This is a genomic window from Nitrincola schmidtii (genome assembly GCF_008973715.1).
Lineage (GTDB): Bacteria > Pseudomonadota > Gammaproteobacteria > Pseudomonadales > Balneatricaceae > Nitrincola > Nitrincola schmidtii.
The window spans coordinates 1-93,490 of record NZ_WBOL01000015.1 but is presented as its reverse complement, the minus strand read 5'-3'; the positions used below and the strand labels follow the sequence as shown (position 1 = coordinate 93,490).

Genomic DNA, 93,490 nt, shown 5'->3' with positions numbered 1-93,490 from the left:
ACAAGAAGGTGAGGGAATAATCTGACCCACAGGTTGAACCGCCCAAGAGTAAAACATCCTCACTCACCTAGGTTCATTATGCCTGTACAAACATAATGTAACCGTTGAGTAAGATACAAGAGTAACATATCCCGAGATGTTACTCTGACCCCGATCTCGTTAAAGCTCTGTACTTCCCAACTCCAGCAAGGTCGCATTACCGCCAACTGCCGTGGTGTTAATCGTACGTGTTCTTTCTGTCACAAACCTGAGCATATGATCCGGCTGTAGCAGGTGTGAACAGTGTTCTGAGTCGGTTTCAGCCACCAGTTGTACCAGTAAGCCATTTCGCTGAGCGAGTGATCGATTCATAAGACGGGCATTGTCTTTACTGCACACGGCTGCCACGATGGCGATGCCTTCGATAGCCATTGCTTCTTCAACAGGCATGTCTGGCAATGCTTGGATAACGCCGTTGGGTAGACCAAACATGTGGGCTTTTTCAACTAAGTCGTTGACCCATTCACGATTGTTATTCCATTGCAGCAGAACACAGTTGCCTGTTGCAAGTGCGGCCATCACTTGACCCACCATCGCGGTTTTGCTGGCGCTGTCATCGCCAATCACTAACGCAACACCGCGACCATTCAGGTAGAGCTCGTTAGACTCGCCGGTAGGCCCAGGCATCACCTGAATGGGCTCTAAGGTGACACTAAGATCCAGTAGGGTGCGCAGCAAGGATTTGATGCTGGCATCTCGGGTTTGTGGCAGTTCAACGCTGAGCTTTTTCAGGCGGTCACTGCGATTGATAAAGCCAAGATGATTCCAAGCATCCCAAGCGCTAAGTGCATGCTTGATCTGAGTCTGTTGAGTAGTCATCAGTGCGCCTCCTGAACCTGAGTCAGTTGAGTGTAGCGAATAAGGTAGTGTGGACCGCCTGCTTTAGGACCTGTTCCCGATAAACCCTGTCCACCAAAGGGTTGAACGCCTACCGCTGCACCGATTTGGTTGCGGTTGATGTAGCAGTTACCCACACGAACACGTGCTTCAATGTCTGAGGCGGTACGTTCGTTACGGCTGTGAATGCCAAGAGTCAGGCCATAGCCGGTGGCGTTGATTTGGTCGATTAGATCATTGAGCTTGCTGGCTTTATAGCGCAGTAAATGGATGATCGGACCAAATTGCTCTCGGCCCAATTCGGCAATCGAACCGATTTCAAATGCAGTCGGAGCAACGAAAGTGCCTTGTTTGCATTCTGCGGGTAGCGGCGTTTGTGCAATCAGTTTGGCATTTTTCTTCATCTTTTCGATGTGCTCAAGCAGTCCGGCTTGAGCGTCTTCATCGATGACGGGGCCCACATCAGTGCTGTGTAAACGAGGATCTCCCACCACCTGTTCTGCCATGGCGCCGCGCAGTAATTCAATGATGCGATCAGCAATGTCTTCTTGTACGCAAAGAATACGCAAGGCAGAACAACGCTGCCCTGCCGAGGCAAAGCCAGACAGTACGGCATCTTTGACCACTTGCTCGGGTAACGCGGTAGAGTCGACGATCATGGCATTTTGACCGCCCGTTTCGGCGATAAACGGTACCGGATCGCTATCACGTTGTGCCAGCGAGCGGTTGATTAGTTGTGCGGTTTCAGTCGAGCCAGTAAAAGCAACGCCTGCAATGCGTGGGTCTTTGGTTAGCGGCGCGCCGACAGTGGCACCGTCACCAGGAAGTAGGGCAAATGCATCGGCAGCAATTCCAGCTTGATAAATCAGTTCGGCTGCTTTGCTGGCGATAATGCTGGTTTGCTCGGCGGGTTTAGCGATAACACTGTTACCTGCGGCAAGCGCAGCGGTGACTTGTCCAAGGAAGATCGCCAAAGGAAAGTTCCATGGGCTAATGCAGACAAATACACCTCGACCCTGACGTTGCCAAAGTGCTTGTTCACCTTCTAGCTGAGCTAAGCTAATGGCGTGGCCGCAGTGATGCTCCGCTTGATTGGCGTAGTAACGACAAAAATCGACCGCTTCACGCACTTCATCGATCGCATCTTGAATGGTTTTACCGGCTTCCATATGGCAGATAGCGCAAAGTTCTGCGAGGTTTTCTTCCAGTAGATCTGCCAGTTTACGCAGGGCCTCAGCACGTTGCTTAACCGGAGTGTTGCTCCAGGTTTGATAGCCAGTTACAGCCACTTCGATCGCTTGGTTGACTAATTCAGCATTAGCAAACGCAACATCTCCCACGGTGATGCTGTGATCATGAGGTGCTTTGATACTGTGGCTGGCTAAGCCTTCAACGGGTTTGCCGTTAATAAAGGGATGCGCTTGCCACTGCTGTTGGCAAAAACGACTGACTTCTTGACTAAAAGGAATCCACTCGGATTCGATTTCTATGTTGGGACCGGTTGAGTTTGCGCGATCTTCGAAGATGTTGCGTGGTAATGGAATCTGTGGATTGTGCAGAGTGTTACGCTGACTTAATGTCACGTAAGGATGTTGTACAAGATCAGTCACAGGGCAACGAGCATCAACTAGGCGATGCACGAAGGAGCTGTTTGCACCATTTTCCAGAAGACGACGAACCAGGTATGGCAGCAGGTCTTTATGGCTTCCCACCGGTGCATAGATACGCACACTGACACCGGCTTGCTTGATCACACGATCATAAAGCGCATCACCCATGCCGTGTAGGCGTTGGAATTCAAATTCTTTATGCTGCGCCATGGTCATAATGCTGGCCACGGTATGAGCGTTATGGCTGGCAAATTGTGGCCAGATAAGCCCTTTAATTTGATCGCTTAATAGAAAGCGGGCGCAGGCAAGATAGGAAACATCGGTGGCTTCTTTGCGCGTCCACACGGGGTAACCGTTTAAGCCTTTTTGTTGGCAAAGTTTGATTTCACTGTCCCAGTAAGCGCCTTTGACCAAACGTATCGGAATGAGGTCGCCTTGCTCTTTAGCAAGGGCAGCTAACCAGGCTAATACAGCCAGTGCACGTTTCGAGTACGCCTGCACGACCAAGCCAAAACCGCCCCAGCCTTGCGTGGTGGGATCACGATAGAGTTTGGCGAAAAGATGCAAAGACATCTCCAAGCGATCCATCTCTTCGGCATCGATGGTGATCGCTACATCCAATGAACGCGCTTTTTTAATCAGCTTAAGGACGGTGTTGTATAGTTCATCCATGACGCGAGCTTCTTGTCCCACTTCGTAACGTGGATGCAACGCAGACAGTTTTATCGAAATACTAGGACGAGGGCCTTTGGCTTTTTTATCAACAAAATTGCCGGTAAATTCGATCGCCTGCATATAGTCATCGAAATATTTCTGCGCGTCTTTCGCTGTTAACGCAGCTTCGCCAAGCATATCGAAGGAGTATGTGTAGCCTTTTTGACGGTATTCACTGCCACGCTTCATTGCTTCATTGATGGTGCGACCCAAAACAAACTGGTGCCCCATGATTTTCATAGCGTGCTGCATCGCCTTGCGGATCACCGGTTCGCTCATGCGATTGACTAGACGGTTCAAAATACCGCTGGCAGAACCATCTTCATTTTCATCCATGGTGACCACTTTACCGGTCAACAAAAGTCCCCAGGTTGAGGCGTTGACGAGGAGTGATTCTGAATTGCGTAAATGCTTTTTCCAGTCAGCAACACTAAGCTTGTCACGAATCAAGGCATCCGCTGTTTCTGCGTCAGGAACACGCATCAGGGCTTCTGCAAGGCACATCAGCAGAATACCTTCTTTGGTATCAAGGCTGTACTCAAGCAACAGTGCATCGATCATATGAATGGAGTCACCATCTGCTCGAACTTCTTCAATCAGCTGTGTCGCTTTCGCTTCAGCTTGTTGTAGTTCGGCAGATTCAGGCTGCGCTAAAGGCATTAGCTCTTTCAGCCAGGTATCTTCATCGATAGCATAGAGTGGTGAAATCTCTTTCCAGAGTTCACTGGTTGGGCGTTGAATCCAGCTGGGATCCAGCACGTCGTGTGGCTTGAACATAGTGTAGTCCTCGATTTTGACTTCACGCAGAAATATTGCAGACTGTGTTTGTATTGTTAGCTTTTCGTTAAAGCTTTTGTTGATAGCGCCACTGTAAGTATAAGACGATATCGGAGTCTTGCAGGATTCTCCGGAGCTTTATTGGAATGCTCCAGTTATGTATCAAGCGTCGTTTTGCTGGTTGCTATTGATGAGAGAGTGTCAGTAAACTCAGGCCATCAATTTTTCTACTGATCGATTCAACCCTTCCCAACTAAGGAGAACAGCATGTCCATTGCAGCTAAAAAGATCACATTTATCGGTGCAGGAAATATGGCCAGTGCGATTTTTAAAGGGATGCTGGCGAATGGTTATCCGGCGGACCATATCACTGCCACAGCGCCTGATGCGGCGGTATTGAAAGGATTGAGTGACGAGTTGGGTATTCACACGACGACCGATAATGTGGCAGCTATTGCCGATGCAGAGGTGGTTGTGTTGGCGGTTAAGCCACAGATCATGAAGCAGGTCTGTGTTGAATTGGCAGATCAAGCTGTTAAGACGCGTCCTTTATTTATCTCCGTGGCCGCAGGTTTACATGCAGAAACCTTAAACGGTTGGTTAGGTGAAGATCATGCCATTGTTCGCTGTATGCCTAATACGCCTTCATTGGTCAAAACAGGCGCATCAGGTTTATTTGCTCTGCCAAGCGTAGCGGAACAGCAGCGAAATTTTACCGATCAGCTATTATCAGGAATCGGTATTGTGCAGTGGGTGGCTGAAGAGTCCATGCTCGATGTGGTGACAGCAATATCCGGTAGCGGTCCTGCTTATTTCTTTATGGTGTTCGAAATGATGGAGAAAGCCGCTGTTCAATTAGGAATGCCTGCCGATGCAGCGCGTCGTTTGATTCTTCAGACGGGTTTAGGTGCGGTTCGCATGGCACAAGAAACCGAGCAAGAGTTTAATCAACTCAAACGTAACGTCATGTCGCCTAAAGGAACGACGGAGCGAGCGATTCACACCTTTGAAGATGAAGGCATCGAAGCACTCTTTCTGAAAGCCATGAAAGCCTGTGCAGATCGCGCTGATGAGATGTCTCGGGAGATGGCGGAGTAAGCACTAAAAAATTACTTTTGGCTTGATTTATAAAGGCATATGGTGATGACTTCCGTCAGGTAGTTCAATGTCTAAGAAAACTTTACCACCCGAAGCTTCAATATAGCGTTTTAGTGAAGAAAGTCTGAGATCTTTACCCGGCTTTTCCATCTCAGAAACAGAGGGTTGCTTTATTCCTAGTTGCTTTGCAAGGTCGGTTTGCGTGAGTTGCATTAATTCGCGCAACTCGGCTAAGTGAATATTTAATAGAATGTCAGCGGCTTCTTTCTTTGCGGCTAAAACAACCTCTGGTTTTTCATTGTTGAGGATTTGCTCTAAGGTTCTTGCCATGTTTTACCTCTGACTCAGTCTTTCTAAATGTGCTGCGAATTCTTTATCTGCAATATGAATCATTACGTCATAAAACCGTTTGTCACGCTGAGTTTTATGTCCAGCACATAATAAGATACCCTGACGTTCCGGATCGAAAGCAAAAAAAGCCCTGATAGGATCTCCTTTACTTTGAACTCTTAATTCTTTCATGTTTGGAAATTTAGAGCCTTTAACGCTGTCTGCATAGGGTCTTTTTAATTTGGGCCCTTGCTCTTTTAAGACGATCATAGATGCTAATACTTTGGCTCGATCATGATCATCTTGCGCATCAAACCATTGGTCAAAAGTGTCTGTCGTTAGGATATTCCACATTGCATTTCCTTATGCATATAGATTAAATTCTATATAGGTTATTACCTATAATCAAGTATGGGAAGTTCTGTAATCTTAGCAAAGGATGATAAGTGTTGCAGTCTCAACCCCCCACCAGCTTGCTTGCCTTGCGAAAGCGAGCGGGTGAAATGTTTAGGTATTGGGTAAAGGCACGTGTCAGTGCGCTTTGGTTGGTGAAACCAAAGCTCGCGGCGATATCGATCAGCGGCGTGTCTGAGTTTTGCAAAGCATCTTTAGCGCCTTTCAGGCGTTTATTTAGAATGTAGTGTTGAGGGGTCAATCCGGTTTGTTGACGGAAGCGATCAAAAAACTGACTGCTACTGAGAAACACTAATCCCGCCAGTTCACTGACACGAATTTTACGATCAATATGTAGATCGATGTAGTTATCAATGACATCTAGATTAATTTTACCTGGAGTGCGAACACGGGCGAATTCGGATAGTTGTTGGTCTAAATGGCGCTGCAAGGCACAGATAATAGCGTTACTGCAGGCGCTTTGTAGGATACAGTCGTCAGGATTTTTTTGCATTTCACGACTCAGTGCCGCAATCAGGACTTGAAGGTCACTATTACAGTGAACAAAGCGTGATTTTTCAAACAGTGCGTCGATACGAGGTTGTAACTGGGGATCGCTATGAACCGGCTCTAGATTAACGACGATGATACTGTTATCGCCGACTCCCCAAAATGCATGATCCGTTTCACAGGGCAATAGGCAGCCCATTCCGGACCCCACAGGACGGGTATGACCGGAAACATCAAACGCTGTTGCACCTTCTAAGCCAAACACCAATTGATGGTGGTGGTGATCATGATGATCCGCGCTTTCAGGAAGGCTTATTACTTCTGCCTGTTTAACCATGAACGCTCACGCTATTTATCATTATTCGTTACGATCGTTGATCGCTGGTTCTTTCCATCATAGCACAACTGAAAAAAACAGATCTAACACGAGCAATAGAGACCAGAATTATTTTTCTGTTCAGGTTACAATACGCACAATTTTTCAAAGTTGATTACAGGATTTAGAACCCATGGCCGAACTCAAAAATGACCGCTTTCTTAGAGCTTTACTGCGTCAACCTGTTGATGTGACTCCTGTGTGGATGATGCGCCAAGCGGGTCGTTATTTGCCAGAGTACAAAGCAACACGCGCAGTGGCGGGTGATTTTATGAGCCTGTGTAAGAATGCTGAGTTAGCTTGTGAGGTCACGTTACAGCCATTGGAGCGTTATGATTTAGATGCTGCCATTCTGTTTTCGGACATTTTAACCATTCCTGATGCGATGGGATTAGGGCTGTATTTCGAAACCGGTGAAGGTCCGCGTTTTCGTAAAGTGATTCGCACCGAAGCGGATGTTGCCGCATTGCCAGTGCCTAAAGCCGCTAGTGATTTGGATTATGTGATGAATGCAGTGTCCACGATCCGTTCGGCGCTGAATGGTCGGGTTCCGTTGATCGGTTTTTCCGGCAGTCCTTGGACGCTGGCCACCTATATGGTTGAAGGGGGTTCAAGCAAAGATTTCCGTCATATCAAACAGATGATGTATGCCACACCGGAAGTACTTCATGCATTATTAGATAAGCTTGCTCAGTCTGTTACGGATTATTTGAACGAACAAATTCGCAGTGGTGCTCAAGCTGTTCAGATTTTTGATACCTGGGGTGGCGTGTTAAACCCACAGATGTACATGGAGTTTTCGTTGGGCTATATGCGCAAAATCGTATCTGGTTTGATTCGTGAACATGAGGGTCGTCAAGTGCCCGTGATCATGTTTACCAAAAACGGTGGTCAGTGGTTAGAGACCATGGCAGACGCCGGTGCAGATGCGTTAGGGTTGGATTGGACCACGAATATCGATGATGCGCGTCGTCGTGTAGGTGATAAAGTGGCCCTTCAGGGTAATATGGACCCCTCTGTTCTGTATGCACCAGCGTCACGCATTCGTGCTGAAGTGGCTGATATCCTTGAACGTTTCGGTCATGGTGCGGGTCATGTCTTCAACCTAGGACACGGTATACATCAGTTTGTTGACCCTGAGAATGCAGGTGTGTTTGTCGATGCGGTGCATGAGCTCAGTGCTAAATACCATCAGTAAAATCATCAAAAAATTATAAACAAGGAGATTGGGCGTGAATACATTGGCACCTTTGTTCGACAAAAATCGTGAATGGTCAAATCGAATTAATGCTGAAACGCCTGAATTCTTTCCTACTCTATCTGCCCAGCAAGCTCCGGAGTATTTATGGATCGGCTGTTCAGACAGCCGTGTACCAGCCAATGAGATTGTGGATTTACTGCCCGGTGAACTCTTCGTTCACCGCAATGTATCCAATCTAGTGGTGCATACCGATATGAACTGTTTATCTGTGCTGCAATATGCGGTACAGGTGCTGAAAGTAAAGCATGTCATGGTAGTTGGGCATTATGGCTGTGGAGGTGTGAAAGCCGCTCTCGATACTCGCCCCAATGGTCTGATTGATAATTGGCTGGGACATATTCGTGACGTTTATTACAAGCATCGCCATCTGGTCGGTGAGTGGCAAGCCACTGATGAACAGTTTGCGCGTATGTGTGAGCTGAATGTAATCGAGCAGGCAGAGAATGTCTGTAATACCACTGTGATGCGCGAAGCTTGGGCGCGAGGACAAGATGTCACCGTACATGGCTGGATTTACGGTTTACATGACGGGTTACTGACCGATCTTAACTTCTGTGTGAGTTCGATGGATCAGGTAGATAGTGAACATCGTAGGGCGATAGAGCGGGTTGAGCGTTTGGCTAAGGGTTAGCCTTAGCGCTCTTCGCGTGTATGCCAAACTCTCAGAATAAAAATGGTTTCTTTCTGTACCTCATAACGCATCTCATAGCTTCCTATGTGAATTTTCCTGACTTCTCTATCTTTAAATTGAACATGGTCCGGGTGCATTCTCACGTGCTTTAGCTGCGAGTCAAGCCCGGTGTAAAGCGCAGCTATACTTACCCTTACCGGCAATCGCCTTACTTTGTTTAACAGCCTTCTCTGATGGAGGCTTTCTCTGGTTCTTAATGTAAGCTGCTACCACCTCAAGGCTTCCGCCGCCACAAGATACTACACAGTAGCTAGGTGACCAGAATGCCTTTCCCCACAGTTTAGTCTTTACCTGTTCCCAGAATTGGCGACGCAGTACGTAGCTGGACTTACCTTTCAGCTTACCAATCAGATTAGACACGGCCAGCTTAGGGTGAACCTGCACCATCAGGTGTACGTGATCATCCTCGAAACTGTATTCCATAAGCTCGCAGTCCATCTGAGCGCATGTCTCTGTAAACACTGTACGCAGCACTTCCCCCATTTCCAGACTAAACACGTCTCTGCGGTATTTCGTAACAAAGACCAGATGCACCTGATTCTTATAAATACAGCTTCTGCCTGTTCTCCATTCGTACATATAAACCTCATGGTTGACATTGTTTTGCTACCAGTCTACTGTTGATGTTATCTTTGTACAAGAGATCAAATCAGTGGCTATACGTGGATTTTGCATTAGCATCTCGGAGCGGTTACGTAGCAACCAAGCGACAACCTTCGCTCAGTGGATTGGTGCGTGCAACGTCATGCGTAATCAGAAGATAGGTGAGTACAGGGAACTTCTAGCGGATGGCAAAGGCTCCGAGATTGCACAGGGCTACAGCCACATCAAAAAGTCACAGGGACTGGAGTTCCTTCGCGAAGTGCCGGTGCAATTACTACGTAACGCCGCCAGTGCAGCCTTCAGTGACGCTGAGGCAGCACGTGCTGGCCTGCGTAAGTTTCCGAAAATGAAGGGCCGTCATAAGAAACGCAGCGTCCTACTGACATGCGAGCTATTCATCATTGAGCCGCTGGGCGAGCACGGTAGCCTCTTGACTATCTTTGATAACGCTACGAAAAAGCGGCAGAAGCTCTTTTCTGTGAAGCTACCATATATCCCAGAACAGTTGGCCAAACAGTTCCGTATTAGTCGGCAGGGAGCTAGGTTTTATTTGTCTGGGTCTTATGATGACGGGGTGATGAATACCAGCAACGAAGCGCTGCTGAGAAGCTATGCACACTTGAGTGACGAAGAGTTGTTGTGCAATGTCACGGGTATAGATCGTGGCGTTGTACGCCCGATCCAGACCAGTGATGGTCTGACTATCACCTATAGTCCTGAAGAAGCTGAAAGTCTCCGTAGGCAGGTCAAGAAGAAGGCGCACTATCAGCGTATTCTGGCACGTAAGAAGCGCCTTAATGGTAACAAAAATAGGCATAAGTGTGAGACTGCCAAACAGCGTAAATTGGCGGCTAAAATTGCTAAAGCAGACGCCAAGATGGCAGACGTACGCAAGGGCTTTGCGCACCGTGCCTCTAAGCAGGTAGTGGTCGCGGCCAAGCCAATTATCGGTCTCGAAGACTTGAACCTTAAGGGTATGACTAAACGTGCCAAGCCAAAACAGGAAGGGCGGAGGTTTGTAAAGAACAACGCCCATGCGAAAAGTGGGCTAAACCGCAGCCTGCTTAACGTCGCGCTGGGACGGCTAGGCGACTTTATCAAATACAAAGCTGTAGACTATGGTAAGGCTACAGTAGAGGTTTGGGCTGCTCATAGCTCCATGACCCACCACGTCTGTGGTAGTCGTGACACTGCGCGTCCTGATCAGGCAACGCTCATGTGTCACCACTGTGGCGTTGAAGAGAACGCGATGAAAACGCGGCAAAGGTTGTCGCCCAGCGGACGGTAACTTACATCAAAGAGAGTGCGTTTGCTGATCAGGCAAAGTCTCGTAAGGCCATCATTAGGCGTAAGAAAAAGGTGGCTGACCCACCACTGGTGTGTGAACTGGCATCAGTATAAAAATCAGGAAAGACTGGGACCGTCTGTATACAGGCTCCCCTGACTAACACGTTTAGTCGGCTGGAATAAGACCATCAACAGATGGCAGGTCCTGCTAATGCTTTCTTACAACAATGGACTTGGGGGTCGCCCTTGGTCTTGGAAACCCGATAGCTTTAGCTACGGGTAGTTCATAAAGCTGCTCGCCTAATCTGGGGTTTGTAATAAGGTGATCTGGTCCACGGCTCAGAGATCTTAATGTTTGTTGAGCGGCATCAGGATTAACTCTAGAGAGAAATTCATAAAGTCTGTTTAGATCCGAAACAGCTTTACTAGTCCACTTTATTTTCATTTCTTGGGCTGTGAGAGAGGGTGTTCAGTGTCGAGACTTTCAATCCAATCATTGATTTCTTGATGCTCGAAAGTTAATCCTTGATCAACATCTGACAGGGCTTCATAGGTGAGCTGATCGCGAAGCTCTTCTTGAGCAAGCCAATCTGTTAGTGCTTGTTTGACTATCCAGCCTTTTGAGCGATCAAGCTTGCTAGCAACTTCATCGACTTTTTCAGCAAGAGCAACAGGTAGGTGAGCTGTCATAACTCGTGTTGATGACTTATGCATGTTTTTAGTCTCGAGTGATTCATATTGATTTATTATAAATCATAACTAATCATTTCGCTTCAGTCGGCTAGAGTGCTTAATAAGAATTGTCTCCAATTACGCAGTTTGGTGTGGGTTTGGTTACCCTTAGATGACCGTCTGCCGCCAGGACGGCGGCAGTCGAGCCCCCATGGATGGGTTTACGGCGTGTCAACTAAGGGTAACTGAATCCATACCTACTGAACTAGGGGTCAGACTTTAGCTAACGCCTGCTCCAGATCGGCTAACAGATCATCAATATGTTCGATGCCGATCGACAAGCGAACCATTTCTGGCGAAACGCCAGCTGACTTTAACTCTTCATCATTCAACTGACGATGGGTGGTTTCAGCAGGAATGGATGCCAAGGATTTGCAGTCACCGATATTCACTAAGCGGAGGAAGATCTCTAGCGCGTCGTAGAAACGGCGAGTGGCTTCGCGACCTGCTTTTAAACCAAAGCTAAGAATGCCTGATGCTTTGCCACCCATGTATTTTTGTGCCAGCGCGTTGTCTTTGTGAGACGCAAGACCCGCATAGTTAACCCAAGACACCGCGTCGTGTGCTTCAAGGAAGGCGGCTACTTTTTCGGTGTTTTCACAGATACGCTCCATGCGCAGGCTGAGTGTTTCCAGACCTTGAATCAGCAGGAAAGCGTTCATCGGTGATAAAGCGGCACCCATGTTGCGAAGAGGGACAACACGGCAGCGACCGATAAAGGCAGCGGGTCCAAAGGCGTCGGTGTACACAACGCCGTGATAGGACGCGTCAGGAGTATTCAGCAGTGGGAAGCGCTCTTTGTGCTCTGCCCACGGGAATTTACCTGAATCAACAATGACGCCACCAATAGAGTTACCATGTCCGCCAATGTACTTAGTTGCTGCAGTGACGATAATGTCAGCGCCTTGCTCGAAGGGACGCCATAGCGCTGGGCTAGGTACGGTGTTGTCCACAACCAGAGGGATACCGTGACGGTGAGCGATTTCTGCCAGCTTCTCAATATCGCAGATGCCACCGGATGGGTTACCGACGGATTCGCAGTACAGCATTTTGGTGCGATCATCGATCTGGGCTTCGATTGCGGCAAAGTCATCCTTGTTCACAAAGCGAACCTTGATGCCTTGGCGTGGTAAGGTGTGTGCAAATAGGTTGTAAGTACCACCGTACAGCTCACTGGTCGAAACAATGTTATCGCCCGTTTCTGCCAACGTTTGAATGGTATAGGTAATGGCAGCCATGCCAGAAGCAACGGCTAAACCGGCAATACCGCCTTCCATCGCCGCAACGCGTTGCTCAAGAACGTCGGTGGTTGGATTCATAATGCGGGTGTAAATGTTACCGGCAACTTTTAGGTCGAAAAGATCGGCACCATGTTGAGCGTCATCAAAGGCATAAGAGGTGGTTTGATAAATAGGGACAGCAACTGCTTTGGTGGTAGGATCAGGGCTGTAACCGGCATGCAGTGCTAAGGTTTCTAATTTCATCGTTATTCTCTTTTATATGTTGTTAGGATGTTTGTTAGATCTGTGCCTTATAAAGTAGCAGATTTTGGTTTTGTTTTGTCAACTCGTTACAATGCTCATGCAATTAATTTGATCAAACTTTTTCATGACAGGGAAACAGCACTAATGGCCAAGGCTAAATCTGCATATGTGTGTAACGACTGTGGCGCTGATTACACTAAATGGCAAGGTCAATGCAGTGCCTGCGGTGCATGGAATACGCTGACGGAAGTTCGACTCAGCAGTGCGGCTTCATCATCTGCCAGTCGGGGTGCGCGATTTGAAGGCTATGCAGGGGATGCTAACCTTAGTGCCCACAAACGTGTCATTAGTTTAAGTGAAGTTGATCTTGAAGCGATGCCTCGGATTGCTACCGGTACGGGCGAGTTGGATCGCGTGTTAGGCGGTGGACTAGTGCCCGGTTCTGCGGTGCTCATTGGTGGCCATCCAGGTGCGGGTAAAAGTACTTTGTTGCTGCAAACGCTGTGTCATTTAGCAGGCCACTATCCTGCGCTGTATGTGACGGGTGAAGAATCTTTGCAGCAGGTAGCCATGCGTGCGGCACGATTAGGATTAAAAGCAGATCATTTGAAAATGCTTTCTGAAACCTCGGTTGAAACCATTTGTGATGTTGCTCAGCAGTTGCAACCCAAAGTCATCGTTATTGATTCTATTCAGGTCATGCATGTGGCGGATGTGCAATCTGCGCCCGGATCGGTTTCGCAGGTACGTGAGTCGGCAGCCTATTTAACACGATTTGCTAAGCAAACCGGTACGGTATTGTTTTTGGTTGGCCATGTCACCAAAGATGGTTCATTGGCAGGCCCCAAAGTTTTGGAACATATGATCGACTGTTCTTTGCAGTTGGAAGGTTCTTCAGATAGCCGCTTTCGGACGTTGCGCAGCCATAAAAACCGTTTTGGTGCGGTGAATGAATTAGGCGTTTTTGCGATGATGGAAAACGGCTTAAAGGAAGTGCGTAATCCCAGCTCTATTTTCCTAACACGCGGTGATGAACCCAGTGCCGGTAGTGTGGTGATTGTGGTTTGGGAAGGTACGCGGCCGCTGTTAGTAGAGCTTCAGGCGTTAGTCGATACCTCGCATTTGTCTAATCCGAGGCGTGTTGCGGTGGGGTTGGAGCAAAATCGTTTAGCGATGCTGCTCGCCGTGTTAAATCGTCATGGTGGCTTGATGACCGGCGATCAAGATGTGTTTGTGAATGTGGTGGGTGGCGTGCGGGTTTTGGAAACTAGTGCTGACCTTGCTTTGCTTTTGGCTATAGTGTCGAGCTTTCGTGATCAGCCTTTATCGCAAGAATTAATTGTATTCGGTGAAGTGGGTTTGTCGGGTGAAATTCGCCCCGTACCCAATGGTCAAGAGCGTATTCGTGAAGCGGCGAAACATGGCTTTAAGCGTGCCATCGTACCCAAAGCCAATGTGCCTAGAGAAAAAATTCCCGGCATTGAAGTGATTGGTGTCAGTAAGTTGGTTGAAGCGCTGGATCAAGTTTAATGATCAATCTTCAACCATGTGTTCTAATTCGCGCTCAAGCAATGCTTCGTCGCCGAGGTTTAATTCCAGCAGGCGGCGCAGGTGTGACATGCTTTCTAAATCTATCTCTTTAACAAAAAAACCATAGTTAGGTGGTTGGGCGTAATTGAGTTGGGTTTTCATGCGAATCAAAACGTCATTCGCAAGATAGATGTTGACCTCGGCTTCACCGCCAATCTCAAGGGAGAGTTTATGATCGAATCGAAGCAGCACGCCACGCAAAGAGATATCGACTAACTGCATGACGATAGCGCCACCGGGGTAATGTACTTCACACTCAGCATCAAAGTGAATTCGGGTAAAGCGGCGGCGTTCTTGTTCTGGGCTATTCACTCTGCTTTCCTCTTCTGATGAATACAGTCCGACACTTATCTATGTGCCTTATCTAAAGACAGTTTAGTACAAAGCGATCATCAAGGTTAATCTTATTCTTGTGATGATGGTGAGTTCGTCGACACTCAGCTATGCTTGATTCAAAATTATCACAGTAACCAAAATCTGTCTGCATTAAGCGTGCAAGAAAAGGAGTAATAAGATGTATCCCTTTCTTGAGTTGTTTTCAGCTCGAAGCCATACGCACTACTTTCAACACACTCGTAGTTTCTATATTTTCAGAAGAGTGCGCATCATTGCGTTGATACTGGCAGTGTTGCAAAGTGCTTGGATTTTTGTCGATCAATGGTTGCTTCCTGTTGATGTGCAGTGGCCAATTGCCATTGCTAGGTTAATCAGCAGTGTCTTCTTTTTAGCTTTGTTCAGTTGGTGGGTGCGCCCTTATAGCCGACGTTTGGCACTAATTAGGCTTGTTTTACTTTTCACAGGGTTAACGGCTTTTCATCTTTTTTGTAATGCAATGTTAATTGTTCATGGGTATGAGCAGAGTGTTGCGGGATATCAGTTTTTCCCGTTTATGATTATCTGCATGATGGCAATTTTCCCGCTCGCTATTATTGAAGTGTTTGGGTTGACGCTATTACTTACACTGGTTGAGGTCGTGACTCAGTTTAGTAGTGGAGTGATCGGTTATGTAGCAGGCATCAATACCTTATGGTTGTTGATTGTGCTGGCCATTGTGGCGGGTTGGGCATCGGTGAATCAGTTAAACATGCTGCTGATTTTATATCGACAAGCGACGCGTGATTCGTTAACCGGCTTGGCTAACCGTCGTTTAGTCTTAGAGCAACTGGAAACAGATATCGACTCTTGTCGTACAGAAAAATCACCATTGGCGGTGCTTCTGTTTGATTTGGATAAGTTTAAAGGTTTCAACGATAACTATGGTCATGCTGCTGGCGATATTGTGCTGAAGAAATTTGCGGATATTTTGAAAAAGCATGCCCGGAAAAAAATTGATCTGGCTGGGCGTTTCGGTGGTGAAGAATTTTTGATGGTGTTGCCTGGTATGAATGCAGAAAAAGCGGCATCTGTGGCTGCTCAAATAGGTGAAGCTTGCCGGGAAGTGATGGTCAGAGTGCCTAGCGGAGAGGAAGTAGGATTTACCACGAGCATCGGTGTGGCGGTATTGAAAAGTGATGAGGGTCAGTCTGATCTGATTCGGCGCGCTGATGAGGCACTTTACTTTGCCAAAAACAGCGGCCGAGATCAGTATGTCCTGGCGGATTAATTCATCCGCTTGTACTTGATGCGCTCTGGCTGATGATCTTTGCCATGGCGTTTGCGATAGTCTTCAGCGTACTCGGTATAGTTACCTTCAAAGAAGGCTACTTGAGAGTCACCTTCATAGGCGATCATGTGAGTACAGACACGGTCTAAGAACCAGCGATCGTGCGAGATAACTACGGCAGAGCCTGGGAAGGCAAGAATGGCTTCTTCCAGTGCACGCAGCGTTTCAACGTCTAAATCGTTGGTTGGTTCATCGAGAAGCAGAACGTTACCGCCTTCTTTCAACAGTTTAGCCATGTGCAAACGGTTGCGCTCACCACCGGACAGATCTTTGACGAACTTCTGTTGATCAGATCCTTTGAAATTGAAGCGTCCGCAGTAAGCTCGAGACGGTGTCTGGTAAGTACCCACGGTAATGATATCTTGACCATCGGAAATCTCTTCGAACACCGTCTTGTTGCCTTCCAGTTCGCGAGACTGATTCACATACGCCAGTTTAACGGTACTACCGATTTCGATTTCACCTGAGTCAGGTTTCTCTTCTCCAGTAATCATGCGGAACAAGGTAGATTTACCTGCACCGTTAGGACCGATGATCCCCACAATGGCGCCTTGAGGAATCGACAGGCTAAGATTTTCAAACAGCAACTTACCATCATAAGACTTGGTGACATTGTGCAGTTCGATTACCTTGTCACCCAAACGTGGTCCGGGTGGAATGTAGATCTCTTGGGTTTCATTGCGCTGTTGGAATTCACGAGAGTTCATCTCTTCAAACTGCTTCAAGCGTGATTTAGACTTGGCTTGGCGACCTTTAGCACCTTGGCGAACCCATTCCAATTCAGACTTGATCGCTTTGCGATGAGAAGCTTCTTGTTTGGCTTCTGTCTCTAAGCGTTGCTCTTTCTGCTCTAACCAAGAAGAGTAGTTACCTTCGTATGGAATGCCGCGTCCACGGTCAAGTTCCAGAATCCAACCAGCGGCGTTATCCAAGAAATAACGGTCGTGGGTAATTGCTACCACAGTACCTGGGTACTCTTGCAGGAAGCGCTCGATCCAGGCAATGGACTCTGCATCCAAATGGTTGGTTGGCTCGTCAAGTAGCAGCATGTCTGGGTTATCCAGCAGCAAACGGCACAGCGCAACGCGGCGACGCTCACCACCCGATAGCACGGCCACTGAAGCATCCCAAGGCGGCAAACGCAAAGCATCGGCAGCACGTTCAAGGGCGTTGTCGATGTTATGGCCATCTTTCGCTTGAATCAGGTTCTCTAATTCCGCTTGTCTTTTAGCCAGTGCATCAAAGTCTGCATCTGGATCGGCATAAGCAGCATAGACTTCATCTAGCTCAGTCAACGCGCCTTTCACATCAGAAACGGCTTCTTCAATGATTTCTCTAACCGTTTTGCTGTCATCTAGTTCAGGTTCTTGTGGCAGGTAACCCACCTTAATGCCCGGCATTGGGCGTGCTTCACCAATGTATTCTTGGTCCAGCCCTGCCATAATTTTCAGTAAAGAAGATTTACCCGAACCGTTAAGACCCAACACACCAATCTTGGCGCCTGGGAAAAAGGATAAAGAGATATCTTTCAAAATTTCACGCTTTGGCGGCACAATTTTGCCAACGCGATTCATGCTGTATACGTATTGAGCCATGAGACTATCCGTTAAGGTATTCTGTTGAGGTGTGACATTTAATTTTGATGGGCAAATACTACCTTATTTAGCTTATAAGGACGAGAGTGGGTGCCTCACTTAAAATCTTTTCAAGCACAGATGATCGCCTTTCATGTGCCTTCTGCCTAGACTTTGTACTATAATGTGGCTCTTTTTTCAGGGTGGCGTACATTTTTGCGCTGAGCTTAAATCAAGCGCCGTCCAACTTGGTCATCATTCAGAGGAAGCCCATGTTCAGCAAAGCCATGACAATCGCCGGTTATGATCCGGAACTCTGGTCTGCCATGCAGTCCGAAGCGACGCGTCAAGAAGAGCATATCGAATTGATCGCATCTGAAAACTACACCAGTCCACGTGTCATGGAAGCACAGGGTTCTGAACTGACCAATAAGTATGCCGAAGGCTATCCTGCCAAGCGTTACTATGGTGGTTGTGAGTACGTTGATATCGTAGAAGATCTTGCGATTGATCGTGCGAAGGAACTGTTCGGCGCGACTTATGCTAACGTACAGCCTCACTCGGGTTCACAAGCCAATGCAGCAGTATTTATGGCGCTGTGTAAACCCGGTGATACTATTTTAGGGATGAGCTTGGCTCACGGTGGTCACTTAACCCACGGTGCATCGGTTTCTTTCTCGGGTCGTATCTATAATGCTGTGCAATATGGCCTGAACGAACAGACTGGTGAAATCGACTACGATCAAGTGGAAGCGCTGGCGCTAGAGCATAAACCACGCATGATTATTGCAGGTTTTTCTGCGTATTCACTCATTGTGGATTGGCAGCGTTTCCGTGATATTGCGGACAAAGTGGGTGCTTACCTGTTCGTCGATATGGCGCATATTGCAGGTCTTGTTGCCGCGGGTGTTTATCCATCACCTGTTCAGTTGGCGGATGTTGTAACCACAACGACTCACAAAACCTTGGGCGGTCCACGTGGTGGTTTGATTTTATCAGCTCGTGCAGACGAAGATCTTCAGAAAAAACTTAATTTCGCTGTTTTCCCTGAGTCTCAGGGCGGTCCATTAATGCATGTGATCGCTGCCAAAGCGGTCTGCTTTAAAGAAGCGATGGAGCCAGAGTGGAAGGAATATCAAGCACAAGTCGTGAAGAATGCAAAGGCGATGGTCAGTGTGTTCCAAGCTCGTGGTGTTGATATTGTATCGGGTGGCACTGAAGATCACTTGTTCTTAGTGGATCTGATTAAGAAAGATATTACTGGTAAAGATGCCGATGCTGCGCTTGGTCGTGCCAATATCACCGTGAATAAGAACTCTGTTCCTAATGACCCTCGTTCACCCTTTGTGACCTCTGGCTTGCGTATCGGCACCCCTGCGGTGACGCGTCGTGGCTTTAAAGAGGCGGAAGTGGAACAATTAGCGGGTTGGATTTGCGATATCCTAGACGATATTAACAATGAAGAAACCATTGCTAAGGTGAAGAGCCAGGTTAAAGAGATCTGCTCACGCTTCCCTGTCTATAAGTGATTTAAAAAATAAGCAGTTAAAAAATAGGTGCTCGTAGAGTACCTATCAACGCTCTTTAGTACCGAGGCAGCAGATGCATTGTCCATTTTGTGGCGAACATGAAACCAAGGTGGTTGACTCCAGGCTCGTCGCTGAGGGTCAGCAGATCCGTCGGCGTCGTGAATGTATCAGCTGCCATGAGCGTTTTACCACCTTTGAAGCCGCTGAGCTGTTAATGCCTAAAGTGGTCAAAAACGATGGTACCCGCCAACCTTTCGATGAAGACAAACTTCGAGCAGGTATCCAGCGTGCTTTGGAAAAGCGTCCGGTGAGTGTCGAAGAGTTTGAAGCTTGTTTAACGCGCATCAAACATCGCCTTCGCGCAACGGGTGAGCGAGAAGTTCCCTCACGTGATGTCGGTGAAGCCGTCATGCAAGAGCTGCACAAACTTGATCAGGTTGCTTACGTTCGCTTCGCTTCTGTGTATCGAAGTTTCCAAGATATTGACCAGTTCCGTCAGGAAATTGATCGTCTTTCTTCCAATCAACCCTCGGCGAGCGAGTCCTCATCCGAGGTTAGTGAATGAGTCAGGTCATCGGTTCTAGTGAACCTTTCACCACTGAAGATCGCATTTACATGTCGCGAGCGTTGCAGTTGGCTGCACGTGGGCTCTACACAACGGATCCTAACCCTCGTGTGGGTTGTGTCATCGTTAAAGCGGATCAAATCATTGGAGAAGCTTGGCATCAGCGTGCGGGCGAACCTCATGCAGAACCGCTTGCGTTACAGCAAGCAGGTGAACGGGCAAGAGGTGCAACGGCTTATGTCACGCTAGAACCTTGCAGTCATTTTGGTCGCACACCGCCCTGTGCGGATGCCTTGGTTAAGGCAGGTTTAGCGCGTGTTGTGGTTGCCATGCAAGATCCTAATCCGTTGGTGGCAGGACGAGGATTGCAAAAGTTACAAGAAGCAGGCATCACCGTCGCCTGTGGTTTATTTGCGGATCAAGCACAAGCACTGAACCCTGGCTTTATTAAACGGATGCGCCATCAGCGCCCCTTTGTTCGTCTTAAGTCAGCGATGAGTTTGGATGGCCGAACAGCCATGCACAGTGGAGAGTCGCAATGGATTACGGGCCCCGAAGCACGTGCCGACGTTCAGCGACTGCGTGCGCGAAGTTCTGCAATCATGACCGGTATCGGATCCGTGCTGTTAGACAATCCTCAGTTAACGGTGCGTGATCCAAGTTTAGTTTCTGAAGGTATTGATCATCAGCCGTTGCGCGTGGTGATGGATTCACACCTTCGTTTACCCTTGGACGCTAACATACTGGAAAATCCTGCACAGGTTTTAGTGGTGACCACTGATCAGGCGGATGCCAGCAAACGTCGTGCATTGCTTGATCTTGGCACATCCGTTTTATCGTTAACCGAAGTAAACAAGCAGTTGCCTATCACCCAAGTGTTAGACTATTTAGCTCAAGAACGACAGTGCAATGAATTATTGGTTGAAACAGGCGCGATGCTGGCAGGAAGCTTTATAGAGCAAGCGCTGGTCGATGAATGGGTGGTGTATATGGCACCGACTTTATTAGGCAGTGATGCGCGTCCTTTAGTGAAATTGCCGTTAACTAACATGGTTGAGCAACGACGGCTGACTTTAACGGATCTGCGCCAATTGGGAGCAGATGTTCGCATGACTTATACGCCGCTTACGGAGCATTAAGATGTTTACAGGTATTATTGAAGCTGTTGGAGAAGTCGCTGATATTCGCATGAAAGATGGCGATATGCAGCTAACCCTGCGCACAGGAAAGTTGGATCTGACGGATGTTAAGTTGGGTGACAGTATTGCTGTTAATGGCGTGTGTTTAACCGCTGTGCAATTGCCCGGTGATGGCTTTGTTGCCGATGTATCGCGAGAAACCCTAGCCTATACTCGATTCGAGCATTTAAAAATCGGTGAGCCCGTTAATCTTGAAAAAGCATTAACGCCCAGCAGTCGTTTAGGTGGTCATTTAGTCAGCGGTCACGTTGATGGTCTAGGTGAAGTAGTGGAGCGTCACGATGATGCGCGTTCGATTCGTTTTACCTTAAAAGCACCCAGTGATTTAAGTCGTTATATTGCGCACAAGGGTTCTATTACTGTGGATGGGGTCAGTTTGACCGTCAATGCTGTGAATGGCGATCTGTTTGAGCTGAATATCGTGCCGCACACGGCTCAAGAAACCATTATGGCTCATTATCAAAGTGGTCGTCAGGTACACCTTGAAGTGGATCAAATTGCCCGTTATTTAGAGCGTTTATTGACCGGAAGCGGTCAAAATTACCAGAATTCAAACGAATCTACAGGTATCAGCCAAGAAAAACTGGCAGAATACGGCTTTATGCGCCGTTGATACCAATCCGGAGAGTTACTATGGAGCTGAATAGCCCCGAAGAATTAATTGAAGATATACGCCAAGGCAAAATGGTCATCCTGATGGATGACGAAGATCGTGAAAACGAAGGTGACTTGGTGATAGCCGCAGAGAAAGTACGTCCTGAAGATATCAACTTCATGGCGACTCATGCGCGTGGACTGATCTGTTTAACGCTGACACGTGAGCGTTGTGAGCAGTTAAACCTGCCTTTGATGGTTCGCAGTAACGGTGCACAGTTTTCGACTAACTTTACGCTGTCCATCGAAGCCGCGACCGGAGTCACCACGGGTATTTCTGCTGCCGATCGTGCGCATACAGTCCAGGTGGCCGTTAAAGCCGATGCTAAAGCGGAAGATATTGTTCAACCTGGGCATATTTTCCCATTGATGGCTCAGCCCGGTGGTGTGTTGAGTCGTGCCGGTCATACCGAAGCAGGTTGTGATTTACCGCGCTTAGCGGGCTTAACACCCGCATCGGTGATCGTCGAAGTGATGAACGATGACGGCAGTATGGCGCGTCGTCCCGATCTGGAAAAGTTTGCGGCTAAGCATGGCTTAAAAATCGGTACGATTGCTGATTTAATTCATTACCGTACCTTAAATGAGCATACTATCACTCGTGAAGGTGAGGGTGAGTTACCTACGGAATATGGTACTTTCCGCTACGTCACCTACCGTGATGAAATCAAAAACTGTACTCATTTGGCGATGATCAAAGGTGATATTTCACCTGAAAAGCCCACGTTGGTTCGGGTGCATATCCGCTCTGAAGTGCTACGAGATGTGGTAGGCGCGGTGACCAGTGAAGAGAAAAAGTGGACCATGCGTCGTGCATTGCGTCGCGTTGCTGAAGAAGACAGCGGTGTGGTGCTGTTATTAGACAGTGGTCATCGTATCGACTTGGGCGATGCTGTGGATCAGATGCTAAACGGAAGTATGGCGCGATCTAAAGTAAACGTCAGTGCCTCTGGTGCCTACTTAACGGTAGGTACGGGTTCACAAATTTTGCGTGACTTAGGCGTGGGTAAAATGCGCTTAATGAGTGCCCCGATGAAGTTTAATGCAATCTCTGGCTTTGATTTAGAGATTGAAGAATACATACCTTATCAAGACGAATAACGGAAACTGTGACTATGTCAGTTAAAACTTATGAAGGCGATTTTGTTAGCGCCGATGGAAAATATGCAATTGTGGTCGGCCGCTTCAATGCGTTTGTGGTAGAAAGCCTGTTAGAAGGTGCTTTAGATACCCTGAAGCGTCACGGTGTTAGAGAAGATAATATTCGTATTATTCGTGTGCCCGGTGCGTTTGAGATTCCTTTAGCTGTGAAAGTGATTGCCGGACAGAAAAAAGATGATGCGATCATCGCATTGGGTGCTGTGATTCGTGGCGGTACTCCCCATTTTGAGTATGTGTCAGCTGAAAGCTCAAAAGGGATCGCACAAGTGATGATGGATTATGACCTGCCCGTAGCGAACGGCATTCTGACCGTGAACAGCATTGAACAAGCGGTTGAGCGTTCAGGTACTAAAGCGGGTAACAAAGGCGCTGAAGCAGCCATGTCGGCTCTAGAAATGGTTAGCCTAATGCGTCGCCTTGAGGCTTGATTGAATGAGTGAGTCATCCGGTTCAGAAAAAAAGCGTAAATATTCACGCACAGAGATGCGTCGTAATGCGCGCAACTACACCTTGCAAGCGCTGTATCAGTGGCAAATGGCACCCTTGCCAGTCAACGAGATTGAAGCACAGTTTCGTGTCAATAATGACATGTCAGATACGGATGTTGCACTCTTTGGTGAGTTGTTGCGCGGCGTGACTGCGCGTGCGAAAACCTTGGATCAAGCCTACTCATTGTTCTTGGATCGTACGGTTGATGATCTTGATCCTGTAGAGTTGGCGGTTCTGCGTATCGGTGCCTATGAGCTGATTGAGCGACTCGAAGTACCTTATCGTGTCGCAATCAATGAAAGTGTAGAGTTGGCAAAAACCTTTGGTGCCACCGAAAGTCATCGTTATGTTAACGGTGTCTTAGATAAGTTGGCGCAAAAGGTTCGTGCAGCGGAAGTGATGGCCAGACGTGAGCGTTAATGGGCGAGTTTGAACTGATTCAACGTTACTTCGTTCGTAAACAACCGACCTCTAGCAATGTGTTGCTGGGTATCGGTGACGATGCGGCGTTGCTTCATGTGCCAGAAGGTGAGCTGCTCGTGGTATCAGTGGATACACTGGTGTCGGGGGTTCACTTTCTACCCGATACGCCAGCTGAGCGAGTGGCACAAAGAGCCTTAGGTGCTGCGGTCAGTGATCTAGCTGCCATGGGAGCAAGGCCTTTGTGGTATACCTTGGCACTGACGCTACCCGATCTTTCTGAGTCCTGGCTAGACAGTTTTGCGTCTGCTTTGGCTCAGCGCTCTGCCGAGTTAGGTATTACGTTGATCGGCGGTGATACCACGCGTGGGCCTTTGGCGTTGTCTTTAACGGTGCATGGTTCGGTTTCTAAAGAGCATGCGTTAAAGCGTCAAGGTGCGTGTGTTGGTGATTGGGTGGCAGTCACAGGAACGTTAGGTGATAGTCGAGCTGGTCTAGAGAGTCTTCTACACCCACAAAAAGCATCCCTTTCTAGCCTAGAATGGTTACGAGAACGCTTTTATCAGCCCGAGCCGAGATTAACGATGGCGCAAGCAATGGCGCCTTACCTGACAAGTGCTATCGATATTTCTGATGGTTTGATGGCTGATTTAGGGCATATCTTAAAGGCCAGTGACTGTGGTGCAGAGCTAGACGTTGAACGTTTGCCTTATTCTGAAGCGCTCATTGACTTCACCAAAGATGAGCAGAAACGAGAAGAATGGGCCTTAACGGGCGGCGAAGACTTTGAATTATGCGTAACTTTTTCACAACAGCATTGGTCAAGGTTGCAATCAATTGCGCAAGTTCAGCAGGTTCCGTTAACGGTGATCGGTCGAATCATTGCAGCGCCTACACTATGTTTGTTGAAACAGGGCGAGCCTTTAGTTCAGGGTTATTCACAGCAAGGCTATGATCACTTTAAAGGTGTTTAGGTTACGTTGTTGAAATTAGCGGTTCTAATTAACGGTTCGGATCGGCAGTTACGAATAACAGTTCAATAGGAGTCAATATGGCAGATAAAACCCCCGCATCGGTTTGGCGCAACCCCGTTCATTTTGCGGCATTTGGTTTTGGTAGCGGTGCTGCTCCTGTTGCGCCGGGTACCTTTGGTACTTTAGCTGCCTTACCGATCTGGTTGTTTGTCTTTGCACCCTTATCAACAGATGCTTATCTGTTAACACTGATCGTTGCCACCATCATCGGCGTTTGGATATGTCATCAAACCTCAGCTGATATTGGTGTGCATGACCACGGTGGCATTGTCTGGGATGAGTTTGTCGGGCTATGGATCGCCTTATTTGCCGTACCGATGCACTGGTTTTGGATTCTGTTAGGGTTTGCGCTGTTTCGTTTATTTGATATCTGGAAACCTTGGCCTATCGGTTGGGCTGATCGTCGTGTCAGTGGTGGTTTAGGTATTATGCTGGACGATGTGATCGCAGGTATCTATGCCTTGGTTGTTCTGCAAATTTTAGTTTATTTATTTAGTTAACGGGTATTCATCTTGTCAGTCGAGTTTATCGCACAATCCAAACTGCCAACCCCTTGGGGTGTATTTACCATGGCGGGTTTTGAAGACACTGCGACAGGAAAAGAGCATGTCGCCCTTATTTGTGGTGATTTTAGTGATGGCGCACCTGTTCTAGCGCGTATGCATTCAGAATGTTTGACGGGTGATTCCTTGTTTAGTCTGCGTTGTGACTGTGGTTTTCAGCTTCAAGAAGCATTACGTCGTATCTCTGAAGAGGGGCGTGGTGTGCTCTTTTACCTGCGCCAAGAAGGCCGTGGTATTGGGCTTTTGAATAAGATAAAGGCTTATCATCTGCAAGATCAGGGAGCGGATACAGTAGAAGCTAACGAACAGTTAGGTTTTGCCGCAGATATGCGTGATTACAGCATCTGTTTACCGATGTTAAAGCATTTAGGTATTCAATCCGTTAGATTGATGACTAATAATCCACGTAAGGTGAAAGCGCTTGAAGCGGCTGGTGTTACGGTTGCAGAGCGTGTTCCCTTACAGGTTGGTAAAAATAGTCATAACGAAGGTTATCTGCACACTAAGATGGGCAAATTAGGCCATATGATGCAGGAAGAACACTTTCCCGACGATGATTGGCCAGATCAATAATCGACTTGTAAAAACTCTTTAATCGAGCGCTCGATCCCGAGCGCATCTAAGCGACAGCTACGTAGTTGTTGTTCACGTGTTGCATGATCAATCCATTTATCCGGAATGCCGAGTGTTAATAAGGGATTTAGGTATTTATGACTATGTAACCACTCACTCACCGCTGATCCTGCGCCACCCATGACAGAGTGATCCTCAAGGGTGATCACCAACTGATCTTTTTGTAATATCTCTGAAAGCATTTCGCCATCTAATGGCTTAACGCTGCGCATGTCGATCAGTGTCATATCTAACACTTCTGCCGCTTGCCAGGCTTGATCCAGTAATGGACCGAAATTTAATAACAGATGGGTGTTGCCTTGCCGAACATGTCTGGCTTTCGGTAATGCAGACGTGGTGTTCGCTTTTGGCAACTTGATCGCTTCACTCCCCCGAGGATATCTGACGGCGACAATGCCTGCTGTTTGACGGGCATAGTCGAGCATCTGCGTCAGCTCATCATGACTCGAAGGCGTTAGAATCTGTACATCGGGTAAGCAGCGCAAATAAGCGATATCAAAACTGCCTGCATGGGTTGCGCCATCTTCACCAACAAGGCCTGCACGATCGATTGCTAACACTAAGTCTAGCTTTTGAATGGCTAGATCATGAATCAGTTGGTCGTAGCCACGTTGTAAAAAGGTTGAATAGATGGCGACGACAGGTTGCATACCCGCTGTGGCAAAACCTGCAGCCAAGGTGAGTGCATGTTGCTCAGCAATGGCGACATCGAAGTAACGATCGGGAAATTGCTTGGAAAAAGCGATCAGATCCGACCCCTCACGCATGGCGGGTGTAATCGCAACGAGCGCTGGATCTGTTTTGGCTCGTGAAACTAACCAGTCACCAAAGATGTTGCAGAAGCGTTTTTGTTTGGCTGTTTTTGGCGCACTAACAGGTTCAATCTTGGTAATGGCATGAAATCCAACGGGATCAGCCTCTGCAGGCGCGTAGCCTTTTCCTTTTTGCGTAACGACATGTAAAAATTGCGGGCCTTTTCGCTCCAGTACTGTTTTTAAGGTATGAATCAGCAGCGGTAAGTCATGACCATCGATAGGGCCGGTGTAGGTAAACGCGAGTGCTTCAAATAATGCAGCGGATGTTTCTCCATTCATTTGATGACGACAGTTCTTGGCCAAATAGGTCGCTAATCCACCTTCATTGGGTGAGATCGACATATCATTGTCGTTCAAAATGACGAGTAGGTTAGCGTTGGTGTGAGCAGCGTGATTCATCGCTTCAAATGCCATGCCCGCTGTCATCGCGCCATCACCTATCACAGCAACGCTGTGTTTGGATTCACCTTTTATTGCAGCAGCTAATGCAAACCCCAAGGCTGCACTGATTGAGGTACTGGAGTGCCCAGTGCCAAAACTATCCCAAATGCTTTCATCACGCTTTGGAAAAGGAGCCAGACCATAGCGCTGACGCATGGTTACCATCTGATCTTTACGACCGGTAATGATTTTATGCGGGTAGCACTGGTGCCCGACATCCCAGACTAAAAAATCATCGGGCGTATTGAGACAATAATGCAGTGCGAGTGTGAGTTCGACAACACCCAATCCGGCGCCAAAATGTCCTCCGGTTTGCCCGACACTGTATAGCAACCAATGACGTAGCTCTTCCGCAAGTTGGGGTAGTTGTGCGATGGCAAGCTGGCGCAACTCAACAGGTGTCTGTATTTGATCTAGCAAGGGCGTTGGTGGCGGAATGTCAGGGAGTTTGTCTAGCATCAGTAGTTGCGTCTTACAATATAGTTAGCCAGTGACAACAGATCAGCGGCATCTTCACCATAGGGTTGAAGAAGAGTGTGTGCTTCTTGAAGTAAGTCTTCAAGTAAAGATTTACAGGCATCTATGCCTAATAGGGCGGGGTAGGTCGGTTTATTTCGCTCTATATCGGAACCGCTAGGCTTACCCAGCGTGACGGTATCGCCTTCAATATCCAATAGGTCGTCTTTAACTTGAAAGGCAAGCCCAATGATTTCACCGAAGGCTGTTAAGGCTTTCAGTCTTTCACCTTGTAATTCACCCGCTGACAGCGCACCTAACTCAAGTGCACAGGTGATTAATGCGCCTGTTTTTAGGGCATGCATCTGTTTTAGTTGGTCTAGGGTGAGCGGTTGACCGACATGACTTAAATCAAAGGCTTGACCTAACACCATGCCTCTTTCGCCAGCCGCTTTACTGAGGCAATAGACCATGGCCAGTTGTTGTTCAGCGGTATAACCTTGTTGCGGTTTGCTTAAGCTTTCAAAGGCACTCGTCAACAGCGCATCACCTGCTAGAATAGCCGTGGCTTCATCAAAAGCGATGTGGCAGGTTGGTTTGCCGCGTCTTAGATCATCATTATCCATTGCGGGAAGATCATCATGGACAAGCGAATAGCTGTGCAGCATCTCAATGGCGGTGGCAGCAGGATCAGCAAGCCTTAATGAGCCACCACAAAACTGATTGGCAAAATAGACCAGTACTGGGCGTATACGCTTACCGCCATTTAGTAGGCTATAAAGCATCGCCTCCTGTAACGGGGTATGTATGCTGTTATCCGTGCTTATGCTGTGTTTGAGGCAATTTTCTACGCGCTCAGAAAACAGTTTCAGTTGAGCTTCAAGACTCACGCATCTGCCTCATTTTCATGGAAGGGTTTGGCGATAATTTCGCCTTTCTCTTCGGTCAATAGTTGTACTTTTTGCTCTGCGTCCTGCAGAATCTTTTGGCATTGACGTGTTAAACGTATGCCTTCTTCAAAGGAGCTGAGTGACGCTTCAATGCTCAGTGATCCACTTTCCATTTGACTCACAAGCGTTTCTAAACGCTCCATCGCTTCTTCAAAGCTTGGGGTTTGTTCAGTTGCTGACATGAGGTTTACCTTTGTTGGAAGTAACGCTGCAAGTTACCCAACCTAGTGCGCTGGGTCAATCAGCATCGTTAGTAAATAGTTAAATAGCAGGTGAACCTGCTAATAAATCTGGTATTATCCTTCCTAATATACGTGTATTTTTCGTTTTAATGTCTATATCAGGGGTCTGTTCGTGGATATAGCTACACTGGTCGGTATTATTGGTGCGTTTGCCATCATTATCATGGCAATGGTTTTGGGTGGTGAGATAGGCATGTTTGTCAACGCGCCATCTCTGTTGATCGTTCTTGGCGGCAGTATTTTCGTCGTTCTGATGAAGTTTACATTAGGGCAGTTTTTAGCAGCGGGTAAAGTGGCTGCTAAGGCCTTTATGTTTAAGTCGGTTAATCCTGAAGACATTATCGCTGAAACAGTAGAGATGGCCGATGCGGCTCGGAAAGGCGGTTTACTTTCTTTGGAGGATAAGCAGGTCTCCAGTGATTTTATGCAGCGTGGCATCCAATTATTAGTTGATGGTCATGACCCTGAGGTGGTTCGGCAGCTGCTTAATAAAGAAGCGCGTTTAACCTATGATCGTCATGATTTTGGTGCGAAAATTTTTGCGGCCTTAGGTGATGTAGGGCCTGCCATGGGTATGATCGGAACACTGATTGGTCTGGTAGCGATGCTGTCTAATATGGATGATCCAAAAGCGATAGGTCCTGCGATGGCGGTCGCACTTCTCACAACTCTGTATGGTGCAATGATGGCGAACATGTTTGCTATACCTATCGCCGATAAGCTTAATTTACGACGCAACGAAGAAGCGTTGAATCAAGCGCTGATTATCGATGGTTTATTAGCAATTCAAGCGGGTCAAAACCCACGTGTCATCGATCAGATGCTGCGTAATTATTTACCTGAGAAAAAACGTTTTGCCAATGCAGCTTCCACGGAAGGCTAGTATCCGATGAGCGCAGAAGAAGAATGTAACTGTCCCCCCTGTAAACCGGGCCTCCCCGCCTGGTTAGCGACCTTCGGTGACTTAATGTCACTGTTGATGTGTTTCTTCGTGTTGTTGTTATCTTTTTCTGAAATGGACGTTTTGCGCTTTAAGCAATTGGCGGGTTCGATGCGCGAAGCTTTTGGTGTTCAGGCACAGATCAAAGTTGAAGATATTCCTAAGGGAACCTCTATCATCGCGCAAGAGTTTAGCCCTGGTCGACCTGAGCCTACACCGCTAAATGAAGTCAGGCAGATGACCACCGCTGTCGAACTACACACCTTAGATGTTCGCTCTCAAGAGGGTGAAGCGGTTGTACAAGATCGAGAGGCCGCCAACGATCAGCAGCAACAGCAAGAAGAACAAGCAAGGCAGGATGCGATTCAATTCTCTATGGCGCTGGCTTCTGAGATTGGTGAAGGTGCTGTAGAAGTTGAGACTGAAGGAACTAAGGTCATCATTCGCCTACGTGAGCAAGGTTCTTTTGCACAGGGTTCTGCTTTTGTTGAAGATGATTATATTCCCATTCTTGCTAAGATCCGCGACTTGTTGATTTCCATACCGGGAACCGTTGCTATTGAAGGTCATACGGACTCGGTTCCTTTTAGCAATAATACCTTTCCATCTAATTGGCACTTATCTGCAGCGCGAGCTTTAGCCGTGGCAGATGAGCTATTTGCCGATAGACGTGTCAATGAGAATCGCTTTACCGTTGCCGGTTATGCCTCTGCCAGACCGCGAGTTCCTAATGACTCCGAAGCCAATCGTGCCCGAAATCGTCGTGTTGAAATCATTCTTGAGCGTGGCCAAGATGAATTGGGTATGCCTATCCGAGCAACCTCACCTGAAGACCTTAATGGTCAATCGATCAGTCCAGCCGATATCTTCTGATCTTCCACATGGTTTCTGTGGACTAAATCAACCTTTGTGGCGTATGAGTGTCAAAAAGGAGGTTTAAGTGAAAGATAACTATTCTCGTCCAGTGCCCTCAGGGCGTTTTTCTCGTATGGCTCACATGGGCGGGTTAGTCACACGCGTGGCTAGTGGAATGGTGGCTGAAGGTGCAAGACAGTTAGCTTCTGGGAACCGACCTGTTGCTCGCGATTTGTTATTAACGCCTGCCAATGTTCGTCGTGTCGCTGAAAAGCTCTCGCATCTTCGTGGAGCTGCCATGAAGTTAGGGCAGTTACTATCGATGGATGCCGGAGATCTCATGCCTCCAGAATTGGCAGAGTTACTCGCAACGCTGCGAGCAGGAGCGACCCCTATGCCGATGCTTCAGCTTGCGGGCGTGTTAGAAGAGAATTTAGGTGCCGATTGGCAGGATCAATTTCAGCAATTTGGCTTTTCACCAATTGCTGCAGCTTCGATTGGTCAAGTTCATCGTGCTTTAGATCTTCATGGAAATAGTCTTGCGTTAAAAATTCAATATCCTGGAATTGCTAAAAGTATCGACTCCGATGTAGATAATGTGATTAGCCTATTGAAAATATCACGGTTGCTGCCAAAAGGCGTCATTGCTGATGAGTTAGTCGAGGAGGCCAAGCTTCAACTGCATGCAGAAGCTGACTATATGCTCGAAGCTGGCCATCTTAAGGAGTACCGTCAGCTTTTGTCTGACGATAATCGTTTTAGAGTGCCAGTTTATTATCCTGAGCTCAGTAGTCGTAATTTACTCAGTATGAGTTTTGAGTCTGGTGTGCCTGTTGAGTCTCTTCTTGAGTATCCTTTGGCTGAAAGAAATCGCTGTGCTGAGCTATTACTTTCGTTACTATTTCGCGAATTGTTTGAGTTTAAGCGAGTTCAAACTGATCCTAACTTTGCCAACTTTATGTATGACCCAGAAACATCTCAATTGGTGTTATTAGATTTTGGCGCTACACGAGAATATGGTTCGGACCTTGTCGAGGCCTATCGCCAGCTTTTTGCTGCTGGTCTTCAGCAAGATCGAGAGGGTTTACTGCAAGCTGCCACTCGAATCGGCTACTTTAATAAAGAGATTACCTCGAGCCAGCAACATGCAGTTCTGCAACTGTTTGAACTAGCGATGGAGCCTTTAAGAGCAAAGAGATACGACTTTGGCTCGACTGATTTAGCCAGGCGTCTGCGTGATCAGGGTATGGAGCTAAGTTTGCAGGAAGGATACTGGCACTCCCCTCCGGTTGATGCGCTGTTCTTGCATCGAAAATTAGCAGGTTTGTATCTGTTATTTGCAAGACTTAAGGTTTCTTTAGCATGTCGTGATATACTGCAGCCTTGGTTAAAGTTAGACTAATCAAGGAATTGAATCATGTTCACTCAGCAAATATCACCTGCGTTCTATGATACCGATGGTTTAGGTCATATCAACAATACTCGCGTACCCCAGTGGTTTGAAGCGGCTAGAAACGATCTTTTCAAGATTTTTACACCTGATTTAGATATGAAAAAATGGCAGCTTATCCTGGCTAGAATCGAAGTCGATTTTGTTGGCGAGTTATTTTACGGCAAGGATGTTGAAGTTCGCACAACCGTAAGTCGAATCGGTGGAAGTTCGTTTGGCGTACATCAAGAGGTTTGGCAAAATGGAACACTCGGTGCCAAAGGCGAAGCGACGATGGTGCGTTATGATTTCGCTGCAGGTAAAACCATGCCTTTAAGCGAAGAGCAAAAAACACAACTTCAAGCGCATATGGTTACTGGCGCTGAGTAGTCATCGTTAATCGCTCTTCCAGTCGACTGCGGATATAGGCAACATGAAGCCTTAGGTTGTAGAACTCTTCCATATACGACAGAGGTACAACCGTATCCGCCACTTCGTTTTCGAACTGCCTGACTAAATCTAGATCACTTTGAATTAGCTCTATCGGTAAGTCTGGCTTAGCTAGATCATCATCAATCACTCTTAGGCGTTTATACCAGCGGTAAATACGACGACGTATACGCCAGCGGAAGGCGGGTGGTGCCATGCGCATTAGCGGGATTAGGATGGCTAAGAGAGGAATGATGAGTATCGCCATGCGATCGATCAGCGAAGCCACCCAGAAAGGGAAATGTCTGTGCAGGATATTTGGACCGCGTTCATAAAAATATTGCGCATCTGAAGCAATCGGAATATCTGTATAGAGTAGAGAAGGGAAGTGCTTGATCTCTGTAATCAGATTGATGCGGTTTTGATCCGCTTTAGCGGCTTCAATAAGCAGCTGAACAATAGATTGATGAACGCCTTGTCGAATCGCAATGTAAGTCGCTGGGGCGATCAGTTGTATATCGCGATTGGGTAAATTCGACTGTAGATCAACGACACCTTGATGGAGCGTGACCTGGGTTAAGAATGGAAAACGTCTTTCTAGTGCAGGAGCTCTAGAGAAATTCATTACCTGTAGCTCTGGATCGGCTAACAGACTCGTCATTAATGGTGCGTCCGGTGCCATCACAAAGGCGGCTGCGTCCACTTCTCCTGATTGAAGCGCTTCTGCGGCGGCTTCGCCACCTATTTCAATCAGTTGTGCGTTAGCTTCATAAAACTCTGCAAGACCTGCGGCTTCTAAAAGCATATAGACAAGCTGACGAGTGCCGCTGCCATCACCGCCAATGGCGATACGCATACCTGACAGTTGATCCAGTCTAGTCAGGAAATCAGTATCAGCAAGGTTGACTTGGTTCGGACGATAAAACACAAACAAAGGTTCTAGCGCGATGCTGACAACTGCCTCAAGAGGAATATCATCAAGCTCGGGAAGAGTACCACTTTGCACCAGCGCAGCATCGACCTTGCTATCCAGTAATAGACTCCAGTTTTCAACTGAACCACCACTATTGACCAGTTCAAGTTCAAAGTCACTTGCAGCAAAAGACTCTGCGTAGCGTTTTCCTATTTGCTCGTATGCGCCACCGACACTGCCTGTCGCCATGCTGAATTTATTGGGAGGTGCCGGTTCAACAAACTGCCAAGCAATATAAAAGAACCCAGCACCGATTAAAATAAAGGGGATCAGTACACGAATTGAATCGCTGATGAGTGCAAAGAAAAGTCGAATGTTTCTTGAAAACTTAGGCATTGGCACCTTTTCCTTATGGCGAATGCTTATACTCTACCATGCTCAGCTTTTGGTGCAATTAAATGGCAAGTTAAGAGGTTAACGGGAAGTGTTCACCTCTTATTGAGTATTAACGCAGCAACAGAACCGGAATGCGGCTATGTTGAAGCAATTTGGTGGTCGTGCTACCTACTAGAAATTGGCGAATACGCGAGTGTCCGTAAGCTCCCATGACCAGTAGATCAATCTTCAATTCGGTGACCGTTTGATCTATCACCTTATCGACCTCACCAGCTTTTAACTGTGGGTCAACGATAAAGCCTGCTGTTTCAAGTTTAGCAGTAGCTTCCTTTAATTGTTCATGTGATGTATTGGTATCCGCACCTACCATTAATAGAGTGCAAGGAATGCCTTTTAATAGTGGGCTTCCAGCGACCATGTCGACTGCTTTTTTGGCCGTTTCACTGGCGTCATAGGCAATCATAAAGCGCTCAGGTGCTTTGAAGTCACCAACAGTAATCAGCATGGGGCGGTGCATGGTTCGGATAACACTTTCTAAGTGTGAACCAATATGGGAAGGTGACTCTTCGTGGCTGCCTTCACGCCCTATCACGAGTAGACGAATATCCTGTTGAAGTTCTAACAAGTTCTCGATTAGGTCGCCATGTAGCTGTAAGGATTCTGCATCTTCGACTCCGTCATTTGCAGCACGCTGTTTTGCTTCTTTCAGCATGAGGCGCCCTTGTTCTTTTAGAATCTTCGAACGTTTCTCATCGAGTTCGGATAGCTCATTCATAAGCTGCTCTCGAGCGCCGAGTCCAATGCTGCCGCTGAGGTTGGTTTTGACAGGCTTGTCAGATTTTTCAAGAATATGCAGCAGCGTCAGCGGGGCGTGCATTTGCAGGCTGCTCCATGCCGCGAAATCGCATACGGTTTCCGCGGTATGGTTAAAGGTGTCGATAGAAGCGATCACTTTACTCATTATGAATTCCTTATTAGTGACCCATCAGTTTTTCGATGGCTTCAGGTTTATCATGAACCCCGAAACGGTCAACAATGGTGGCACTGGCTTCGTTCATGCCGATCAGTTCAACGTCAATGCCTTCACGACGGAATTTAATAACGACCTTATCCAATGCGGCGACGGCTGTGATATCCCAGAAATGAGCACGCGTTAGGTCTATGATGACCTTATCAAGATCCTCCTTGAAGTTAAAGGAGTCGGTAAAATGATCTGCAGAGCTAAAAAAGACTTGGCCAACAACATGATAGGTGCGTGTATTCTCTTCATTGACATCAGAGCCGATATACAAAAATTTGCCTACTTTATTGGCAAAGTTAATCGCAGCAATCAAAACGCCGACAAACACGCCGTAGGCAAGGTTGTGTGTAGCAACGACCACAACGACCGTTGCAACCATCACTAGATTGGTCGACATGGGGTGTTTCTTAAGATCGGTAATGGAACTCCAGCTAAAGGTACCGATGGACACCATGATCATCACAGCTACTAAAGCAGCCATGGGAATCATGCCAATCAAATCACTTAAAAATACCACCATAATTAATAGCACAACACCGGCTGTCATGGTTGATAAGCGTCCACGACCACCGGATTTAATGTTGATAATTGACTGACCAATCATTGCGCAACCGGCCATGCCGCCCATTAGGCCGGCACCAATATTGGCAATGCCTTGGCCTTTACATTCGCGGTTTTTGTCACTTTTAGTGTCTGTTAAATCATCGACAATCGTTGCGGTCATTAATGATTCTAATAAGCCTACAATGGTGAGGGCGGCTGAATAAGGCAAAATGATCCATAGGGTTTCTAGGTTTAATGGAACGTCTGGCCATAGAAATACTGGAAGCGTATCGGGCAGATCACCCATGTCGCTGACGGTACGAATATCTAACCCCACCCAATAGGCAAGCCCTGTTAATACCACAATACAAACTAAGGGGGATGGAATGGTTTTATTGATATAGGGAAACAGGTAAATAATAGCTAAACCACCGGCTGTCATGGCATAGACATGCCAAGTTACATTCGTTAATTCGGGAAGTTGCGCCATAAAAATCAAGATGGCTAAGGCATTCACAAATCCGGTGACCACTGAACGAGATACAAATCTCATCAAGCTGCCGAGCTTGATATAACCCGCGATGATTTGCAGTACGCCTGTTAATAAAGTAGCGGCGAGCAAATATTCCAACCCGTGTTCACGAACGAGCGTGACCATCAATAGTGCCATGGCGCCTGTGGCGGCAGATATCATCCCCGGTCGCCCACCGACAATGGCTATAATCACAGCAATACAGAAGGAGGCATAGAGACCGACGCGAGGATCAACACCAGCAATAATAGAGAAGGCAATGGCTTCGGGAATCAGTGCTAAGGCAACAACAAGGCCGGCCAATAAATCGCCACGCACATTACCAAGCCAATCTTGGCGTGTAGAAGAAAGAAGCATAGAGGTTTCCGTATTTCAGTTAAGTGATGTGCTGTCGAGAGAACAAGATGGATGTTTCACATGATCGTACAATGCAAATGAAATGCTGGCTCAAAGCTTTACTGTTTACCTTTACAGGATGGCTTTGATAACTGACTCGGAGTCGAGACCAGGGTAACGTTGCATCGCTCAAAGAACGCTAGGGCGGACTTAAGATCAAGTGATTTTCCTCTGAAGAAGTGTTCGAATGAAGGGTCGAAATTATACATCATCGCTGCAAAAGGGTAACCCTTCAGACTATTCAATAGTCGTGTTCTGTCTTTCGATAACACCTAATCACTGTAATTTCGGTTGGAACAGGCTAAAATGCGCTTTTTTCTTTGCAGGTTATTACGGTGTCCATGAGCGCACAAGATCTTACTACTGACCCTTTTCAGTCGATTCGTCCTTATCGGGACAGTGAAGTGTCTGAAGTCTTAAGCAGAATGGTTCGTGATAATGAACTCGTCGATGTCATTACACACTATCAATTTCCTCGTTTACCCAAGTTCTTACGGCGTTTACTAAGACCCGTTATTAGGATTGCGTTGGCCGCCAAAGTGGGTGAGATTGAAAGTATCACCAGTTTTCAAATGATGGTGGCGGGTTATATGACGAAGATGATCAGTCGCACGACGACTAAACTAAGTTGCAGCGGTATTGATCGCTTAGACCCTCAGGAAGCTTATCTGTTTGTTTCCAATCATCGCGATATCGCTATGGACCCCGCTTTTGTAAATTGGGCCTTGTACCAATATGGTATGAACACGGTACGTATCGCGATTGGCGATAACTTGCTTCGCAAGCCCTATGTATCCGATCTGATGCGCTTAAATAAAAGCTTTATTGTTAAGCGGTCACTAAAAGCCCCCCGTGAAATGATGGCGGCAATGACGCAGTTATCAGAATATATTGATCATAGTGTGCAAACGGGTCATTCCGTTTGGATTGCCCAGCGAGAAGGGCGTTCTAAGGATGGCAATGATAAAACCGATCCAACACTGTTAAAAATGTTTTATATGTCTCACCGCAAACAACGCAGTTTTGCAGAGATGGTTGAGCGATTGAATATCGTGCCTGTGTCTATTTCGTATGAGCTGGATCCTTGTGATGCGGTAAAAGCACGGGAATTAGCCGCAAAAGCGAAAGATGGCGCTTATCAAAAAGCTGAGTTCGAAGATATTGATAGTATTGTGCGCGGGATTACCGGTAATAAAGGTCACGTGCATGTCGATTTTGGTGAGCCTATTCGCGGCCAGTTTGAAACCCCTGAAGCACTAGCAGCAGAGATAGATCGTCAAATCTTGGGTGGTTATTATCTTCATGCGACTCATCTGGCGGCAGCAGATCGTCCTGAGTCAGATGAGTCCAAGAAGGTGTTTAGTCAGCGTCTTGATCAGGTAGATGATGATGCCAAAGTGTTTTTAAAAGCGATGTATGCCAACCCCGTGTTTAATCGTGAAAGGATTGAAGGGCAACTTAAGGATGAAACGAATGCTTAAACTCCGAGCACTGCTGTTTGCGATAGGTTTTTATCCGATTACGATACTCTATGCGATTCCTTGTTTGCTGATAGGACCTTTATTACCATTTCGTGCACGTTTTGTGTTTTTAACTGGAATCAATTACTTCTATGTTTTTTGGTTGCGAGTGACCTGTGGCGTTAAAACGGATGTTGAGGGTCTTGAAAATTTACCTAAGAATCAACCCTATGTGGCGCTTTCAAATCATCAAAGTGAGTGGGAGACTCTGTACTTTCAGATCGTGTTTCGCCCACAAGCGGTGGTGCTTAAAAAAGAGTTACTTAAAATTCCCTTTTTCGGTTGGGCGCTTGGACTTTTAAAGCCAATCGCATTGGATCGTTCTCAGCGTCGAGAAGCGATTAAGCAATTGCTGCGTCAAGGCAGCGAGCGATTGTCAGATGGTATTCCAATATTGATTTTTCCACAGGGAACACGAGTGGCTGTAGGGGAATTGGGCCGTTTCAATAAGGGTGGTGCGATGTTAGCAGTAAAAAACCAAGTGCCGATCGTGCCTGTGGTTCATAATGCTGGACATTGTTGGCCAGGTCAGTCGTTTGTTAAATATCCCGGTACCGTCAAACTGGTGATAGGTCAGCCTGTTCAGACGGAAGGTCGTACTGTGGATGATGTCCATACAGAAGTCGAAGCATGGATGATTGAGCAGATGAAACGTATTGGTGCTTAAACAAATGCGCCCGCAGTAGCGGGCGCATTTCGTTGTAACCTGTGCTTATCTCTAGCCGTTATATTTCTGCAGAACTAAGGTTGCATTAGTGCCGCCAAAACCAAAGCTGTTAGACATCACGCGTTGAAGATCAACATTGTCTTTACGTTCAGTCGCAATTGGCAAGCCCACTGCTTCTGGGTCCAGCTCGTCAATATTAGCTGAAGCGCAGACGAAATTGTTCTGTTGCATTAGGATACAGTAGATAGCCTCTTGCACACCGGTAGCTCCGAGTGAGTGTCCTGCTAAAGACTTAGTCGAGCTAACCGAAGGCATCTTATCGCCAAACAGTTGGCGCATTGCCTTGAGTTCTTGAATATCACCAGCAGGTGTCGAGGTGCCATGCGAGTTGATGTAATCGATAGGGCCATCAACAGTAGCCATAGCTTGCTGCATGCAGCGTACAGCGCCTTCACCAGAAGGAGCCACCATGTCGTAACCATCAGAGGTCGCACCATAGCCCACGATTTCAGCATAGATCTTCGCGCCACGTGCTTTAGCATGCTCCAGTTCTTCAAGAACTAACATACCGCCGCCACCCGCAATAACAAAACCATCTCGGTTAGCATCATAGGCGCGTGATGCTTTTTCAGGTGTATCGTTATACTTGCTAGAGAGCGCGCCCATCGCATCAAACATGACACTTAAGGACCAGTGCAGTTCTTCACCACCACCGGCAAAAATGATGTCTTGTTTGCCTAATTGGATGAGTTCCATTGCATTACCAATACAGTGCGCACTGGTCGCACATGCAGAAGTAATCGAATAGTTAACTCCTTTGATTTTGAAAGGAGTGGCTAAGCAGGCTGACACGGTTGAACCCATGGTACGGGTAACGCGGTAAGGGCCGACGCGACGCACACCTTTATCTCGTAAAATATCAGCACTTTCAACGATGTCGGCAGAAGATGCGCCACCAGAGCCCGCAATTAATCCGGTACGAACATTAGAGACTTGATCTTCAGTCAAGCCAGCATCTTCAATCGCTTGTTTCATGGATAGATAAGCATAAGCAGATGCATTACCCATAAAACGGCGAAGTTTACGATCAATCAAGCTATCAAGGTCGACATCAACTTGACCTGCGACTTGGCTACGAAAGCCCATTTCTTCATATTCCGGCTGAAAACGTATGCCGGAGCGTCCCTCTTTTAGGGATTCGAGAACTGTATCTTGATCATTTCCTAAACAAGAAATGATGCCCATTCCGGTAACCACGACGCGTCGCATGTGTTGACTCTCTCTGCTATGACGTAACTTGATTGATTATTATAGTGTCTGATTAAAAGTTATCTGTTGATGTGAATAAGCCTACACGCAAATCTTTAGCGGTGTAGATCTCACGTCCATCAACTGACATGCTGGCATCGGCTATACCCATCACCAGTTTGCGTTCAATAACACGCTTTAACTGGACATGGTAGGTCACTTTTTTTGCTGTTGGCAGCACTTGACCAAAGAATTTAACTTCACCGGCGCCTAGCGCACGTCCGCGACCTTTGTTGCCTTTCCAGCCAAGGAAGAAACCGACAATTTGCCACATGGCGTCTAGACCTAAGCAGCCAGGCATGACGGGATCGGTAGGGAAATGACATTCAAAGAACCAAAGATCAGGATTGATATCCAGTTCAGCAATAATTTCACCTTTACCAAACTCACCACCATCTTCTGTAATCGTAATGATACGATCCATCATCAGCATATTGCCGACAGGTAAGCGTGCATTGCCAAGGCCGAACATTTCACCGTAGCCGCATTTAAGGAGATCTTCGCGTTCAAAAGAGGAGGGTCTAGTCATGAAGTTATGTCTGTCCAAAACGTTAAATTCAAATTATTTAAACGATTATACCGTCTGAGTGTAGCAGAGGCACGAATTGTTGCTGAATATTTGCACAGTCATCGGTCATTTCGGCCTTAAAAATCATTTTTTACGCGCTGCAGCCAGTTCTGCAAGGGTCAATAACGTGTCCTTGAATGAGCTATCAGCTATGGCGCTGAGTGCGCTTTTAGCCAGTTCGACTTGCTCATTTGCCGCGTTTTGCGCGTACTCTATCGCGCCAGATCGTTTGACGATATTCAAAATAGGTTGTAGATCGTCCAGTCCGCCTTGTCGAATGGCATTGCGAATCAGCTGGCGTTCCTCATCAGTACCGACTTGCATCGCTCTGATTAATGGCAGCGTCGCCTTGCCCTCGGCGAGATCGTCACCGACGTTTTTACCCATTTCATCTGCGGTCGAAAGGTAATCCATCACATCATCTGTAATTTGGAAAGCGATTCCAATATAGCGGCCATAAAGTCGAAGTGCTTCTCTTTCAGCGGTAGTTGAATCCGCTAAAATGGCACCGCATTCAGTAGCTGCTTCAAATAGCATCGCCGTTTTGCCCAGAATCACCTGCATGTAGCTGTCTTCAGTTGTGTCTGGATTGCGCTGATTGAGTAGTTGAAGCACTTCACCTTCGGCGATCACGGTGGTGGCATTCGAGATGACTTGCATGATTTCCATGCGGCCAATTTCAACCATGATCTGAAATGAGCGGGAATACAGAAAGTCACCGACGAGTACGCTGGGCGCATTACCCCATTTAGCATTTGCGGTCGCATTGCCACGGCGTAGTTCAGAATTATCGACGACATCATCATGCAACAGTGTGGCGGTGTGGATAAATTCAATCACCGCGGCTAAACGAATATGCAGCTCACCCTTGTATCCACAGGCGTTGGCACTTAATAATGCTAATAACGGACGAAGACGTTTGCCACCGCTTTCAACAATGTAGTGACCCATTTTCTCAACCAAAGGAACATTAGACCCAAGGTTGTTCAAAATGAAGTCGGTGACGGCATCGAACTGGGGTTCGATAAGTGGATTAAGCTGATGTGGCTGCATGAATTCGTTTGGCTGGAAAATTAATGATGGCTGAATGCTAGGGAGTACGGGTCATGATGTCAAGAAACAGAGGCTTTCGACCATGGGTGTAAATCAGATAAATACGCCTGTCCAGCGCTGTCAATGGTGTACTGATGATCCTATTTATATTGCCTACCATGATAATGAGTGGGGACGGCCTGTTTATGATGATCGACATTTATTTGAAATGTTAATCCTAGAAGGCGCACAAGCTGGATTGAGCTGGATTGAGCTGGATAACGATTTTGCGTAAAAGAGAGGCTTACCGCGAGGCATTTTGTGATTTTGAGGTGGCAACAGTGGCTGCTTTTACGGAGCAGGATGTCGCCCGCTTAATGCTAAATACAGGTATCGTTCGTAATCGCCTAAAAATCTCGGCGGCAATCCATAATGCGCGGTGTGTTTTGGAGCTTGTGTCGGAAGGGCAAACCTTGAGTCAGTTTTTGTGGAGTTTTGTTGATGGGAAGCCTGTCGTGAATCAAGGGTTGGCTTATGATGAGATCCCCACGCAGACAGATCAGTCGGTTGCTATGAGTTGTGCATTAAAGAAACGCGGTTTTAAATTCGTAGGCCCCACGATTTGTTATGCCTTTATGCAAGCTGTGGGGATGGTGAATGATCATGAGAAGGGCTGTTATTTGTATGCGGAATGATCCACGTTATAAGAACCCTTGTCTGGAGTGAGTTTACATTTTTTGACAATTTGTCTGCTTAGATTTAATCGGCTATAAAGGTTGAACTTATAAGGCTTGCTCTGTATAATTGCGCGCCCTGAGCTTGTCTAAATCACGCTCCCTGTTATAGGGTTTTAGCATGTTTTTCAATTTAGCTGAAAAACAGCCCTTAGAAGCAGGTTTCGTTTCTAGTAGCCAGACAAGCGTAACCTGGAGAAAATTATGTTCGCAGTAATTGTAAGTGGCGGTAAGCAGTACCGTGTACAGGAAGGTCAAACTCTTAAGCTTGAAAAATTAGCGGTAGAGCAAGGCGGTAAAGTGGAATTCGATCGCGTATTGCTTGTTAGCAATGGCGACAACGTCACTGTCGGTGCGCCGGTTGTTGAAGGTGCTAAAGTGTCTGCAGAAGTGGTAAGCCACGGTCGCGGAGACAAAGTTACGATCATCAAATTCCGTCGTCGTAAGCACCACATGAAGCGTCAGGGCCACCGTCAGTGGTTCACCGAAGTTAAGATTACCGGTATCAGTGCATAAGCACGCTGCCGAAATACGCATAGGAGAGATATAATGGCTCATAAGAAGGCGGGTGGTTCAACGCGCAACGGTCGCGACTCACAGTCTAAGCGTCTAGGTGTTAAGCGTTTCGGTGGTCAAGCCGTTATCGCTGGTAACATCCTAGTTCGTCAGCGCGGTACTAAGTTCCACGCGGGTGAAAACGTAGGTCTTGGTAAAGATCACACTCTGTTTGCAACTGCAGACGGCGTAGTTAAGTTTGTTATTAAAGGCGCTCAAAAACGTCAGTACGTTACTGTCGTTCCTGCATAAGCAGCCTTTACGCGCATACTAAAAAGCTCCGCCTAGCGGGGCTTTTTTTATGTACAGGGACGTACGGTATGCCGCGAGCGCATGGATGCGCAGGAGCGGCGATTGAAAGGGATGCGCAAGGGCCGCGAGCGCATGGATGCGCAGGAGCGGCGATGATGTAAAAATTTAGAAAGGCATAGCCTTTCGGGAGAGAGAAGATGAAATTTGTCGATGAAGCAACCATTACCGTAGAAGCAGGTAAAGGCGGAAACGGCTGTATGAGCTTTCGGCGTGAAAAATTCATCCCGAAAGGTGGTCCTGATGGTGGCGATGGTGGTGATGGAGGTTCGGTGTGGGTTGAGGCGGATGAAAGCCTTAACACACTGATCGATTATCGCTTCACTCGTCACTACAAAGCACAAAACGGTGAAGGTGGTCGAGGAGCTAACTGTACTGGCGCCAAGGGTGAAGATCTGACGCTGAAAGTGCCAGTCGGTACTACCATTGTCGATATCGATACGGATGAGGTCTTGGCAGATCTTACACAAATTGGTCAGCGTGAAAAAATTGCTCAAGGCGGCTTCCATGGTTTGGGTAATGCGCGCTACAAAAGCAGCGTTAATCGTGCACCGCGTCAAACCACTAAAGGCTCGCCAGGTGAGTTACGTAATCTGCGTCTAGAGCTAAAAGTGTTAGCTGATGTAGGTTTGCTAGGTTTGCCTAATGCTGGAAAGTCGACCTTTATTCGTTCCGTTTCTGCGGCAACACCAAAAGTCGCTGATTATCCTTTCACGACACTGGTGCCGAATCTAGGGGTTGTGCGTACGGATGCGCTTCGCAGTTTTGTTGTCGCGGATATTCCCGGAATCATTGAAGGTGCTGCGGAAGGTGCTGGCCTAGGCATTCGGTTTTTGAAGCATTTGGCTCGAAATCGTGTGCTCTTGCATATCGTCGATATGGCGCCTTGGGATGAAACGACGCCGGCACAAGCGGCATTAACTGCGGTCAGTGAGTTGACCCGATTCAGTCAAACGCTGGCTCAGCAGCCACGTTGGTTGGTACTGAACAAGTTAGATTTGCTGCCTGAAGAAGATCAGGATGCTGCCTGTCAGGCGGTGATCGATGCGCTAGAGTGGCAGGGACCTTTGTATCGTATTTCTGCATTGAATAAGCAGGGCTTAAAGCCATTAATTCATGATTTACAAAACTTCTTAGATGAGCGATCTGAAGCGATCATCGCAGATCCTTCATTGCTGGAAGAAGAGCATAAAACCCGCCTGATCATCGATCATGAGGCACGTGAAAATCTTGAGCGTCTCAAGGCTGAGTTGCGTGCTAAACGAGAAGATGATGATTGGGATGATGATTTTGATGACGACGACTACGATGTCGAAGTTGAGTATGTGCGCTAACGGAGTATAAAAAAGCATGTCAGGGCGTGAGCGATTAGGTGGTCGAGGGCGTTGGGTCGTTAAAATCGGTAGTTCATTGTTGACGAATGATGGTCAAGGATTGGATGAAGTAGCGATTTCACGTTGGGTTGAGCAGTTGGTTCATTTGCGTGAAGCAGGTATTGAAGTGATATTGGTCTCTTCAGGTGCCGTTGCCGAGGGTATGAATCGTTTGGGATGGAAAACGCGTCCTAGTGAAGTATTTCGACTGCAAGCCGCTGCTGCTGTGGGTCAAATGGGCTTGGTACAAACCTGGGAGGCTTGCTTTTGGAAGCATGGTGTCCATACCGCTCAGGTGTTGCTGACTCATGATGACTTGTCTAATCGTAAGCGTTACCTGAATGCTCGCTCAACCTTGCGTACCTTGATTGAGCTGGGTGTGGTTGCCGTTGTTAATGAAAATGATACGGTGGTCACTAGCGAAATTCGTTTTGGTGATAATGATACGCTTGGTGCATTGGTGGCTAATGCCGTTGAAGCGGATGCACTCATTCTTCTAACCGATCAGAAGGGGCTGTTTACGGCCGATCCGCGACAAGATCCCGATGCTGAGTTGATTGTCGAGGCGCGTGCTGAAGATGAGCGGGTTCAGGCTGTTGCCGGTGATGGTGGCTTGTTAGGTCGTGGCGGTATGATCACTAAGGTGCGTGCGGCTCGTTTAGCGGCCCGTTCTGGGGCGGTGACTGTCATCGCCAGTGGTCGTGAAGAGAATGTCCTGAGTCGTCTGTTTGCTGGTGAATCACTGGGAACCTTGTTAACGCCTGATCGTGAGCCCATGGTGGCACGTAAACAATGGATTGCAGGTCATTTGCAGGCTAGAGGGGCGCTCATTGTCGATGCGGGTGCTGTCAAGGCACTGACAAACGGTGGTAGAAGTTTGCTGCCTGCGGGCGTGTTGAATGTTACCGGTGACTTCTCTCGAGGAGAGATGGTGATGATTCAGGATGAGATGGGTAGCGTTATTGCGCGTGGTTTGGTCAATTATGGCGCGGATGATGCGCGTCGTATTATGCGTCACCCAACCAAGGCTATTGCTGGTTTATTGGGGTTTATGGGTGAAGAAGAGTTAGTGCATCGCGATAATATGGTGCTAGCTTAGGTTTAGTGATTTGAGAGTTTAGTTCTTTGAGAGTTTAGTGCTTTGAGCAGACACAAAAAAACCGGCCTTAGCCGGTTTTTTTACAATAGCTTGTATTAAGCCATTGCTTTGATTTTTGCAGACAAACGGCTCTTGTGACGCGCAATCTTATTGGCGTGAAAAATGCCTTTGTTTGCAGAGCTATCCAAAACAGGCTGTGCTGTTTTGAATGCCGCTTCAGCAGCAGCTTTATCACCAGCGGCGATAGCGTTGATAACTCTTTTCAAGTAGGTACGTGCCATGGAGCGCAGACTAGCGTTTTGCTGACGACGCTTCTCCGCCTGGCGAGCACGTTTACGGGATCCTGCGGAATTAGCCACAGTCGGCTCCTTTAAACTTAGGTTGATCAAATTACGGCGGTAGTAGTGCCGGAAAACAGACGCGAAATTATTCCTGCTTACGAAGGTATTGTCAACTGTTTATCACGAATTCTCTCGCGCGTATGCTATGAGCGGCCCTTAAAGCACGCTATTATTTGCGCAATTGGCCGAACAGTGGCAAGAATACCACAAACGGATGGAGTATTGCAGATTTGGAAGCGTCAGAAAAACGAAAAAGCGGTTTGCTAAGATCCAGCGGTGTGGTCGGCATTATGACGCTGTTGTCACGGTTTTTGGGGCTAGCCCGAGACGTCATTGTTGCTTCGGTTTTTGGTGCGGGTGGTCATGCAGATGCCTTTTTCGTGGCCTTTAAAATTCCTAACTTTTTACGACGCTTATTTGCTGAGGGTGCTTTTGCACAAGCCTTTGTGCCGGTGTTATCAGAGTATCGCACTCAACGCGATTTGAATGCCGTGCAGTTACTGGTCAATCGAGTGGCTGGCACACTGGGCATAACCTTGTTGATGATTACGCTGGCGGCGATGATGGCGGCACCGCTGTTGGCTGCACTTTTTGCTCCGGGCTTTTATTTGGCAGATGATGAGCGTTTCCCGCTAGCGGCTGAAATGCTGCGTATCACCTTTCCGTATTTATTGTTGATCTCCTTAACTGCATTTTGTGGTGCTATTTTAAATAGCTATGAGCGCTTCGCTATTCCGGCCTTTACACCAGTGATCCTGAATGTGTGTTTGATAGGTGCGGCGTTATGGATCAGTCCGATGATGGACCCGCCGATTATGGGAATGGCCTGGGGGGTGTTCTTAGCCGGAGTAATGCAGCTACTTTTTCAGCTGCCTTTCTTAGCGCGTTTACGATTATTGCCACGACCCACCCCGGGCTGGAAGGATGAAGGTGTTCAGCGCATTATGAAGTTGATGGTGCCAGCACTGTTTGGTGTCTCAGTTGCGCAAATCAATTTGTTGTTAGATACCGTGTTGGCGTCTTTCCTGCAGAATGGCAGTGTTTCTTGGCTTTACTACTCTGATCGCTTGGTCGAGTTGCCTTTAGGCGTGTTTGGTATCGCCATTGCGACCGTTATTTTACCAGCCTTATCGCGCAATCATGCGGAAAAAAGTCCCCAGCGTTTTGCAGCGACACTGGATTGGGCGCTTAGAATGATCTTGCTAATCGGTCTGCCTGCAGCCCTTGCTCTGATTGTGCTGGCTGAGCCCATGATCGCGACACTGTTTCATTACGGTCAGATGCAAGACCGTGATGTCTTGATGGCAGGAATGAGTTTGAAGGCCTATGCGATTGGATTGCTGGCATTTATGCTGATCAAGGTGTTGGCGACTGGATACTTTTCACGTCAAGATATGAAAACACCGGTGCGTATTGCTATTTGGGCAATGGCGGCGAATATGGTGTTTAACCTGATTTTGGTATGGCCCTTAGATCATGTTGGTTTGGCGCTCGCAACATCCTTATCTGCTTTCTTAAACGCAGCTATGTTGTTGCATGGTCTTAGAAAAGTCGATGTGCTGCAGTGGCAGCCCGGTTGGTCGAAAGTGCTGATTCGTAATGGGCTTGCCAATGTGGCGATGTTGGCTTTTCTAATCTTCTTTAGAAACTCAACAGACGCTTGGTTGCAGATGGGGTTGTGGCAACGCATAGAGCAAATGGTACTGTTGGTGATGGGTGGGATGCTGGTCTATCTGTGTGTTCAGTTCATTATGGGCTTACGTCTAAGGCATTTAAGAGCCTGACAGGGCATTTGGGGCTGATAATGAGGCGCTTTTTCGACTATAATGTGCGGTTCATTTCTCGACTTAAGACACTGGCATGGAACTGATCCGAGGCTTACATAATTTGCGCGACAAACACCGGGGTTGTGTAGCAACCATTGGTAATTTTGATGGCGTGCATTTAGGGCATCAAAAAGTGTTGGATCAGGTAAAATCTAAAGCCTCTGAGTTAGGCTTGCCCAGTGTAGTGATTATTTTTGAACCACAGCCACGGGAGTTTTTTGCCGGTAGCGAGGCACCTCCGCGATTAACACGCTTTGACGAAAAAGTACGCCTGCTTCGTGATGAAGGCATTGATCGGGTTTTGTGCTTAACGTTCAACGCCCGTTTACGCAGCATGTCCGCACAGGCGTTTGTTGATGAGTTGCTGTTGAATGGCTTGAATGTTCGTCATTTTGTCGTGGGTGATGACTTTCGCTTTGGCTGTGATCGTACGGGTGATTACGCCATGCTTGAAGCCGCAGGAAAGACGCACGGCTTTACCGTTGAACATACACACACCTACGAAATTCAAGATCAACGTGTTAGCAGTACGCGCCTAAGAGAAACCTTGATGCGTGGCGATTTCGAGTTGTCTGAAACCCTGTTAGGTCGTCCCTATTGTGTGACAGGTCGTGTACAGCACGGCAACAAGATAGGTCGACAACTGGGGGTGCCAACCGCGAATGTGCGAATGCATCGCTTTCGTTGTCCCTTGCAAGGTGTGTATACGGTGCTAGCGCGCTTCAATGGACATGAAGTGCGTGGTATCAGTAATGTCGGTGTCAGGCCGACAGTGAATGGTCGATTACCCGTACTTGAAGTACATCTATTTGACTGGCAAGAAGAGATCTATGGGCAATTGATGCAGGTGGAATTTCTACATTTTCTGCGTCCCGAAAAGCGTTTCGAAGGTCTTGAAGCGTTAAAAACACAAATTTTTTTAGATATTGAAACCGCTCGGCGCTGGTTTGAACACACGCCTGAGCAGCATTCACAAGCGGAAGTTAATTGATATGACCGATTACAAACCTACATTGAACCTGCCGGAAACTGAGTTTCCAATGCGTGGTAATCTGCCAGAACGTGAACCTGCTCGATTGGCGCGCTGGGCTGAAATGGACCTCTATGCACGTTTACGTGAAGAGGGTCAGGGGCGTCGCAAGTTTATTCTGCACGATGGCCCTCCCTACGCTAACGGCAGTATTCATATCGGTCATGCGGTCAATAAAGTGATCAAGGATATGATCGTTAAATCGAAAACCCTGAGCGGTTTCGATGCGCCCTATATTCCGGGTTGGGATTGTCATGGTCTACCCATCGAACACAAGGTTGAAACGACCATTGGTCGTGCCGGCGATAAAGTGCCTTTCCGTGAGTTTCGTCAACATTGCCGTGACTACGCGCAAAAGCAGATCGAAGGTCAAAAAGATGATTTTATCCGCTTGGGTGTAATCGGTGACTGGGATCAGCCTTACTTAACCATGAATGCTGAAACCGAAGCCAATATCGTTCGTTCACTCGGTCGTATCATTGAAAACGGTCACTTAGTGAAAGGTTACAAGCCCGTTTACTGGAGCGTAGTCGGTCAATCAGCCTTAGCTGAAGCAGAAGTTGAGTATCAAGACAAAACCTCTACTGCAATCGATGTGCGCTTCAGCGTGGTCAATACCGACGCTGTACTGCAATTGTTTGGTACAGATGCGGGTTATGGACCGATATCCATTGTGATCTGGACGACCACGCCTTGGACTATTCCTGCCAACCAAGCGGTTTCATTGAATGCTGAATTGGATTATGCCCTAGTGGAAACTGCCGTTAATCAAGGTAAAGAGCGCTTGATTCTGGCAGCCGATATGGTCGATGACATTATGGCTCGCTGGGGTATTCAGCAGTACCAGGTTATTGCACGTTGTTCAGGCAAATTATTGGAAGGACAGCTCCTTCAACACCCCGTTTATGACCGTCATGTGCCCGTTATCCTTGGCGATCACGTCACAACTGATGCAGGTACCGGTGCCGTTCATACAGCTCCAGATCACGGTATGGAAGACTTTGTTGTTGGTCAAGCCTATGGTTTAGGTACGCTGAACCTAGTTCAGGCCAATGGTACCTATAGTGATGCGGCGGGAGAGTTTGCTGGTGTGCATGTGTATAAGGCCGATGATCCTGTCTGTGATGCACTCGAGCGCGAGAAAAAACTGGTGCATCTGAAAAAATTCCAGCACAGCTATCCACACTGCTGGAGAACCAAAACACCGTTAATCTATCGTGCTACACCACAATGGTTTGTGTCGATGGATGATAAAAACCTGCGTGCAGATGCCTTAGAGGCGATCAAAGGTGTGCAGTGGTTCCCTGGCTGGGGTCAAGCACGTATCGAAGCGATGTTTGAGCAAAGCCCAGACTGGTGTGTATCGCGTCAGCGTACTTGGGGTGTGCCGATCACGCTATTTACACATAAGCAAACCGGCGAGTTGCATCCGCGTACGCAAGAACTGATCGAAGCTGTTGCGTTGCGTATCGAAAAAGACGGTATTGATGCATGGTTTGAGCTAGATGCGGCTGAGTTGCTAGGGGATGAAGCGGCTGATTACGATAAAGTGACCGATACACTCGATGTCTGGTTTGATTCGGGTACGACACACCATTCTGTGCTGAGAACACGTGAAGAGCTGCAATTCCCGGCCGACATGTATTTAGAAGGTTCTGACCAACATCGTGGTTGGTTCCAGTCCTCCTTAAAAACCTCAATTGCGATCAATGGTGTTGCCCCTTACAAGCAGGTGTTAACCCATGGCTTCGTCGTGGATGAGAAAGGCTACAAAATGTCCAAGTCCTTGGGCAACGTCATCGCTCCGCAAGAAGTCACCGATAGTATGGGTGCCGATATTCTGCGCCTTTGGGTAGCTGCAACCGATTACTCTGGGGAAATGGCGGTATCTAAGCAGATACTGCAACGTACAGCAGATTCCTATCGTCGTATCCGCAATACCGCGCGCTTCTTGCTGGCTAACCTGAATGGCTTTGACCCTTCTTCTGACTTGGTTGATCCAGAAAAGATGCTCACTTTGGATCGTTGGGCGGTTGATGCGACCTGGCGTTTACAGCAAAAGATTATCGCTGCATATGATGACTATCGTTTCTTAGATGTTTACCAAGCGGTGCATAATTTCTGTGTACATGAATTGGGTGGCTTCTATCTGGATATCATCAAAGATCGTCAGTACACCACTCAGGTAGATAGTTTGGCACGTCGTTCCTGTCAGACAGCCTTGTATCATATTGCTGAAGCCTTAACGCGCTGGATTGCACCGATCCTTAGCTTTACGGCAGAAGAAATTTATGAAGTGCTGCCCGGTAGCCGTCGTGAAAGTGTCTTGTTAAGTACATGGTACGAAGGTTTGTTTACGCTATCCGCTGAAGATAGCTTAGGCGATGCCTACTGGCGTCGAGTCATGGCAGTTAAAGACGCGGTGAACAAGTGTCTTGAAGATGCGCGTAACGAAAAGCTGGTGAAAGCATCCCTAGCGGCAGAAGTGGTCCTTTATGTCGATGATGCACTGAAAGCAGACTTAGCTCAGCTAGGTAATGAGTTGCGTTTCGTGTTGATCACCTCTTCTGCGACCTTGAAGCCTTTAGAAGAGGGTGCCGATGCACGTGTCACGCAAGTCGATGGCTTGAAAGTGTCCGTCGTGTCTTCAGAGCATCCAAAGTGTGCGCGTTGCTGGCACCATCGTGAAGATGTGGGCAGCCATGAAGAACACCCAGAACTGTGCACACGTTGTGTGGATAATGTGACTGGTGAAGGTGAACAACGTTTCTATGCGTAACGCAGACTCATCGACTGTTCTGGGTTTTGGAGTGCCTGCGCAAGCAGGCGCTTTGCAGTGGTTAGGGTTAACGTTTCTGGTCATCCTGCTGGATCTGGGCACAAAATGGTTGGCATCCACTTATTTGACCTATGCCCAACCTGTTCCAGTGTTGCCCTTCTTTGATTTAACCTTGCTGCATAACCCTGGCGCAGCCTTCAGTTTTCTGGCAGGTGCAGGTGGATGGCAACGTTGGTTTTTTGCACTAGTCGCCATAGGCGTTTGTGTGGTATTACTACAATGGTTACGTGCTACACCTGCTAAACAATGGTGGATGCGAACAGCGCTTGCGCTGATTATGGGGGGTGCTCTAGGTAACCTTTATGATCGTATCATCCATGGTTACGTTGTCGATTTTATCTCTGTGCACTATGGTGGCTGGTACTTTCCTGCATTTAATCTTGCAGACAGTGCGATAACGGTTGGTGCCGCCATTCTGATCTTTGATATGGTGTTTGTTTCGGGTAGAACTCAAGGTTCATCAACTTCCAATGAGGAAAAATCATGAATGACATTACAGTGGGACAAGGTACAGCAGTCACAATGCATTTCGCGATTAAGTTGGAAAATGGACAGGTCATCGATTCTAACTTTGCGGCTAATCCTGCCAAGTTTGTATTTGGTGACGGCAATATTCCAGAGGGGTTTGAAATGGCGCTTTCTGGCCTGAAGCCGGGTGATCACCTTGATCTAACCATCGCTCCTGAGCGTGGTTTTGGCATGCATAATCCCAGTAATATTCAGGTAATGCCACGTAGTCAGTTTAAAGATATGGATTTAGAGCCGGGTTTAGTGGTTACTTTCCAAGAGCCTGGTGGTGAAGTGCCTGGCGTTGTTACTGAGTTCAGTGACGAGCGTGTCACCGTGGATTTTAATCATCCACTAGCCGGTAAAACGATCCTGTTTGAGGTGGAAATTTTAGAAGTTCAGCCGTTGGCAAACGCTTAATCTAAAAAGCAAATAATAAATCATAAGAACATGGAATAACGTATGGAATACGAAGAGTTCGCTTTTATTATTGCAGCTTTTTTGGGTGGTCTGGGCGCCATGCTGGTGCGTTTACCACCCTTGGTTGGATTTTTAGCAGCGGGCTTTGCGTTAAATTATCTTGGCTACTCCATGACACCAACGTTGGAATCCTTATCTAACCTTGGTGTCACGCTTTTATTGTTTACCATTGGTTTAAAATTGGATGTCAGAACTCTGCTACGCACAGAGGTCTGGTTGGGTGCGACTGGGCATATGGTGTTGTCGAGTGGCATTCTGATTGCAGTTTTATCTCTCTTTAAATTAACAGGAATTGCCCTGTTAGCGAATAGTGATTGGCAGACATTCTTACTTTTATCGTTTGCCTTAGCATTCTCGAGTACTGTTTTTGCCGTTAAAGTCCTAGAAGAACGCAGTGAAATGCAGTCTTTTTATGGACGATTGGCGATCGGCGTATTGATAATGCAGGACATCTTTGCTGTTCTTTTCTTATCTGCGTCAACGGGACAACTTCCCAGTATTTGGGCTTTAGGCTTATTTTTACTCCTACCTTTATCGATTTTTCTTCGTTACTTACTTGATAAGGTAGGTCATGGAGAGATGCAAATACTCTATGGCATCTTGCTTGCTTTAGTGCTGGGTTATGGGCTCTTTGAAGCGGTAGGTGTTAAGGGTGATTTAGGAGCATTAATTATTGGTATGCTTTTGGCACCGCACAAAGCGTCGCATCATCTTGCGAAATCTCTATTTCACCTTAAAGAATTTTTGTTGGTTGGTTTTTTCCTTTCTATAGGTTTGATGGCTTTACCTACATGGGACTTATTATTCCTTTCGGCGCTACTGCTCTTCTTAATACCGATCAAAAGTATTTTATTCTTACTAATATTCAATCGATTCAGATTGCGAAATCGAACGTCTACATTGGCTACACTCAGTTTGAGTAATTACTCAGAGTTTGGTTTGATTGTAGCAGCACTCGCTGTATCTCAGGGATGGTTTGATGAGGCTTGGTTGGTTGTGCTGTCGATCGCTGTTGCTGCAAGTTTTGTGTTGGCATCACCTCTTAATAGCGCGAGTGAAAAAGTCTATCTCTATCTTGATAAGTTCTTACCTCAAGCACCCGTTGATAAGCTTCATCATGCGGATAAGGTGCTCACAATCAGCGATGCGGATGCTATTGTGTTAGGTATGGGTAAGATTGGTCGAAGCGCGTACACTCGACTTAAAGACGGATATGATGTGAGAGTGTTAGGTATTGATAATAACGCAGATAAAGTTGATGAAATTAATGCTGCGGGCTTCCATGCTCTGCATGGAGATGCAAGCGATTCAGATTTTTGGGATAACATTGCGAGTCATCCTGAAATTAAAATGATACTACTTACCATGCCGAGTCATCATGGTAATATTTATGCGATGGAACAGTTGGTTAATCGAGGTTTTTCTGGCCAAGTAACAGCTATTGTCGAATATGCTGACGAGATTCAAGTTCTGAAAGCATTGGGTGCACATCAAGTATTTCATGTATACGATGAAGCCGGTGCCGAGCTGGCAGATAGTGCATTTCGGTTGCGTGAGCAAGGCTAGTAGTTGTTTTACGCACTTATTTTTTAGTGGCTTTGCACTGTCTGGATCAAATATATCTAAACTCTTGACGTGTTAATGGCTAACTACTAATCTGAATTATCGTATACCAAGGAGTGGTAAACTTTGATTTAAATATCTCAAGGAAGAGGTGATTCATGATTCATTCTGACTCTATTCAATACCCACACATACAGCTAAATCTTCACTCTCGACTAGAGTGTGGGATTGGTCTTCCTGAAGTAATGATCACGCTGCTGCTTCTCTCGATGGGCAGCTTAGCCCTCACTCAGCTTCAGTTAAAAAATCTACAATCCGCCTATCAAAGTTATCAAGATTCTCGACTTGCACTCCTGCATGGCGAAGCTATCGAGCGGCTGTGGCAGCAGCGTTGTTACCTTTCGAACATGAATGACACGGAAAGAGAAAGCTATTTGATCGATGCTTTTCCTGATGTGTTTAGCCATGCCTCGACAGATATTCTGGCTCCCACTCAGGTATGGTTGAACCATAAACCTGTTTTCATAGACTGCTAAGATGAAACAACAAGGTTTTACACTAACAGAGTTGTTGGTTTCTCTGGTGATCAGCTCAATCCTGTTACTGGGAATCTCTACTTTTTTAATTGCTGGAAAATCAAGTTGGCAAACCCAATTGCGCCTAACGTCATCTCAAGAGATTGAGCGCTTCACTGTGCTGCAGTTAAGACGAGCCATACGACAAGCCTATGCGATAGAAATGGTTAGTGACGAAAAAGTATTGGTACTTACCTATGCCGCAGAAGAGGGTAGTCGTAATTGCTTAGGTCAATTGCAAGAATCAGGTAGTAGTTATATTAATCGATTTACGGTAAGTGATGACCAACTTCGCTGTAATGGACATTCCTTAATCAGTGGCGTTAAATCCGTTCGATTTGCCTATGGTGTGGATAAAAATGATGATGGGCGCATCGAGGCATCTGAGTATGATTCTGCACCAGATAGTTGTTGTTTGGTTAGATCAGTGGAGTTTGAATTCAGGCTTTCCGGAATCAATGAGGATCAGCAACCGATGATTTATAGCGCCGCACTTCGACGATATTAAAGCAAGATACATGGAGGTATCGATGTTTTATCACCACAAAGAAACGGGTAGTGTGCTCGTTATTACACTCATCTTTTTAGCGGTAGTCGCTCTGCTAACCTTCAGCGCTTCAGTAAATTCACAACTGCAACAGCGAATGAGCCATCAGTTTCAGTTAAAAATGATGGCTGATCAAGCCGCAGATACCGGTGTGGTTGTTTTCTACGAATGGATCAGTTCAAACCCTGAATACTGGGAAAGCGCTCACTGGCCCACTGGAGAATGGGCCAACTTCGCTAAGCAAAGTTACTTTGACATCCCTGAGAGTGCGTTAATTTGGCAAGCCAATCAGGTGACGTTAAATGTTGAAGGAGCCATTATTAACCAGGCTGGCGCACTCAGTGAAACCCATCTGCGCGTTCGTTTTTACCGATCCCCTGATAGCGGCAATATCCATCTAGATCATTGGATGGAGTTGTATTGATGGGTCATAAAGATTATCAATCTGGGTTCAGTCTGTTAGAGCTGATGACCGCCATTGTGATTCTCGTTATCTTAGCCACAGTGGCCGTGCCATCCTTTTCAGCCTTAGTGGAACAGACGCGTCAAGAAACAGCAGCCGAACAGCTTAGAACGCATTTAGCCCTAGCTCGAATTGAATCTGTGACTCGTCAAGAGTGGGTAACAATTTGTCGAAGTAATGATCAACAAACCTGTGTTGGTGATGCATTAACAGGCGCAACAGAATGGTCAGGATTGATCATGTTTGTCGATCATGACAGAAACCGTTTACCTACCAAACCAGAAGATGTGATTCGCGTTACAACCTTCAAATCACAAGTGACCGTTTATTGGAATCGCGGTGACAGTTTAACCTATCAACCTGATGGAAGTGTCACTGGCTTTTCCAACGGAACGTTCAGTATCCATGCGGGCAACCCAGAAAAAGAATATCGTCTGATTTTATCTATGTCAGGAAGAGTAAGAGAGGAAATCAAATAATAGAAAAGAAACCTATTTCAAAAAGCACAGAGGGTGATAAGAGTCATAGGCTTCAATACGTCTAACACGCCGTAAACCCATCCATGGGGGCTCGGCTGCCGCATCCATGCGGCAGACGGTCAGTCATATTGAATCCTATGTCTCTCCCAGAGTGTGTGCTGGTTACAACATACTAATTTTCGTTTTACTCATTTAATATGTCTTCGCGAGTCATCTCGGCAGTATCTCTGGTACTGGGTGTTGAAAAACTGCAAAATAGAGATCAATAACACTCATCACGAGTGACCTTTTTAGCCTTGATGAAAAGAGCAGATATCCTTAATGACTGATACCCTTCGGGTCGCGATGGCCCAGTTGAATTTTGTTGTCGGTGATATTCCCGGTAATGTTGAACGTATTTTACAGGCGGCAAAAACCGCGCGTGATCAACATCAAGCGGATATTCTTCTCTGTTCAGAGTTAGCTTTGACGGGTTACCCTCCGGAAGATCTGTTGCTTCGCCCAAGTCTTGAGCGCCGTGTTGATAAGGCATTGCAGCAATTGAAAGACGGTGTACAAGGTATTGCTCTGGTAATTGGTTATCCTCGTTATCACAACGGCCAGCTTTACAATATGGCGGGTGTTATTCTGGATGGTGAGTTGATCTTCGAATACGCCAAGCAGTGTTTGCCAAATTATCAAGTGTTTGATGAAAAACGCTATTTCGTTGCAGGAACACAATCAGGTACGTTTAGTTTTAAAGGGTGCCGTATCGGATTAAGTATCTGTGAAGATATCTGGCACAGTGAGCCAGTCGCTCAGTTAAAAGAACAGCAGGCGCAATTGATTTTGAACCTGAATGCATCCCCTTTCCATGCCGGAAAAACCTATGTGAGACAGCAAGTGCTGGCTCAGCGTGCTCAAGAAAGTGGCGCGGTGATTCTCTATGTCAATCAGGTTGGCGGTCAGGATGAGTTGGTTTTTGACGGTGGCTCAATGGTGGTGAATGCGCAGGGTCAGCTAGTCTTTGCCTCGGCTCATTTTGCTGAATCATTGGATTGTGTTGATCTGAATCTAGCGTCTGGTGAGGTGATTCCATTACAGCCTTCGGTGCCTGCATTGAGTCATGAAGATGCGGTTTATGAAGCGCTGGTGTTAGGTGTCAGGGATTATGTCGAAAAAAACCGCTTTCCTAGTGTTGTACTTGGATTGTCGGGTGGTATCGACTCGGGTTTAACTGCTGCTATTGCGGTAGACGCGTTAGGTCCAGAGCGTGTGAAAGTGGTGATGATGCCTTTCCGCTACACCGCAAGCATGAGTGTTGAAGATGCAGAGGCTCAGGCAAAGCTGTTAGGTGTTGAATACAGTTCTATTTCTATAGAGCCTCTTTACGAGAGCTTTATGCAGCAACTGGCTCCTGAATTTGAAGGGCGAAAAGCGGATACCACCGAGGAAAATCTGCAAGCGCGTTGTCGTGGTGTTTTACTGATGGCGATCTCCAATAAAACGGGTGCCTTGGTACTGACAACAGGTAATAAGAGTGAAGTGGCGGTAGGCTATTCAACGCTATACGGCGATATGGCCGGTGGTTTTGATGTACTCAAAGATGTGCCTAAAACTCTGGTCTATCGCCTATCCGAGCATCGCAACAAACGCTCACCCGCTATTCCTCAGCGAGTGATTGACCGTCCACCTTCAGCTGAATTAGCGCCAGATCAAAAGGATCAAGACTCTTTGCCTGATTATGCTGATTTAGATCGTATCTTAGAATTGTATGTGGAGCAGGATTACAGTGCTCACGCGATTATTGATGAGGGGTTTGAGGAAGCGGTTGTGAATCGAGTGATTCGCCTAGTGGATATCAATGAGTATAAGCGTAGACAAGCCCCGATAGGCCCTAGAATCACTCAGAGAGGATTTGGACGTGATCGTCGTTATCCAATTACCTCTGGATGGCGCGCGGGGGAGTAGCTCTGTCCCGCGCCATAAAAAGTGATGATAGAGTTAGCAACTACCATTCACCCTCTTCGGCTGAGTCCCAGTCATAGGGGGTGATTTGGAAGGCTTCCAAGCGATAACCTGATGCTCCCATCTCGTGCTGAAAATCAACCGTGTTGAGTCGTCCAGTGACCCAAACGGCATCCCAAAGATTTTCTACCTCTGTACCTGGTTCAAAATGAACATCAATAATTTGATTAGAGGGGGGAGGCGGAACATGGATACAGGCGCCGAAGTAGGGCACTAGGAAGAAACGAAACACTCGGGTTTGTTCTGCTTCTAGTGGCACCACAAAACCCGGAATAGAGATCATCTTGCCATCCAGTTCTTCTCGAATAGGAGCCGAAGCAAGGACTTGCAACATATGATCCATCATCTGCTCTGCCTCGGGGCTATAATCATCAATAATATCGAAAGTGAAGGGATCGATACCAAAGTCACCGATCAGATCAGCAAGCGTTAATACATAATCTTCCGGCATTAACTCATCCCAGGTAAACACCACTGCATCATCAGCATGCACAGGTAAATACAGGAAAAAAGCCAAAAAGGCCGTTAGTAGCAGTTTAGGCATACGCCTCCGGTCAGCATAGATATCCAGCTCGATTAAGAGTTTTAACGGTTCACAGTCTGGGTGTTAAACCATCTGCCAGAGTATAGCGATATGCGCGCCAAGCGGGAATGAGTCCAGTGAAAAGTCCGGCCAGTTGCACCGCACCCATTAACTTCCACTGAGTTGCATTTGGCCAGCCGGGTGAGCTTAAAAAGATGCCATACTCGAGCGCTAACCAGTCCTGAACACCCAACGTGATCAAGGCGAGCAGCAGTAAACCCAGCAAAATGCCTAAAAAGGTCAGTAAAACCGCTTCAAACACCAATAAAATCACAATACGGAAAGGACTGGCGCCTACCGCACGTAAGACCGCTAATTCTCGGCGTCGTTCATTTAAACTGGTCAGTAGCATGCCTAGCATCCCTGTAAAACCGGCAAACACCACAAAGCCAGAAATGATAATCAGGGTTCGTTCAGCAATCGACATCACTTGCCATAGCTCTTGCAGTGCAACGCCCGGTAGAATCGCTTGCACAGGTTCTGCACGAAAATTATTGATAGCGCGTTGCAAATGAAAGGTGCTGATACGTGATTCCAGACCTAATAAAAACGCGGTAATTTGCGTGGGTGTTAAATCCATTTCGCGCGCTTGATCGGCGTCCACATTCAACCCTGGAATTCGAGTACCGGCTCGCCAATCCATATGAATGGCTTCCCATGCAGCGAGGCTGATGAAAAGATTGCGGTCAATTGCGGTTCCGGTAGGCCGCAGGATACCTGAGACTTGAAACGGCTTGTCGTCATGATTCGCAAAACTGCCTCGACCAAGTCCGTGAGCAATCACGACCTTGTCACCGATGGCATAATTCAGTGCACGTGCCACTTCAGCACCGATAACGACATCAAATAAATCATCAAATTGATGGCCTTGGGAAAAGCTTACGGGTTGGTTCTTGCCAAAGCGATAATGCTCGAAATAAGCACCGGTGGTCCCCACGACTCTAAAACCGCGATGTGAGTCTCCCAGTGTAATCGGAATGCTCCAAGCCACTTGATCATTGCTAGCTATTTGTTGATAACTACTCCAACGTATGTTGTTGGTCGGTTGTCCGATGTTAAACACGGAGTAAAGTAATAAAGGCAAGGATCCACTGCGTGCACCGACGATAAGGTCAGTGCCAGACACGGTATTGAAAAACCCCTCTCGAGCATCATGACGAAGTTTATCGACGCCAGTCAGTAACAGAACGCTGATCGCAATCGTTAGTAGTGTCAGCGCAGCGGTACCACGACGGTTCCAAAGACTTTTTAGGGCCAGTGTTAGCATGGCGTAGCCTCGACTTGGTTGATCTCGGATAGGTCGATCACGCGATCAAAGTGGTGACTAAGGCTCACATCGTGGCTAACAAAGACCAGCGTCATCTGATGCTTGGCACACTGCTCTGAAAGTAAGGATAAAAATTGATCTCGGGTGTCGCTATCCAGTGCAGAGGTGGGTTCATCCGCTAGCAGAATCTCGGGTTGACCGATCAATGCCCTAGCGGCGGCCACACGTTGCTGTTGGCCGATAGACAGCTCGGCTGTTTGTATGGGTCGGTCAATATATTGAGCTAAACCTAAGGCCTCCAATAGTTGTTTTGCTGTTGCTTCTGGGTTACCCGCTTTCTGACGACGCAGGGTAGAGAAGCGACAAGGTAAGGTCACATTATCGACAAGGTTTAGGTAAGGCAGCAAATTGAACTGTTGAAACAATACGCCAATATGATCAGCGCGAAAACGATCGCGAAAGCGCTGAGAGCGATTCTCTAATGCTTGATCCAGCAACTTTATTTGACCCTGCTGCGGCGACATTAAGCCACCGAGCAGGTTAAGCAATGTACTTTTACCGCTGCCTGAGGCGCCTCTAAGAAATACTTGCTCCCCTTTAGGGATCTGGAGTTGAGGGATATCAAGTACGATTTCTTTAGCTTTCCAGTCTTTAGCTTTCCAAGCAAACTTCAGTTGCTTGAGTTCAATGGCAGCGGTATTTGTCATCAGTTAAATTGAATCATATTTTGTGCAGGGGTTAAGGTTTGGCCTTTCTGACCACTCGGTAAAATCAACTGTCCTTGAATGTCATGCAGTGAAGGGAAGTTGTCGAATAGATTGACACGTACACTGCCTAATTGTTCCGGGTTCGCACACTCATAATGGTAATCTACCAATACATCACTGTGCGCATGATCCTCATCGTGCTTGTGGTCATGGTCGTGCTTATGACCATGATCATGGCCACTATGACCATCATCTTTTAATAAATCATGTTCTACATGAACATCTTGGCGCTCACACTGTGCCGCTTCGGGAAGCGTCCAAAGCACATCAGCGAGCTCCATTTTTCCAAGCATGTCATACACTTTATTTTTGTCTTCATCTGACGAGGCAGTGTGTTCAAAACCCACTAAATCAGCAGCAGGTGCTTTGATACTGACCAGTAACATAGTGTCCTCAAGAACAATATCTAGATTAGCGATACCATGAACATGAGAATCTAACGCGTGTTGCTCATGGTCATGATCATGGGATGAATGGTGATCATGTGAGTGATTATTTGCTAGAGTTAGGTTAGCAAAAGTAAGGCTGCCAGCGGCGATTATAAGAGGAAGTGTTAGTTTAACCATGGTGAGATTGCTCCAAATGAAAAACGAGATGTGTTAATTTTGTTATAACATAACAGAACTATTTTAGATGTGAAAGTTTCTAACATAGGTCACATCCGTGTTGAAATAACCAAAAAAGCTACCCGAAGGTAGCTTTTGTCTATTAAGAAGTATCCGCACATCAGCGTTTTATTGACCTTGCTCGATCAACTCACCACTTTCTTCAGTACCATCACTACCCAGCGTGCCAAAACTGATACGGTGTAGTAATGAACGATTACCACTGCTCGGTGCGTTTTCCGCTTCAGTTTGACGAATACGATCAGGATTTACGGGACGCGCCGGCGTGGCAGGTTCAATTTCACCTAACAAACCAAACGTCGCTGTATAAAGTAGATCGAAGCGCTGAGGCGAGAAAGGAAGAATCACGTAATCTGGAAAGTTAACGCGAAGAACTTCAAGTGCGTTTTCAGCCAGATCATGCATACCTAACTTGGTATAAGACTCTGCCATGATGGCTAAGGCATCAGGCACCGCAGGCGTCTCTTGCAAGTTTTCAACCACATAACGACCACGGTTGGCTGCTGCTACCCAAGCTTCACGCTTCATATAGAAGCTAGCTACATGGATTTCATAAGTCGCCAAGCGGTTCTTCAGGTACTGCATACGACGTTGTGCATCCGGAGCAAACTCACTATCGGGATAGCGATTTAACAGGATTGAAAAACTTTCAAATGAATCCAGTGCCGCGCCCGGATCACGTTGAGTTTCGTCTAAGGGTAAAAATCTCGCCAAAAAGTTACGATCTTCTTCAAAGGAGGTTAAACCTTTTAGATAATAGGCGTAGTCGATATTTTCATGGTTTGGATGCAAACGCACGAAACGATCAGCAGCAGCGCGCGCAGCAGCAGGCTCACGATTTCGATAATAAGCGTAAATGAGTTCTAACTGAGCTTGCTCAGAATAGCGCCCAAAAGGATAACGTGCTTCCAATAACTGCAAGCGTTCTATTGCTAAGGACCAGTTTCCGGCATCGAGAGCGCTCATGGCATCATCGTAAAGAACCTGTTCGGGAATATCGGGAATTGCTTTGTCCCCACCAAACCATGAACAACCAGACATGGTCATAATGAGAATCAGGGTGCCAATCACTTTGACAAGTTGCATATCGCTTTATCCTGAGATGTTGACTGAATAAGACCTTTCAGATCGGTTTCAGTTATACTGAGAGTACATTTATCGGGCCTATTAAAACACAACCCGATGCTAAGCTAAAACACTCCAGAGCAAAGATTGGTATACGATGTCAGAACAGGTTGATTTACAAGCCACCGTACCCGCAGAAATGTTCGGTTTACGACTGGACCAAGCGGTTTCGCAACTTTTCCCCGATTACTCACGTTCACGACTGCAAGGTTGGATAAAAGAGGGTACGTTGCGCGTTAATGGTGAGGCAAAACGTCCACGCGATAAGCTTAACGGCGGTGAAGAGATCGTCATCTCTGCTGAAATTCAGGCGATAGAGCGTCATGTCGGCCAGTCGATTCCATTGGATATTGTCTATGAAGATGATGATATTTTGATTCTTAACAAGCCATCAGGTTTGGTTGTACACCCCGCTGCTGGCCATGCCGATGGCACGTTACTGAATGCGCTGTTACACCATTGCCCAGCCATCGCTCATGTACCTAGAGCAGGCATCGTCCATCGATTGGATAAAGAAACCACGGGTTTAATGGTGGTGGCTAAAACCATTCAGGCACAGACCGACTTAGTGGCTCAGCTTCAAGATCGGAGTATGGGACGCGAATATGAAGCCATTGTGCAGGGTGTGATGACCGGCGGTGGCTGTGTGGATGAACCCATGGGACGTCACTCCAAGAATCGTCAAAAGATGGCAGTTGTTGGTGTTGGTAAAGAAGCGATTACTCACTATCGCGTATTAGAAAAATTCCGCGCCCACACCCATATTCGCCTGAAATTAGAAACGGGACGTACTCATCAAATACGTGTCCACATGGCACACATTAACTATCCGTTGGTGGGTGACCCTATGTATGGCGGTCGCTTCCGTTTGCCGAAAGGTTGTTCTGAAGAGTTGCAAGATGCGTTAAAACACCTTCGTCGCCAAGCCTTGCATGCAAAAAAATTGGAACTCTGGCATCCTCAAACGGGTCAGCAGATGAGTTGGGAAGTCGATCTGCCTGAAGACTTCGAATCTCTTCGTATCCTGCTTAAACAGGATGCGGCAAATAACGATCACGAGTGATACACGATGAAACTGATCAGAGCCAGTTGGCCCGTTAAGCCCAGTGTTCATGCCTTGACCACCACGCGAATAGATGGCGTCAGCAAAGATCCTTTCGCAGGACTTAATTTTGCTTATCATGTGGGTGATGATCCTGAACACGTCGAGCACAACAGAGAAATACTGCAGAAAGCCCTGGGTTTGAAAAAACCAGCCCAATGGCTCGAACAGGTTCATGGCTGCGCGGTGGTTAAAGCCGACCCAGATGATCTTCCCGTGGCGGCAGATGCCTGCTGGACCGATGAACCCGGTGTGGCTTGCGCTATTATGACCGCAGATTGCTTGCCGGTGCTGTTCAGTAATCGTTCGGGTTCGCGAGTGGCTGCTGCGCATGCGGGCTGGCGAGGATTGGCGGCTGGTGTTTTAGAGAACACCTTGGCTGTCTTCGACGACCCGAAAGAGGTTCAGGTCTGGTTAGGTCCTGCGATTGGTCCTTTGGCTTTCGAAGTGGGCGATGATGTGTTTATGGCTTTCTGTGAAAACCAACCCATCGCCTCCGATGCCTTTGTGCGTTCACCCACCAATCCTGAAAAGTGGTTGGCGGATATCTATCAGTTAGCCCGCATTCGCCTGAATGCCGCGGGTGTCACTGATATCTATGGCGGTGATTTCTGCACCTTCACCGATAGTGAGTACTTCTACTCCTATCGTCGTGACGGACAAACAGGTCGTATGGTCAGCTTGATCTGGATTGAAGAATAATTTTTGACTGTTTAAAAAATAACCACTTGAATTGAGGTGTTTCAAGCCCCATTTAATTCAGCAACAGTAACAGCGGCTGCAAAGATGCCGCAGGATGCAGAATTAAGGAGAAGGGCATGAGACCCGATAAATTTACCTCTAAGTTGCAGGACGCATTGACTGATGCTCAGTCATTAGCGGTCGGCAAAGATCATAACTTTATGGAACCTATCCACTTACTCGCTGCTTTTATTGAGCAGCGTGATGGTTCGGTTCGTCCATTACTGGGCCAAGCAGGTGCTCAGTTACCTTTATTGACTCGCAAAATCGGTGAAGCACTGGATCGTTTGCCGCAAGTCAACGATCCAGACGGTGAAATTCGCCTATCACAAAATATGGCTCGTCTGTTCAACCTGACCGATAAACTGGCACAACAACGTGGCGACCAATATATCGCCAGTGAATTAATGCTATTGGCAATGGTGGATGATAAGAGTGACGCGGGCCGTGTCCTGAAAGAAGCGGGCGTAACGCGTGAAAAACTCATCGAAGCAATCAACAACATGCGTGGGGGTGCGGCCGTGACCGATCCTAATGTTGAAGAATCTCGTCAAGCCTTAGATAAATACTGTGTTGACCTAACCGAGCGCGCTGAAAACGGCAAACTTGATCCTGTGATTGGCCGTGACGAAGAGATACGCCGCACGATTCAAGTACTTCAGCGCCGAACCAAAAACAATCCCGTGCTTATCGGCGAACCCGGTGTCGGTAAAACCGCTATCGTCGAAGGCTTAGCACAGCGCATCATCAATGGCGAAGTTCCCGAAGGCTTAAAGCACAAACGTGTGCTGGCCTTGGATATGGGTTCATTAATTGCGGGCGCAAAATTCCGTGGCGAATTTGAAGAACGCTTAAAAGCAGTATTGAATGAGCTGTCGAAACAGGAAGGTCAAATCATTCTGTTTATTGACGAGCTGCACACCATGGTCGGTGCCGGTAAAGGCGAAGGCGCGATGGATGCTGGTAACATGCTCAAGCCTGCGTTGGCGCGTGGAGAATTGCACTGTGTTGGCGCGACCACTTTGGATGAATACCGCCAGTATGTCGAAAAAGATGCAGCACTTGAACGTCGTTTCCAAAAAGTGATTGTCGATGAACCCAGCGAAGAAGACACTATTGCGATTTTACGTGGCTTGAAAGAGCGTTACGAAGTGCATCACGGTGTCGATATCACTGACTCTGCAATTATTGCTGCCGCCAAGCTTAGCCAACGTTACATCACCGATCGACAATTACCGGATAAAGCCATCGATCTTGTGGATGAAGCGGCTTCACGTATTCGTATGGAAATGGATTCCAAGCCTGAATCCATGGATCGCTTAGAGCGTCGTTTGATTCAGCTAAAAATGGAACGGGAAGCGCTAAAGAAAGAGAAAGACGAGGCGACGCGCAAGCGCTTAGAAGAGCTAGAGCAGAATATCACCAAGTTAGAGAAAGAATACTCTGACCTTGATGAGATCTGGAAAGCGGAAAAAGCCACGCTGCAAGGCTCTGCTCAAGTTAAAGAGAAGCTTGAGTTAGCGCGCTTAGAGGAAGAACAAGCAAGACGTTTAGGCGATCTAGCGAAAGCATCTGAGATTAAATACGGCCGTATTCCTGAACTGGAAAAACAATTGCAAGCGGCAGACTCGGTCGAACAGGGTGCCCATGAGACTAAACTGCTACGCAACAAAGTCACCGAAGAAGAAGTGGCCGAAGTGGTTGCGCGTTGGACCGGCATCCCCGTTAGCAAAATGTTGGAAGGCGAGCGTGACAAGCTGCTGCGTATGGAAGACGCACTTCACAGTCGCGTAGTCGGTCAAAGTGAAGCCGTGGTTGCGGTATCCAATGCCGTTCGTCGCTCACGTGCTGGTTTATCCGACCCTGCACGCCCCAGTGGTAGCTTCCTATTCTTAGGACCGACGGGTGTGGGTAAAACCGAGCTGTGTAAAGCGCTGGCGAACTTCCTTTTCGACACTGAAGAGGCGATGGTTCGCATCGATATGTCCGAGTTTATGGAGAAACACTCCGTAGCTCGCTTAATTGGTGCACCTCCAGGCTATGTGGGTTATGAAGAAGGCGGATACCTGACCGAAGCCGTGCGTCGTAAACCTTACTCTGTGCTTCTATTAGATGAAGTGGAAAAAGCACACCCTGATGTCTTTAACATCTTGCTACAAGTGCTGGAAGATGGCCGCTTAACCGATGGGCAAGGTCGCACTGTTGACTTCCGTAACACCATCATCGTCATGACCTCTAACCTGGGATCTGATTTGATACAGGGTTTCAGCGACGATGACGATTATGAATTGATGAAAAATGCGGTTATGGAAGTCGTCGGTATGCACTTCCGCCCCGAAGTCATCAACCGTATCGACGAAGTGGTGGTGTTCCATAGCTTGCGTAAAGATCAGGTCGCAGGCATCGCCAACATTCAGCTAGATCGCTTACGTAAGCGCTTGGCCGAATTCGATCTGCGCCTAACCATGACACCAACCGCCATGGAAAAACTGGTCGATGTTGGTTTCGAACCCATTTACGGTGCACGTCCATTAAAGCGTGCAATCCAACAATGGATCGAAAACCCGCTGGCGCAAAAACTACTGGCTGGCGATTATCCCCCCGGTAGTGAAATCGGTGTGGATGTGGAAGCAGGGAAGTTTACTTTCCGTTAATCCCTTCGCTAGTGCCACCTATCAAAAGCTCGCTTCGGCGGGCTTTTTTTGTTTAGGGATCTTTTTTTAGCAGTGGTGTAAACGATCTAATGGGCTGGTTGTGCCTGCATAGTGCTGACCAATCACATGGGTATAAATTTGGGTAGTACTCACATCGTTATGGCCCAATAATTCTTGCACTGTGCGAATATCGCTGCCAGCTTGAAGCAGATGAGTCGCAAAAGAGTGACGAAATGTATGGCAGCTGATTTTTTCCTAAATTGTCCTAAGTGCCAAACGAATGCAAGCCGTGCATGATGCGAAAAACAAAAGGAACAGTTACTCCCTGTGCCTTACTTTAACTAGGTATTAACACGACATGTGCATTTTCACTGTTTAATTCCTTCAGGTGTCATTACGCCCTCACAAACCTGGAAGAGTCGACATAAAAGATACCTATTGTCAGTGAGGCACTCTCTAAACGATTTAGAGGACTGATGGTAAGTGCACTTAGAGAAACGAAGCAGAAGAGTGAGTTATCATCGATCAGCTCAAACCATGCCCATTGTCCATCATGTGGCCATGAGCTAGAGACCTGTTTATGTGAGTGCACGAGTGAGTCGATGATAACACTGCGCAACGAAGTATCTTTGGCGTTGCTGAACAGTAGTTAGTTAACCTCGCACGAGTATTACGACGCGATATCTGATCAGGTTGTACCTGAGGCTACTCTGTTGGCAAACATAAGAAATATGGCTATAAAGGCTACATAAAGTCACAAAGTAGATAAAAATTTAAGGGATTGAGATCGAGTTAAGCGACAGTGCTGGTTCGAGTTTTAGGTGTGACTACCAAGGAACCCCACCGATCATTAAAAGCAAATTCCCTAGATTAAGTACTGAGCGGCGTTCAACAGGCTGTTATAGCTGCGGCTGCGCCGCCGTATAACCGCTTATTTGTTATGCAGTATGTGGCTCCGTTTCATTGTGCGACCATTTGTGAGGTATTCCGTCTATACAAGGGCGTCGAACACAATGCGCTTTTTAACTTTTTTAGGAGCCTCAAATGAAACACTTTCACGTTCATATTGCAGTTAACGACCTCACTAAAAGCATCACCTTCTATAGCAAGCTTTTTGGACAGCTGCCGTCCAAACAGGAGCCGGATTATGCTAAGTGGATGCTAGAAGACCCGCGTGTTAACTTTGCTATTTCTTCACGGGGGCATCCGACCGGCCTCAATCATTTTGGCATGCAGGCCGAGACCCCTGAAGAACTAGCTAGTCTCAAGGTGTTGGCAGACGATGCAGCAGGTGGTGCGGCGATGGATCAAGGTGAGGTCGCTTGTTGTTATGCCAAGAGCGAAAAACACTGGACCATCGATCCACAGGGAATGGCATGGGAGTATTTCCTAACGATGTCCGATGCTTTTGCGTTTGGGGAGGGCTGCACCACGGAGTCAGGAGCCTGCTGTATCCCTTTACGTACGTCTGACGAATTCTCGGAGTGTGAGACCGGTTGCATTCCTCAAGCGACGGCGAAGGTTCAAGGGCATTGCTATGGCTGAAGACGTGATGCCGCTCTCTAATGAGGACTTGAGCGCCGCTTTTTCGCGACTCCAGCAGAGCCTGCGAAGTTATCTTCGTAGGCGAGTCCCCGATGCAACGCTAGCGGATGATTTATTGCAAGAGATATTCGTGAAGGCACTGACATCGAAGCGTTCGGGACGTCGAATCGACAGCCTGACTGGCTGGTTATTCGCTGCTGCACGAACAACCTTGATTGACCACTATCGCGCAATCGGTGATCAAACACTGGAACTCGACGAAAACATGTCGGAACCTGAACAGATCGAGGACATACAGCTTCATACGGAAGTAGCAAGTTGCCTCAAAATGTTCATCAAGGAGCTTCCGCCGATCTATCGTGACACACTTATTGCGACCGATCTTGAAGGTGAGACGATGCGCGTGATTGCGGAAGAGCAGGCAGTATCAGTATCCGCCATCAAGAGCAGAGCGGCACGTGGCCGTGTGATGCTTAAGGAGAAGTTATTGGCGTGTTGCCACGTGGAGATGGCTGCCAGCTTGGTCAGCGACTACCATTGCCTTTCGCCGTCAAGCTGCAAAGGAAAATGTGCTTAACTAGCCATTCTATTGGACGGCCTTGGGCCGCTGCTGAATTCCAACGTTAACTCGGTTATGAGGTCCAGCTTGAATATTGAACTAAGTAACGAAAAATCCGGCGATGCCGCTAGAATACATCAGGTTACAAAGCAGGCCTTTTTTAGCGCGCCTCATACTGATCATATGGAGCAGTATATTGTAGATGCTCTTCGCCGTGCGGGCGCGCTTAAGATTTTTCAGGTGGCTAAAGCTGAAGGAGAAATTATTGGTCATGTGGCGATTTCTCCCGTCATTCTTTCAGGTGGTGTAACTGGCTGGTTTGGACTTGGGCCAATATCTGTGCTTCCTGAATTTCAAGGGCTCGGTATTGGAACTAAGCTGATGCAGAATTCACTTGCTGCGCTTGAGGAAATGAATGCCTTAGGTTGCGTGGTGCTCGGCAACCCTACTTATTATGAGCGCTTCGGACTCAAGGTGGTAGATGGGCTTGTCCTACCCGATGTGCCTGCAGAGTATTTTCAGGCGCTATCGTTTTCCGGCGAGTTCCCAAAAGGAGAAGTTTCGTACCATGACGCATTTACAGCCAAGAGTTAACAAGGCCTAGCACCGCGATAGTTTTTCCGTTGCGGCTTCGCCTCCACATCCACTACAAATGCTTAGAGGAATTTATGTCAGAGATTGCCAACACACCTGAACCTCCATACTACGCGGTGATCTTCAGCAGTCATCGCACGAAAGGTGACAATGGGTACTATGAAAAGGCTGAACGAATGGTGGCATTGGCATCAGAGCAGCCCGGATTTCTCGGTATTGAGTCTGCTAGGGAGAACCTAGGTATTACCGTGTCGTACTGGGCAAGCCTTGAAGCAATCACCAACTGGAAGAAAAATGCTGAGCATCGAGAGGCCCAGCGACTTGGCCATCAGCAATGGTATTCCAGTTTTCGGGTTCGGGTTGCCAAAGTTGAGCGTGAGTACGGCATTTAACCAGTCGGTCAACCGGACCGCTTATACGCTGACGCTTTAAAGCGTCCGGTTACCTCGGCGTTATACGAGTAGCGTAACGTCCACTTTCGGAGAGGATTATGAAAGTAGTTAGAAGTAAAGAATTTAAGGCTGAGCGAGCTTGGGGAACAACGGATATTGCCAATATGAATGGCATAACTACTCGCCTGCATTGGACAGATCAACCGTACAAGTGGCATGTTAATGACGGTGAAGAAGTATTCGTCGTATTGGATGGACAGGTTGATATGCTCTATCGATTGAACGGCGAGGAAGAGTCGGTTTTATTGAATGCTGGTGATATTTTTTTTGCTTCAATTGGTACAGAACACGTTGCTCACCCTAGAGGGGAAGTAAGAATACTGGTGGTTGAGAGTGAAGGTAGCGTATAACCAAGCGCTGCTTCGGAAAATTTACTCGCTTTCGCTCCTAAATTTCCGCAGATCACGGCGTTAACGCCAAGTGCATCGAGTCTTAGCATCTGGAGTTTGTCGGAATTTTGCGCTTAAAAGCGGTGCATGACTGGAAACAGTGTTTGGGATCAGTGCTAGCCTTAAATGCAGTCTGATATGCATTGCTCCCACAGTGGTCATCTTTCCACTGATTTTGTATTGGCGTAATCGTGTTCTGAAGGGGAAATGATCGAGCTCGGAAATGGTGCTTAAGTGCTCCGAACGTTAGGCGCTAATGAAGAGGTAAGTTAAAATGTGCATACTTAAAAGCAGTGCATAGCAGAGATTTCAACGCGGACCCCTAAGCCTCGGGCCGGTTAGCCCGCAAGCCGTTGTGTGTCTGGTCTGGGTGTGACACGGCTAACGTATTAATAAAACTGATGGGTAAATTCATGGCAAGAATATTTTCCCTGGTGGTCTTTTTCATAATGTCTGCGTCACTGAGTGGCTGCGGGCTATTTACTGATGCAGATGACAAGTTTCTCTTCGGTGACACCAGAAAGCCTGACGCGCTGGAATACGAATACCGCGCCTTGGCCAACGAGTTGCATTCCATCAAGCCATGCTATCTGATTCATCCTCAAAGCTTGAGTAGAGGAGGGTTCGGACCTGTCGGGAATCAGGTATCACTGCTGAGAAGCCGCTGCTTTGCTGCGGTTGCAGAGAGCTCCGGAGACGAACAGCTGTGCGACAAGGTACGATCGGCCAGCACGTTGTTTTCCTCGGGGGTAAATCTGAATGCAGAAACGTGTCGCCGAACGGCACGCATCAACCAGGGAAGGGTACAAAGCGGAGTTTCTTACCGCCTAGATGTACAGCAAATCGCCTCCCTAGCGGGCTATGATAATGAAGAGATTGATGCCTATCTGGTTTCTGAAGGACGCTTTTCCGGCATGGAAGCAGGGATGCGTTATCGACAAGAACAATCTTCTACCTACTGGAATGAGGTAAAGATGACACTTCTTCACACGGAGGATTTCTTCGATAGGATTGCTCACATGCCTGGATTTGGTACAAGCGACGATCAGAATAAAATGAATGGCCTGAGATGGAATCCTCGGCAACAGAGGCTTTGGACCCCACCGGAGGAGCGCACGCATTCAACACCAGAAATCAGATTACCTGCTCAATCGAATGGATAAGTGTGAGTGAGTTAGTTGGTTTGTTTTCGCAGCGTAGTAATACAAAACCAAGCCATGCAGCCGACGCTCGTGCATCGCACGGCTTATGGCCGATGTTAGGGCTGATCGTAGTGACCACCAATAGCGAAGATATAAATGGACTTTTCGTCAAACCGATATATCAAACGATCTCTTTGTGATATCCGCTTGGACCAAAGGCCAGAGAGGCTGTGCTTAAGTGGCTCAGGCTTCCCTAAACTTGAAGCAGGATCGTTTGAACGCAGCATTTCCTTGAGTAATTTACACAAAGCCTCGTGCAATTGTTTGTCCTTCTCGTGCATAGTTTCATACGCTTCCCAAGTGTTACCTTCAAATACCAGTGATCTCATTCTTTTGCTCTTCAGTCGGTATATAGCCTTTACCACGGTTGTGGGTTTCAAGGGAGGAGGCAATCTGTTGCATGAGGCTCTGGCTTTGGAGAACATGAAGCGTTTCTTGCTCTCGCTCCCAGTCGTCGGCGCTCATTACAACGGATGCATCTCCGGCTCGTCGAGTTACCTTGAGTGGTTCATTCCTGCTAACTACTTGTTCTACAACGCTCTTCAGGTTGTCTCTAAATTTGTTTACACTTATTGTATCCATGAAGGCACCTTGATGTACGGAGTTTCCGTACAAATATGAGTTAAGTGCCCTAATAAGGCCAAGTACAGCGATAGCTATTCCGTTGCGGCTTCGCCTTCACTTCTAAGCCGTGCGTGCTGGGCGGCGTTAGCTGGTATTGCCGCCACTCGAAAAGTGATACTATAGTGATACTGTTAGTCTGATTCAGGGTGAGCCTATGAAAGTTGAGCTTGTTACAAATCTTAAGCGCCAAGCCACAAAAATCTTGGCTGACCTGCACCTGTCTAAAGAGCCGGTACTGATCACCGAGCATGGTCAGCCATCCGCATACCTTGTCGATGTGCAGGATTACGAGTTCATGCAACGTCGCCTTGAGTTGCTTGAAGGGCTCTCACGGGGAGAGCTTGCTGTACTTGAAGGAAGAACGTACAGCCAAAGTGAGGCCAGGGAGAAAATGAGTAAATGGCTGAAGTAATCTGGACGGAGCCTGCGCTTCAAGAACTGGATGCCATCGCTGAGTACATTGCTCTGGATAATCCTGTTGCTGCAAGTCATCTGGTTCAGGACGTTTTCGATAAGACCGATCGCTTGGAAGATTTTCCCCATTCCGGACGGATTCCTCCAGAGCTCCCTAATTCGGTATACAGGGAGGTAGTGGTTCCACCGTGCCGTATTTTTTATCGTGAGGATAAGAAGCGAGTTCTCGTCCTCTATGTCATGCGAGAGGAGCGGCAGCTTCGTGCATACATGCTTGAGAACAGCTAACCAGGCGCGTCACTCGGATGCCTTTTTTTCCGCTTCGCTACTTCAAAGTCACCGGCGCGCTTCAGCGTTAAATTTTTTGCCTACCCTTGTAGACTATGCTGTAATACATTGTAGTCACCAAACTCGAGGGTCATAGTCATGAGCGTCACCACAGTTCGCCTTCAAGCAGAAGTTGAACAGCATCTGGAAGCAATCGCCAGCAGGCTGAACCGTAGCAAAGGCTGGGTAATCAACCAGGCATTATCGGAATACATAGCAAAGCAGCAGCTTGAGCAAGAGCGGTGGAAACAAACGTTAGAGGCAATGGAGTCTGCTGCCCAAGGCAAGGTTGTTGATGCCAGCGAGGTCCACAGTTGGCTTAATAGCTGGGGAACCGAAAACGAGCAAGATGCGCCGAGGTCAGGTAAGTGAAGCTGGTTTACACGGACGAAGCCATTGATGATTTGAAACGCCTCAGGGAGTTCATTGCGGTGCACAGCCCGTCGGCGGCAGCCAGGATTGCCATCGAACTGGTTGGCAAAATCGAATTACTTCCAGAATTCCCCAAAATGGGCACACCAGTTGAAATGGCACCGGTGCCTGACTCTGTTCGAGATATGGTTTTCGGAAAATACGTCGTTCGATATTCAGTTCATGCCAGTGCCATCATTATTCTCCGAGTGTGGCATGGCCTTGAGGGTGAACGATAGCAATTTAGCCAAACGCGGCACTCGGACGCCCTTGTCTCCGCTTCGCTGCATCAAGGTCGCCGATGCGCTTTGCGTTAGCACAAGGAAACAGAAATGACAGCATACGTTATTGGTCACATCACCGTGAAAGATGTGGAAAAATGGGCTGAGTACCGAAACCGAGTGCCGGCTACACTAGCACCTTGGGGCGCCGAGTTAATGCTCCGGGGAAAACAAATCGCCGTACTGAGTGGACGCCACAATCACACAGACGCGGTTGTTATTCGCTTTCCAGATCCTCACTCCGTAGAGAGCTGGTACAACTCAGCGGCTTATCAGGAGCTTATCCCTCTGCGTACTCAGGCTGCTGACATGGAGTTGATCAGCTATGAGTCAGCGATATAGGAACTGCTCTAGCAACAGCGTCAACTCGGATGCTCAACTGCGCTGCGCTTCGTTGGGCGCCGGTTACGCTGGGTGTTAGGCAATCGTCATGATTAAATGGATCGCTGTTCTTTTGCTGTCTACTCCTGCCATTGCAGTAGCAGAGACTGATCTGGAGTTTCACCTGTGCTCGTCCTATGTGCAGAAATCAGCAGTAGGGGAACAGACAGATCTTGGCTGGCCTGTTTTCGTCAAGTTAACAGAAATTGGTGCCGCGAGTTTTGATACGTTCACGGCAGCAAACAGCGGTAGATTGAGTCGCATTGTTGTCGGTGGTCGCGAGTTTTTGAGGGCGACAATGTGGGTGCCGAATTCTGGTGGAAGCTTAAAAGGGACATTCAGTTCCCAGGAAGTTGCAACGGCATGGCAGCGAGCTCTGGCAGACAAATTACCAGCAACTCCTTGCGGTGCGAGGAACTGAAAAATGCCTAACCAAGTGTTCCAGTTTGTTCCGGGCCTGGCGGCCCTCCACCGGACAGCCTTGTCGCCGCTTCGCGCTGCCAAGGCTGCCAATGAACACCGGCATTAGGCACTATAGGAACAATCAATGTTTACGGTAATCGCTTTAAAGGCATTGGTGATTTGGGCTAGCATTCTTGTACTGGCCGTTGCCAATGGAGCACTGCGCGAGTCTGTACTTATATCGGGGGTCGGAACTCCTGCCGCACTCGTGCTTAGCGGGTTGCTGCTTTCAACCTTGATCATTGGCGTGGCGTACTTATCGCTTCCTTGGCTACAAATTAGCCTCCCCGTTCAGCTCTGGGCCGTTGGGCTGGTCTGGCTCGCACTTACACTCGTTTTTGAGTTTTCGTTTGGGCTCTGGCAGGGCAAGTCGTGGCCCGAGTTGCTTGAGGCCTATACGTTCAAAGATGGCAACATCTGGCCTATTGTTCTCGCGACAACGGCACTTGCACCGTACATTGCCGCTCGGCTAAGGGGTTGGGCGTAGTGCACCTAACCAGCTGCTGCACGCGGATACATTACTCGCTGCGCTCCTAATTTTCCGGTGAGCTAGGCGTTAGGCATACATAATAGGGAGCAACTTCACTGTGTCCAAGAACATCACAGTTATTCTCGGCCATCCTGATGAATCGAGTTTCTGCAATGCTATTGCGGAGGAGTATGCTACATCGGCGCGGGCAGCGGGTCATACTGTCAGGCTGTTTAAACTCGGAGAAGTCGAGTTTGACCCCGTGCTGCGTCACGGGTACAACAAACGGCAGGAGTTGGAGCCTGCACTTGTCGAGATTCGTGAATCAATCAGCTGGGCGCAGCACCTGGTTTTCGTCTACCCAATCTGGTGGGGATCAATGCCAGCGATTCTTAAAGGAATGTTTGATCGCATTTTCTTGCCGGGATATGCATTCAAGTACCGCAAGGATTCGCCATGGTGGGATCGATTGCTGGTAGGTCGCAGCGCACATGCCATCGTTACGATGGATACCCCTCCATGGTATTACAGGTTCATCTACACCATGCCGGGGCATCATCAAATGAAAAAGACTATTCTCGAGTTCTGCGGCATCAAGCCAGTTAAGATCACTTCATTTGGCCCAGTTCGTGGTACTTCAGAGGCGCAGCGGGCCAAATGGTTGCTGAAGGTTAAGCGACATGCCTCGTTGGCCTAACAATGCGCTGCTACGGAAAATTTACGCGATTGCGCTCCTAAATTTCCACAGAGCGCGGCGTTAAGCATAGGATTTACATTCAATATAATATGCATAATTCTGGGGTTGGTCTCATATTTAATTCGTACCGCCGCTTATATCCCAGAGAGAATAAAATCGAGTGCAGCGATTATTTCTGATCGATACGACGATAAGTTATACGTTTGAGCACCGAGCTGATTGCGATCTATACCTGCAATCTCTTGTGTCATGACAGTAAAGCTTTTACCGTCAATATCAAAGGTAGGGTTTAGCCGAGTCATTCTCATTGGTGCGGCAAGTTTGGAGGGTGTCAGCGGTATAACAATGGTCGTGCGCAACTCACTCAGTAAAGCGCTTTGTATGTCCAGCAAATAAGGGTACTGGACGCGAGTCGCAGGGTTTGGGTTTATATAAACGCAAAATTGGCCCATCAGAACTTTCTAACGCTATCGCTGAATGTGCCGTTTGTTTCAACGAACTGATTGTATGCTTGGATTGCGTCAGCGTTTTCGCGGAGCCATTCGGTGCGTTGTTCATTCCGCAGCTGTTCAGCCAAGGCATGTTCAAGAGTTGCTGATAGATTTATCTTTAGGTCTTTTGCTTTTTGAAGTAAATCGCTGTTTATACTGACATTAGTTGGTTTTTTGGGAGCTAGAGTGTTGTATCCGTAATTCATGGTGGTTGCTCCATATGAACAATGCGTATAGTCTATGCGCATATGCTTTGCTAGGCAAGGCATATAACAATCTGCAGCAATCGCTCCTTAGTGACCAGCGAAGCGTCAAAAAAGAAAAACTAGCGACTAAGGTTGTTGGTTTGGAAGCTCAACCGCTTTAGCGGTGAGTAGTTCACTTCAAAGAAAGCAAATTCGAAGCTATCCGTATAAGATATGTTTGATGCGTTGCGCAAGGATTCAATCTCATCACTGAATACTTGGCACAGGACATAACCCAGTCATCAGGTGAATAAAAGCCAATCCTGATCATAGAGAGATCAACATGCAGCAACTTTCAAAAAAACAGTTTTCGGTGTTGTGGTTTCTTTTTCTGTGTCTTTTTGCGTTGCAGGGCTGTTCGCAAAAAACCGAGATCTACACGTCCTCACAACAGGTCGTTGAGGGGATTCGCGCTAACTACGAATCTGGGTTGGAAACCTTATCTATGTCATTGCAAAGACATTATGCCCAGCGTCTTTATCGAGTGACAGGTGATGAAACCTTTCTGCCGTATCAGCAACGTCATGCAGCGCATTTAGTGCGACTATTTAATCGCGATGTAACAGGTTTAAGGTCTAACGCTGACTATGTATCGATGCAAGATCGTTTTATGACAGAGCAGCGAAGCATGAGAACTGAACGGCAACGTCAACGTGCGATCTTATTCAGTAGATATCCAAGTATGTTATACAATACTGACTTAGCCTTCCGGTTAGTGCAGTTAGAGTATTATGGACTGCTAAGCCAATTACCGGAAAATGAAGTTGATTTGCTGAAACAGGTGTTAAAAGAAGCTGATTTTGAAAGCTTTCTTCTGGATGAAGCCGCTATTCGACACTATGCCGCGCAAGCTGCCAATCAAGTGTGGTTTTTGTACCAGCTAGGAGTGGTGGATTTGCGAGAAGCCTTTATGCAGCGGTTTCAAGAGATCTATCCGTTATCAGGAGACGCTCTTCTTAGTCGTTCAGAATTTCATAATAAAATTTATGGCCTGACACATATTGTGATAGCCGCTAGTCGTTATTATCAGGATCACCTCCCTGAAGACTCATTTGCTTGGATAACTGATTATTTTATTGAACAACTTCCTATTTTATTAGAAACCACCACGGAAGATATTCTTGCTGAAGTGGGCATTAGTTTAGCGTTAACCGGTCAGCTTGATCATCCAGCTGTAGAGCAGATACGCCAGCGTTTAGTGGCTGCATATGATCCTGTCAGTCGAATGATTCCTTCGCCCACGGGAAGAACTGACTTTGCGCAGGGAGAGCATCGTAATGTTTTAGCGGTGATGCTATTGATCTGGCCTGAGCGTCTTTTTGTAGGTCCTCATTTTGATCTGGATTCCTTAAGTATCCTTTAAAAAACATCAATGATCTAACCGACTGATTTAACTTTGTCAGTAGAGATGAGCTGGGTGAGGTTTTCGCCCAGCTCATCTGTTAAATTTTTCAGTGCTATACTCAGGTCATTCTTTTTACCAAGGAGCTGGGCTATGGTTTGTAACATTCTCTCGGTGTTACCTCGATTTTCATTTAAAAGAATAATGCCGCAGAGGATTATTCTTTTTTTCGTGATGACTTTTTCATCTGCTTTGTTTGCAGACTTCCCCGATGCTAAAGAGAGTGATCCTGCTCTTTTGCAATGGATGGTTGGTTCTCCACCGCCAGCAGATAAAACCATTCGTTTTGAAGATGGCAGTTATTTTACCTTTCCTGCTATGCGTTGGAGTGTTTCTAACTTTCGGCAGTTAATGCCCACTGTCAATGTGTCTCGTGGTTTGGGTCAAGCGTCACCGTTAAGCACTTATCTTAATGGAACACTAAGCGAAGAGATAAACGCATTAATCTTTACACCGTTGAATGCTGATACTCCTGTCACTTGGGAAGAGTCACTACACCTTAATTACACAGATGGTATTTTAGTGATGCATCAAGGTGAAGTGGTGTATGAACGTTATTTCGGAGTGTTGCAGCCTGAAGGTCAGCATGGCGCTATGTCAGTGACCAAAACCTTTACGGGGACCTTAGCGGCCATGTTGGTTGCTGAAGGTGTTTTGGATCCAACCTTGCGTGTCGCGGATTACGTACCTGAGCTGGCATCCTCTGCCTTTGGTAGTGCAACCGTTCGACAATTGATGGATATGACCACGGGTATTCGTTTTAGTGAAGATTATAGTGATCCGAATGCAGAAGTTTGGGCCCATGCTGCTGCCGGTAATCCATTGCCCAAGCCGGCAGATTATGAAGGAGCTAGAAGTTATTATGAGTTTCTACAAACGGTTCAATCCGAAGGCAATCATGGTGATACGTTTCACTATCGAACTGCAAATACCGATGCACTAGGATGGGTTCTAGCACGAGTGACGGGTGAAAACGTCGCCTCTCTTCTTTCCAATCGGATTTGGAAAAAGCTAGGTGCCGAGCAGGATGCTTATATGAGCGTTGATTCCATAGGAACGCCCTTTGCTGGTGGCGGTCTTAATTTGGGATTACGTGATCTAGCTCGATTTGGTGAAATGATTCGTAACCATGGCTACTACCATGGACGGCAGATCATTCCGGTAGAGGTCGTGGCTGATATTCGCTCTGGTGGCGATAAAGAGAAATTTGCTAAAGCAGGTTATTCTTTATTAGAAGGATGGAGCTACCGTAATATGTGGTGGGTAACCCATAATGAGCATGGTGCTTTTATGGCGCGAGGTGTCCACGGTCAGGCGCTCTATATCGACCCTACCGCAGAGGTGGTGATTGCTCGTTTTGCCAGTCATCCTGTAGCGGCTAATGCGGCAAATGATCCCGTCTCAATTCCTGCCTATGGTGCAGTTTCTAATTACTTGATGAACAGGCCTTAAATTTGAACAGCACACACAACATGGCAGCGCTGGCGCCTAAACGTGAAATATTTGGCTGGGCGATGTTTGATTTCGCCAATCAAGCATACACCTTGCTGATTATTACCGTGATATACGGTGATCTCTTTACGCGAATTATTGTGGGTGATGCGCCGGATTATCGGTTGGGCAATCTTTTATGGAGTATTGCGTTAGCCGTCAGTTACTTCATGGTGGTAGTGGCGAATCCTGTGTGTGGTGCCATTATGGACTATACCGCCAGTCGAAAGCGTTTCTTGTGGGTTAGTTATTGCTTAACGGTAGGGGCTACGGCATTGCTGTATTTTGTCGAGCCGGGCTGGATTGTTATGGCGATGTTGCTGATTATTCTGTCTAACTTTGCCTATGCCATTGGTGAAGGGTTTATTGCCAGTTTCTTGCCTGATCTGGGTCCACGAAAAAGTTTAGGCTGGATTTCGGGTCTAGGTTGGGGATTAGGTTATATCGGCGGTCTTATCGCAACGGCGTTTACGCTTTATTTTTTAGGAGAAGTCTCTGCCGATAATTATGAGACTATTCGTTGGGTGGGGCCCTTTGCAGCGGCTTTTTTTCTCTTTGCTGCGATACCTACCTTTATTTGGTTAAAGGAGCGTGGTCAGCGTCGGTCTCGTCCTAAAGAGTTGCCGTTGCTACAGTTGGGTGTTCAGCGTATCCAGCAAACGTGGAAAGAGATGCATCATTTTCAAGATCTACGCAGACTATTAATATCGATCTTTTTTGCTATGTCTGGCATCTACATTATCATCGCTTTCTCATTTATTTATGGGTCTCAAGTGATTGGTTGGGATGATAATGTTCGTGTGCTGATGTTTATTACGGTGCAGATTACCGCTGCAGTGGGAGCAATCGGATTTGGTTGGCTGCAAACCAAGATGTCGACTAAAACGACTTATATCATTACCTTAAGTTTATGGCTGGTTGCGATTTTAGCAATTTGGCAAACACCGGCATTAACGCAGCTGTCTCATCGACTCTTTGCGGTTGACTGGCAAGCTCAGTATCTTTTTTTAGTGGCGGGTGTCTTGGCTGGGTTGAGTTTAGGTGCTTCTCAATCAGCGGGTCGTGCGCTAGTGGGGGTGTTAACTCCTCGAAGTAAAGCGGCCGAGTTTTTTGGTTTTTGGGGCATGTCAGCCAAGCTGGCAGCCGTGTTTGGTATCTTTGGATTAGGCTTATTGCAGTGGGCGTTTGGATTAGCGGACGCCATTTTGTTCTGTTTAGTGCTGTTTATTCTAGCCATTATAACCGTTATCCCGGTGGATGAACGCAGAGGCGAAAGGGTTGCTGAAGACTGGATAGAAAGTCGTGCTTAACGATGGTTGTTTTGTGCCTTTAAAGCTTTCATCAACGTAACTGCGTTGTTGGTAAACACCCATTCGATACCACGAAACATCTCTCTTCTAACGATCGCTGGGTGCTCCACCATTCCTGTACCTACTTTGATTCCTGCTGCATGCAGTTCTTTAACACGTTTGGACGTGAGTAACGCAAAAGAACCAGCAACCGCACCATGACCTAAACAACGGGTCTGGTGGATGATATCAGCAGTATTGAATTCAGCGACATCCATCAGCGCACTCGTGGGTAAAGCCGAAAATCCTGTTAAATAATCAGGCACCAAGCTTAATAGGTGATAATCTTTTTCTGCTGTCAGCGATGACAATTCCTGCATGAGTTGATCTATTAGCATGGGTTGATTTCGCCAAGAAGATTTGATTTCAATCATCAGGTGCATTTTCCTTCCATAGCGATCCACCACTTCTGATAGTAATGGAATCTTTGGAACTTCGCTCCTGAGTTGTTCAACCGTGCAGTGTTGGATGATCAAGTCAGGGCGTTGAAACAGTCGGCCACAATGAGGATCATGATGCACCACCAGTTGGTGATCCTGGGTTAGATGAACATCTAACTCAACTCCCCAGATTTGCTGCTCTAAACAGAGATCAAAGGCTGCTAAGGTATTCTCCAGTAGATAACCTTTGGGTCCATCGCCATGGGCACCTCGGTGGGCAACAAGTTTTAATTGAGTCAGATCGACTGGCGTGCGAGTACCGGGCGCTAGTTGCCAAAGTTGATTGGCGATATGATTTAGTCTACTCGAGAGATCACTCATGTAAGCACTGTTTTCTATAACCTTAAAGGATCTTAGTCTACTGCATCTGGGTTACTTTTTCAGATGATCTGATTACACTAGCGTCATGAAAATTCGACAGATGCTTTATTCAGATATGCCAGCGGTGTGGGCTGTTCAGTGTGCTTGCTATCAACAGGTTCTTGAACCTGAGTCTATTGATGCACTGGAGGCGAAACGTTCAGCTTCGCCAACAAGCTGTTTCGTGGTCGTGAATGATGATGGTGTGCAAGGCTATCTTATTGCAATTCCCTGGCTATTTGCGCAGGTGCCCTCATTGAATGATCCGAGTTGCCAGCTTCCTTGTGGTGCAGATTGCTTGTATCTGCATGATATGGCTATTTCACCAAAGATGGCCGGACAGGGTATTGGACAGATGTTGTTTTCTGGCTATCAAAAAATCGCCAGAGAGTTAGGTTTTTTTAAGTTGGCGCTAACTGCAGTCGGTGATGCTGAGCGTTATTGGAAAAAGTTAGGTTTTAAGGTGTTAGATATTAAATTGAGCCAGCAAAAAGTTGCCGCTTATGGTGGGCAAGTCACCTACATGTATCAGGATTGTTGAGAATGTTAAGTTATTTACACGGTTTTCATGCAGGAAATTTCGCTGATATCCATAAGCATCATATCTTAGTCTGTTTGATTGAGGCATTGAATCGAAAAAATAAGCCTTGGAGCTATTTAGAGACACATGCGGGCAAGGCGTATTATGCACTTGATTCCGACGAGGCAACGAAAACAGCCGAGTTTGAAGAGGGTATTGCACGTTTATGGCGGGCTTATAATCAGCCCAGCTCCGTTGCACATTACGTAGATCAGGTTCGTGCCATTAACGCTGAGACAAGTTTGCAGCGTTACCCTGGCTCTCCAGCCTTAGTGGCTGGTCTATCGAGAGAGGCGGATCAACTGCATTTAATGGAACTTCATCCGGGTGAAGCGCGGCAATTAAAAAAAGCATTTGCAGGTCACCTGAATGTGGGTGTGCACCATCGTGATGGCTTCGAGGGTGTGTTATCTCTTTTACCACCTAAGCCTAATCGTGGCGTGGTTTTGGTTGACCCGTCTTATGAAGTCAAAACTGAATATGATCAGGTCGCTTCGTTTATCGCTAAAGCGGTTAAGCGGTGGCCAAATGGTTGCTTTGCGGTCTGGTATCCATTGTTGTCCGCTGATCGATGGAAATTTATGTTAGAGAAAATTCGATGCACGGGGATTACCAACGTGTTGTGCTCAGAACTCACGATTGGCGACGCACAAGAGCAGGGCATGTACGGTAGTGGTATGCTGATTGTTAACCCCCCTTGGCAGCTTGACGAAACACTCAATCTATCTGAACCCTGGTTAGTTGAGTTGCTGGCGCAGAGAGCCGGCGCAAAACGTCGACTCTACTGGCTTGCGCCACCTGCTGGCGATTGCTGAGAAGTCGTTAGCAGGTTAAATTTAGAAAAGCTTAGTAAAGTGCTTGTTCGTCTCTTACTACTTCTTTCAGAACATGAAGGAATAACTTATCCGCATCACTAAATTCGATAGGGATTTTCACACTGGTAATGGCAGAAAGTTCTTCTGCAATCAGGTGATCAGCGTCTTTTTGATCGATATGTTTACGGGCGATTGCTAATGCTTTTTCGCAAATATCAGGCTCTGCCAGTACTTTTTTAATAAAACGCATGAGTTCGTTAATAACGCGATCTTTGTTTTTTATCTCAGCAATATTGTTGCTCATCTTGTTGTCCTCGTATGTAAAGACGATTTTGATATACAGCTTAGCGCTTTCTGTCTTAGGAAAAAACACCGACTTGTTAGGTATTTATTGATGATCTTAGTCAATTTATACCTCTTTAGTCCAAATATAGGTCAATAAGGTTAAAAACATTACAGTTATAAGGTTGATCACGGGTTGACTCAATGCCAAAATACTCGGCTTATTATCGATTGTAACAGCTGTCGGTTTTCAACAGGACATCCCTAGAGCATCCGGCAGGTTAAGCAATACCCAGCTTAAATCTCAGATAGGTCTGACAGAGTGAGAGATCCTTTACTCTGGGCAGCGCCGCATACAGAACTTTTAGCTGTTTTAATGCCGACATGAGATCGGTGCTGAGTAGAGGAAAAATTAAGTGGAATTACTTTCAGGCGCAGAAATGGTAGTACGTGCCCTCAGAGACGAGGGTGTAAAGTACATTTACGGCTATCCAGGCGGTGCTTTGCTTCATGTCTATGATGCATTGTTCCAGCAGGATGAAGTCGAACATATCCTGGTGCGCCACGAGCAGGCTGCTACCCATATGGCAGATGCCTATGCCCGTGCCACCAACAAGCCGGGTGTCGCACTAGTGACTTCAGGTCCTGGTGCAACCAATGCTATCACTGGTATTGCAACCGCATACATGGACTCTATCCCAATGGTCGTCATTACCGGTCAGGTCATGAGCTTCCTCATTGGTGAAGATGCCTTCCAAGAGACAGATATGTTGGGAATTTCACGTCCTATCGTGAAACATAACTTCTCGGTTACCCGTGCTGAAGATATTCCAAGCATTATTAAGAAGGCTTTCTATATCGCTCAAACAGGTCGTCCGGGCCCTGTGGTTATCGACATTCCCAAGGATATGACAACGCCTACAGAGCGTTTCCCTTATGAATATCCTAAGTCGGTTAAGTTACGCTCATACAACCCAGTGACAAAAGGTCACTCCGGTCAGATCCGTAAAGCGGTGGATATGTTATTGGCAGCCAAGCGCCCAATGATCTACACCGGTGGTGGTATTATCATGGGTGATGCCAGCGCAGAATTAACCGAATTTGCTCATTTGCTGAAGTATCCAGTGACTAACACCATTATGGGCTTAGGTGGTTTCCCAGGGACAGATCCACAATATGTGGGTTGGCTGGGGATGCACGGCTCTTATGAGTCCAACATGGCGATGCATCACAGCGACTTGATTTTGGCAATCGGTGCGCGTTTTGATGATCGTGTAACCAATGCGGTCGATAAATTCTGCCCAACAGCTCGTATCATTCACGTCGATATTGACCCTGCGTCAATCTCTAAAACCGTTCAAGCCGATGTGCCTATCGTAGGCCCTGCTAAGGCTGTGTTGGAAGAGATGATTCAGCTGGTTAAAGAAAGCAAGAAGCGTCCAGATCAAGATGCGTTGGATGCTTGGTGGAAGCAGATCGATGAGTGGCGTGGTCGCCACGGTGGTCGCTACCGTACTGATGATTCAGAAATGATGAAGCCTCAGCAAGTTATCGAGATGCTATCTAAAGTTACCAATGGTAACGCTTATGTCTGTTCAGACGTAGGACAGCATCAGATGTTTGCGGCGCAATACTATAAGTTTAATAAACCCAATCGTTGGATTAATTCCGGCGGTCTGGGCACCATGGGCTTTGGCTTGCCAGCTGCAATGGGTATTAAGCTGAACTTCCCGGAGTCAGATGTGGTTTGTGTGACCGGTGAAGGAAGTATTCAGATGAATATTCAGGAATTGTCGACCTGCAAACAGTATGACATTCCTGTGGTCATTGTCTGCCTCAATAACCAGTCGTTAGGTATGGTTCGTCAGTGGCAGGATATGAACTATGAATCACGTCATTCTCAGTCGTACATGAACTCTTTACCTGATTTCATCAAGCTGGTTGAGTCTTATGGTCATGTGGGTATGAAAGTCACTAAGTATTCTGAACTTGAAGGCGCCATGCGTGAGGCCTTTGCTATGAAAGATCGCCTAGTGTTCATGGATATCTACGTTGATCCGTTTGAGCATGTGTATCCCATGCAAGTGCCAAGAGGCTCTATGCGGGATATGTGGTTGAGCAAAACGGAGAGGACTTGATCATGAGACATATCATTTCAGTTTTGATGGAAAACGAACCGGGTGCTTTGTCTCGCGTTGTTGGTCTGTTTTCACAGCGTAACTTCAACATAGAATCTTTAACTGTTGCACCAACAGATGATTCAACCTTGTCGCGTATGACGGTGATGACCACAGGTGATGAACGTGTCATTGAGCAGATCACTAAACAACTTAATAAATTGATTGATGTTGTTAAAGTGGTTGATCTGTCAGAAGGCGATCATATTGAGCGTGAGCTTATGATGATCAAATTCAAGGCCAATGGTCAGATGCGTGCAGAGATCAAACGTACCGCTGATATTTTCCGTGGTCAGATTATCGATATTACGCCGAACACATACACCGTTCAGTTGGTTGGCTCTAGCGATAAGCTGGATGCCTTTATTGCCTCTTTAGGTAATGCCAGCATTATGGAAGTGGTGCGTTCAGGTGTTTCCGGTATAGCGCGTGGTGAGAAGGTGTTAACCATTTAGTTCATCATGTTGTTCGACCGAAAAGCCGCTCAATTGAGCGGCTTTTGTCGTTTTAAGGGCTAGTGTTTAGTTAAACGGAAAGATCAAGGGAGTCAGAATTAGGGTTACTGCAAGTGCTAATATTTGCAGTGGAATACCCACCTTAGCAAAATCCACAAAACGGTAATTACCCGGTCCCAATACCAGTGTATTGACGGGTGAGGCAATAGGCGTGGCAAAGGCTGTCGATGCAGCAATGGCAACGACCATCATAAATGGCGCTGGGTTAAGTCCAAGTAGTTGTGCAACACTGATCGCTACTGGCGCAATTAACACAGTCGTTGCAGTGTTGGAGATAAACTGACTGAGTAAAGAGGTTAGTAAAAATAGGCCTGCACATAGGAATAGCGGGCTGGCGTTGCCGTATCTTTCTACCAGGATATTGACGACATAACTTAAGGCCCCGCTGGATTCCATCGCCATGGCTAAAGGAAGCATTCCGGCAATTAGCACCAAGCTGGTCGCATTTAATGAACGGTAAGCTTGATTCATGGTCACGCAGCCGCTCAAAATCATCGCCAAGGCAGCAATCAGCACAGCAGTTAGATTAGGGATTATGCTAAAGGTCATCACTACTAGCATGGTTGCCATGATGCCTATGGCGATGGGCGCTTTTTTTGGATTGCTTGCTATTTCTAGCATTTCAGCAGGCGTTTCTAAGACAACTAAATCGCGACGACTTTCTAGTGTGCTGATGTGGTCCCAGCTACCAGCTAATAATAGCGTATCCCCTGCCTCTAGTTTAGTAACAGTAAACTCAGTCGTTATGGGTGAGTTTTGACGCCTGACGCCGATCACGCTTAGGTTGAATTTTTCTCTAAAGCGACCTTCTTTAAGTGTTTGATTGATCAGTGTTGAGTTGGGTGGTAACAAGACTTCTGCAACACCAAATTGCTCACGAACTTTTTGAATTTCTCTTTCAGGGAAGCCCTGATGACGAACCATACACGCCTGGCTGAACGCATCAATCTTTTCATCAGTGCCATAAACGATCAAGGTATCCAATGCTTGTATTTTGGTATGCGATAAAACGGGCATCAGTGTTGAAAGAAACTTACCACTTCGCTGAATGGCAAATACGGTAATCTCAAAATTAGTTCGAAGTCCCACCTCTGTCAGAGTTTTATTGGTCAATGGGCTGCCCGGTTGAACTACAAGTTTATGAAGCTGATCAGAAATACCGTAGCGATCTGCAAATTCGCTCAATGTTGGGTGGCTGCTATCGGGATCGCGAATTTCAGTAGTAGGTAAAAGAAAGCGTCCAATAAATACCAAATACAAACTACCCACGATCAATACACTTAAGCCAACTGGAGTGAACGCAAAGAAAGAGAAGGGTTCAATACCGGCTTCACGCATCTGACCGCTAACAATAATGTTGGGAGGAGTTCCTATGAGTGTCAGCATGCCGCCCATTAAAGCAGCAAAGGCTAAAGGCATTAACAGTCGTCCCGGTTGCATGCCAGATTTGCGAGCCATACTCAGTACCACGGGGATGAGAAGCGCAACCGCTCCAGTTGAGCTCATAAACGCAGACAGCACAGCAACAACGGGAAGTAAAAAGAGTAAAAGGCGAGTCTCGCTGTCTCCTCCCACTTTGAGTAACCAGTTTCCAGCAGCGGCAGCAACGCCAGTTCTAAATAAGGCTTCGCCGACAACGAATAGACCGGCAATCATAATGACGACACTATTACCAAACCCAGAAATGGCGTCTGATGGTGAAATAATACCGGATGCTGCTAGAACAACGACAACCAACAGCGCGACAATATCCATGCGGATCTTATCAATGATAAATAGAACAATGGTAGCGGCTAGAAGGCCGAAGACAAACATCATCTCTGGAGTCATAACAAGGTAGGCTCAATGATTTAGACAAAGGTGTAATGATCGCTTGAATAAGCCAAAACCTCAATCATTACCCGAATTATCGAGTTGCGACCAAAAGGCGTTAATCAGTGGATGCCGAAGTTTCTTTTCTAATGCAAAAATGCCGACTTCAAATTCCGGTAGAGTCGGGGTGGCATGCAATACAGTTACCTGTGAAGACAGAGGGCTGTTATCCAGTACAATTTGTGGCACCAGTCCCACACCGAACCCTAGACTCACCATGCTAACGATGGCTTCATTACCACCCACTTGAGCATAGATGAGTGGTTTGACACCCAGTCGTTTAAACCACTGATCCGAGCATTTTCTAGCCAATCCCGATTCAGAAAGAATCATCGGCACATTTTTCCAGTGAGTGGCTTTTGCAACCCCACTGAGTCGAGTAATGAGATCTGGCTGAGCTGCGGGAGCGATAAAAACTAAGGGTGATTGGGTAATGGATTTGAATGCGATGTCATTAGGAAGTTGATCTGGACGTGCCCCTATCGCGATATCTTCTGTACCACTTTGTACGCGGTGAATAGCGGCTGCTGGATCGCCTGTATGCAGCTTGATTTCGATTCGAGGATAATCTTGTCGAAACTGACTCAAAATGTCATATAAAAAGCTATAGCTGGCTGTTACAGAGCAGTACATGCTCAGTTCGCCATGCAACTCTTGTTGATCATTCTGTAAACTGCTGCGCAAGGTTTCCCACTGTAACAGTGCTTCTCTGGCGAATTGTTGAAAGCGAATGCCTTCTGCGGTTAGGGTTACGCTTCGATTGTCACGAATAAACAGCGTCACACCCGCCTCATCCTCCAGTTGTTTTATCGTTCTACTGAGGGTGGATGGACTAACATGGCAAGCAGCGCTGGCGCGGCTAAAGTGAAGTGAGTCTGCCAAGTGAAGAAAATGTTGCAGAGCTTTATAATCCATCGCTGTCCATCCAGATAATAAATAGCATGTTGCAAATATTAAAATATAGTATTGCAAATATATCATTTTACGCAATGATGCTATTGCAGTAGAGTGGCGCTATTGCATCAGTGATGTAACCTAATAAACGCACAATTTTGGAGATTTAACATGAAAGTTTATTACGATAAAGACTGTGATCTATCTATCATCCGCGGTAAAAAAGTATCAATCATTGGTTACGGTTCACAGGGTCACGCACACGCTTGCAACCTGAAAGATTCTGGTGTTGATGTCACTGTTGGTCTACGTGCGGGTTCTTCTTCACGCGCTAAAGCAGAAGCGGCTGGTCTTAAAGTGGCTGACGTTGCTGATGCGGTTAAATCTTCAGACGTTGTCATGATTCTGACTCCAGATGAGTTCCAAGGTCAGTTATACAGAAATGAAATTGAGCCAAACATCAAGCAAGGTGCAACCTTAGCCTTTGCACATGGTTTCTCTATTCATTACAACCAGATCGAGCCACGTAAAGATCTTGACGTTATCATGATCGCTCCTAAAGCTCCTGGTCACACCGTTCGCTCAGAGTTCGTTAAAGGCGGTGGTATTCCTGATCTGATTGCTATTTTCCAAGACGCTTCTGGTAATGCTAAAAATGTAGCACTGTCTTACGCTTCTGGTGTAGGTGGTGGTCGTACCGGTATCATCGAAACTACCTTTAAAGATGAGACAGAAACTGACCTGTTCGGTGAGCAAGCAGTTCTTTGTGGTGGTTGCGTTGAGCTGGTTAAAATGGGCTTCGAAACGCTGGTTGAAGCTGGCTATGCACCTGAAATGGCTTACTTTGAGTGTTTGCATGAGTTGAAGTTGATTGTTGACCTGATGTACGAAGGCGGCATCGCTAACATGAACTACTCTATCTCTAACAACGCTGAGTACGGTGAATACGTTACAGGTCCTGAAGTGATCAATGAACAGTCTCGTGAAGCGATGCGTAATGCACTGAAACGTATCCAGAATGGTGAATACGCTAAGATGTTCATCAGCGAAGGTGCGACTAATTATCCTTCAATGACTGCATACCGTCGTAATAATGCAGCACACCAGATCGAACAGGTTGGTGAGAAACTGCGTGGAATGATGCCTTGGATCACTGCTAACCAGTTGGTTGATAAGTCTAAAAACTAATCGTTTTTAGGGCTTTTAAAAAACCTAGATAGCTTCGGCTCTCTGGGTTTTTTGCGTTTATAGGGTATGATGTTAGCTAGTAAGGTCGCTAAAAAGTTCATTAAAGGAGACTTTTGCATGAAGCTAACGCTAGCCTTGCAAGGCGGTGGTGCCCATGGAGCATTTACATGGGGCGTACTCGATAAGTTACTTGAAGCTGGGTTACAGCCAGAAGCGATCAGTGGCACCAGTGCTGGTACCATGAATGCGGTTGTATTAGCTGAGGGTTGGCGCCTCGATGGTGCTGACGGTGCGCGTGACTTACTTCAACAATTTTGGCAAGGTTTAGCACTTCCAGACAGTTTCGCAGCACAAAAACCGGTTGATTGGTGGCGAAAACTTACTAAACATCTTTCTCCTTATGATCTTAATCCGTTTGATTACAATCCATTAAAAGAGTTGCTGGAAAAGTTAATTGATTATGATGCGCTAAGAGCGTCGTCTCCTGTTCGTCTTCACATAGCAGCCACACAAGTAGAAACGGGTGCATTGCGGCTTTTTCGAGAGACAGAGTTGTCGGTAGAGCATATGCTTGCGAGTGCCTGCTTACCTAGTTTGTATAAAGCCGTTGAAATTGAAGGGAAGCATTACTGGGATGGCGGTTTTTCAGGTAACCCAGTACTGCATCCTTTAATCACGGAGGCAGCATCTTCCGATCTTTTGTGTGTGTTGCTGCAGCCTCTGATTAGACCCGATTTACCAACGCAATCAGCTGCGATCACTGAGCGTATGAATGAATTAATGTTCCAATCTGCATTTATGCGTGAACTTGAGTTGGTTAAAGATTATCAACATCATTTAAGGCGAAATCCTTGGTTGTTAGGAAGGCAAGAGTCTCGCTGGCGAAAATTGAGAATGCATCTAATAGAGCCTGATGAAATATTGGCGTCTATGGATGCCGCCAGTCGTTTTGATACCCGTAAGGGTTTTTTAGAGTCGCTGTACCAGCAGGGTTTTCTTCAAGCAGAAAAGTGGTTGGTTGAATCAAAACGGGAATTGGGGCGTTCATCAAGCTGGAAATTTGAGACACTATTTTCTCGATGATTTGGGGTCAGTGGCTTTCTCAAGTAGAATAATAAAATCTTTATTAGGGTCTAAGGGTATTTATGACAGACAAAGAGCCGCAAGATAGCTTATCTGATGCAGCAAAAGTGAATGAGCCTGAGCAGGAGCGACAAAAGCCTCATAAGGGCGTGTATTTACTGCCCAATCTATTCACCACGGGCGCGCTTTTTTCAGGATTTTATGCTGTGATAGCTTCTATGAATGGGCAGTTTGAAGCCGCCGCCATTGCTATCTTTGTTGCCATGCTATTTGATGGTTTGGATGGTCGTGTTGCGCGCATGACCAATACTCAAAGCCCATTTGGTGCTGAGTATGATTCCTTGGCAGATATGGTGTCTTTTGGTGTCGCGCCTGCGATAGTAGCTTTCACTTGGGCTTTGGATGATTTAGGCAAGTTTGGATGGTTTGCTGCGTTTCTTTATGTGGCAGGTACCGCACTGCGGTTAGCGAGATTTAACACCCAAATAGGTTCTGTGGATAAGCGATATTTTGTAGGCTTGCCAAGTCCTGCGGCGGCAGCAGCAGTTGCAGGACTTATCTGGATGAGCACTAGGTATGAAATTGAAGCTTCCGATATTTCTTATCTGGTCGCGATATACGTCGCCTTAGCGGGTGTGCTCATGGTCAGTAATGTGCTGTATTACAGCTTTAAGGATGTTGATCTAAAAGGCCGCGTACCCTTCCTAATTTTATCGGCGATAGTACTCGCAATTGGCGTCATCTCAATCAGCCCTGCGTTGTTTTTGTGGTTGCTGTTTGTGGTATATGCCTGCTCGGGTCCGTTTCTATGGTTTGTTCGTAGAAAGAAACATCTAGCTAAATAAGTTGTCACACAAGCTAAGATGTTTTTAACTGAGGAAACGCGGCATGTTGATTGGAAAAAAGAACTCTATTCCATCATCGGAAATCACACCCGAATCTATTTATCGTCAGCGTAGACAGTTCATAAAGGGCCTAGCGGCCATGGGTGGTTTGGCTGCCAGTGGTCAGTTATTAGCATTAACTGATCAGCATGATTTGGCCGGAGAACGAATATATAGTGGTCCAGAATGGCTTCAGTCTGCTCTTAAACAAGGTCGCTCTGATTCGAGATTATCCACAGATGAATCTTTGACCCCTTACAGGCTGGTGTCGGGTCATAATAACTTTTACGAATTTGGCATGGGTAAAGGTGATCCCCTGCGCTATGCACAGCGTTTTAAGACGGATCCTTGGCGTGTCGAAATTAGTGGTGAAGTCAATAAGCCAGCGCACTATGAGCTGGAGGATTTAATTAAACCTTCCCAGCTAGAAGAGCGTATCTATCGCATGCGCTGTGTAGAGGGTTGGTCGATGGTGATCCCTTGGGTTGGTATTCCCTTGGCGGATATTATTAAGCGCGCAGAGCCAACCAGTAAAGCAAAGTATGTAGAGTTTGTGACCCTGCTAGATCCTGATCAAATGCCTGGTCAGCGCTCAAGTTTTTCAACGATTGATTGGCCTTATAGAGAAGGTTTGCGTATGGATGAAGCGATGCATCCGTTAACCATTATGGCGGTAGGCCTATATGGTAATAGCTTGCCTCCTCAAAATGGCGCGCCTTTCAGATTGGTTGTTCCTTGGAAGTACGGCTTTAAGAGCATTAAGTCCATCGTTGCCATTAATCTTAGAGAGACCATGCCTGATACGAGCTGGAATCTTTCAGCACCGCATGAATATGGTTTCTATGCAAACGTCAATCCACAGGTTGACCATCCTAGATGGAGTCAGGCTACAGAGCGACGTTTACCTTCGCAGCTCTTTAATCCCAATATCATTGATACGCTACCCTTTAATGGTTACGCCGAAGAGGTTGCGCATCTTTACACAGGTATGGATTTACGTAAGTGGTACTAGACTTCAATCAGTTTCGCTGGTGGGGAGTTTGGTTAGCATGTCTTGCGCCGCTTCTATTCATCATCTTTCAAATACTAACGGATGGATTAGGTGCAGACCCAGCTCAGGCTATCGTGCTTGGAACGGGTATATGGGCAATTCGGTTTCTGTGGATTACGCTCTCGGTAACGCCATTGAGAAAAATTCGTTACTTGGGCTGGTTGGTTCGCTACCGGCGCATGCTAGGCTTATATGCCTTATTCTACGCGGTGCTTCATCTATTGGCATTCACTACGTTTATTCTAGGTTGGCGTGTTGATCTCATTTGGAGAGAGTTTACGGCTAGGCCATACATCATCGTGGGCTTATTAAGTTTACTACTACTGATCCCTTTGGGGGTGACTTCAACAAAAGGATGGATGAAAAGGCTGGGGCGTAACTGGATTCGTTTGCACTACTTAATCTATCCAGCAGCAATTTTAGCCATGATACATTTCCTTATGCAGATACGAGCGGGCTATGCCGAACAGCTGCTCTATGTCGTTCTATTAAGTGTGTTACTAGGCTATCGAATCGTTATTAAACTTTTTGCTAAAAAGTTTTCAAAAAAGCGTTGACCTCCATAAATCCCATCTGTACTATACGCACCTCGCTTGAGACAACAGCCCAACACATCGGGTTGCACAGAGATCTCAAGCCGCTCTTTAACAAATTAATCAGGTAATGCGTGTGGGCGCTTGTTCAGGTTAGGCATTAAAGCTTA

General features: G+C 47.0%; 104 protein-coding genes and 1 pseudogene. 69 read left to right on the top strand and 36 right to left on the bottom strand.

Annotation, left to right across the window (positions count from 1 at the left end):
* Positions 1–159: 159 nt before the first annotated feature.
* On the bottom strand, positions 160–858 hold the full coding sequence (locus F7R24_RS12935; protein WP_151671680.1) for a hypothetical protein: 699 nt from the start codon (positions 856–858) through the stop codon (positions 160–162).
* Positions 858–3,977, bottom strand: coding sequence for a bifunctional proline dehydrogenase/L-glutamate gamma-semialdehyde dehydrogenase PutA (gene putA, locus F7R24_RS12930; RefSeq protein WP_151671679.1), 3,120 nt, complete (start codon positions 3,975–3,977; stop codon positions 858–860). The genes F7R24_RS12935 and putA overlap by 1 nt, the downstream gene beginning before the upstream one ends.
* 267 nt (positions 3,978–4,244) lie before the next feature.
* Here putA and proC point away from each other — a divergent pair, with 267 nt between their 5' ends.
* Positions 4,245–5,075, top strand: coding sequence for a pyrroline-5-carboxylate reductase (gene proC, locus F7R24_RS12925; protein ID WP_151671678.1), 831 nt, complete (start codon positions 4,245–4,247; stop codon positions 5,073–5,075).
* 27 nt (positions 5,076–5,102) lie between these two features.
* Here proC and F7R24_RS12920 read toward each other — a convergent pair whose 3' ends face one another.
* From F7R24_RS12920 to F7R24_RS12910, 3 genes are all read right to left on the bottom strand, one after another.
* Positions 5,103–5,405, bottom strand: coding sequence for an XRE family transcriptional regulator (locus F7R24_RS12920; RefSeq protein ID WP_151671677.1), 303 nt, complete (start codon positions 5,403–5,405; stop codon positions 5,103–5,105).
* Positions 5,406–5,408: 3 nt separating this feature from the next.
* The gene (locus tag F7R24_RS12915) at positions 5,409–5,759 is read right to left on the bottom strand and encodes a type II toxin-antitoxin system RelE/ParE family toxin (protein WP_151671676.1); all 351 of its coding nucleotides are present in this window, start codon (positions 5,757–5,759) and stop codon (positions 5,409–5,411) included.
* 103 nt (positions 5,760–5,862) lie between these two features.
* Entirely contained in the window at positions 5,863–6,645 is a 783-nt protein-coding gene (locus F7R24_RS12910) for a helix-turn-helix domain-containing protein (RefSeq protein ID WP_151671675.1), read from the bottom strand.
* Positions 6,646–6,817: 172 nt separating this feature from the next.
* Here F7R24_RS12910 and hemE point away from each other — a divergent pair, with 172 nt between their 5' ends.
* Positions 6,818–7,882, top strand: a complete 1,065-nt coding sequence (gene hemE, locus F7R24_RS12905; protein WP_151671674.1) for a uroporphyrinogen decarboxylase — start codon at positions 6,818–6,820, stop codon at positions 7,880–7,882.
* A 34-nt stretch (positions 7,883–7,916) separates the two neighbouring features.
* Entirely contained in the window at positions 7,917–8,576 is a 660-nt protein-coding gene (gene can, locus F7R24_RS12900) for a carbonate dehydratase (RefSeq protein ID WP_151671673.1), read from the top strand.
* A 2-nt stretch (positions 8,577–8,578) separates the two neighbouring features.
* Here the strand turns inward: can and F7R24_RS12895 are convergent, their stop codons facing one another.
* Both F7R24_RS12895 and tnpA read right to left on the bottom strand, forming a co-directional pair.
* Entirely contained in the window at positions 8,579–8,779 is a 201-nt protein-coding gene (locus F7R24_RS12895) for a type II toxin-antitoxin system RelE/ParE family toxin (protein WP_338087111.1), read from the bottom strand.
* On the bottom strand, positions 8,736–9,215 hold the full coding sequence (gene tnpA, locus F7R24_RS12890) for an IS200/IS605 family transposase (RefSeq protein ID WP_151671671.1): 480 nt from the start codon (positions 9,213–9,215) through the stop codon (positions 8,736–8,738). Before tnpA ends, F7R24_RS12895 begins: the two co-directional genes overlap by 44 nt.
* A 73-nt stretch (positions 9,216–9,288) precedes the next feature.
* On the opposite strand from tnpA, the gene F7R24_RS12885 reads away from it, so the two are divergent.
* Entirely contained in the window at positions 9,289–10,527 is a 1,239-nt protein-coding gene (locus F7R24_RS12885) for an RNA-guided endonuclease InsQ/TnpB family protein (protein WP_276613253.1), read from the top strand.
* 207 nt (positions 10,528–10,734) lie between these two features.
* On the opposite strand, the gene F7R24_RS15010 is transcribed toward F7R24_RS12885, so the two are convergent.
* From F7R24_RS15010 to F7R24_RS12870, 3 genes are all read right to left on the bottom strand, one after another.
* Complete coding sequence (locus F7R24_RS15010; RefSeq protein WP_151671669.1) at positions 10,735–10,971, bottom strand: type II toxin-antitoxin system RelE/ParE family toxin; 237 nt, start codon at positions 10,969–10,971, stop codon at positions 10,735–10,737.
* Positions 10,968–11,240: a CopG family ribbon-helix-helix protein gene (locus F7R24_RS12875; RefSeq protein ID WP_151671668.1), complete on the bottom strand. Its 273-nt coding sequence runs from the start codon at positions 11,238–11,240 to the stop codon at positions 10,968–10,970. Before F7R24_RS12875 ends, F7R24_RS15010 begins: the two co-directional genes overlap by 4 nt.
* Positions 11,241–11,470: 230 nt before the next feature.
* Positions 11,471–12,742, bottom strand: a complete 1,272-nt coding sequence (locus F7R24_RS12870) for an O-acetylhomoserine aminocarboxypropyltransferase/cysteine synthase family protein (RefSeq protein WP_151671667.1) — start codon at positions 12,740–12,742, stop codon at positions 11,471–11,473.
* A gap of 144 nt (positions 12,743–12,886) precedes the next feature.
* Here F7R24_RS12870 and radA point away from each other — a divergent pair, with 144 nt between their 5' ends.
* The gene (radA, locus tag F7R24_RS12865; protein ID WP_151671666.1) at positions 12,887–14,272 is read left to right on the top strand and encodes a DNA repair protein RadA; all 1,386 of its coding nucleotides are present in this window, start codon (positions 12,887–12,889) and stop codon (positions 14,270–14,272) included.
* 3 nt (positions 14,273–14,275) lie between these two features.
* Here radA and F7R24_RS12860 read toward each other — a convergent pair whose 3' ends face one another.
* On the bottom strand, positions 14,276–14,644 hold the full coding sequence (locus F7R24_RS12860; protein WP_151671665.1) for a PilZ domain-containing protein: 369 nt from the start codon (positions 14,642–14,644) through the stop codon (positions 14,276–14,278).
* Between the two features lie 202 nt (positions 14,645–14,846).
* Between F7R24_RS12860 and F7R24_RS12855 the strand changes: the two genes are divergently transcribed.
* A complete protein-coding gene (locus F7R24_RS12855; protein WP_151671664.1) occupies positions 14,847–15,935 on the top strand; it encodes a GGDEF domain-containing protein in 1,089 nt (362 codons plus the stop codon).
* Here the strand turns inward: F7R24_RS12855 and ettA are convergent.
* A complete protein-coding gene (gene ettA, locus F7R24_RS12850; protein ID WP_151671663.1) occupies positions 15,932–17,590 on the bottom strand; it encodes an energy-dependent translational throttle protein EttA in 1,659 nt (552 codons plus the stop codon). The genes F7R24_RS12855 and ettA overlap by 4 nt on opposite strands.
* Before the next feature lie 251 nt (positions 17,591–17,841).
* Here ettA and glyA point away from each other — a divergent pair, with 251 nt between their 5' ends.
* The 10 genes from glyA (at position 17,842) to ribA (ending at position 25,756) form a co-directional block, all read left to right on the top strand.
* A complete protein-coding gene (gene glyA, locus F7R24_RS12845) occupies positions 17,842–19,098 on the top strand; it encodes a serine hydroxymethyltransferase (RefSeq protein WP_151671662.1) in 1,257 nt (418 codons plus the stop codon).
* A 73-nt stretch (positions 19,099–19,171) separates the two neighbouring features.
* The gene (gene nrdR / locus F7R24_RS12840; RefSeq protein ID WP_151671661.1) at positions 19,172–19,663 is read left to right on the top strand and encodes a transcriptional regulator NrdR; all 492 of its coding nucleotides are present in this window, start codon (positions 19,172–19,174) and stop codon (positions 19,661–19,663) included.
* Positions 19,660–20,802 (top strand): bifunctional diaminohydroxyphosphoribosylaminopyrimidine deaminase/5-amino-6-(5-phosphoribosylamino)uracil reductase RibD, encoded by a 1,143-nt coding sequence (gene ribD, locus F7R24_RS12835; protein WP_151671660.1) that lies wholly within the window; start codon positions 19,660–19,662, stop codon positions 20,800–20,802. The genes nrdR and ribD overlap by 4 nt, the downstream gene beginning before the upstream one ends.
* A gap of 1 nt (position 20,803) precedes the next feature.
* Entirely contained in the window at positions 20,804–21,475 is a 672-nt protein-coding gene (locus tag F7R24_RS12830; protein WP_151671659.1) for a riboflavin synthase, read from the top strand.
* Positions 21,476–21,495: 20 nt separating this feature from the next.
* A complete protein-coding gene (gene ribBA / locus F7R24_RS12825; RefSeq protein ID WP_151671658.1) occupies positions 21,496–22,617 on the top strand; it encodes a bifunctional 3,4-dihydroxy-2-butanone-4-phosphate synthase/GTP cyclohydrolase II in 1,122 nt (373 codons plus the stop codon).
* A 14-nt stretch (positions 22,618–22,631) separates the two neighbouring features.
* Positions 22,632–23,105, top strand: a complete 474-nt coding sequence (gene ribH, locus F7R24_RS12820; protein WP_151671657.1) for a 6,7-dimethyl-8-ribityllumazine synthase — start codon at positions 22,632–22,634, stop codon at positions 23,103–23,105.
* 4 nt (positions 23,106–23,109) lie between these two features.
* Positions 23,110–23,586: a transcription antitermination factor NusB gene (gene nusB, locus F7R24_RS12815; RefSeq protein ID WP_151671656.1), complete on the top strand. Its 477-nt coding sequence runs from the start codon at positions 23,110–23,112 to the stop codon at positions 23,584–23,586.
* Positions 23,586–24,560 carry a thiamine-phosphate kinase gene (gene thiL / locus F7R24_RS12810; RefSeq protein WP_151671655.1) on the top strand — a complete coding sequence of 325 codons (975 nt, stop codon included), beginning with the start codon at positions 23,586–23,588 and terminating at the stop codon, positions 24,558–24,560. The genes nusB and thiL overlap by 1 nt, the downstream gene beginning before the upstream one ends.
* 77 nt (positions 24,561–24,637) lie before the next feature.
* Entirely contained in the window at positions 24,638–25,120 is a 483-nt protein-coding gene (locus F7R24_RS12805) for a phosphatidylglycerophosphatase A family protein (protein WP_151671654.1), read from the top strand.
* A 12-nt stretch (positions 25,121–25,132) separates the two neighbouring features.
* Positions 25,133–25,756, top strand: coding sequence for a GTP cyclohydrolase II (ribA, locus tag F7R24_RS12800; protein WP_151671653.1), 624 nt, complete (start codon positions 25,133–25,135; stop codon positions 25,754–25,756).
* On the opposite strand, the gene F7R24_RS12795 is transcribed toward ribA, so the two are convergent.
* Genes F7R24_RS12795 through F7R24_RS12785 form a run of 3 tightly spaced genes read right to left on the bottom strand, consistent with a single transcriptional unit; the run spans position 25,750 to position 28,660 of the window.
* On the bottom strand, positions 25,750–27,531 hold the full coding sequence (locus tag F7R24_RS12795) for a 1-deoxy-D-xylulose-5-phosphate synthase (protein ID WP_151671652.1): 1,782 nt from the start codon (positions 27,529–27,531) through the stop codon (positions 25,750–25,752). The two genes, ribA and F7R24_RS12795, sit on opposite strands and share 7 nt — an antisense overlap.
* Positions 27,531–28,418, bottom strand: coding sequence for a polyprenyl synthetase family protein (locus F7R24_RS12790; RefSeq protein ID WP_151671651.1), 888 nt, complete (start codon positions 28,416–28,418; stop codon positions 27,531–27,533). The genes F7R24_RS12795 and F7R24_RS12790 overlap by 1 nt, the downstream gene beginning before the upstream one ends.
* Entirely contained in the window at positions 28,415–28,660 is a 246-nt protein-coding gene (locus tag F7R24_RS12785) for an exodeoxyribonuclease VII small subunit (protein WP_151671650.1), read from the bottom strand. Before F7R24_RS12785 ends, F7R24_RS12790 begins: the two co-directional genes overlap by 4 nt.
* 172 nt (positions 28,661–28,832) lie before the next feature.
* Between F7R24_RS12785 and pomA the strand changes: the two genes are divergently transcribed.
* From pomA to F7R24_RS12765, 4 genes are all read left to right on the top strand, one after another.
* The gene (pomA, locus tag F7R24_RS12780; RefSeq protein ID WP_151671649.1) at positions 28,833–29,603 is read left to right on the top strand and encodes a flagellar motor protein PomA; all 771 of its coding nucleotides are present in this window, start codon (positions 28,833–28,835) and stop codon (positions 29,601–29,603) included.
* 6 nt (positions 29,604–29,609) lie between these two features.
* Positions 29,610–30,533, top strand: coding sequence for a flagellar motor protein MotB (locus tag F7R24_RS12775; protein ID WP_151671648.1), 924 nt, complete (start codon positions 29,610–29,612; stop codon positions 30,531–30,533).
* A 67-nt stretch (positions 30,534–30,600) separates the two neighbouring features.
* The gene (locus F7R24_RS12770) at positions 30,601–31,917 is read left to right on the top strand and encodes an ABC1 kinase family protein (RefSeq protein WP_240776113.1); all 1,317 of its coding nucleotides are present in this window, start codon (positions 30,601–30,603) and stop codon (positions 31,915–31,917) included.
* A gap of 15 nt (positions 31,918–31,932) precedes the next feature.
* A complete protein-coding gene (locus F7R24_RS12765; RefSeq protein ID WP_151671647.1) occupies positions 31,933–32,334 on the top strand; it encodes an acyl-CoA thioesterase in 402 nt (133 codons plus the stop codon).
* Here F7R24_RS12765 and F7R24_RS12760 read toward each other — a convergent pair.
* The 3 genes from F7R24_RS12760 to F7R24_RS12750 all read right to left on the bottom strand — a co-directional run bounded on the left by F7R24_RS12760 (position 32,318) and on the right by F7R24_RS12750 (position 36,135).
* The gene (locus F7R24_RS12760) at positions 32,318–33,682 is read right to left on the bottom strand and encodes a TAXI family TRAP transporter solute-binding subunit (RefSeq protein WP_151671646.1); all 1,365 of its coding nucleotides are present in this window, start codon (positions 33,680–33,682) and stop codon (positions 32,318–32,320) included. The two genes, F7R24_RS12765 and F7R24_RS12760, sit on opposite strands and share 17 nt — an antisense overlap.
* A 109-nt stretch (positions 33,683–33,791) precedes the next feature.
* Positions 33,792–34,643, bottom strand: a complete 852-nt coding sequence (locus F7R24_RS12755; RefSeq protein ID WP_151671645.1) for a universal stress protein — start codon at positions 34,641–34,643, stop codon at positions 33,792–33,794.
* A 13-nt stretch (positions 34,644–34,656) separates the two neighbouring features.
* Positions 34,657–36,135 carry a SulP family inorganic anion transporter gene (locus tag F7R24_RS12750; protein WP_151671644.1) on the bottom strand — a complete coding sequence of 493 codons (1,479 nt, stop codon included), beginning with the start codon at positions 36,133–36,135 and terminating at the stop codon, positions 34,657–34,659.
* A gap of 380 nt (positions 36,136–36,515) precedes the next feature.
* On the opposite strand from F7R24_RS12750, the gene F7R24_RS12745 reads away from it, so the two are divergent.
* Together F7R24_RS12745 and F7R24_RS12740 are read left to right on the top strand one after the other, a co-directional pair.
* Positions 36,516–37,655, top strand: a complete 1,140-nt coding sequence (locus tag F7R24_RS12745) for a 1-acyl-sn-glycerol-3-phosphate acyltransferase (protein ID WP_151671643.1) — start codon at positions 36,516–36,518, stop codon at positions 37,653–37,655.
* Entirely contained in the window at positions 37,648–38,361 is a 714-nt protein-coding gene (locus F7R24_RS12740) for a lysophospholipid acyltransferase family protein (RefSeq protein ID WP_240776112.1), read from the top strand. The genes F7R24_RS12745 and F7R24_RS12740 overlap by 8 nt, the downstream gene beginning before the upstream one ends.
* A gap of 51 nt (positions 38,362–38,412) precedes the next feature.
* Here F7R24_RS12740 and fabB read toward each other — a convergent pair whose 3' ends face one another.
* From fabB to F7R24_RS12725, 3 genes are all read right to left on the bottom strand, one after another.
* Positions 38,413–39,630: a beta-ketoacyl-ACP synthase I gene (fabB, locus tag F7R24_RS12735; RefSeq protein ID WP_151671641.1), complete on the bottom strand. Its 1,218-nt coding sequence runs from the start codon at positions 39,628–39,630 to the stop codon at positions 38,413–38,415.
* 52 nt (positions 39,631–39,682) lie between these two features.
* Complete coding sequence (gene fabA, locus F7R24_RS12730; protein WP_151671640.1) at positions 39,683–40,198, bottom strand: bifunctional 3-hydroxydecanoyl-ACP dehydratase/trans-2-decenoyl-ACP isomerase; 516 nt, start codon at positions 40,196–40,198, stop codon at positions 39,683–39,685.
* 123 nt (positions 40,199–40,321) lie between these two features.
* Positions 40,322–41,290 carry a polyprenyl synthetase family protein gene (locus F7R24_RS12725; protein WP_151671639.1) on the bottom strand — a complete coding sequence of 323 codons (969 nt, stop codon included), beginning with the start codon at positions 41,288–41,290 and terminating at the stop codon, positions 40,322–40,324.
* Positions 41,291–41,372: 82 nt separating this feature from the next.
* On the opposite strand from F7R24_RS12725, the gene F7R24_RS15005 reads away from it, so the two are divergent.
* The 6 genes from F7R24_RS15005 to proB all read left to right on the top strand — a co-directional run bounded on the left by F7R24_RS15005 (position 41,373) and on the right by proB (position 45,339).
* Positions 41,373–41,564, top strand: coding sequence for a DNA-3-methyladenine glycosylase I (locus F7R24_RS15005; protein ID WP_420812987.1), 192 nt, complete (start codon positions 41,373–41,375; stop codon positions 41,562–41,564).
* Positions 41,557–41,964, top strand: coding sequence for a DNA-3-methyladenine glycosylase I (locus tag F7R24_RS12720; RefSeq protein WP_420812986.1), 408 nt, complete (start codon positions 41,557–41,559; stop codon positions 41,962–41,964). Before F7R24_RS15005 ends, F7R24_RS12720 begins: the two co-directional genes overlap by 8 nt.
* A 243-nt stretch (positions 41,965–42,207) precedes the next feature.
* On the top strand, positions 42,208–42,519 hold the full coding sequence (gene rplU, locus F7R24_RS12715) for a 50S ribosomal protein L21 (RefSeq protein ID WP_036546676.1): 312 nt from the start codon (positions 42,208–42,210) through the stop codon (positions 42,517–42,519).
* Positions 42,520–42,552: 33 nt separating this feature from the next.
* Entirely contained in the window at positions 42,553–42,810 is a 258-nt protein-coding gene (rpmA, locus tag F7R24_RS12710) for a 50S ribosomal protein L27 (protein WP_151671638.1), read from the top strand.
* A gap of 197 nt (positions 42,811–43,007) precedes the next feature.
* Positions 43,008–44,201, top strand: a complete 1,194-nt coding sequence (gene cgtA / locus F7R24_RS12705; RefSeq protein WP_151671637.1) for an Obg family GTPase CgtA — start codon at positions 43,008–43,010, stop codon at positions 44,199–44,201.
* A 16-nt stretch (positions 44,202–44,217) separates the two neighbouring features.
* Positions 44,218–45,339 carry a glutamate 5-kinase gene (proB, locus tag F7R24_RS12700; protein WP_151671636.1) on the top strand — a complete coding sequence of 374 codons (1,122 nt, stop codon included), beginning with the start codon at positions 44,218–44,220 and terminating at the stop codon, positions 45,337–45,339.
* A gap of 95 nt (positions 45,340–45,434) precedes the next feature.
* On the opposite strand, the gene rpsT is transcribed toward proB, so the two are convergent.
* Positions 45,435–45,698: a 30S ribosomal protein S20 gene (rpsT, locus tag F7R24_RS12695; RefSeq protein ID WP_151671635.1), complete on the bottom strand. Its 264-nt coding sequence runs from the start codon at positions 45,696–45,698 to the stop codon at positions 45,435–45,437.
* 272 nt (positions 45,699–45,970) lie between these two features.
* On the opposite strand from rpsT, the gene murJ reads away from it, so the two are divergent.
* The 11 genes from murJ (at position 45,971) to F7R24_RS12640 (ending at position 57,939) form a co-directional block, all read left to right on the top strand.
* Positions 45,971–47,464, top strand: a complete 1,494-nt coding sequence (gene murJ, locus F7R24_RS12690; RefSeq protein ID WP_240776116.1) for a murein biosynthesis integral membrane protein MurJ — start codon at positions 45,971–45,973, stop codon at positions 47,462–47,464.
* Positions 47,465–47,540: 76 nt separating this feature from the next.
* A complete protein-coding gene (gene ribF, locus F7R24_RS12685) occupies positions 47,541–48,497 on the top strand; it encodes a bifunctional riboflavin kinase/FAD synthetase (protein ID WP_151671634.1) in 957 nt (318 codons plus the stop codon).
* A gap of 1 nt (position 48,498) precedes the next feature.
* Positions 48,499–51,315, top strand: a complete 2,817-nt coding sequence (ileS, locus tag F7R24_RS12680) for an isoleucine--tRNA ligase (RefSeq protein WP_151671633.1) — start codon at positions 48,499–48,501, stop codon at positions 51,313–51,315.
* Positions 51,308–51,862 (top strand): signal peptidase II, encoded by a 555-nt coding sequence (gene lspA, locus F7R24_RS12675; RefSeq protein ID WP_151671632.1) that lies wholly within the window; start codon positions 51,308–51,310, stop codon positions 51,860–51,862. The genes ileS and lspA overlap by 8 nt, the downstream gene beginning before the upstream one ends.
* Positions 51,859–52,302: an FKBP-type peptidyl-prolyl cis-trans isomerase gene (locus tag F7R24_RS12670; protein ID WP_151671631.1), complete on the top strand. Its 444-nt coding sequence runs from the start codon at positions 51,859–51,861 to the stop codon at positions 52,300–52,302. The genes lspA and F7R24_RS12670 overlap by 4 nt, the downstream gene beginning before the upstream one ends.
* A gap of 42 nt (positions 52,303–52,344) precedes the next feature.
* A complete protein-coding gene (locus F7R24_RS12665; protein WP_151671630.1) occupies positions 52,345–53,928 on the top strand; it encodes a cation:proton antiporter family protein in 1,584 nt (527 codons plus the stop codon).
* Positions 53,929–54,083: 155 nt separating this feature from the next.
* Positions 54,084–54,461 (top strand): type IV pilus modification PilV family protein, encoded by a 378-nt coding sequence (locus tag F7R24_RS12660; protein ID WP_151671629.1) that lies wholly within the window; start codon positions 54,084–54,086, stop codon positions 54,459–54,461.
* A 1-nt stretch (position 54,462) separates the two neighbouring features.
* Entirely contained in the window at positions 54,463–55,008 is a 546-nt protein-coding gene (locus F7R24_RS12655) for a prepilin-type N-terminal cleavage/methylation domain-containing protein (protein ID WP_151671628.1), read from the top strand.
* Positions 55,009–55,030: 22 nt separating this feature from the next.
* Positions 55,031–55,471, top strand: coding sequence for a pilus assembly PilX family protein (locus tag F7R24_RS12650; RefSeq protein ID WP_151671627.1), 441 nt, complete (start codon positions 55,031–55,033; stop codon positions 55,469–55,471).
* Positions 55,471–55,989 carry a GspH/FimT family pseudopilin gene (locus F7R24_RS12645; protein WP_151671626.1) on the top strand — a complete coding sequence of 173 codons (519 nt, stop codon included), beginning with the start codon at positions 55,471–55,473 and terminating at the stop codon, positions 55,987–55,989. The genes F7R24_RS12650 and F7R24_RS12645 overlap by 1 nt, the downstream gene beginning before the upstream one ends.
* Before the next feature lie 321 nt (positions 55,990–56,310).
* Complete coding sequence (locus F7R24_RS12640) at positions 56,311–57,939, top strand: NAD+ synthase (protein ID WP_151671625.1); 1,629 nt, start codon at positions 56,311–56,313, stop codon at positions 57,937–57,939.
* A gap of 40 nt (positions 57,940–57,979) precedes the next feature.
* Here the strand turns inward: F7R24_RS12640 and F7R24_RS12635 are convergent, their stop codons facing one another.
* From F7R24_RS12635 to F7R24_RS12615, 5 genes are all read right to left on the bottom strand, one after another.
* Positions 57,980–58,540 (bottom strand): DUF3299 domain-containing protein, encoded by a 561-nt coding sequence (locus F7R24_RS12635; RefSeq protein ID WP_151671624.1) that lies wholly within the window; start codon positions 58,538–58,540, stop codon positions 57,980–57,982.
* A gap of 49 nt (positions 58,541–58,589) precedes the next feature.
* Positions 58,590–59,846, bottom strand: a complete 1,257-nt coding sequence (locus tag F7R24_RS12630; RefSeq protein WP_151671623.1) for an ABC transporter permease — start codon at positions 59,844–59,846, stop codon at positions 58,590–58,592.
* Positions 59,840–60,553 (bottom strand): ABC transporter ATP-binding protein, encoded by a 714-nt coding sequence (locus F7R24_RS12625; protein WP_151671622.1) that lies wholly within the window; start codon positions 60,551–60,553, stop codon positions 59,840–59,842. Before F7R24_RS12625 ends, F7R24_RS12630 begins: the two co-directional genes overlap by 7 nt.
* Positions 60,553–61,179 (bottom strand): DUF2796 domain-containing protein, encoded by a 627-nt coding sequence (locus tag F7R24_RS12620; protein ID WP_151671621.1) that lies wholly within the window; start codon positions 61,177–61,179, stop codon positions 60,553–60,555. The genes F7R24_RS12625 and F7R24_RS12620 overlap by 1 nt, the downstream gene beginning before the upstream one ends.
* 168 nt (positions 61,180–61,347) lie before the next feature.
* Complete coding sequence (locus F7R24_RS12615; RefSeq protein ID WP_151671620.1) at positions 61,348–62,325, bottom strand: outer membrane protein assembly factor BamD; 978 nt, start codon at positions 62,323–62,325, stop codon at positions 61,348–61,350.
* 136 nt (positions 62,326–62,461) lie between these two features.
* On the opposite strand from F7R24_RS12615, the gene rluD reads away from it, so the two are divergent.
* The 3 genes from rluD to clpB all read left to right on the top strand — a co-directional run bounded on the left by rluD (position 62,462) and on the right by clpB (position 66,861).
* Positions 62,462–63,427: a 23S rRNA pseudouridine(1911/1915/1917) synthase RluD gene (gene rluD, locus F7R24_RS12610; protein ID WP_151671619.1), complete on the top strand. Its 966-nt coding sequence runs from the start codon at positions 62,462–62,464 to the stop codon at positions 63,425–63,427.
* 6 nt (positions 63,428–63,433) lie between these two features.
* Entirely contained in the window at positions 63,434–64,168 is a 735-nt protein-coding gene (pgeF, locus tag F7R24_RS12605; protein ID WP_151671618.1) for a peptidoglycan editing factor PgeF, read from the top strand.
* Between the two features lie 116 nt (positions 64,169–64,284).
* A complete protein-coding gene (gene clpB / locus F7R24_RS12600; RefSeq protein WP_151671617.1) occupies positions 64,285–66,861 on the top strand; it encodes an ATP-dependent chaperone ClpB in 2,577 nt (858 codons plus the stop codon).
* A gap of 66 nt (positions 66,862–66,927) precedes the next feature.
* Here the strand turns inward: clpB and F7R24_RS12595 are convergent.
* A pseudogene (locus F7R24_RS12595) lies at positions 66,928–67,116 on the bottom strand (tyrosine-type recombinase/integrase); the annotation flags it as partial.
* 105 nt (positions 67,117–67,221) lie between these two features.
* Between F7R24_RS12595 and F7R24_RS15000 the strand changes: the two are divergent.
* The 7 genes from F7R24_RS15000 to F7R24_RS12560 all read left to right on the top strand — a co-directional run bounded on the left by F7R24_RS15000 (position 67,222) and on the right by F7R24_RS12560 (position 71,563).
* Entirely contained in the window at positions 67,222–67,338 is a 117-nt protein-coding gene (locus F7R24_RS15000) for a transposase (protein ID WP_151671616.1), read from the top strand.
* Positions 67,339–67,905: 567 nt separating this feature from the next.
* Positions 67,906–68,406, top strand: coding sequence for a VOC family protein (locus tag F7R24_RS12585; protein WP_206057554.1), 501 nt, complete (start codon positions 67,906–67,908; stop codon positions 68,404–68,406).
* Entirely contained in the window at positions 68,399–68,983 is a 585-nt protein-coding gene (locus F7R24_RS12580; RefSeq protein ID WP_168926829.1) for a sigma-70 family RNA polymerase sigma factor, read from the top strand. Before F7R24_RS12585 ends, F7R24_RS12580 begins: the two co-directional genes overlap by 8 nt.
* A 69-nt stretch (positions 68,984–69,052) precedes the next feature.
* Positions 69,053–69,559 (top strand): GNAT family N-acetyltransferase, encoded by a 507-nt coding sequence (locus F7R24_RS12575; RefSeq protein ID WP_151671614.1) that lies wholly within the window; start codon positions 69,053–69,055, stop codon positions 69,557–69,559.
* A 74-nt stretch (positions 69,560–69,633) separates the two neighbouring features.
* Entirely contained in the window at positions 69,634–69,951 is a 318-nt protein-coding gene (locus F7R24_RS12570; protein ID WP_151671613.1) for an antibiotic biosynthesis monooxygenase family protein, read from the top strand.
* Positions 69,952–70,049: 98 nt separating this feature from the next.
* Positions 70,050–70,361, top strand: coding sequence for a cupin domain-containing protein (locus F7R24_RS12565; protein WP_151671612.1), 312 nt, complete (start codon positions 70,050–70,052; stop codon positions 70,359–70,361).
* A gap of 452 nt (positions 70,362–70,813) precedes the next feature.
* Positions 70,814–71,563 carry a hypothetical protein gene (locus F7R24_RS12560; protein WP_151671611.1) on the top strand — a complete coding sequence of 250 codons (750 nt, stop codon included), beginning with the start codon at positions 70,814–70,816 and terminating at the stop codon, positions 71,561–71,563.
* Positions 71,564–71,658: 95 nt separating this feature from the next.
* On the opposite strand, the gene F7R24_RS12555 is transcribed toward F7R24_RS12560, so the two are convergent.
* Together F7R24_RS12555 and F7R24_RS12550 are read right to left on the bottom strand one after the other, a co-directional pair.
* Positions 71,659–71,883: a Txe/YoeB family addiction module toxin gene (locus tag F7R24_RS12555; RefSeq protein ID WP_240776115.1), complete on the bottom strand. Its 225-nt coding sequence runs from the start codon at positions 71,881–71,883 to the stop codon at positions 71,659–71,661.
* A 28-nt stretch (positions 71,884–71,911) separates the two neighbouring features.
* On the bottom strand, positions 71,912–72,184 hold the full coding sequence (locus F7R24_RS12550) for a type II toxin-antitoxin system Phd/YefM family antitoxin (protein ID WP_151671609.1): 273 nt from the start codon (positions 72,182–72,184) through the stop codon (positions 71,912–71,914).
* 196 nt (positions 72,185–72,380) lie between these two features.
* Here F7R24_RS12550 and F7R24_RS12545 point away from each other — a divergent pair, with 196 nt between their 5' ends.
* The 8 genes from F7R24_RS12545 to F7R24_RS12510 all read left to right on the top strand — a co-directional run bounded on the left by F7R24_RS12545 (position 72,381) and on the right by F7R24_RS12510 (position 75,668).
* Positions 72,381–72,638, top strand: coding sequence for a type II toxin-antitoxin system Phd/YefM family antitoxin (locus tag F7R24_RS12545; RefSeq protein ID WP_029655535.1), 258 nt, complete (start codon positions 72,381–72,383; stop codon positions 72,636–72,638).
* Positions 72,626–72,928, top strand: a complete 303-nt coding sequence (locus F7R24_RS12540) for a type II toxin-antitoxin system RelE/ParE family toxin (RefSeq protein ID WP_151671608.1) — start codon at positions 72,626–72,628, stop codon at positions 72,926–72,928. Before F7R24_RS12545 ends, F7R24_RS12540 begins: the two co-directional genes overlap by 13 nt.
* Positions 72,929–73,066: 138 nt before the next feature.
* Positions 73,067–73,339 (top strand): CopG family ribbon-helix-helix protein, encoded by a 273-nt coding sequence (locus F7R24_RS12535; protein WP_151671607.1) that lies wholly within the window; start codon positions 73,067–73,069, stop codon positions 73,337–73,339.
* Complete coding sequence (locus F7R24_RS12530) at positions 73,336–73,617, top strand: type II toxin-antitoxin system RelE/ParE family toxin (protein WP_151671606.1); 282 nt, start codon at positions 73,336–73,338, stop codon at positions 73,615–73,617. Before F7R24_RS12535 ends, F7R24_RS12530 begins: the two co-directional genes overlap by 4 nt.
* 93 nt (positions 73,618–73,710) lie before the next feature.
* Complete coding sequence (locus tag F7R24_RS12525; RefSeq protein WP_151671605.1) at positions 73,711–74,001, top strand: DUF1330 domain-containing protein; 291 nt, start codon at positions 73,711–73,713, stop codon at positions 73,999–74,001.
* 88 nt (positions 74,002–74,089) lie between these two features.
* Positions 74,090–74,461 carry a hypothetical protein gene (locus tag F7R24_RS12520; protein ID WP_151671604.1) on the top strand — a complete coding sequence of 124 codons (372 nt, stop codon included), beginning with the start codon at positions 74,090–74,092 and terminating at the stop codon, positions 74,459–74,461.
* Between the two features lie 126 nt (positions 74,462–74,587).
* Positions 74,588–74,989 carry a hypothetical protein gene (locus tag F7R24_RS12515; RefSeq protein WP_151671603.1) on the top strand — a complete coding sequence of 134 codons (402 nt, stop codon included), beginning with the start codon at positions 74,588–74,590 and terminating at the stop codon, positions 74,987–74,989.
* Positions 74,990–75,089: 100 nt separating this feature from the next.
* A complete protein-coding gene (locus F7R24_RS12510) occupies positions 75,090–75,668 on the top strand; it encodes an NAD(P)H-dependent oxidoreductase (protein WP_151671602.1) in 579 nt (192 codons plus the stop codon).
* 134 nt (positions 75,669–75,802) lie between these two features.
* Here the strand turns inward: F7R24_RS12510 and F7R24_RS12505 are convergent, their stop codons facing one another.
* Together F7R24_RS12505 and F7R24_RS12500 are read right to left on the bottom strand one after the other, a co-directional pair.
* Positions 75,803–76,120: a CcdB family protein gene (locus tag F7R24_RS12505; RefSeq protein WP_151671601.1), complete on the bottom strand. Its 318-nt coding sequence runs from the start codon at positions 76,118–76,120 to the stop codon at positions 75,803–75,805.
* Positions 76,120–76,365: a type II toxin-antitoxin system CcdA family antitoxin gene (locus F7R24_RS12500; RefSeq protein ID WP_151671600.1), complete on the bottom strand. Its 246-nt coding sequence runs from the start codon at positions 76,363–76,365 to the stop codon at positions 76,120–76,122. Before F7R24_RS12500 ends, F7R24_RS12505 begins: the two co-directional genes overlap by 1 nt.
* A gap of 322 nt (positions 76,366–76,687) precedes the next feature.
* On the opposite strand from F7R24_RS12500, the gene F7R24_RS12495 reads away from it, so the two are divergent.
* The 3 genes from F7R24_RS12495 to F7R24_RS12485 all read left to right on the top strand — a co-directional run bounded on the left by F7R24_RS12495 (position 76,688) and on the right by F7R24_RS12485 (position 80,607).
* A complete protein-coding gene (locus tag F7R24_RS12495; protein ID WP_151671599.1) occupies positions 76,688–77,767 on the top strand; it encodes a DUF3541 domain-containing protein in 1,080 nt (359 codons plus the stop codon).
* A 213-nt stretch (positions 77,768–77,980) separates the two neighbouring features.
* Complete coding sequence (locus tag F7R24_RS12490) at positions 77,981–79,258, top strand: serine hydrolase domain-containing protein (protein ID WP_240776114.1); 1,278 nt, start codon at positions 77,981–77,983, stop codon at positions 79,256–79,258.
* A gap of 20 nt (positions 79,259–79,278) precedes the next feature.
* Positions 79,279–80,607 (top strand): MFS transporter, encoded by a 1,329-nt coding sequence (locus F7R24_RS12485; protein WP_151671681.1) that lies wholly within the window; start codon positions 79,279–79,281, stop codon positions 80,605–80,607.
* On the opposite strand, the gene F7R24_RS12480 is transcribed toward F7R24_RS12485, so the two are convergent.
* The gene (locus F7R24_RS12480; RefSeq protein ID WP_151671597.1) at positions 80,604–81,407 is read right to left on the bottom strand and encodes a glycerophosphodiester phosphodiesterase; all 804 of its coding nucleotides are present in this window, start codon (positions 81,405–81,407) and stop codon (positions 80,604–80,606) included. The genes F7R24_RS12485 and F7R24_RS12480 overlap by 4 nt on opposite strands.
* An 85-nt stretch (positions 81,408–81,492) precedes the next feature.
* On the opposite strand from F7R24_RS12480, the gene F7R24_RS12475 reads away from it, so the two are divergent.
* The gene (locus tag F7R24_RS12475; protein ID WP_151671596.1) at positions 81,493–81,987 is read left to right on the top strand and encodes a GNAT family N-acetyltransferase; all 495 of its coding nucleotides are present in this window, start codon (positions 81,493–81,495) and stop codon (positions 81,985–81,987) included.
* A gap of 2 nt (positions 81,988–81,989) precedes the next feature.
* Positions 81,990–82,841: a 23S rRNA (adenine(2030)-N(6))-methyltransferase RlmJ gene (locus tag F7R24_RS12470; RefSeq protein WP_151671595.1), complete on the top strand. Its 852-nt coding sequence runs from the start codon at positions 81,990–81,992 to the stop codon at positions 82,839–82,841.
* Between the two features lie 31 nt (positions 82,842–82,872).
* On the opposite strand, the gene F7R24_RS12465 is transcribed toward F7R24_RS12470, so the two are convergent.
* Positions 82,873–83,145, bottom strand: a complete 273-nt coding sequence (locus tag F7R24_RS12465) for a hypothetical protein (RefSeq protein ID WP_151671594.1) — start codon at positions 83,143–83,145, stop codon at positions 82,873–82,875.
* A 394-nt stretch (positions 83,146–83,539) separates the two neighbouring features.
* Between F7R24_RS12465 and F7R24_RS12460 the strand changes: the two genes are divergently transcribed.
* Entirely contained in the window at positions 83,540–85,261 is a 1,722-nt protein-coding gene (locus F7R24_RS12460) for an acetolactate synthase 3 large subunit (protein ID WP_151671593.1), read from the top strand.
* Between the two features lie 2 nt (positions 85,262–85,263).
* A complete protein-coding gene (ilvN, locus tag F7R24_RS12455) occupies positions 85,264–85,755 on the top strand; it encodes an acetolactate synthase small subunit (RefSeq protein ID WP_151671592.1) in 492 nt (163 codons plus the stop codon).
* 66 nt (positions 85,756–85,821) lie between these two features.
* Here ilvN and F7R24_RS12450 read toward each other — a convergent pair whose 3' ends face one another.
* Together F7R24_RS12450 and ilvY are read right to left on the bottom strand one after the other, a co-directional pair.
* Positions 85,822–87,645, bottom strand: coding sequence for an SLC13 family permease (locus tag F7R24_RS12450; RefSeq protein ID WP_151671591.1), 1,824 nt, complete (start codon positions 87,643–87,645; stop codon positions 85,822–85,824).
* 60 nt (positions 87,646–87,705) lie between these two features.
* Positions 87,706–88,602, bottom strand: a complete 897-nt coding sequence (gene ilvY, locus F7R24_RS12445; RefSeq protein ID WP_151671590.1) for an HTH-type transcriptional activator IlvY — start codon at positions 88,600–88,602, stop codon at positions 87,706–87,708.
* A 150-nt stretch (positions 88,603–88,752) separates the two neighbouring features.
* Here ilvY and ilvC point away from each other — a divergent pair, with 150 nt between their 5' ends.
* The 5 genes from ilvC to F7R24_RS12420 all read left to right on the top strand — a co-directional run bounded on the left by ilvC (position 88,753) and on the right by F7R24_RS12420 (position 93,344).
* Positions 88,753–89,769, top strand: a complete 1,017-nt coding sequence (gene ilvC / locus F7R24_RS12440) for a ketol-acid reductoisomerase (protein WP_151671589.1) — start codon at positions 88,753–88,755, stop codon at positions 89,767–89,769.
* A 117-nt stretch (positions 89,770–89,886) separates the two neighbouring features.
* Positions 89,887–90,852, top strand: coding sequence for a patatin-like phospholipase family protein (locus F7R24_RS12435; protein WP_151671588.1), 966 nt, complete (start codon positions 89,887–89,889; stop codon positions 90,850–90,852).
* Positions 90,853–90,914: 62 nt separating this feature from the next.
* The gene (gene pssA, locus F7R24_RS12430; protein WP_151671587.1) at positions 90,915–91,697 is read left to right on the top strand and encodes a CDP-diacylglycerol--serine O-phosphatidyltransferase; all 783 of its coding nucleotides are present in this window, start codon (positions 90,915–90,917) and stop codon (positions 91,695–91,697) included.
* A gap of 43 nt (positions 91,698–91,740) precedes the next feature.
* The gene (msrP, locus tag F7R24_RS12425) at positions 91,741–92,748 is read left to right on the top strand and encodes a protein-methionine-sulfoxide reductase catalytic subunit MsrP (protein ID WP_151671586.1); all 1,008 of its coding nucleotides are present in this window, start codon (positions 91,741–91,743) and stop codon (positions 92,746–92,748) included.
* Positions 92,739–93,344, top strand: a complete 606-nt coding sequence (locus F7R24_RS12420) for a protein-methionine-sulfoxide reductase heme-binding subunit MsrQ (RefSeq protein WP_151671585.1) — start codon at positions 92,739–92,741, stop codon at positions 93,342–93,344. Before msrP ends, F7R24_RS12420 begins: the two co-directional genes overlap by 10 nt.
* Positions 93,345–93,490: the final 146 nt, after the last annotated feature.

Excerpts from the sequence above, each read along its gene's own strand:
- F7R24_RS12935 (WP_151671680.1), bottom strand. The coding sequence starts at position 858 with ATGACTACTCAACAGACTCAGATCAAGCATGCACTTAGCGCTTGGGAT.
- putA (WP_151671679.1), bottom strand. The coding sequence starts at position 3,977 with ATGTTCAAGCCACACGACGTGCTGGATCCCAGCTGGATTCAACGCCCA.
- proC (WP_151671678.1), top strand. The coding sequence starts at position 4,245 with ATGTCCATTGCAGCTAAAAAGATCACATTTATCGGTGCAGGAAATATG.
- F7R24_RS12920 (WP_151671677.1), bottom strand. The coding sequence starts at position 5,405 with ATGGCAAGAACCTTAGAGCAAATCCTCAACAATGAAAAACCAGAGGTT.
- F7R24_RS12915 (WP_151671676.1), bottom strand. The coding sequence starts at position 5,759 with ATGTGGAATATCCTAACGACAGACACTTTTGACCAATGGTTTGATGCG.
- F7R24_RS12910 (WP_151671675.1), bottom strand. The coding sequence starts at position 6,645 with ATGGTTAAACAGGCAGAAGTAATAAGCCTTCCTGAAAGCGCGGATCAT.
- hemE (WP_151671674.1), top strand. The coding sequence starts at position 6,818 with ATGGCCGAACTCAAAAATGACCGCTTTCTTAGAGCTTTACTGCGTCAA.
- tnpA (WP_151671671.1), bottom strand. The coding sequence starts at position 9,215 with ATGTACGAATGGAGAACAGGCAGAAGCTGTATTTATAAGAATCAGGTG.
- F7R24_RS15010 (WP_151671669.1), bottom strand. The coding sequence starts at position 10,971 with ATGAAAATAAAGTGGACTAGTAAAGCTGTTTCGGATCTAAACAGACTT.
- F7R24_RS12875 (WP_151671668.1), bottom strand. The coding sequence starts at position 11,240 with ATGCATAAGTCATCAACACGAGTTATGACAGCTCACCTACCTGTTGCT.
- F7R24_RS12870 (WP_151671667.1), bottom strand. The coding sequence starts at position 12,742 with ATGAAATTAGAAACCTTAGCACTGCATGCCGGTTACAGCCCTGATCCT.
- radA (WP_151671666.1), top strand. The coding sequence starts at position 12,887 with ATGGCCAAGGCTAAATCTGCATATGTGTGTAACGACTGTGGCGCTGAT.
- F7R24_RS12855 (WP_151671664.1), top strand. The coding sequence starts at position 14,847 with ATGTATCCCTTTCTTGAGTTGTTTTCAGCTCGAAGCCATACGCACTAC.
- ettA (WP_151671663.1), bottom strand. The coding sequence starts at position 17,590 with ATGGCTCAATACGTATACAGCATGAATCGCGTTGGCAAAATTGTGCCG.
- glyA (WP_151671662.1), top strand. The coding sequence starts at position 17,842 with ATGTTCAGCAAAGCCATGACAATCGCCGGTTATGATCCGGAACTCTGG.
- nrdR (WP_151671661.1), top strand. The coding sequence starts at position 19,172 with ATGCATTGTCCATTTTGTGGCGAACATGAAACCAAGGTGGTTGACTCC.
- ribD (WP_151671660.1), top strand. The coding sequence starts at position 19,660 with ATGAGTCAGGTCATCGGTTCTAGTGAACCTTTCACCACTGAAGATCGC.
- F7R24_RS12830 (WP_151671659.1), top strand. The coding sequence starts at position 20,804 with ATGTTTACAGGTATTATTGAAGCTGTTGGAGAAGTCGCTGATATTCGC.
- ribBA (WP_151671658.1), top strand. The coding sequence starts at position 21,496 with ATGGAGCTGAATAGCCCCGAAGAATTAATTGAAGATATACGCCAAGGC.
- ribH (WP_151671657.1), top strand. The coding sequence starts at position 22,632 with ATGTCAGTTAAAACTTATGAAGGCGATTTTGTTAGCGCCGATGGAAAA.
- nusB (WP_151671656.1), top strand. The coding sequence starts at position 23,110 with ATGAGTGAGTCATCCGGTTCAGAAAAAAAGCGTAAATATTCACGCACA.
- thiL (WP_151671655.1), top strand. The coding sequence starts at position 23,586 with ATGGGCGAGTTTGAACTGATTCAACGTTACTTCGTTCGTAAACAACCG.
- F7R24_RS12805 (WP_151671654.1), top strand. The coding sequence starts at position 24,638 with ATGGCAGATAAAACCCCCGCATCGGTTTGGCGCAACCCCGTTCATTTT.
- F7R24_RS12795 (WP_151671652.1), bottom strand. The coding sequence starts at position 27,531 with ATGCTAGACAAACTCCCTGACATTCCGCCACCAACGCCCTTGCTAGAT.
- F7R24_RS12785 (WP_151671650.1), bottom strand. The coding sequence starts at position 28,660 with ATGTCAGCAACTGAACAAACCCCAAGCTTTGAAGAAGCGATGGAGCGT.
- F7R24_RS12775 (WP_151671648.1), top strand. The coding sequence starts at position 29,610 with ATGAGCGCAGAAGAAGAATGTAACTGTCCCCCCTGTAAACCGGGCCTC.
- F7R24_RS12765 (WP_151671647.1), top strand. The coding sequence starts at position 31,933 with ATGTTCACTCAGCAAATATCACCTGCGTTCTATGATACCGATGGTTTA.
- F7R24_RS12760 (WP_151671646.1), bottom strand. The coding sequence starts at position 33,682 with ATGCCTAAGTTTTCAAGAAACATTCGACTTTTCTTTGCACTCATCAGC.
- F7R24_RS12755 (WP_151671645.1), bottom strand. The coding sequence starts at position 34,643 with ATGAGTAAAGTGATCGCTTCTATCGACACCTTTAACCATACCGCGGAA.
- F7R24_RS12750 (WP_151671644.1), bottom strand. The coding sequence starts at position 36,135 with ATGCTTCTTTCTTCTACACGCCAAGATTGGCTTGGTAATGTGCGTGGC.
- F7R24_RS12745 (WP_151671643.1), top strand. The coding sequence starts at position 36,516 with ATGAGCGCACAAGATCTTACTACTGACCCTTTTCAGTCGATTCGTCCT.
- F7R24_RS12740 (WP_240776112.1), top strand. The coding sequence starts at position 37,648 with ATGCTTAAACTCCGAGCACTGCTGTTTGCGATAGGTTTTTATCCGATT.
- fabB (WP_151671641.1), bottom strand. The coding sequence starts at position 39,630 with ATGCGACGCGTCGTGGTTACCGGAATGGGCATCATTTCTTGTTTAGGA.
- fabA (WP_151671640.1), bottom strand. The coding sequence starts at position 40,198 with ATGACTAGACCCTCCTCTTTTGAACGCGAAGATCTCCTTAAATGCGGC.
- F7R24_RS12725 (WP_151671639.1), bottom strand. The coding sequence starts at position 41,290 with ATGCAGCCACATCAGCTTAATCCACTTATCGAACCCCAGTTCGATGCC.
- F7R24_RS15005 (WP_420812987.1), top strand. The coding sequence starts at position 41,373 with ATGGGTGTAAATCAGATAAATACGCCTGTCCAGCGCTGTCAATGGTGT.
- rplU (WP_036546676.1), top strand. The coding sequence starts at position 42,208 with ATGTTCGCAGTAATTGTAAGTGGCGGTAAGCAGTACCGTGTACAGGAA.
- rpmA (WP_151671638.1), top strand. The coding sequence starts at position 42,553 with ATGGCTCATAAGAAGGCGGGTGGTTCAACGCGCAACGGTCGCGACTCA.
- cgtA (WP_151671637.1), top strand. The coding sequence starts at position 43,008 with ATGAAATTTGTCGATGAAGCAACCATTACCGTAGAAGCAGGTAAAGGC.
- proB (WP_151671636.1), top strand. The coding sequence starts at position 44,218 with ATGTCAGGGCGTGAGCGATTAGGTGGTCGAGGGCGTTGGGTCGTTAAA.
- murJ (WP_240776116.1), top strand. The coding sequence starts at position 45,971 with ATGACGCTGTTGTCACGGTTTTTGGGGCTAGCCCGAGACGTCATTGTT.
- ribF (WP_151671634.1), top strand. The coding sequence starts at position 47,541 with ATGGAACTGATCCGAGGCTTACATAATTTGCGCGACAAACACCGGGGT.
- ileS (WP_151671633.1), top strand. The coding sequence starts at position 48,499 with ATGACCGATTACAAACCTACATTGAACCTGCCGGAAACTGAGTTTCCA.
- lspA (WP_151671632.1), top strand. The coding sequence starts at position 51,308 with ATGCGTAACGCAGACTCATCGACTGTTCTGGGTTTTGGAGTGCCTGCG.
- F7R24_RS12670 (WP_151671631.1), top strand. The coding sequence starts at position 51,859 with ATGAATGACATTACAGTGGGACAAGGTACAGCAGTCACAATGCATTTC.
- F7R24_RS12665 (WP_151671630.1), top strand. The coding sequence starts at position 52,345 with ATGGAATACGAAGAGTTCGCTTTTATTATTGCAGCTTTTTTGGGTGGT.
- F7R24_RS12660 (WP_151671629.1), top strand. The coding sequence starts at position 54,084 with ATGATTCATTCTGACTCTATTCAATACCCACACATACAGCTAAATCTT.
- F7R24_RS12655 (WP_151671628.1), top strand. The coding sequence starts at position 54,463 with ATGAAACAACAAGGTTTTACACTAACAGAGTTGTTGGTTTCTCTGGTG.
- F7R24_RS12650 (WP_151671627.1), top strand. The coding sequence starts at position 55,031 with ATGTTTTATCACCACAAAGAAACGGGTAGTGTGCTCGTTATTACACTC.
- F7R24_RS12645 (WP_151671626.1), top strand. The coding sequence starts at position 55,471 with ATGGGTCATAAAGATTATCAATCTGGGTTCAGTCTGTTAGAGCTGATG.
- F7R24_RS12640 (WP_151671625.1), top strand. The coding sequence starts at position 56,311 with ATGACTGATACCCTTCGGGTCGCGATGGCCCAGTTGAATTTTGTTGTC.
- F7R24_RS12635 (WP_151671624.1), bottom strand. The coding sequence starts at position 58,540 with ATGCCTAAACTGCTACTAACGGCCTTTTTGGCTTTTTTCCTGTATTTA.
- F7R24_RS12630 (WP_151671623.1), bottom strand. The coding sequence starts at position 59,846 with ATGCTAACACTGGCCCTAAAAAGTCTTTGGAACCGTCGTGGTACCGCT.
- F7R24_RS12625 (WP_151671622.1), bottom strand. The coding sequence starts at position 60,553 with ATGACAAATACCGCTGCCATTGAACTCAAGCAACTGAAGTTTGCTTGG.
- F7R24_RS12620 (WP_151671621.1), bottom strand. The coding sequence starts at position 61,179 with ATGGTTAAACTAACACTTCCTCTTATAATCGCCGCTGGCAGCCTTACT.
- F7R24_RS12615 (WP_151671620.1), bottom strand. The coding sequence starts at position 62,325 with ATGCAACTTGTCAAAGTGATTGGCACCCTGATTCTCATTATGACCATG.
- rluD (WP_151671619.1), top strand. The coding sequence starts at position 62,462 with ATGTCAGAACAGGTTGATTTACAAGCCACCGTACCCGCAGAAATGTTC.
- pgeF (WP_151671618.1), top strand. The coding sequence starts at position 63,434 with ATGAAACTGATCAGAGCCAGTTGGCCCGTTAAGCCCAGTGTTCATGCC.
- clpB (WP_151671617.1), top strand. The coding sequence starts at position 64,285 with ATGAGACCCGATAAATTTACCTCTAAGTTGCAGGACGCATTGACTGAT.
- F7R24_RS12585 (WP_206057554.1), top strand. The coding sequence starts at position 67,906 with ATGAAACACTTTCACGTTCATATTGCAGTTAACGACCTCACTAAAAGC.
- F7R24_RS12580 (WP_168926829.1), top strand. The coding sequence starts at position 68,399 with ATGGCTGAAGACGTGATGCCGCTCTCTAATGAGGACTTGAGCGCCGCT.
- F7R24_RS12570 (WP_151671613.1), top strand. The coding sequence starts at position 69,634 with ATGTCAGAGATTGCCAACACACCTGAACCTCCATACTACGCGGTGATC.
- F7R24_RS12565 (WP_151671612.1), top strand. The coding sequence starts at position 70,050 with ATGAAAGTAGTTAGAAGTAAAGAATTTAAGGCTGAGCGAGCTTGGGGA.
- F7R24_RS12560 (WP_151671611.1), top strand. The coding sequence starts at position 70,814 with ATGGCAAGAATATTTTCCCTGGTGGTCTTTTTCATAATGTCTGCGTCA.
- F7R24_RS12555 (WP_240776115.1), bottom strand. The coding sequence starts at position 71,883 with ATGCACGAGAAGGACAAACAATTGCACGAGGCTTTGTGTAAATTACTC.
- F7R24_RS12550 (WP_151671609.1), bottom strand. The coding sequence starts at position 72,184 with ATGGATACAATAAGTGTAAACAAATTTAGAGACAACCTGAAGAGCGTT.
- F7R24_RS12545 (WP_029655535.1), top strand. The coding sequence starts at position 72,381 with ATGAAAGTTGAGCTTGTTACAAATCTTAAGCGCCAAGCCACAAAAATC.
- F7R24_RS12540 (WP_151671608.1), top strand. The coding sequence starts at position 72,626 with ATGGCTGAAGTAATCTGGACGGAGCCTGCGCTTCAAGAACTGGATGCC.
- F7R24_RS12535 (WP_151671607.1), top strand. The coding sequence starts at position 73,067 with ATGAGCGTCACCACAGTTCGCCTTCAAGCAGAAGTTGAACAGCATCTG.
- F7R24_RS12525 (WP_151671605.1), top strand. The coding sequence starts at position 73,711 with ATGACAGCATACGTTATTGGTCACATCACCGTGAAAGATGTGGAAAAA.
- F7R24_RS12520 (WP_151671604.1), top strand. The coding sequence starts at position 74,090 with ATGATTAAATGGATCGCTGTTCTTTTGCTGTCTACTCCTGCCATTGCA.
- F7R24_RS12515 (WP_151671603.1), top strand. The coding sequence starts at position 74,588 with ATGTTTACGGTAATCGCTTTAAAGGCATTGGTGATTTGGGCTAGCATT.
- F7R24_RS12505 (WP_151671601.1), bottom strand. The coding sequence starts at position 76,120 with ATGGGCCAATTTTGCGTTTATATAAACCCAAACCCTGCGACTCGCGTC.
- F7R24_RS12500 (WP_151671600.1), bottom strand. The coding sequence starts at position 76,365 with ATGAATTACGGATACAACACTCTAGCTCCCAAAAAACCAACTAATGTC.
- F7R24_RS12495 (WP_151671599.1), top strand. The coding sequence starts at position 76,688 with ATGCAGCAACTTTCAAAAAAACAGTTTTCGGTGTTGTGGTTTCTTTTT.
- F7R24_RS12490 (WP_240776114.1), top strand. The coding sequence starts at position 77,981 with ATGACTTTTTCATCTGCTTTGTTTGCAGACTTCCCCGATGCTAAAGAG.
- F7R24_RS12485 (WP_151671681.1), top strand. The coding sequence starts at position 79,279 with ATGGCAGCGCTGGCGCCTAAACGTGAAATATTTGGCTGGGCGATGTTT.
- F7R24_RS12480 (WP_151671597.1), bottom strand. The coding sequence starts at position 81,407 with ATGAGTGATCTCTCGAGTAGACTAAATCATATCGCCAATCAACTTTGG.
- F7R24_RS12475 (WP_151671596.1), top strand. The coding sequence starts at position 81,493 with ATGAAAATTCGACAGATGCTTTATTCAGATATGCCAGCGGTGTGGGCT.
- F7R24_RS12470 (WP_151671595.1), top strand. The coding sequence starts at position 81,990 with ATGTTAAGTTATTTACACGGTTTTCATGCAGGAAATTTCGCTGATATC.
- F7R24_RS12465 (WP_151671594.1), bottom strand. The coding sequence starts at position 83,145 with ATGAGCAACAATATTGCTGAGATAAAAAACAAAGATCGCGTTATTAAC.
- ilvN (WP_151671592.1), top strand. The coding sequence starts at position 85,264 with ATGAGACATATCATTTCAGTTTTGATGGAAAACGAACCGGGTGCTTTG.
- F7R24_RS12450 (WP_151671591.1), bottom strand. The coding sequence starts at position 87,645 with ATGACTCCAGAGATGATGTTTGTCTTCGGCCTTCTAGCCGCTACCATT.
- ilvY (WP_151671590.1), bottom strand. The coding sequence starts at position 88,602 with ATGGATTATAAAGCTCTGCAACATTTTCTTCACTTGGCAGACTCACTT.
- ilvC (WP_151671589.1), top strand. The coding sequence starts at position 88,753 with ATGAAAGTTTATTACGATAAAGACTGTGATCTATCTATCATCCGCGGT.
- F7R24_RS12435 (WP_151671588.1), top strand. The coding sequence starts at position 89,887 with ATGAAGCTAACGCTAGCCTTGCAAGGCGGTGGTGCCCATGGAGCATTT.
- pssA (WP_151671587.1), top strand. The coding sequence starts at position 90,915 with ATGACAGACAAAGAGCCGCAAGATAGCTTATCTGATGCAGCAAAAGTG.
- msrP (WP_151671586.1), top strand. The coding sequence starts at position 91,741 with ATGTTGATTGGAAAAAAGAACTCTATTCCATCATCGGAAATCACACCC.